This is a genomic window from Streptomyces sp. NPDC090106 (assembly GCF_044747265.1).
GTDB lineage: Bacteria > Actinomycetota > Actinomycetes > Streptomycetales > Streptomycetaceae > Streptomyces.
This window is the reverse complement of the sequence record NZ_JBIVDS010000011.1, coordinates 144,653-259,995: the sequence shown is the minus strand read 5'-3', so window position 1 is coordinate 259,995 and position 115,343 is coordinate 144,653. Positions and strand designations below refer to the sequence as shown.

Genomic DNA, 115,343 nt, shown 5'->3' with positions numbered 1-115,343 from the left:
ACGCTGGACGCCCTGGAGGAGATCGCCGGACGCCTCACCGACGACACCCACTGGGGGACGCCGTGACCGACGTCTTCCGGGAGACCACCGCACAGAGCCGCACCGCAGCGGTGCCGCTCTCCCATCTCTCCCTGGAACTCGGCCACTTGTACATGGAGGACCTCGAAGGCGGCCCCGACCGCCTGCGCGAGCTCTTCACCCGGGTCCGGCCCTGGGCGGACGCGGCCCGCGCCGACGCCGCCGCCCGCACCGGCGGCGCCCGGCCACGCGTCAGCACCTGCTTCCTCGTCGACGACTACTTCAGCCGCTTCTCCACCCCTGCCGAACTCCTCCCCCTCATCCTCGACGCGGCCGGGGACGCCGGACTCGTCATCGACTACCTGGCCCGCGAATCCGCCTGCGCCGTCGCCGACAAGATCCCCCTGGCCCAGTCCGTCGCGGGCCGCCTCGTCGAATCACCGCCCCCCGGCAGCTACGGCGCCCGCCCGCCCGTCACCGAGTCCGGCTGGCTCGCCAACGGCCAGCGCACCCCCTCGGGACGCTCCCAGGCCATGCGCAGGACGGCACCCTGGCAGCCGCCCAGCGAGACCGCCGCCCGCCGCCACTCCGTCTTCCTCGACGTCGAACTCTGGGACGACGACAAGAACGGCAACCGCACCTGGTCCTGCCCCCTCCTCGCCGCCGTCTGGCAGCTCGCCCGCCTCGGCCTCCTGCGCAACGAAGGCGAACCCGTCCTGTCACCCCGCCCCGCCAACCCTCTCGGCCACCCGGGCAGTTGGGACGAACTGCCGCCGCTCACCCAGCTCAACCCCGCCGCCGCGCCCTTCAGCGCCTACCGCACCTGTTCCGTGCTGCCCGCCCGGTTCCTCCCCGTCGAACACGCGGTGCGGATCATCCTCGACCAGACCGACGTCGACACCGGAGCCGTCGAGCAGATCGCCACCCGCGCCCGCGCGGAAGGCCTCACACCGCCCGACTCGGTGGCCGACCGCGTCTCCTACGTCTTCTGCCCGGAGCCGACGAGGTGACGGCCCCGCCGCACACGCCCCCCGCCCTCCCGGTCCTCGCCTGCGGGGAGATCCGCACCTGTGTGCTGCCCTCCCTGAACCCCCTGGACGCCCGCGCCGCCACCCAGCTGCTGAGGCTGCGCCCCGACGAACGCGTCCTGGTCTCCGAGCGCCCCAACCTCTACGTGCGCTCCCCGCAGACCCTCACCGGCGTCGACTGCCGCATGCCCACCTCCAACGGCGCCAAGGTCCGCGTGGTCGGCACGGTCGCCGGCCGCGCCGCCCTCACCGAGGGCCGCATCCTGCAGAGCAGCGCCTACGTCCGGGCCCTCGCCCGCGGCCCCGAACGCCGCCGCCCCTGGGGGCACTACCTGATACAACCCGGAGTCCTCGAACCCCTGGGCCGGCTCCCCGAACGCGAGGCGGCCCAAGGCGTCCTCGCCGGCGCCTGCCCCGGCTCCGGCGAACTCGACCTCGGCCTGATCGCGGACGGCATCCTCACCTCCCTGCTCCGCCACCCGCTGCTCGACCAGAAGGCCCCGCTCAAGTCCCGCCACACCAGGCTCCGTTGGGCCGCCCGCCAGACCGAGCCGGAGGACCAGGGGCCCGCCATCGAGGAGTTCACCCTCGCCGAGGACGACCTGCGCACGGTACGGCTACGGGTGCCCGCCGACACCGACCCGGCCGCCGTCGCCGCCCTGTGCGAGGACCTTGCGCTGCACGACTGGCTCCTCACCACCGTCGTACGCCTCCTCGACGGCCGACTCGGCCCGGCCGAAGGCCCCGACGCCCTCACCGCACTGCGCCCGGCCGTCGAACACCTGATGCATCTGTGGATGCCCGCGGCCCGCGGCGACCACGCACTACGGGGACTGTGGGACGTCCTCGAGCGGAACCCCGGATTCACCCGGCAGTGGGACAACCTCGTCCAGCGGATCCGGGACCGCCTGGCCCTGCTCAACGCCTTGCCGAGGCAGCCCATAGGCCCATAGCGACGGGGGAGACGCCATGAACGGAGCACCAGCGACCACCACCACACCGGTGAACCCGGCACCACCGCCCGCCACCCCGCAGCCCCGGCGGCCGGACAACCGGGGACTGCGGATCCCGCCGGTCCTCATGAAGACCCTGGTGACCGTCGTGGTCTTCGGCATCGCCCTGCTCGTCACCAACGCGCTCGACGAGAACCAGGGCGCCGGAGACGTATGGAACCTGACCGCCTCCATCGTCATCGGCGGCGCGGCCCTCATCGTGCAGTACCTGGTCGACTTCGAGAAACGGCTGGAGGAGATCGAGAGCAGCCAGGCCGGACTGATCCGGGACTTCAAGGCCGACCTGGTCAGCCATCACGCCGCCCTCACCGCACTGGTCGACGACCGGTTCCGGCAGATCAACGCGGCGACCGAACTGTTCAGCAACGTGGACCGCTCGGTGCTGCGCTCGGACGCGGTCATCAAACTGGCCCGGCGGGCCACGGAGTGCGGCGAGCTCAACAACGAGACCGTGAAGACCTTCGCCAGCGAGGAGATCGAGCGCCTGGCCGGACTGCTGGAGAACCTCAGCAGCCGCAGCGCGGACTGCCTGGGCGAGAACCAGGACTGGCTCATCGACCTCACCCGCTGCATCCAGCACAGCCTCGACGCGACCAGCACCTCCGTCGACCGGCACTTCTGGGGCAGCGAGCCCGCCGCCCGCTATCTGGAGGCCCAGAGCGACGCCCTGGCCCGGGGCGTGGAGATCCGCCGCCTCTTCCTCGTCGACGACGAGGACCAGATCGACGCGGAAGTGCTCGCGCTGTGCGCCAACCAACGCGCGCTCGGGCTCGACTCCCGCGTGGTGGCCCTCACCCAACTGCCGCCCTGGGCACGGCTCGGCACCCAGAGCGACTTCATCGTCTTCGACCGGGAACTGAGCTACGAGATCGACCAGGACACCAAGGACGTCAACGCCAAGACCACCCTCAACGCCCGCTCCGCCCACGTGGAACACCGGCTCAGGCAGTTCACCCGCCTCTGGGACGCCACGACGAGCCTGCCGGAGGGAGGCATCCCCCAGCCAGGTCCGGCGGACGGGGACTGATCCGCACCCCCTGGGGTGATCGAATCGTTGCCGTCCTGCATACAACCGGGCACGGCCCTCCCCGGTCCCACAGTCGGACAACCGCCGGATCGGACATGCGGCCGGTGCGACCGCGCAAGTGCGGTCCGGGTCGCGAGGAGAGGGGACGCGAGGTTGTTGAGGACGGGGAAGAGAGCGCGGTGCGCGCTCGTGGCAGGTGGGGCCGCCATACTGCTCACCGGGGTGGCGGCCGTACCTGCCGGGGCGGCCGAGGGAGGGGTTTCCTTCTCCCGGGTGTCGGTGAACGGCGGGAAGCCGATCGTGGTCGGCGTCACGGAAGAGGTGGAGGTCCCCGCCTCCTTCCGGATGACGACCAAGCTCAAGTACGACGGCGGGCCGACGGTGTACCCCTACCGGGGGAACGCCACCTCGGGGGACACCCCGCAGACCGCGATCATCACGAGTGACTGCGAGGTCGTGGACAAGGCGAAGGGGATCTGCGACTTCGACGAATGGCTCTACATCGACCCGCGCCACATCGACTTCGGCAACGAGGACGCGGGCACCTGGAAGACCGCGGGCCGGGTCTACCTCGCCGGTGACGCCTACGACACCGACGACCTGAACCTCCCCCTGCAGATCAAGCGCGCCACCCGTGTCACCGCCAACGCCTCACCCGAGCCCGTCACCGCCGGGCGCACGATCACCGTGACCGGGAAGATCACCCGGGCCAACTGGGACACCCACACGTACCAGGCGTACGCGGGCCGCACGGTGAGCCTCCAGTTCAAGGCGGCCGGCTCCTCCTCGTACACGACGGTCAAGAAGGTGACGTCGAGCAGTACGGGATCGCTCAAGGCCACGGCGAAGGCGACCCGTTCGGGCACCTGGCGGTGGGCGTTCTACGGCAACTCGGTTTCCGGCTCGAAGTCCTCGAACGGGGACTACGTCGTCGTGAAGTAGCCGTCTTCGTCGCGTAGTCGACGCGGGCGGCGAAGTGACGCGGGGCGGTGGGTGCCCCGCGTCACTCGCACCGGGCGGGCCGCTGGTCGGGGCCCGCCGCTGTCAGACCGCGGGCGTCTCGGGCTCGCACACCCCGCACAGGCGGTAGCGCAGGCCGCCGCGCGGCCCGACCCGCTCGCCGACCCATGCCGCGGCCTCCTGGACGTCCAGCACGGTTCCCTCCGGGACGTCGTCGGCCGAACCGAAGGACTGCTCCACCTTGCGGCAGCCGGCGCGGTGGAGTGTCTGCTTGATCGCGGCGTACGGATAGCGGTCGGGCGCGTCGAGCCGCCGCGGTCGCTTCACCGACTCCGCCGGACCGTTACTGCTGCCGGGACCCGCCTCCTGCCGTGCGGCAGGCACGGAACCCGACGCGGTCCCCGAGGCGATTCCCGACGTGGTCCCCGTCCCGGTACCCGTACCCGTCTCCGTCCCTGTGCCCATGACCTTGCCCCGCACGCCGTGCTGTCGCGGCGTCCGGGCCAGACGGGCCGCCGAGGCGGCCCGTCGTCCGGCCTCGCCGGCCACCCGCTGCCGCTGGGACACACGTGCTCGGTTCGTCACAGAAGATCACTCCTCATACCCTCTGCCGCCCGCACCCACGTACGCGGACGCCTCAGCCCGCGCGACGCGACACCGACGGCATCTCCGATCACCAACGTGTTCGTCAACCGCGCCGGCACCGAAAAGGGCACGCTTGTTCACCCGGCTTACCTACGCCGCGTGCTCTTCGATGGCTTTCGCGAGGTGGCCGACGAGCGGCCTGGGCGGCGCTGAGGGTGTAGGAGGCCATGAGGATGCCGCGGGCGATGTCTATGGCGGGGCGGGTCTGCATGGCGCGTCGCAGTTGGTCGTTCTCTGTCCGGACGGCGTCGTCCGCCGGGGCCGCGCCCTGTTCCGGGTGCGTCGCGGTGAGGGTGTCGAGGGTGCCGGTCAGTTCGAGCAGGTGCTGTACGGCCGGGCTGGAGACACGCACGGTGAGGGTCTTGGCCGTCTCGCACGCTCGTTGTCGTATCAGCAACAGGGCGTTGAGTCCGGAGCAGTCGCAGAACGAGATGCGGGCGAGGTCCACTTCGAGGCCGTCGGCGGACTGGTCCAGGGCGTCTTCCAGTGTCCGCAGCAGGGTGTGACTGCTGTCGAAGTCGATCTCGCCGGTCTGCTCTCCCTGCTCGTCGCCCACGACCGAAGGGACACCACCTCTGCCGACCCGGACCCCGGCGCGCGAGCATGAACCGTGCTCGCCACCGTGGACCGGCGCGCTTGATGTACCGGACGGCCTGACGGACCGCCCTCATCGGCCGGTCGAGTCCCGGCGAGACATGGTCAAGAACCTCCCGGATGAGGGTGGTTGAGGCTGCGGAGCAGGCCGGCGCGCAGCGGGGCGGTGCCGGGCAGGCCGATCTCGTCGGTGATGGCCAGGGCCCGGGTCCATGCCTCGCGCGCGGCGTCCAGGAGCGCCGCGGCGTGCTGGGTGTTGCCTAGGTCGGTGAGACTGGCGGCCTCGTGATAGCGGTCGTCGGCCTTGCGGTAGAGGTCGGTGGCCCGCCGGTAGCAGTCGACGGCCCGCGCGTACTCGCCGAGGTGATGGTGGATGTACCCGAGGCTGCCCCAGGTGTACGCCTGGCCGTTGGCGTCGCCGATCTCCTCGACCAGGGCGAGGGCTCGCCGGACGTGGTCCAGAGCCGCCCGCGGGTCGGCGTCGAGCCTGACGTGGTACCGGCCGATGTCGTCCAGGGCGATGGCCTGCCCGAGCACATGGCCCGCGGCCGTGTAGCGCGTCAGCGCGAGGTGGGCCTGACGGAGCGCGTGCTGGTGCTCGCCCCGGTCCGAGGCCAGCCTGCCGAGGTGTTTGTGGATACGGGCCTGGCCGGTGTCGTCGCCGAGCTGCCTGAACAGGTCCACCGCGAGCGAGTAGTGGGTGCAGGCGGCTCGGACGTGGTCCAGCCGGATGTGGGCGAGGGCGAGACCGTGGTGCGAGCCTGCCTGCCCGGTTTTGTCGTCGACACGTCGCGCGGCGTCGAGCGCGGTCGTGTGGGCTGCGGCCAGCGCGGACCACCGTCCCTGCCGGTTCAGGGAGGTGGCGACGGCCGCGGCCAACTGCCAGGTGTGGGACTCGAATCCGGCGAGGGCCTGGTCGATGGCGGCGAGGACGACGGGTGTCTCGGCGGCGAACCAGTCCAGCGCCTGGCGACGGTCGAGGAGGCGTTCGGGAGCGGCTCCCGGCACGGCCGGTGCCAGACCGGCCGGAACGTGTCTGCGAGGGGTCAGCAGTCTGTCGGCGGCGTGGGCGGTGTGCAGGTAGTGGTCGAGCAACCGGTGCGTCGCCGCGTGCCGGGCGGCGGCGCTGTCCTCGCCGTTGACCAGTTCCGCGGCGTAGATACGGAGCAGGTCGTGCAGGGCGTACCGCCCCGGGGTGTGTTCGGTCAGAAGGTTGCCGAGGGTCAGTTCGGACAGCAGCGCACGGGCTCGGTCAGGGGGCAGCGCGGCGAGGGCGGCGACCGCGGGCAGGGCGGTGTGCGGTCCCGGGTGGAGCCCCAGGAGGCGGAAGAGCCGGGCGGCGTCGCTGCTCAGTGCCTGGTACGACCAGGAGAACACGGCCCGTAACCGGGTGGCCGGGTCCCCGCCGTCCAGGGCGTCCAGGCGGCTGTCGGATTCGCGCAGTTCCTGGGCGTGGGTGGCGAGCGGGACGTGTGGCCGGGCGGCGGCGCGCGCCGCCACGACCGCGAGTGCCAGCGGCAGCCCGGCGCACCGCGTGACGATCTCGTCGACGGCGGCGGGCTCGGCGTCCGTGCGCGCGGGCCCGAGACGCCCGGTCAGCAGGTTCCGGGCCTGGGCGGGGGAGAGCAGGTCCACGGGCAGCAGCCGGGCGCCCTCGGTCGCGGCCAGGCCGGTGAGGCGGTTGCGGCTGGTGACCAGGGCCAGGCAGCCGGGGGCACCGGGCAGCAGGGGACGCACCTGTTCGGCGTCCCGCGCGTTGTCCAGCACCACCAGCACACGCCGTCCGGCGAGCAGGCTCCGGTACAAGCCCGTCTGTGCCTGCAGACCGTTCGGGACACGGGCCGGGGGCACCCCCAGAGCGTCCAGGAACCCGCGCACCGCCTCGGCCGGGTGCGTGATCGACCCGCCGTGGACGAACCCGCGCAGGTTCACGTACAACTGCCCGTCGGGGAAAGCCTCCCGCGCCTTGTGGGCCCAGTGCACGGTGAGCGCGGTCTTGCCGACCCCCGCGGCGCCCGACACCGCCCAGATGACCACCGCGGTGGGCCGTACCCCGGCGGTACCGGACATGGAGGGCAAGAGGCCGTCAAGCAGGGCGAGTTCGCCGTCGCGACCGCTGAACGCGGCTGCGGAAAGTGGTAGTTGTGCCGGGGGCGGAGCGGGTCGGGCGAGGGGGACGGGGGCGCTGTCCTGTCGCAGGACGATGCCCTGGATCTCCCGCAGCCCGGCTCCGGGTTCCATGCCCAGTTCACGGCCCAACCGGCCGCGGATGCGGTGGTACCGGTCCAGGGCTTCGGCGGAACGGCCGCAGCGGTGCAGAGCGAGCATCAACTGGGCGGCGAGCCGCTCGTCCAGGGGGTGCGCCGCGGCGCGGGCCGACAACTCGGGCAGCAGCGCGGTGTGCTGCCCGAGCCGTAATCGCACGTCGCCCAGGTCCAGTTCGGCCGCCAGCCGCTCCTGGAGCAGGCTGTCCCGCAGCGCGTTCAGCCAGGGAGTGTCCAGGGTCGCGAAGGGCTCCGCGCGCCACAGTCGCAGGCCCTCGTCGAACAGGGCCGCGGCGCGGCTGTCGTCGTCGGTGCATCGCGCCTGTCCGACCAGCCGGCGGAAGGAACGGACGTCCACGCGCACCGTCGGCGCGGCGGCCAGGAGGTAGCCGCCGGGCTGCCGCGCGATGACCGCCTCGTCGGTGGCGGTCAGGGCCTGTCTCAGCCGGGAGAGGTAACCGCGCAGCGTGCTGCGGGCCTGCCGTGGAGGCCGTTCTCCCCAGACCCGGTCGATCAGTTGGTCCACCGTCACCGGATGGCCCACACCCACCAGCAGCACGGCCAGCACACCGCGCTGGCGTACGTGCCCCAGTGCCAAGGGACGCCCGTCGACGCTGCCCTCAATGCTGCCCAGCACACCGAATTCCACCGTCATCCTGGCTGCGCTCCCCCCCCCCGAGGCCCAGACATCGCACACCCGTTCCTACCGGGTCCGAATGGTCGATTCAACGATTGTCCGACGCGTGTCCCTCACCGGCCTGCCACGTTCGTCCGAAACCGCAAGCGTGACGGCGCGGAAGAGCCGATCCGCACCGCCGGATCCGCACCGCCGGTCACCAGCACCCGTCGAAGGAGAACTCCGAGATCATGCGCGCTACTCCGAGCAAGAGAATCGGCGGCCTGGCCGCCACCGCACTCCTGGCCAGCGCCGCTCTGGCCGCCACCGCACCCAGCGCCGACGCACAGCCGGCGTCGACCACGCCCGCCTCCGTGCAGGCCTCCGCGTTCGCCCCCGTCAAGAACGTCGGCAACGGCCTGTGCCTCCAGCCCGCGGGCGGCTCCACACAGGAGTTCGCGCCGATCGTGCAGGCGACCTGTGTGACCGGAAGCCTCGCGCAGGGCTGGAGCTACACCCAGGTCGGCACCCACCACTACCGCTTCCTGAACCAGCTCAGCGGCTACTGCTTCGACGCCTTCGACGGTGCCTCCGACGGAGCACGTCTGCTCCAGGGCACGTGCAAGTCGATCAGCAACGAGGAGTTCAACACCGGCACGGATCTGCCCGACGTCGTGGAACTGGAGTCGCGCGTCGGATTCCGCGACACCGGCTTCTGCGTCGACGTACCGGAGAGCCGGACCACCCCCGGACTCGCCCTGCAGATCTGGGAGTGCAACGGAACCCTCGCGCAGCGCTGGGTCGTCGGCTTCTAGCCCGCAAGCAGCGCAAGCAGCGCAAGCAGCGCAAGCAGCGCAAGCAGATCACTGGTCCCGCCGTCGCGGCGGCGGGACCAGGTCCGTTCCGGGTCGGCCAACGCCATCAGGCCGTCCCACCGGCCCCCAGTAGGGTGGACGGCTGCGATCGTCCGTACCGTCGAACCCACTGAGGTGCCGTGTCCTTCCTCCCGTGTGCCTCCGTGTTCTCACGCCGACCGGTCGTCCTGCGGCTCGCCGCCGCTGCCGGGGCGCTCGCGCTGCTGGCGTCCTGCGCGGCCCCGTCCGCCACCGACCCCTCGAAGAACGCCGACGGCGGGTGGCGGCTGTCGTGGTCGGACGAGTTCGGCGGCGCCGAGGGCACACCCCCTGATCCCGCGCGGTGGGTCCATGACGTGGGCGGGGAGCCGCAGTGGGGCAACGAGGAGTGGCAGTACTACACGGAACGGCCCTCCAACGCGGCCCTCGACGGGCGGGGCCACCTGTCCCTCACCGCGCGCCGGGAACGGCTGCCGGGGATGGCGGACTGCGCGTACGGCACGTGTGACATCACCTCCGCACGCCTGACCACTAAGGGTCTCTTCGCCCAGAGGTACGGCAGGTTCGAGGCACGCATCAAGGTCCCGCAGGGCTCGGCGACCCTGCCCGCCTTCTGGATGATGGGCGCCGACGACGACACCAACTCCTGGCCCGCCAACGGGGAGATCGACGTCATGGAGGTCGTGGGCGGTGAACCCGCCACGGTCCACGGCACCCTGCACGGCCCCGGCTACGCCGACGAAGGGGCGGGAGGACATGAGGAGTTGACCGGCGGGGAGATCCTCGCCGACGGCTTCCACACCTACGGCGTCGAATGGACCGGCAAACAGGTCACCTGGACACTCGACGGCAGGGCATACCACCGCGAACGCCCGCGGCCGGGCCGGTCCTGGGTCTTCGACCACGAGTTCTACCTGCTGCTCAACCTCGCGGTCGGCGGCGTGTGGCCCGGACCCGTCACCGACGAGACGACCCTGCCGGCCCGTATGTCCGTCGACTGGGTACGTGTGTACTCCCGTACCTGATCCGCGCGGCATAAGGGGTTTTGACGGTTCGTCACCTCAATGTCCGATCCGGTCGGCGGCGGGGCCGCAAGAGCCGTCCTCGGCACCGGAAACTTGTTCGTCAGTGCACTGCTTCTGCTTGATAGTGCATGGTCAGACGGCTGACCGTGAGTCCGCACCCGATGAGCTGTGATGATCGGATCCGAGTGGGGGAGCGCGCAGTTCACGGCCCGATCGGCAGGGCCGGACACTCGGGTGGCCCGGGACCGGGGCTCGTCCGGGGCGCGCCCGGTCCGTGCGCAGTCGCGCTCTCGACAAGGAGTTCCATGCCTGCTGACGAACAAGACGTGATCCCGGTTCCCGCGGTCGCCGTACAGGCCGACGACCTCCTCACGCGCGACGGGACGGCGAGCTTCCTGGAGGCCGACCGCAGGGTCAGGCTGCTGCCCACCGAGGACGTCGCCCACGCCGACGTCCTGATCGTCCTGACGGCCGCGGTGAGCGGCAAGACCCTGTCCCTGATGAGCCGCGCGAACCTCGCCTCCGGCGGCCGGGTCCGGGTCGTGCTCATCGCCGACACCATCTCCGAGCAGCAGCTCGCCCTCGCCGTCAACCACGGCCTGGTCAGCTTCCTCGTCCGCCCCTACACCAGCTTCAGCCAGATCGTCGCCGCGGCCGTCGAGGCCTACCAGGGGCGGGCCGTGCTGCCCCCGGTGCTGATGAGCATGCTGCTCGACCGGATGCGCACCATGCAGCGCACCGAGAGCCACTCCGGGCTGCTGCCGATCGAACTCTCCCAGCGCGAGGTCGACGTCCTGCAACTCCTCGCCGAGGGCCTGGACACCGTGGAGATCGCCACCAAGCTCAGCTACTCGGAACGTCTCATCAAGAGCGTCATCCAGGCCGTGATCAAACGGCTCGAACTGCGCAACCGCACCCACGCCGTCGCCTACGCCATCCGCATGGGCATCCTCTGACGCGTCCCGTGGTCATCCGTTCCCCTGACCTGCCGTCAAGTGTCCTGAAGGGTACGAGTGATGTACGTCCGTGCACGCCCGTCCGGCACACCCCGCGCCCCGCGCCCGGCCTTCCTAGGCTGCCCGCGACGGCGGCGACCTGGGAGCGGCCACCTGTCCACTGCACCGGGAAGGGCATGGAGATGAACCACCGCGAGCCGCCCAGCGGTCGCCCCGCCGAATCCGCCGAGCCCGACCGTCCGGCGGGGTCCGCAGGGGCGCCCGGTGGCCAGGCGGCGGTCTGGGAGAGCGAACTGCCCTGGGACTTCCCGCCCCCGGAGGAGCACCCCGCCACCACCCCGGCCGCCGGGGTGGCCGCCCCGGCGGACGCCGACGAACCGGACACCCGGCTCACGCCCGCGCCCGCGCACCATCGGACCCACGACGTCACGACCTCCGCCGCGCGACCCCGCACGTCCGGCGAACGGGGCGACCGAGGTGAACGGGCCGGCCGCGGTGAACGCGGCTCCCGCCTCCGCCTCTCCAAGCCCGTCCTGGCGGGCGCGGGCGTCCTCAGCGCCCTGTTCCTGCTGGTCCCGCACTTCCTGAACGAGGACGCGCCCTCCCAGGCGGTCCAGGCCGGAGCCGAGGACACCGACCCCGAGGCCACGCCCTACGCCGACGGCACCGACGACGTCACCGCCGCACCGAGCCCGAAGGCGTCCTCCGGCACACCGGCCGGCGACGACGGGAAGGGCGGGCACGACCGTATCGACGCCGTCGCCGCGACCGCGCCCACCGAGTCCGGCCGACCGGTCACCGTCCTGTCCGAACCCCGCGCCACCGGCACCACCACCAGCGCCGCGACCCCCCGCAGCGCCACCACCACGGCGAACCCCACCCCCAGCACCCAGTGGACGAGCACCGCGATCCAGGGCACCAGCGTCCTCGAAGCGGGCCAGACCTGGTCCACCAACCGGATCGTGCTCGCCTTCCAGGGCGACGGCAACCTCGTCCTCTACGACAAGGCCGGCACCCCCCTGTGGTGGTCCGGCACCGCCGGACAGGGCGGCGTCAAGGCCGTCTTCCAGGCCGACGGCAACCTCGCCGTCTACGCCGGGGACTCCCGAACCGTCTGGTCCTCCCGCACCGACGGCCACGACGGCGCCCGGCTCGTCCTGCGCGCCGACGGCAACATGGTGATCGTGCAGGGCGGCACGGTGCTGTGGTCGACCGGCACCACGATGTGACAGCCCCACCGGCCCACCGGCCCCCGCGGACGCCTGCCGCGAACCCCGCCTCCGCCGCCCGCTTCACCGCCCACCGCGCGGGCCACGCCTGGCTGATCGCCCCGGCGGGCCCCGCCGACGCGCGCGCCCTCGCCTTCACCGCCGGACTCGCCCCCGACACCGACCCGCACACCGTCGTCGTCGTGGCCGACCTGCCCGACGGCGCCGACGACACCGCCCTCGACCGGTTCGCCCGGGCCGTCCCCGCCGGGACCGGCGAACTGCGGCTGGTGTTCGGCCGGCCGCCCCTGCGGGACGCCGTGGCCGTCGCCCGGCGGCTCGCCGAACGCCTGGACCGCACGGTCGTCACCGCCACGGGCCCCCTCCTGCCCCTCCCCGGCGGAGGCCTCTGGGCCGCCCCCGGCCACGGCCCCGGCTGGCTGCGCTGCCCGCCCGGCGCCCCCGGCGAGCCCGACTCCCGGACCTTCCCCCGGCCCCTCTGGGCACCGGCGCTCCCCGACCGGCCCTGGCCGCTCGGCCGCAGCGTCGCCGAACCCCTCCCCGCCGGGGTGTGGCTGCGCCCCGCCGAAGGCCTCACCGACCCGGACGGCCACCGCGACCGCCTTCTGCGCGCCGTCGGCGTCCGCCCGGACCGGCTCACCGTCGCGGTCGGCGCGCCCGGCGCCCCCGCCGTCCCGGTCGCGGACGTCGCCCGCCTCTGGCAGGACCTCCCCGCCCGACTCCGCCCCGCCGTCCGGTTCTTCTGCCACGGACCGGCCCGGCTCAGCGGCGGACGCCACTTCGGGGACGTCCTCGCCCAGGTCGTCGGCGAACCCGTCCACCTCCTCGGCGGCCCGCCCCGACCGGGCGACGACGGCGACGACGTCCTCCTCACCCACCCCGACGGCACCCCCGGACGGCCGTTGCGCGCACGGGAGTTCGTCCACCTGCCCCCATCCGCCGACGCGGCCGGGGCAGCGCCCTCGCCGTACGCGGCGGACCACCGCTGGCCCCTCGACCACCTGCCGGAACTCACCCCCGGCGTCCACCGGATCACCGACGACGTGGTCGTCGAGGTGATCCGCAGCGGCCTGTGGCTACGACCCTCCCGGCCTCCCGCACACCCCGCCTACGCCACGCACGCCGCCCGGGTGCGCGACGCCGACCCCGAACCCGACCGCGAACGCGTCCTGTGCGACGCCGGATCGGACGACCAGGACCCCCTGCTGCGCCGCCTGGCGCAGGAGTTGACCCGCACCTTCCCACCCGACCTGCGCCGCGCGGTACGCCTCGGCGTCTGCCGCCCCGCCCTCCCGTACGACACCCCCACCGCGCCCGCTTCCGGCGCTCACGCCCGCACGGGGCTGACCGCCCTCGCGGCCGAGGTACTGCGCCGCCACCCCGAACTCACCGGCCAGGAGACGGAATCCGACGCGGTCGCCGCACTGTCCGCCGTACTCGGCCGCCTGGCCGGAGCCGCCGCCGGGGGAGCGGCGGAAGAAGGGAGAGCGGCGGAAGAAGGGGGAGCGGAGGAACTCGGCCTGCTCCGCCGGGGATTGCTCATGCTCCCCGTCCACCACGGCCCGACCGGCCTGCGCGCCACCCTCGACGAGCCCACGCGCCGGTGGTACGCAAGTCGTCCCACCTTGACCGACCCGCTGGCCTGCGAGGCGTCGACGCGGGGCCCGGCGGACACCCCCGGCGACACCGACTTCGTCATCTGGTCCACCGCGGGCCGCCGCACCGACCTCCTGGACCCGCTCAGCCCCGACCGGGTGCTCTTCCTGCCCGGCACCCGGTTCAGGGTCCTGGAGCCCGACCCCGACGCACCCGGCGTGGTCCTGATGCGCGAACTCGCCCCCGACGAACCACCCGAGCCGTCCGTCACGCCCGTCCCGGACCATGAGGCGGCCCGGGACCTGGTACGTGCCTGGCGGGACTGGACGGGGCTGCTCGGCTCTCAGTCGTCGTAGGTGGCGGTGCAGGAACCGCCGGAGAACAGGGGCCCCTTGACCACGGGCAGGTTCTCGGCCGGGTCCTGGATCACGGTGGTCAGGCCCGTCAGCTTCCCCAGACAGGCGTCGGCCGCCGACTCACTGTCCCCGCTGCCCCCGCCGACGTACATGTCGAGCCAGGTCGTCGCGCCCTCGGGGGCGGAGGACAGGCTGTGACAGGGCCCGTTCTGCGGGCTGCCGCCGTCGCCGCAGGCGTCCTCGACGATGAAGTAGCGGCGGACCTTGGGGAAGTAGAACCGCGTCCCGGCCGGGTAGTCGAGGGTGTCCTTGCCGCCTTCGATGACGTGCCCGACGGCGAGCGTGATCGGGTCCTCCCACGTACCGGTGCCACCGGCCGAGTCATGGACGACGGGGTGCGAGATCTGGGCACTGCCGCGAGGGGTGTTGTCGAACCAGGTGTAGCCGGTGGTGAAGGCGTTGGAGATCGTCCGTCCCGTACCGGACGCCGCCCCCGAGCCCTGTCCGCGCGTCGTCGACGCCGACGGCTCCACGGCCCCCTCCGGCAGCAGCACGGGTTCGGCGGAAGCCGACGCCGAAGCCGATGCGGAGGGCGCGGGCACCGGGTCGAGCGCCCCGGAGCGCAGCGTGGCGGTTCCGGGTGCGGTGGTGGTGGTCTTGTTGAAGGTGGTGAGGTAGGCGTGGGGTTGTTGTGGGGTGCCGCTGCAGGTTTCGGAGAGTTGGCCGGTGGTGGTGCAGGGTTTGTCGCGGCCGATGGCCCAGTAGGCGAGTTGCTGGATTCCCTTGTCGATGGCGAAGTCGGTGAGGCGGGTGGCGTCGTCGAGGGTGAAGGTCTCTCCTGGGGTGTCGTTGACGCCGATCATGGGGGTGTTGCCCTGCATGGCCCACAGCTCGGCGTCGCCCAGTGTCGGCCAGATGGAGGCGAGTTGGGTGTGCAGGGCGGTGGCGGCGTCGATGGCTGCCTGGCCCATGTCCTGGATCTGGCTGCCGTAGTCCATGGTCATGATGTTGACCAGGGACACGTCCACGCCTGCCTGTTCGGCGCTGTGGAGCATGGTCAGGCCGTCTGCCTGGAGGCCGTCGGTGCCCGAGGGGAGGGTGAACTGGATGTCGAGGTGGCCTCCTGCGTCCCGGATGTCCTGTTGGAGGGCTGCCAGGGCCTGGTTGCGGCGGGTGTTGGCCGCCGTGTCGGCGAGGGCTGCGCCCTCGATGTCGAAGTCGAGGCGGGTCAGCCCGTAGGTGTCCACAACCGCCCGGTACTGGGTTTTGAGGGCGTCCACTGTGGTGCAGGCCTGGGCGAGTTCGGTGCCGGCGGCGCCGCCGAAGGAGGCGATCACGTCCCCGCCGTCCGCCCGCAGTTCCTGCACGGCCGTGAGCCAGCCCTGGTCGGAGAGGGGCTGGTTGCCGTTCAACGTGGCTGTGCAGCCGCCGCCGTCCAGGACGAACGCGAGGGTGGCGTAGCGCAGTCCCGCCTCACGTGCCTGCGCCAGGACCGAGGGGGAGTTCCAGGTCTCTATGTAGGGGGCCGCATAGCGGGTCGGGAAGGACGACACGGTCGCGTCTGCCGGTGGTACTGCGCCGCTGCTCTGGGAGGGGGAGGTGGTGGGGACGGGCCGGCCGTTGGCGGTGACGAACTTCCAGGTGATGTTCTTGACCAGGCCCTTCTCCAGCGGGGCGAGCTGCTCGAACGCCGTCTGGCTCAGGTCGAGATGACCCGCGTCGCAGGACGGGCACATGTCCTTGACCGGGACCGTGATCGTCTTCCCGTTGTAGGAGACCTCCACCTCCACCCCGTCGCACAGGGGGTCGTTGTTCGGGTTCGACGACGTCCACCACTCGTGGGAGACCGCGACCAGGTCTTCGCGGGAGGCGTCCAGCACCTCGCCGCAGGCTCCGTAGCCGCTGTCGTTGTAGTACGTCATCTGGCCGGTGATCTCCTGGCCGTCGGTCGGGACATCGGCCAATGCCAGCGACACACCGCCCAACGCGACGGCCACCACGGCGACAACGCCGCCCGCGATGACCCGGTTCCGGATGGACACACACACTCCTCGACGGTCGAACGGTGACGGCTGACGGTCCGCGGTCGGACGCGTGCCGGGCCGATCATGGGAGACCTGGGGCGGGTGGTGCGGGGAACGGAAGGCCGTGTGCCCGGCGTGTCAGCGACTCCGCCTCTTCGGCCACGGGGAGACCGCGGCGGCGATGGCCAGTCGTGCAGGGCTGTCCGCAAACGGGCAGTGCCGTGCCGACGGCCTTGTCGGTCCTCCGGCGGCTCTGGTCCGATGGTCGGCATCGGGCGCGCCTCCTGCGACGGGGGCCAGGACAGCGGGTGGAGGGCATGGGCGAGACGCCTCACCGCGGGTCCGGTGCGTGGCCCGGCGAGGACGGAACCCCGTGAGTCGGCGTGACGGCGGTGGACACGGTCCGCTGCGGACGTTCGCCGCGCGGCTCGGTGGAGCCGGGCGGACCGGAGCGGGGCCCGTGGTGGTGCTGCGCCCGGAAGCCGGGCGACGACCGGCGGATCTCGTGGCGGACGTCGATGCCCTGCGGCATCCGGATCCGCGGCACGCCACCGTGGTCGTCGCCGCCGGGGGCGACGGGTCCCGTGACCTGTGGCGCCAACTCGGCCAGACGCTCGACCGGTTCGTGAAGTCCGGTGTCACCACGGTGCGGTTGGTGTGGGCGGGGGCCGTCGCCGACCGGCCGGGTCGGCGCACCCCGGCGCAACGGGTCGCCGACGGGTGGAAGTTGGAGGTGGTGGCGCCTGCCGGGCCGGTCGTGGTCGCTCCCGGCGGTTCGCTCTTCGCGCCCCTCGGGTCCGACGACGTCGGCGGCTGGTGGTCGCTGGTCCCGGGCCGGGAACCCCGGTCGCTGGGGCTACGCCATCCCGCGCCGGGCTGGGAGGACGCGGCGGCGCACCTCGCCTCCGACGCCGTCGACGGTCATGTCGTCCTGTCCGTGCCCGCCGGGGTCCAGGTCGTCCGGGCCGCCGGACCGGTGTCCCCCTCCGTGTCGGACATCGCCGCGTCCATCCCCATGGACGGGGACCGGCTCACCGTCGTCGTCGGCGCCCCGGGCACACCCGGTGTCACCGCCGGGGCCCTCGCCGCGCTGCTCACCCGGCTGCCGTCCCGCGCCCGCTCCGCCGTACGGCTCGTCCCCGGGGACGGGCGGGACCTGCTCGGCACGGGCCAGGAGACCGCGAACCTCCTCGGCACCGAGACGGAGGTCGTCAGCGGTGTCCCCGCCCTGCTGGAATCGGCGGACGGTACGGCTGTCGAGGCGGCGGTGGTGCTCCTGGGGCAGGACGGCGAACCGGTCCGGCGGCCCTACGCCGAGGCGGTCGCCTGCCCGCCGGCCGGGGGCGGACGCGCTCCCGTGCCACGCGTCCTGCGCCCCCGGTCGCCGGTGCCCGGCATGGTCCTCGACCGGGACGGAACGCTGTACCTGGACGAGGAGTGGCAGGCCGCCGTCACCCGCGCGGGGCTGTGGGTGGGCCCCCGGGACACCGCCCGGCCCGCACAGATCGGGTGGGCGCTGGAGCCTGACGCCGTGGTCGTCGACGTCGGTGTGCCCGGTCAGCCGCTGGACGACGAGGTGTGGCCGGTTCTCGACGGCTTCCTCGAGCTGCTGGAGCCCGGGGCCGTCGAGCGGGCGGCTCTGCGGGTGCGGGGGCTGAGCACCGCGAGCGGCGGACGCCGGGCGCGCCGCGTCGCCGAACGCCTCGGCCTCCCCCTGGAGTACGACGTCCAGCCCGCGCCGCCCGAGGAGGAGCCGGAACCCCGCCGGGACGGTACGCCGGAGGCGCCCTGGCACGCTCTGCCGATGCGGGTGAGGGTGCGACGCGTGGCCACACCGGCAATCGTCACGACTCCCACTCCCGCTTCCATACCCACTCCGGCTCCGAGTCCGAGTCCGGCACCAACTCCAACTCCAACTCCGGCTCCGGTTGCCACCGTGCCCGCGTCCGTGCCTCCTGCCGCCCCGCCGGTCGCGCCGCCCGTCAACCGCGCCGGCGGCGCCGTACCGCCGGGGTACGCCGAGGCCTACGCCGCCGGTCGCCGCTCCGGCCCGCACCGTCCCGTCGTACGCGACCAGCCCGTCGTATCGACCGTGGCCCCGCAACCGCAACCGCAACTGCAACGGCAACCCCAGTCACAGCCCCGGCCCTGGCCCCAGCCCTCGGTGGAGCCGCCCGCGCAGGTGGCCGTTCCCGTGTCCGTCGGGCCCTCCCATCGGACCGGTGCCGCCGAGCGGCAGGCGTTGCGCGGGATGGCCGGGGAGGAGTGGTGGCAGCAACAGGCCGCCGTGGCGCGCGTGTTGACGGTGTCGCCGGGGTTGCGGGGCGGTGACCCGGACGACGTCGTGCTGCCCGACCTCATCGCCGTGCGCGCCTTCCTCACCCTCGTCGACGCGCCGCTCGGCTGGCGTTGGCTGGAGCGGCGGCTGGCCGCCGGGGACGAGGACGTCCACGCCTGTCTCGCCGGGCTGGCGTCCGGGCTGCGCAGACTCCCCTCGTACCGGGGGGTCGTCGTCCGGGCCGCCGGGACGCTCCCGCCACGCGCCCGCGCGCCGCTGCCCGGTACCGAACTGTGCCCCCGCGGACCGGTCGGCGCGTACCTGGCGGAGGGGGTCGCCGTCCCGGCCGGGGACCGTTACCTCGTGTGGTCGACGACCGGGCGCAGGGTGCGCGGGCTGACCGGCTCCGCCGCCCCGGACGGACCGCAGGAGGTGCTCTTCGGCCCCGGCACCCGCTTCCGGGTCCTCGGCACCGAGGGCGACTCCGGCGGAACGACGGTGCTGCTGCGCGAAGTCGCGGCCGGTACGGCCGTGAGCCCGGCCGGTGACCAGGACGCGCACGACCGGCAGATCACGGACCTCCTGCTGCGGGCGGCGGCCGGACTCACCGGCACGGGGGCCGCACCGCCCTGGCCGCCCCGGCTGGCCGGGCCGCTGGTCTGACGGCCGGTCCGCCGGCCGAGCCGACGCCTGCCCGACGGAATCCGCGGGCCACTACATGAGGAGAGGAACCATGTCCGCTGAGCGCAGGACGCCCCGGGGCGGCCAACCTCCGCAGGGGAACGACCAGTTGAGGATGCGGCGGGCGGTCGTCCTGACCGCGCCCGACCCGGCCGCCGCGCCCGTCCCCGAGGCGGACGAGGACGTCCCGGCGCCCCGGACCGGTCACCGTCCGATGATCGCCGCGGCGGCGGTCGCGGGCGCGGTCCTGGTCGCCCTGCCCCTCGCGCTCGGCGACGGCGACCAGAGCGACCACGACACCGACTACGAGGCGTCCGGCCACCGGACCGCCTCGCCGCAGAACACCAGCCCCAACTTCACCATCGACCTGCCGACACCCTCGTCCACGTCCACGTCGGCGCCGGGTTCGGGCGAGCGGGGAAGCGGGTCCGGTGGCGAGGCCCCGGAACCCTCCGCGTCGGCCTCCCCGACGGTCCCGGTCTCGCCGGACAAGACGTTCCAGGGGCCCGGCATCCGCGCCCCCCGCCCCGTCGCCTCGACCGTTCCTGCCTCAGCCCCTGCCCCAGACACGGTGAAGTCCGCCGAGCCCGACGTCAGTTCAGAGCCGGAGCCCGCTCCTCCCCAGACCGTGGAGGTCGTCCGGGCCGCCGCCCAGCCCGAGCCGGTCGCCGCGCTCGTGGCCGCCCCCGAGAGCGATCCCGACGCGGGCCAGGTCGCGCAGCCGGAGGCGGTCGCCGCGACGACGGTCATGGCCACCACCGTCACCGACGATTCCCCCGACCCCGTCACGGACGCGGGCGCGGGCCCTGGCACGGACGCGGACCCCGCCGTCGTCACGACCCTCGCGGCCGTCCAGCAGACCGACCCCGGCACCCCCGTCGAGCAGACCCCGGAACCCGCCCCGGAGACACCGGCCGCCACCGGCGCCAGCCCTGAGACCCAGACCGCCGCCGCCACAGCCGAGAACCAGGCCGACGCCGACGCCGACACCGACACCGTCGTCCAGGCGACGCGTGTCCTCGAAGCGGGGCAGTCGGTGGTGTCGGAGCGGGCCACGCTGACCCTGCGGGAGGACGGCAACCTCGTCGTCACCGACGAGACCGGCACCGTCCGCTGGTCCTCCCACACCGAGGGCACCGGCAACCGGGCCGTGTTCCAGGCCGACGGCCACCTCGTCGTCTACACCGCCGACGACCAGACCGCCTGGTCCTCCGGCACGGCGGGCCACGACGGCGCCGAACTCGTCCTGCAGAGCGACGGCGACGTCGTCATCCAGCAGGACGGCGTCGACCTGTGGGTCAGCGGTACCGCCCACTGAGCACCGTCGGCCGTGCCGGGGCGGGCGGGAGCCCGTCGGGTTCGGGCGGCCGGGCGAACGGGTCGAGGTCGCGGGAGCGCACCACCCCGGCGCGCTCGTCCGCCCGCCACAGCCGCAGCGCGGACATGAGCCGCCGCGCCGTCTCCGCCCCGGTCCCGCCGTTCCCGCAGTGTCCCGGGGGCGGCACCTCGCCCAGCAGCAGCACCGCGCGCCCGTCCGCCGGGGCCGGGGTCCGCACCCCGAGGACCGCGAAACGGGTGCCCGGGGTGAACAGCACCCGGTCCGGCAGTTCCGGTTCCAGCAGCGCGGTCCGGCGGCCGGTGATCGAGTGCACGACGACGTCGGTGCCGCCCGGGGCCCCCGGCATGCCGGTGAGGGACGCCGCGAACAGATGGTGCGCGGTGGCCGTGGCGCCGGGCCGGTAACGGCGCAGCGCCGCCGGGTCCAGGGCGGCGCGGAGCGCGCACGCGCCGTCGTACACGGGCAGCAGGCCGAGGGCCGCGAAGGTGGCGGGGTCGGCGGGCGGGGGCTCCTCGCAGCCGGGCTCGTCCGGTTCCCGCTCCGCCCACCAGGCGGCGACGGTCAGCCGCAGCCGTACCGCGAGCAGTCCGGCGAGGACGGTGTCCGGCGGCAGCAGACCGCCGAGGCCGGGCTCGTACTGGAGCGCCCGCGCGACGACGGCGGTGTCCTTGGGCGTACCGCCGCTCTCCCGCTCGGGCTCCACCGGCAGCACGTGGTCCCCGAGGTCCGTCTCCGGGTCCGGGACGGCGGCGTGCGGTGCGCCCCAGGGGCGGTCGGCGGTCACCACCCGCACCAGCAGGCCGTCCTCGGGCGGCAGCCGCCGTACGACGTCCTCGGCGAGGCGGCGCAGGAGCGGGAGGTCGGCGGTGGCGCTGTCGTCGCACAGGATCTGGGCGTGCTGGGGGTCGGCCGGCGCGGCGCGGACGTCGTCGGCGTGGGCCGGTTCGTCGGCCGGGCGGATCCACAGCCCCCAGGGCAGGACCTCCAGGACCGCGTCCCGCCCGCCCCGGTACAGGCCCTGACGGAGCATCGGCAGATGACCGAGCGGCCAGCGGTGGTCGGTGGCCAGCGGGGCGGGGGGAGCCCCTCCGGCCCCGGGTCGCGGCGGCAGGTGCAGGAACTCGCGGGCGAAGACGGGGCGGCCGGGCGTCGCGTCCGCCCCGTCCGTGCCGTCCGTCGTCAGGAGCAGCATCTCCTCGCGGGCGTCCCGGCCGGTGCGCGGATCGCCGGTGGGGAAGCCGTTGCAGACGTGCACCGGTTCTCCGGTGAGGGCGGCCAGCGTCTCGCCGAACGGCCGGTCCCCGGGCTCCGGCGCCGCGCCGTACAGGACGAAGCGGGGGGCGGCCGGGAGATGGCCGGGCAGGCCGTGCCAGAAGCGGGCCACGTCCTCGGCGGCCGGGAGCGGGGTGCCGGGCGAGCCGAGGACGACGGTCGGGGCGTCGTCGCGATGGCGCAGCCGGGCGGCGAGCCGGCCGCGGTGACGGTGCTGGGCGGCGTCCTCGCGCACCGGCCGCAACCACACCCCGGCGCCCAGCGGTTCGGCGACGGTGGACGGTCCCACCGGGCGGGGCCGGTCGGGCAGCCAGGCGTCCCACGCGGGGCGCGGGAAGCGGCGGGAGACGAACCGGGTCTCGCCCTGAGGCGTGCAGCGCACCCAGCCGCGGCCCCGGTCGGCGCCGATGAACAGGGTGCCGCCGGCCGAGGGGCGCAGGACGCCGTCGGGCACCACGACCGGCAGCCCGAGCCGCCGGGCCAGGTCCCGTCCGGCGGGCGCGGCGCCCTGGCCGGGCGTCCGGCCGAACACCACGCGCAGACCGGCGTACCCGGCGGGCACCTGCCGGGCCAGCGCGTCCTCCACGCCGTCCAGCGGGGCGTACGGCGGCAGGTCGACGACGACGAGGGTGTACTCGGGGTCGGCGGCCAGCCCGGCGGCGAACAGCAGGGACTGGCGGTCGGGTCCGGCGGCGGGGTGCACCAGCCAGGCGTCACCGACCCGCCGCACCCCGAACGGCCCGGCGTCGGCCGCGGCGCTGGGTGCGGTGTCGAGTACGACCGTGCCGGGCGCGGCAGGCCGGGATCGTGCGGGCCTCCAGGGGCGCCGTCTGCCGCCGCCGCCCTGGTCGTTCGCCGTCACGTCCCGGTCCGCCGGGGCGTGCGGTCACGGGGGCCGTTCGTCCCCGTCACCTGGCTGCGTCTCATGCGCGGCATCTCCGTGGTCGTGCTGGAACCGCACTGTCCGGAACTGTACGGTCCGGGACCGCACTGTCCGGTTCGGTGCCGATGATGATCATAGGGAGAGCGGACCGCGGTCCGGGTGCTTCCGCGCCCCTGGGGGAAGGGACTGTGCCCGCGCGGGCACAGAGTCCCGTCATTCCTTGCGCGCCGTGGACAGCCGCAGCCAGATCTCGAAGTGGCCCGCCCCCACCGACGTCCGGTACGTCAGCGCGCTCGCCAGCCGGTAGCGGCCGGTGGTCCGCATCTCCTGGCGGATCAGGGTCTGCACCTCCCCCGGCTGGTCGGACCAGTCGAGGACCACGCCGTCGAAATAGCCGTCCTGGATCGCCGCCCGGTAGCCCTCCGGGCCGCTCAGACGCTCGCCCTCGCGGCCGGTGTAGTCGATGTAGAAGATCGACGTCCACAGCGTGTAGTCCGTCAGGCCCCGCCGGCTGAGGTAGTAGACGGGTGCCTCGTGCGGCTGGCCCAGCCACTTCTGGCCCGGCCGGACGTTCTTCGCCAGCTCCGGGATCAGATGCCCGGTGTCGGGCCAGACGCCGTAGTTCTGCGCGGACTGGGACATGCCGAAGGTCAGCGCGAGCACCCCGACCGCGATCGCCGCCTGCGGGAACCGCACATGGGCGCCCATCAGCCGGGACAGGCCCACGCCGGCCATCGGGGCGGCGAACAGCAGCCCGTACCCGATGTGCTTGTGCAGGGAGATGCTGGTCTCCAGGTGGATCTGGTAGGCGGGCGCCAGCAGCGCCGTGCCGGTCAGGACGACGCCCAGCGCCAGCCGCCACCGGCGCGCCGGCAGGACCGCTGTCCGGCTGTCCCCGGGGATCTCCCCGAGCCCGTGCCGCCGCGTGTGCAGCACCGTGCCCAGACACGCCAGCGCGAACAGCAGCCCGCCCCAGCGGACGCTGTCCCGCACCAGCGAGCCCAACGACGCGGTGCCGTGGGCCCGTTCCGTCGTCGTGCTCTGGATCGCCTGGAGATAGTCCGTGGCTGGCAGGGCGATCCCCAGCAGCGCGACCGTGCCCGCCGTGAACACCGCCGCGCGCCGCACCGCCTCCCGCGCGCCCAGCCGCCGGTACGCCACCAGCGCCAGCAGCAGCGCCAGCGTGGGCAGGTACAGCGCCGACGCGTACTTCACGCCCACCGTCAGCGCGGCCACCGGCGCCGCGACGAGCGGCAGCGCCCAGTGCCCGGTCGCGTTCCTGACGAGCAGCCAGGCGGTCAGCGCCAGCAGGGACACCGCCGGGGCGTCGTAGGTGGCGAAGTGGCCGAGGAACAGCGTCGACTGGGTGACCGCGAAGACGCCCGCCGCGAGCAGCGCGGAGCGCTCGTTGAACAGCATCCGGGTCAGCGAGTACAGCAGGCCCGTCGCGGCCAGCATGAAACCCAGGCTCAGCAGCCGGACCCCGGCCAGCCCCGCCGCCGAGTCCACCCATGCCGCCAGCACCGGGTACAGGGCGGGCGAGCCGGAGAAGTAGGTGTCGAAACCGCCGTAGTCCGGGGCGCCGTGGAACAGGTGGTCGATCATGGCGTGGCCCGCGTACACGTACAGCGCCTCGTCCTCGAAGGCGCTGTTGTGCAGCCGCAGCGACAGGACTGCCTGGGCCAGCAGCAGACAGGCCAGCAGCGCCCGGCTCACCCGGGTCCGGCGCGGCGAGGGCGCCGCGGACCAGCCCCGGTCGGGGACCCGGCCCAGCGCCCAGTCCGCGCGGAGGATCTCGTCGAAGGTGTAGCCCGGGGCCGGGGCGGCGGGCCGTGGCCCGGGAGCCGGCACCGGCACGCGCAGCCGCAGGGTGGACTCCGGGTCGTAGCCGCCGGCGGACATCGCGGACTGTGGGGCGGGCCCGTTGACGGAGTCGGGGTTGACGCTGTCGCTGGACACCGGGGGGCGAAGGCCGGCAGGCACCGGGGCGTAACCACCGGCAGGCACCGGGGCGTAGCCACCGACGGGCACCGGGGCGTGCCCGCCCGTGGACACGGGGGCGGGCCAACTCGTGGACACCGGGGTGTGATCACCCGCGGACACGAGGGCTTGATCACCCGTCGGCGCGGGGGTGTGGCCGTCGGCGGACACGGGGTTCTCCTCGGTGGTCGTCATGGGCGCCTCACGTCGAAATCGAACCGCCGGTCGGCGACCGCGCGCCGGAACGCCGCCGGCGCCGTGCCGTCGGCCCCCTCCCGGGCCCGCTCGGCCGCGTCCAGCCAGACGTACCCGACGACGTCGTCCCCGGTCGTCACGGCCCGCGTCAGGTCCTCGACGACCGTGGCCTCGCGCCGCCCCTTCGCCACGCCCGTCCCGGCGATCAGCACCGGCGCCCGCGTGAACGCCCGCGCCTCCCGCACCACAGGGCCGAACAGCGCCTCGTAGGTGCGCGGCCCGGTCCTGCCGTAACGGCCCGTCGGCCCCAGCCAGTCGGCGTACGCGTCGCCCGGCCAGTACGGCTTCAGCGCCACCGAGGGCCGGGCGGTCACCGTCGGGCTCCACACCCACACGACGTTCGACACCCCGGTGTCCTGGAACAGGTCGTGCAGCCGCCGCCACGCCCCCACGAAGTCCTCGGCGCCCGCCGCGTCCGGGCCCCAGGGCAGGCCGCGCTCGTTCATGCCGGGCGCGAACGCCAGCGCGACCGGCACGTTCAGGTCGCGGACGGCCTCGGCGGTGCGCCGCAGCCGGCTCTCGTCCGCGCCCGCCGCGATCTCCCGCAGGGTGCGCCCCCGGGGCTCCCAGGTGAGATACGGCAGGATCCGCTGCCGCCACACCGCCGCGACCCGGTCGGCGGGGAACTCCTCCGCCCACGCGAACCGCTGCGCCAGCAGGGTCGGCGCCCGGCCCGCCCGCCGCGCCCACAGATCCAGGTAACCGGCCGTCACCGGCACGCCCTCGAAGGAGACCCCGAGGTACTTGCGCCCGTTCCGGGGCCGGATCAGCCAGGTCACGTCGAACGGCACGTACGGCGCCGTCCGCCGCTCCGCGCCCTCCCCGCCCGCCCCGACGGGCGCCGTACGGCTCGGCGCGCAGCCCGTGAGCCCGGCGGCGGTGACCGCCGCGGCGGCCAGCGCGCCGCGCAGGACGCTCCTGCGGTCCGGACGCCCGGTCATGCGGTGTCCTCCGGCCGGGGTACGACCACGACCCGCAGCACGGCCGCCGCGTAGAACAGCCCCGAGGCGAGCGGCAGCGCGAAGTCCTCCGGCACCATCGTGTCCATCCGCCACAGCGCCGCCCCGATCCACAGCACGGTCGCCGGAACCGTCCACGCCCACACGCCGATCCACAGCCGCCGCGTCGTGCTGCGCCGCGCCCCGCCCGCCCCGGTGGGCTGCCAGCCCATCGTCCGGCCGCGCGCCACGTCCCAGATCGCGAACAGGTGCGACCAGCTGTACAGCAGCCGCGCCGCCCACGCCTCGAGGCGGTACGGCGCCCGGTGCCACAGCGGGTACACGACGACCAGATAGGCCAGCCCCGGCAGCAGCAGCCGCATGTCGGTGAACTTCACCTGCTCCGGGAAGAACAGCAGCAGCACACAGACGATCAGCGGTCCGCTGAACAGCAGCAGCGCCGACTCGACGTAGTAGACGAACCCGGACAGATAGCACAGGCGGCTCGCGAACCGCATCGGCACCCGCCAGAAGTCCCGGACACTGCCCAGCATGCTCATCGACGCCATGCACCACCGGTACTGCTGGTTGCAGTACGCCCCGACGGTGTCCGGACACAGCCCGGTCGCCAGGGCCAGCGGCACGTACCGCAGGTCCCAGCCGCGCGCCCGCAGGTCGAAGCCGGTGTGCATGTCCTCGGAGTGCTCGACCAGGCTGGTGCCGCCGATCTCCGCGAGCGCCGTGCGCCGGTACACCGCGCACGAGCCGACGCAGATCGAGCCGTCGCTGCGCTGCCGGGTCACCTGCACCGACCGGTAGAACAGCTCCTGCACGGCGCCCGCGCCCCGCTCGATCCAGTTCTGCTGGTCCAACACCCGGAAGAACTGCGGCGATTGGACGATCCCGAGCGCCGGATCGGCGTCCATGTACGGCAGCAGCTCGGTCAGCAGGTCGGCGCGCGGCGCGAAGTCGGCGTCCAGGATGAGGATGAACTCGCCGTCGGAGTGCGTGAATCCGTGCCGCAGGTTCCCGGCCTTCTTGAACCGGCCCCGGTCCGGCCGCACCAGGTAGCGGAAGCCGAAGTCGTCGGCCATCGCGGCCACTTCGGGGTTGTCGGAGTCGTCGAGGACCAGCACCACGACCTCACCCGGGTAGGTGTCGGCGAGCCCCTCCAGATACGTCCAGGTGTTGTGCAGCACCTCCAGCGGCTCGCCGCACACCGGCAGGAACACATCCACCGACGGGTACGTCCGGGGCGTCCAGGCCCGCACCAGCGCACGGTGCGCCGCGAGGTCGAAGCCCCGCCCGGACAGCTCCAGCCGCAGCGAGATCAGCACCCCGAGCACCGACAGCAGCAGCACGGGCGCGAAGCACCAGATCCACGGTCCGTGCCGGGCGGAGTCGACCTGGCTGTAGAGCACGCACGCGAACCCCACGAACGACGTGCCGGCCAGCCACCCCGCGTGCCGCCGGACGTACGCGTGCTTCTCCCGGTCGTCGGGCGGTGTCGGCAGCAGCCCCGCGGGCGCCGCCGCACGAACCCGCCGTACGGCCCCGGGGGAGGTGAGCAGGGAACGTGCAGCCATACGCGAGGGCTCCAGGGGCGGCCGGAGGGGAGGGAGGGACGGGGTGACGGTAGGGACGAGGGCGGCATGACGGGGGTGGCGGAGCGGAAGGGTGCCTTTCCGGACGCCGGTCGTGCACCAAGGAACGTCCGCGGCGGGGCAGTTGCCGTCCGCCCCTTCGGACAGAGTCGGCGTTCAAGCGTGCAGCCGCGGCGACCTGCTGTTTCCCCGCCGGGGCCGGTCGGGTTGATTGAAGGGGACCGGGAACCGGGGCGGACCGCGCGAGCGCGAACGTGAGCGCGAGGGCGAGCGTGAGGCCGCCGCGGAGGCAGAGGGAGTGGGTGGATGGCGACACCGTTCGACGAGCAGATCGAGCAGCTGGGGGAGACCTATCGCACCCAGCTGGCGCAGATCGGCGACCTCCAGCGCCGGATGCGCGAGGTGTCCGGCACGGCGACCGCCAAGGCGCAGGCCATGAAGGTCACGGTCGGCCCGCAGGGCGAGCTGCTGTCGGTGGAGTTCCCCACCAGCGCCTACCGCCGCATGGCCCCCAAGGAACTCGCCGACCTCCTCGTCACCACCGTCCAGGAGGCCCGCGGCAAGGCGACCGCCGAGCTTGCGAAACTCCTCGACCCGCACCTCCCCGACGACGTGGACGCCGGCAGCCTGCTGCGCGGCACGGCCGACGTCGGCCACCTCCTGCCGAGCGAACCCGCCATGCCGGGCGCGGTACGGGCGTACGTCGAACAGGGCGGGATGGCCCAGGACCACGGCGACGGACCACCGATCGCCCACCGCTGACCGCCTGTTCTGTTCACGCGTTCTGTCCTGTTCCTTCTTCTTCCTTCTTCTCCTTGGGGTGAGTGCTGTGCCGGAGCAGCGTCTGATCGTCGACACCGACGGCCTGGAGCACGCGGCCGCGGTGCTGCGGCCCGTCGCGGAGCGGCTCCGGGTGCTCGCCGCGGGTGTGGGACGGCAGTTGGCGGCGCTCGGCGACCCGGCGGGCGACGACGTCTTCGGCGCCCGGTTCAAGGGCAAGCACGATCCGCAGGCCGCGCTGGTCCGTGAGGGCGCGCGCGGGGTGGGGGTCGCCGTGACCGACGCCGGTGACGGACTGACGAAGATGGCCGCGTTGTTCGAGGCCGCGGAGCACGGTGCCCAGCGGACGACGGCGCGGCTGAACACCCAACTGGGACAGGGCGGCAACTCGGGTGGAGGGGGCCGCCGCTAGTGGCCGCCGTCCCCGAGCCCCTGCGGGTGATGGCCTATCTCACCGGCACTGAACTGCCCAAGGCCGACCCCGACGGACTGCGTCGACAGGGCCGGATCTGGGCCGACTTCGGCCGTGACGTCGTCAGCGCGGTCAGCGAGATCAACGCCGCCAACGCGCAGGTGCAGGGGCATGTCAGCGGTGAGCCGGCCGAGGCGTTCTCGGACTACATACGGCAGTTGAACAGCACCCTGCCGGTGCTGGCGCAGGCCGCCGACAACCTCCAGATCATGAGCGACGACTTCGCCCTCCAGGTGGAGCACGCGACCGACCTGGTCATCGCGATGCTGTCCTGGATGCTGGTCGAGCTGGCGTTCCTGATGAACTCCCTGTTCGGAATCGCGGCGGTTCCCGCGCTGATCACGGGCGTGCGCCAGGTGGTCATGGCGATCCTGCGGCGACTGCTGATCTCGGCCGCGGCGGGCGCCGGCATGATGACCGGCCTGGAGACCCTGCTCCAGGCGCTCGAGATCCTCCAGGGCCGCCGCAAGAAGCTCGACGGCGACGCCATCAGGGACATGGCGATCGGCGGAGCCATCGGCGGAGCCGCCTTCGGCGCGCTGTCCGGACTGGGCCGGGTCGTCGCGCCCAAGCACTCCAACTCGCTGATCGGGCGCACGCTGATCGGCGGCGTCGCGGGCGTGGCCGGCGGCGCGGCGGCCAACGCGGCGATCGGCGGCGACCTGGACCTGGGCCTCGCCTTCCTCGGCGGCGCGGCGGGCGCGGCCCTGGGCATGCCCGGCACGGGTGGCGGGCGCCGCCAGGGCCCCGACGACACCAGCGCCGGCCTCGCCGACACGATCAAGTCCCTCCCGGACACCCCGGATGTCACGGCGCCCGGCCCCGTGACGACGACCCCGACGACGGGGAGAGGCGGTACGGGGGTCGGACCCGAGGGCGAAGGGGGTGGCACGGGCACGCAGGGTGCGACTTCCGGGAGTTCCGGGGCTTCCGGGGGGTCTGCGGCTTCTGGGCGGGGTGGTGCGACAGGGTCCGCGACCGGAGGGCCGGTTGTTGCGACGGGTGCGGCGGGCACGACCGGTGGGCCTGTTGGGGGTTCCGGGCGGGGTGCTACGACGGGGTCGGTGGGCGAGGGCCCGGTCGGTATGGCGGGCGCGACCGGTGGGCCTGCCGGGGGTTCCGGGCGGGGTGGTACGACCGGCTCGGAGGGCGGGGGTTCCGCCACCCCGGCGGGTGGGGGACCGACGGCCACGGCGGTGCCGGCGGGCGGGGAGCCCACGGCTACGGCGAGTTCGGCGGGTGGGGGCCCGGTTGCCGCGGCGGGGTCTGCGACCGGAGGTCCGGCGGGTTCGGCGGGTTCGGCGGGTTCGGCGCCCAGGGGTACCGGCGTGACCGGACCCGTGGTCTCGGCGAGCGGCGGCCCCACCGTCGTGAGGGCACCGCAGGACGGCTTGCCGGGCTTCGCGGACTCCACCCCCACGGCGACCACCACGCCTGGGGCATCCCGTGCCCCGGTGAACGTGGCGGGGGCCGCACCGGAAGCGACGGGAACGGTGCCCGGGACTCCGTCGGTCACGGGCGGCGTCCGTGCGGAGACGCCCGCGACGAGTGGCCCCACGGCCACCGCCTCCCCCTCCCCCTCCCCCTCTCCTTCTCCGGTCCGGGCCACCGACCCGGCGATCTCGACCTCCACCTCCACCGGAACGGCTTCCCCGGCCCGCCCCGCGGAGACGACACCTGCGGCGCCTGTGTCGACGGCGTCCAAGGCGACGAGCGCGCCGGGTGCTGAGACCCGGACGGTCACTCCTGGTCCGGAGATCCGGACGGCCGCCTCCAACTCCGACGCGCGGGTGGCGTCTTCGGACTCCGTGACCCGAACCGCCTCACCCGCTCCGGAGGCCCGGACGGCCGCCCCCAACCCCGTCGCACGGGCGGCGTCTTCGGACTCCGGCGTTCGGGCCGCCACGCCGACACCTGAAGCTCGTAGTGTGGTTCCGGTCTCCGAGGCGCGGACGGTCACTCCTGGTCCGGAGGTCCGGACGGCCGCCTCCAACTCCGAAGCGCGGGTGGCGTCTTCGGACTCCGTGACCCGAACCGCCTCACCCGCTCCGGAGGCCCGGACGGCCGCCCCTAACCCCGTCGCACGGGCGGCGTCTTCGGACTCCGGCGTTCGGGCCGCCACGCCGACACCTGAAGCTCGTAGCGTGGTTCCGGTCTCCGAGGCGCGGACCGTCACCCCTGGACCGGAGGCCCGGACGGCCGCCCCCAACTCCGAGGCCCGGGCGGCGTCTTCGGACTCCGGAACCCGAACCGCCTCACCCGGCCCCGAAGCCTGGACGGCCACCCCTGCCCCCGAGTCCCGCACCTCCACGTCCGGCCCTGAGTCCCGCACCTCCACCTCCACCTCCGGCCCCGGTCTCGGCCCCGAGACCCGCACCTCGGCCCCACCCCCCGAGCCCCGAACCGCCGCCGCCCCCGACGCGGTTCGGACCGCATCCGGTGCGCCGTCGACGAGTTCGGCACCCGGTGGTTCCCTCCGCACCGAGGGTCCGGCACCCCGTGCCGATTCCACCCCCGGTCAGGGTCCGGCACCCCGTGCCGATTCCACCCCCGGTCAGGGTCCCGCACCCCGTGCCGATTCCACCCCCGGTCAAGGCCCCGCACCCCGTGCCGATTCCACCCCCGGTCAGGGACCCCGCACCGAACCCGCCCCGGCCCGTGACGTCCCGGTCGGGCGCGGGCCCGATGACGTCCCGCCCAGGGGGGTCACCGAGGCCGACGGGAACGCGTCGGCCGGATCGGGGCGGGGCGAGCGGGATGCACCGGGAGCCGTCGCCGCCGCGCCCACCCTTACGCCCTCCCCCCGCAGACCGCTCGCGTACTCCTACGCCTTCAAGGCGGACGACCCGCGGCTCACCGAGCGCTGGCGGGCCGAGCAGGAGGCGCTGGTCGACGACACGCGGCTTCGGCTGACGTTGGAGGACGCCGCCGGAAGGCGCGTGGAGCAGGCGTTCGCGGAGCGGACGGGCCCGTCGGGGCAGGACAACCGGCACGCCGAGGTCGAGGCCGAGGCGTTGCGTCAGGAGGTCCGGGACCGGTTCGACCAACGGTGGCGGTCCGACCTGGCGGATCACCTGGAGCACCGGACGATCAGCCGGCAGACCCTCCTGTCTCGCTTCGACGAGCACGCCGCCGCGCTGCGCGCCGACATCGAGGGCACGGCCGCCGCCCGCGAGGCACGCGACAGGGCGGGCGCGGCCTTCGACGAGACGCTGGCCGGGCTGCGCGACAACCCGTCGCGTTCCGGGCGCCCCTGGACGGAACCGTCCGCGGCGGCCGTCGAGCAGGCCCGCCGGACTCTCGTACGGGACGCGGCCGAGGACGCCCGGCGGTCACGGGTGGACGAAACCGGGGCAGGGCCGGGCCAGTTGGCGCGGGGCGTGCGCGCGCGGCTGGAGTGGGAGGCGCGGGCCGACACCGCGTTCGAGCGGGCGGTCGACTCGGCGGGGGTCCGCCGTCACGCGGGCCGGGACCAGAACGGCGGCGACGGTCCCGGCGCATGGCTGGAGCGGGCGCGCGCGGAATTCCGTACGGAGGCCGAGCAGCGCGCCGGACGGCTGCCGCGCGGCGAGGAGCGGAACCCCTGGCGGCTCTCACCGGAGGAGTGGGGGGCCCAACGGCGCTCCCTGGAACCGGCGTTCAGGGATCTGGAGAACCGCTGGGGCGCCCGGCTGCGCGCGGCGGCGGTGGAGGACAGCCTGCGAGCCGGAGTGGAGGAGAAGATCGTGGCGGCCCGCCGGGAGTGGGCCGAGCGGTCCGTCCTGCGCGCGGCCGGTCCCGGCGACCCCGATCCGGACGCGGGCGCCGTGGCGGCCGGCCACCGGGCGGAACTGGACGCGGCCGGGGAGGAGTTCCTGGCGGGACGGCAGCCGCACGACCTGTCGGCGCGCCAGTGGAAGGCGTACGCCACGCACCTGCGGCAGGCCGACGACCGGCTGACCCGGGACCTGCCCACCCGCATGGAGTTCCGGTTCGGCCTGGAACGGGCCCTCAGGACCACGGACACGCTCTTCTCCCGCGCGGACACCGGTGATCCGGTTCCCCCTCGGGTGCGGACGGCCGTACGGGACGAGGCCGCCCGGGTCTTCGGCGACCTCGCGGGCCGCGACGGCGACGGAGGATGGCGGCTGCGCCGGATCGCCCAGGCGGAGACGGCGTTCGGCCGCGAGTACGTGCCGGTCGTCGAGCGGTCCCTGCCGCACCGCACCGCACTGGACGAGGCCGGCACGCAGGCCCGTCAGGAGGCGGACACCCGCTTCGAACGCCTCACCGCGGAAGAAGGAGGATCGGGCCAGGGGCCGCGGGCCCTCGACCTGGACGGCGCCGCCCGCGACCGGATCGCGGACGCCTTCCGCGACGACTGGGCGCGCCGCTTCGAGGAGGTGCACGGACCGGCCGCCCCCGTCGTCGCGGCCCGCACCCTCCACCTCGACCCGTTCGTCTTCCGGGGCGACGATCCGGAGCTGGCCGGGCGCTGGCGGGCGGAGCAGGAGACGGTCACCGACGGCTTCCGGGACCGTTTCGCCGTGGAGGAGACGGCCCAGCGGCGGCTGGACGAGGCCTTCGCCGAGCGGCTCGCCGACCCCGCCCCGGCGAACCGGCGCCCCTACGCCGACGCCCTGGAGACGGCCGGGGACGGCGAGGGAGCCCCGGCGTCGCGGACGCACGTGCGACTGGAGTCCGTCGAGGGCCAGGTCCGGCTGCGCGGCGACCACGTCGAACTGCCGCCCGAGGCACGCGCGATCGCCGAGGGCTGGCGGCAGTACGTCAAGGAACGGTTCGACGAACGGTGGCGGGCCGACTGGGAGGAGTACCGGCAAGGCGACATCGCCCGCTCGGAGTTCGCCCACCGCTTCGACGAACTCGCCGCGGGACTGCGCGACGACTTCGAGATCACCGCCGCCGCCCGGCACACGGACAGGGTGACGGGCGCGGTCTTCGACGAGACGCTCACCGGGATCCGCCTGGAGGCCCCCTTCGAGCCGGTACGCCTGTGGCGCGGCTCGGCCGGTGCCTGGACGGACCCGTCGGCGGCCGTCGTGGAGCGGGCGCGCGCCTCGTTCACCCGGGACGCGGCGGGCGAGGTGCACCGGCTCGCCGAGGCCCGCCGCGCCGAGAACGGCTCGCGTGCCCACCCGCTGGACTGGACGGGGCTGCACGACGACCTGAACACCGGGATAGCCCAGCTGACCCGGGGCGTACGGGCACGGGTGGAGCTGGAGGCCCGCGCCGACGCCGTGTTCGAGCGCGCCGTGGACGCGGCCGGCGTCCGCCGCCACCTGGAGCGCGCCGCCGGCACGGCGGACGGCACCGACGGCGGACCGGCCGCCTGGCTGGAACGGGCCCGGGACGACTTCCGCACCGAGTTCCGCGAGCGCACGCTCCGCCTGCCCGGCCAGGACGGCCCGGAGACGCTGCGGCTGAGCGGCGACGCGTGGCGGGCGGGCCGCCACACCCTGGAGCCGGTCTTCCGCGACCTGGAGAACCGCTGGGGCGCCCGGCTGCGCGCGGCGGCGGTCGAAGACAGCCTGCGCACGGGCCTGGAGGAGAAGGTCGCGGCGGCCGGCGGCGAGTGGCTCCGGCGCTCCCGGCTGTGGTCGCTGGAGCACAACGCCGTCGACCGCGACGCCGTGGCGGCAGGCCACCGCGCGGACCTCGACACCGCCCGGGACGCCTTCCTGGACGGGCGGCAGCCCCGCGACCTGACGGCACGCCAGTGGAAGGCGTACGCCACGCACCTGCGGCAGGCCGACGACCGGCTGACCGGGGAGCTGCCCGCCCGGCTGGAGTTCCGGCTCGGCCTGGAGAAGGCCCTGAAGGCGGCCGACGACGTCGTCACCCGCGCCGACGTGCCGGAGTCGGTCGCCTCACGGGTCCGCGACGCGGTCCGCGACAACGTCACCAAGGTCTTCGGCGACCTCGCGGGCCGGGACGGCGACGGGCCTCTGCGGCTGGACCGGGTGCGGCGCGCCGACACCGTGTTCACCCGCGAGTACCTGCCGGTCGTCGACCGGTCCCTGCCCGAGTGGGCGGCGCTGGAGAGCGCGATGAGCCGCGCGCTGAGCGAGGGCGGTGACGGATTCCACCGGATCACCGCCGAGCACAGCGAGCTGACCGGCCGCGAACGCCGCGTCTTCGCCGTCGAGGACACGACGTACGACCGGCTCTCCGACGACTTCCGCGCCGACTGGATGCGCCGCTTCCACGAGCTCTACGGCCCCGACGAACGCGACCTGCGCGCCTGGCTGGACCGGGAACGGGACGCCGGTGACGCCTTCACCGGCCGGGTCCGCGCCGAGTGGGAGGCGCTGAGCGACGAGGCCCGCAACCCGTACCATCTGCGGCAGTCGCGCGAGGCGCAGGCCCGCTCGGCCCTGGAGGCGGCCGAGTCGGAGAACGCGCGGTGGCGGGCGCAGTTGGCGGCGGGTTTCCAGGATGTCATCGGCCGCAACGACTTCCTCCAGGAGATGGCCCGGCAGGTCGAGACACCGTCCGGGACGCTCGCGAACGCGCGGTTGCGCCACGAGTACGAACAGCGGCTCTCGGAACTGCGCGGCCGGTTCTCCCAGCGGTGGGACGCGGCCCGCACCGCCGGTGCCGACGGCGGCGGCACCGTGCTCGCCCGCACCGACCTGGAGAGCACCTCCCGCGCCGAGTGGCGACAGACCGTCGAGGAGTTCCGGCGCCGCGACGAGACGTACCGGACCTGGCGGGACAACCCCACCTGGCGGCTGGACCCGGCACGCGGGGTCGTCGAACGCGTCGCCTTCGAGCACGGCCCCCTGAACGAGACCGCGCGCCCCGCCGACGGGTCTTCGGTCCAGTTGCTCCGGGACGCGGCGCCGACCGTGGCGCGGGAACTGGACGGCCTCCGGAACGCCGTCGAGAACCGCGAGCGCGCCCTCACCGAGTTCGACACCCGGCTGTCCCGGCACACGGACTCTGACTCTGACTCGGGCTCGGGCTCGGGCTCGGCCAGGAACCCCGTCCTGGACTCCGCCGTGGTCCAGGACGCCCGGCGGGCCTTCGCCGCCTCCTACGCCGAGAACCCCGCCACCGCCCTCGCGGGCCTCGACAGCAGGCTCGCGTCGGTCCGTGACACCCTCGCCGCGCACGACCGCGCGGACGGCGTCTTCGCACGCGAGATCGCCACCGTCGCCCACGGCACCACCGTGTCCGCCGGGGACGAGACCGGTTTCCGGGACTCCCCGCAGGCGCACGCACTGCGCGAGGAGTTCCGTACCACCGCGGCGACACCGGAGACCGTGGCGGAGCACCGGCAGCGCTACGCCGACGCCCGCACGGTGTGGAGCGCCGAACAGGCCGCGCGCACGGCCTTCGACCGGGCCCTCCTGACACCCCGCAGCGACGGTGGCGCCCGGACCGACCTCGCGGACGGCTGGTCCGGCGCCACCGCCCAGGAACGCCGCTGGTACGACCGGCAACTCACCGCGCTGCGCGCCGCGTACGTGACCGACCGCGTCACCCTCCTGACCCACCCCGGTGCCGACGGCGTCCGCCAGGACCTGCTGGCACGGCTCGACGAGGACACCCGGGACGCCGCACGCGGACTCCAGCAACGCGCCCACGCCGCCGTGTCGTTGGAGCGCGCGCTGACAGGTGTGACCGCCCGCTTCGCCCCCGAGCGGGCGTGGCGGCCCCCTCTGGCGGCGGAGTACGAGCAGCGGCGCGCCGAGCTGACCGAGCCGCTGCGGGACCGGCTCGACCTGCTGGGGCCGCGGGAGCGGACCGAGGCCGTGACGCGGCTGCTGAACGAGCTCGACGCCCTGCGCACGGACACCGTCGGCCGCCACCGCGTCCACCAGGACTTCGCCGCGCTGATGGCGGACCGGACGGGCGAGCCCCTGACCATCACCCGCGAGGACACCGCCCAGTGGGCCCGGCAGCGGATCGAGACGCTGCGCCAGGAGTACACGCGGACGGTCCAGACAGCGGGGTATGAGACGGCGGGGTACGAGACGGCGGGATACGAGACGGCGGGGTACGAGACGGCGGCGCACGAGACCGCCGCGCAGGAGACCGCCCGCGTCGGTGATCTGCTCGACGTCCACGAAGTCGGTGACGTGGCCGCGCGGTTCGGGGTCTCCGTGCGGACCGCCGAGGAACTGCTGCTCGGCGCGGGCGGCTATCTCGCCGCCGCGCTGGAGATCGGGCGGGAGCCCGAGGTCGAGGCCCGCCGTGTCGCGCGCCGGGTCGCGCTGGTCAGGATCGCCGAACGGCTCCACGCCCAGGGTCCCGGCGCCGCCGAGGCGCTCGCGGACCGGCTCGCGGCCGAGAACCCGGAACTGCGGGGCGCCGTCGGGCGCGTGCGCGCGGGCGCCCCCAAGCGGAAGTCGGCAGCCGCGAGAAACAACGCGTCCGCCACCCCGTCCGCCAACGCCACCACCCCCGCTCCCGCTTCGGCCTCCGAGCAGGACCAGCCCACCGCGTCCGGTTCCGGAACCGCCGCGACGGCCGCCCGCCCCGAACAGGCCCCGGCCCCGGCATCCGCATCCGCATCCGTATTCGTTTCCGCGCCCGCGCCCGCGCCCCTGACCCAGGCCGCCCGGGCCCAGTTGGACCGCGCCGCCGCCTCCGCCACCACGGAGGCCCCGCACCGCAGGGCTCAGCTCCTCGGGCGGGTGACCGCCCTGGTGCAGCACGCCGGATGGCACGACACGATCCCGGTGGTGGCGCTGACCAACCTCGTGAGCGTCGACCCGAAGTGGACCGACGCGGCCAACCGCCCCCTGGTGGAGAGGGTGTTGCGGCCGGACGCCGTCCATCTCGTGGAGCAGGCGGCGGCGAACCCGTGGCTCAACGTCTTCCTGCTCTCCCACCCGGACATGCCGGACGCCCTCGCCTCCTCGCCCACCCTGCTGCGCACCCTCGGCGACATGGCGCGGCACCACCCGGAGCAGGCGCAGACCTTCGCCGTCGACAGCCACCTGCTCGGGGCCCTGGTGGCCAGGACCCCCTCGGGCCGCCGCGACGTGCTCGACGCGATCGAGAGCGGCGCCGCGTGGACGGACAGGCTCTTCACCTTCCCCGAGCTGGCCCACCGGCTGTCCGGCCAGTTCGAACTGTTGCGGACCGTGGCGTCGGCGGGTCTGTGGCAGCTGAGCGCCCTCGTCGCGCGCGTGCCGGAGGCCGCCGAGGCGTTGCCCCGCGGCGACCGGCCGGTGCAGCGGGCCGAAGTCCTCGCGCACGAGACGGCGTTGCTGTCCGGACTCCTCGCCGCCACCGCGCCGCCCGCCACCACCGCGTCCGCCACCGCGCCGCCGGTCACCGCCCCCGCCGTCGACTACCGGCAGCTCTTCGCCCACGAGGAGCTGCGGGCCGCGCTGCGCTCGCGCGCCGACCAGGCGTACGCCCTCTTCCAGGTGCCCGGACTGCTCGCGCTGGCCCTGCGGGACACCTCCGTCCTCGACGTCCTCGCGCGCGGCCCGCGGCTGGTCGACGTCCTGACCGACGTGCCCGCCTTCGGCGCGCGGATCGCCCGCTCCAGGGCGCTCGTGGAGGCCGCCGTGGACAACGCCTCGGTCGCCGAGGCGCTCTCCCACGACCCGCGCGCCTTCGACACGGTGCCCGACGACCGGCTCGCCGCGGCGCTGCGCGAGGCCGCCGCCCCGCCCCGGCGCACCGCACGGGTCACCCAACCGGGCCCCTCCGCACCGCCGTTGGAACGTCTGCGGGCCGCCGACGCCACCGCGGCGACGGTGCTCGCCGATCCGGCGCAGGCCCGGGTGGTGCAGGGCGAGAGGCGGCTCGCCGAGACGCTGGCACGGCACCCCGGTCTGCTGCCCGAGCCCCACCAGTACCGCCGACTGCTGCGGCCCGGCAGCGCACCCCTGCGCGCCCTGGTCGCCGCGGGCGCGCCCGCCGAGCTGTTCGCCCCGCGCGTGCTCGCCACCGTGCTGCGCCATCCCGTCCTGGAGAACGCCGTGACCGCCGCCGACGGCGCGCATGCCGTCCGGCGGCTGGCGGAGTTCCTCACCGAGCGGCCGGACCTGCGCGAGGCCGTGTACCGCAACCCGGGCGTGGCCGACACGGTCGCCACCGTCTCGGCCGCCGTCCCCATGCACCAGGTCTACGACGGTCTCGGAGCCCGCCTGCGCACCGACGACCGTGCCGCGGCCCTGCTGCGCGTCCCCGGCGGCGACTCCCCGCTCAACGCGCTGCGCGCCCACCGCGCGCAGTTCCTGGACGCCGTCGCCGAGAACGGCGGCGCCCTGCTCACCCTGTTCGTCCGCAACCCCCGTGCGGCGGCGGCCCTGTCCACCCCCGCCTTCCTCACCGACCTCCGCGCCCACCCCCTCCTGGTCCGCGAGATGGCGAAGCGGCCCGGCCTGCCGCTGTCGGCACAGCACTGGAAGCGCCTCTACGGCGACCGCCGGATGCTCACCGTCCTCGAAGACCGCGCCGACGCACGGGAGCTGCTGCTCGCCGCGCCCGAAGCCCTCACCGAGGCGGTGGCCCGGCCCGCCTTCGCGCCGGCCCTGCTCACCGGGCGGCTCGACGGCGCCCTCACCCGGATCGCCGACACGAAGAAGAACACCAAGAACAAGAAGAGCCGCGCCTGGGTCAACGACCTTCTGGAGACGGTCCGTTCGACCGGTGAGCCCACCGTGTCCGTGGAGGGCATCGTCCTCCAGCCGCACGACGTCAGCCTCGCGGCCCTGTTCCACCGCACCGAGGCGGAGGCCGGGACGGTCCTGCGCGCCCGGTTCAGCGGGGGCTCGGCCGACGACGACGCGCACCTCCTCGCCGTGAACCGCGACACCCGCGCCCACCCCCGCATCCTCGAACTCGCCAAGTCCCGGCCCGCGTTGGGCGCGGCCCTGTTCCGCAACGCCGAACTCCTGCCCGCACTGCGCGATCGCGGGGGCCTGCTGGACCTGGTCGCCGACCCCGCCGACTTCAGCCTGGCGCTGATCCACGCGCAGCCGTCCTTCACCCGGGCGCTGCGCACCAACGACTACCTCTACCGGTTCTTCGTCACCGACCACCGCAACCGCCACTGGCTGGCCGACAACCCCCACCTGCTGCCCCGGTACGTCGACAGCCCGGACCTCGCCCGGCTCTTCATGTACCGCCCCGACATCAACGCCAGGCTGACCAGCCGGTCCGACATCACCCTGATCAGCCGCAGCAACGACGTCGTCCGGGTCCTCGCGGACGGCGGTCCCGCCGCCGACCTGCTGATGCGGGAGCCGGACCTGCGCGGGGACCTCGCCCGCGCCGTGACCCGCTCCCAAGGCCCGGTGACGGTCCGCGCGGCGGTCAGCAGCCTGCCCCTGCTCACCGCCCTGAGCAGCCGCCCGGAACTGCTGACCGTCCTCACCGCCGTACCCGGCCTCGGACAGGCCCTGGCCGACCGGCCCGACACCCTCACCACGGAAGCGGCCTACGTCGCGTTCCTCGACAACCCGCCGCTCGCGAGCTTCCTCATCCGGCACCAGGACCAGATCCCGGTGGTGCTGGGCGACCCCGAACTGGCGCGGACCGCCACCGCCGCCCCCGGGGTGGTCGGCGCGCTCGCCGCCGACGGGCAGGTCGCCCGGCTGCTCCAGCGCCGCCCCGCCGTCCACCGCCTCCTGCGCCGGGCCCCGGAGACCACCGACCGGCTCGCCGCGGACGGCTCCGCCCTGCGGCGGGCCCTGGAAGCGGTGCGCGGCCTGCCCGAGGCACTGGCCGACACCCCCCGGATCCGGGACGACGTCCACGCGGCGCCCTGGCTCGCACCGGCCCTGCTGCGCAGCCACCACCTCCTCGACGAGGCCCGAGCCGACAGCCCCCTGTGGCGGGCGGCCCGCACCGACCGCACCCTCGCGGACGCCCTCACCGCCCAGCTCGTACGACGGCTCGCCCCGCGCGCGGCCCTGCTCACCGCCCTGGCCGCCCGGGACACCACCGCACCCCGGCCGGACGCCGCCGACACCCGCAGGCTGCTCTCCGACCCCGACCTGACCGCGTTCCTCGACGACGAACCCCGCTTCACCGCCCGCTTCCTGACCACCCCGGCCTGGACGTCCCACGCGCTGACCACCCCGGGCACCGCCCACACCCTGCGCGCCCTGGCCCGCGACGGACGGCTGCCCGCCCTCACCGACGACCCGTCACCGCAGCCCCTGCTGCGCGCCCTCACCGAGAGCCCGACGCCCGCGGCCCGTACGGCGACGGCCCCCGCGTCCCGGGCCGACCGGACGGAGCGGGCGGCCCGGCCGGCGAACCGTTCCGCCGCCCGTACCTCGGTGTGGGCCGAGGCCCTGGCCACCGTCCCCGAGGCCGCCGAACTGCTGCTGACCCCGGACGCCGCGCCCCTCGCCCAGGCCCTGCCCGGCCACCCCGAACTGCTGCCCCTGCTGCTCGGCGCCCCGACGGTGACCGAGGACCTCAGAAAGGACCCCGCCCTCTGGCGCGACTACACGTTCGCGCCCTTCCTCCACACCTCCGAGGCCGCCCTGACGGCCTTCGAGGACGACTTCCACCGCTGGCTGGACGAACGGGGTCTGCTCCTCGAAGGCGACTACCGCACCCGCGTCACCGACGCCGCCCGCGCCGTCTGGAACCGCGCCCGCGCCGAACGCGACGCCGAACGCGCCGAGGAGCGCGCCGAGATCGACCGGCGAATGGCCGCCTTCGCCCCGCACGACAGCGGCACCTGGGAGTACAGCGGACGCCTGGTCCACGCCGCGCACGTCCGCCCCGACCGCTTCTCGGCCGACCAGGCCCAGGTCCTCGGCGAGGTCGCCGCCGGTCTGCGCCGCCCCCGGGAGAACGCCGTCCACGCCAACAAGGCGCTCCACGTCCACCTCGACGGCGGCAGCGGCGGCGCCTCCCTCGCCCACGTCCTGGCCCCCGACGGCCGCGTGGACACCCTGGTCTACGCCCTCAGCACCTCCCGGCAGGGCAACCGCTACCAGTGGGAGGGCCACGGCGGACGGTACGTCGACGGCCCCCTCGACCTCGACGCCGTACGCAACGCCCCCGCCCTCGTCACCTCCACCGGCCTCACCCGCGAGGCCGGCCGGCGCACCGAGCCCCGCACCGCCGAACCCGCCACCCGCGCCAAGGGCAAGAGCAGAGCCACCGCCGCCCCCTCCGTACCGCCCCTGGTGACGGACCCCGAACTCACCCGGCTCACCGACGCGTTGACGGCCTACCACTCCGCGCTGACCGAGCACTCCGCCGCGCGCCAGGCGCGGAACGCGGCACGGCCCCAGGCCAAGGCGCAGGGCCGTCTGGAGGAGACCCGGCGCACCCTGCGCGACCTCGGCCTCGACCCCGACACCCGCGACGCCGACGTCCTGGCCGGGGACGCCGCCCGGCTGCGCCTGAGCACCCCGGTCACCCGGCAGCCGGACCCCGTCCTCGCCCCGCGCACCGACCAGACGACGACCACCATTCCCCGGGCCCCGCGGTCCCTGCGGCTGGACGACCTCGACACGCGTGAACTCCTCGACGGGAGCGGGCGGATCGTCGGCCACGACCTCGTCCCCACCGCCGACCCCGCCACCGCCCGCCCGATCCGGGCCGCCGCCGACGCCTCCGTCTGGCGCCTCGACTACGACCCCGGCGTCCCCGGGACCACCGCCCCCGCCGTCCTCGCCCACCGCGACGGGGCGCCCGTACGGCTGACCCCGGACGCCTTCGCCGACCTCGTCGCCCGCCACCGCACCCGGCCGGGACCGGTGTGGCTGGTCGCCCCGCGCGCCGCCCGGTACGGCCTCGACCTGGCCCGCACGGTCGCCGACCGCACCGGCACCCGCGTCCACACCCACACCGGCCATGTCGACCTGTCCACGACCCCGTTCGGCGACACCGCGATCCTGGCGCGCGACACCGTCACCGACCCCGGCCAGTGGGTGTACGCCGACCCGGCCCCGGCCGGCACCTCCGCCGACACGGTCGTCACCACCGTCACCGGCGAACAGGTCCCCGTCCACGACCTCGCCCTCACCCCGCTCGCCGACGCCGACGGACGCCTGATCGGCCACGCCTCCCTCCCCGAGTCCCAACTCGCCTCCCACGGACACCACTTCGCCGCCCTGCCCGGCGCGGTGGCACGCCACTTCCTCGTCTCCCACGGCGCGCCCGACGCCCCGCACACCGACCTGACGACCCGGGACGGCCGCACCCTCACCTTCACCGGCGACCAGGTGGCGACCGTCCTGCGCCGCCGGGCCAGCCTGCGCGCCTTCCGCACCGACGCCGCACGCCGCACGGACAGTTCGGTGATCGTGGTGACCTGCTACGCCGCCACCGTCACGGCCGTCCACCCGACCCCGTACATCCAGCGGTTGGCCGACGGCCTCGGCCTCCCGGTCACGGGACCCGCGGGAGCGCTGGAGATCGGCCCCGGCGGTGTCGTCCTGGTGCCCTCGGGCGGAGTCGCGGGCGCCTGGCGGACCGCCCGGCCCGGCCAACACGCCACGAGGCCGACGGAATTCACCCTGACGACCGGCCCCGTTGCGCAGAGCACCTCCCGCGATGCCACGCTCACCCTGTCCTCCCACTCCTCGCGCAGCGACCTCCTACCCGGCACCGGCGTCCTGGAGCCGCGCCCCGTCCGTCCCCCGATGCCCGGCCTCGACGGTCTGCTCACCGGCCTCGACCTCGCCGTCCCGCCCGCCGAACGCGTCGTACCGGAACCGCCCGTCACGCCTGTCGCCGAGAGCGAGGGGCAGCGCCGGGACCGGCTGGACGCCGGTCTGGTGTTCGCGCCGCCCGCGTACGCGACCGCCCGGGACGCGGGGCGGGGCGTGGGCGCGGAGAGCCATGCCCTCGTCGGCGACCGGCTGACGGGCGCGATCCGCGACGGGGTACTGGGGCTCGTCCCGGAGGACCGGCGGGCGGAGACCGGGCGGCTCCTCGCCGCGTACCTGGACGCCGCCGACCTCGACACCGTGCTCCGCGAGGCCGTCGCCGACCGGCTGACCGTCGTCCTGCGCCCGCCCGGCGGGCCCGTGGCGGTGACGCTGGGCCTGCGGCCCGGGGCCTGGACCCAGCTCACCGACCCGCGCGGCGAACCGTCGGGCGCGCCCGGTGCCGAGGACGTCCTGCGGGACCTGGCGGCGCGGCCCTCCACGACCCAGGTCGGCCGCCTCAGGGAGACGAGCACGGCGGACCGGTCGGTCGACCACAGCCTGCGCCCCTACCTCGCCCTGCCGTTCTCCCAGGCCCTGTCCCACCTGCCGGGGCTCGGCCAGGTCGACTCCGTCGCACAGGCCGTGCTCGGCGCCTACGGCAAGCGGACCGAGTACCGCTCCGCGACGGCCCTCGGCACCACCCGGACCGTCCGCCCCGCCTCCGCGCCCCGCGAGGTGCGGTTCCTCCACGACGTCGAGGTCCAGATCGGGGTGCGCGGTCCGGGGCAGGAGGAGCGGTCGGCGCGGACGGTCGTGGAGGGGGCCCTCGTCGCCACCCACCCGCGCCGCTCCGTCCGCGCGCTGCCCCGCCCGGCCGCCGACACCGGCCACGCCACCTCCGCGCTGTGGACGACCCTCGGCGGCGACCCGGTGTCCGTCCCTGCGGGGTCCGTGCGGGCTGGTGGCGGCTCGGCGACCGTTCCCGCAAGGCCTGTGCGAACGGGCGGCGACCCGGTGTCCGTCCCTGCGGGGTCCGTGCGGGCCGACGGTGACCCGGTGTCCGCCCCTGCGGGGCTTGCGCGGGTCGGCGGCGACCCGGCGACCGTTCCCGCAGGGGCCGTGCAGGCCGGCGGCAACCCGGCGATCGTCCCCGCGGGGCCGGTGGAGGCCGGTGGCGTGGGTGTCCGGCTCCCCGCCCTGTCCTGGGTGGACGCGGTCACCGGCGTGGGGGAGTACCGGGCCGCCGTGTTCGCCGCGGCGGGACCGGCCGCCGCCGACCCGCTCACACGCGCCCACGAGACCCTGGACGCCTTCGCCGGGGCCGGCTCCCTGCTGACCGGGCTGCACGACGCCGCCTCCGGAGGCCTGTACTCGGACCCGGTGACGTCAGCCGACGGACGGACCGACGCGGTCCGGGTCGACGCCGTCCTGCACCGCCCCCGGCTCGTGCCGGACAGCGACGAACTCGCGCGCGTCGACGTGGAGGACGTCAGCTCGGGCACCGTCGCGGCGGGGTCCGTGCAGTCCGACACCACCAGCACCGGCGCCGGTCCCGTCGTGGCGCTGGCCGCCGGGGCGCTCGGCGTGCCGGGCGGTATCCCGCTGCCCCAGCTGACCTTCGCCCGCTCCGTCCAGTACACCCGGCCCGGGCCGCAGTCCGACAGCCTCCAGGCGCGACGCCTGCGGCACACCGACGAGCCGACCGTCGTCGTCGAGTTCGACGTACGGCTGGAGACCCGCTCGGTGACGGGACGCCCCGGCGGGCCGGCCCGGATCACCGCCCGGGTGCGCATGCTCACCGCGGACGCCGCCCGCCTCGTACCCGCCGGGCAGGCACCGGCCGTCCTGCCCGCCGACCCGGAGACCACGGCACGCACCGCCCCCGGCCGGGTCCTCACCCTGCCGCCGTCCCAGGACGGCTGGCTGCCGCCCACCAGCCGGGTCACCGACCTCGACCCGGCCGGTGCCGCCGAAGCCCTCGACCGCGCCCTCGCCCTGGTCCGCGACCGCTTCCCCGGCCACCTCGCGCACGACCCCGCCGACGCGGGGGCCCAGCCGCACCACGTCACCAACCACCTCGCGCTGGCCCGCGCCCTGCACCCCGCCGCCCTCGCCCGCGGCGCGCACCCGCTCACCGGTCAGGGCCACGTCGTCGTCCTGACCCGCCCCACCCGGCAGGGCGACGAACGGCTCCGCGTGACCGTCCGGGCAGCCCTTGACCAGGCGGACTTCGGCTACACGCGCACCCGGCGCGGCCAGACCGAGGTCGTCCACGGCACCTCCTTCGACCTGCACAGCTCCGCGGTACGGCAGTCGAAGGCGGTCGCGGGCATCGGCCTCGACGTCCCCGACCCGGCGGAGTCCGGCGCGCTCGCCCGGCTGACCGGCCGGGTAGTGCCCAGGGTGAGCTGGAGCCGGTCGGTCACGGAGACCGGCGGGTTCTCCGCGTCCGGTGCCGTCGGCGGCGGCGCGCTGTGGCTCGCCGAGTTCACCGGCCCCCTGACCCTCCACGTCACCGCCGAACCGGTCCCCGCGCAGGGCCGGGACACCGTGCCCCCGGCCGCCGCGGACCCCGTCGTCACCCGCGCGACCCTGACGGTGCCCGAGGACCTGGCCCTGGAACGGGACGCCGAGGGCCGGGCGCGCACCACCCTGGAGTTCGAGACCCGGACGGACGGCCCCGCGTCCGCCCCCGCCCACCGGGTCCCGCGCACCCCCGCCCCCGCGCCCCGCCGCACCTGGACCCCCGGCCCCGGCGACCGCCTCCCGCAGGACGCCCTGCACATGGTCCGCACCGACCACCTCTTCCCGCACGTCGCCGCCCTGCTGGAACGGGTCGGCGTGCACCGGCTCGACCCGGCCGACGAGGCCGCGCTGCGCACCTCCCTGTCCGGGCTCGCCGCCCGCGCCGGCGACCTCGGCACGGCCCCGCACCCCGTCCTCGCCCGCCCGCTGGGCCGCGGCACCTTCGGCCGGCCCGCCCGCATGGAGGTGACCGTCCAGGTCAGGCCTGCCGCACTGACCGCCCTCGGCGAGAGCGCCCACGCCCTCGCCTACGACCACACCTCCGCCACCGCGCTGCTCCGCGCCGCCGAGACCGTCGACCGCGCCTTCCGCGCCAAGGCCGAAGGCGCCCTGGACACCGGCCTGTCCACGGACGACCCCGGGCCGCCGCTCGACACCACCGGCGGGCAGTTCACCCTCGACTACGGCCGCGGCGCGCCCGTCACCTCCGGGCGCGCGGTCAGCGGGCGCGCCGACCGCACCAGGACCCGCACCGGCGGCCACGTCTGGGCCGAGGCCCCCGTCGACGTCGTCGTCACCGTCCGGCGCTGGGAAGAGGCGCACGTGGGTCTCCTCGGCGGGCTCGGCTCCCGTCGCCACGACCCGCGCGAGAGCGTCGGCGACCCGCTGCGCACCCCCGGACTCGCCCTGCTGTCCTCGGAGTCGGCCCGCGGGCTGGGCCTGCTCGGCCCGCGGACCCCCGCGCCCGCCGAACCGTCCCTCCTCGCCCCGGCGAACGTGCTGCGCGGCGACGGCTTCGACCACGCCGTCGTCCTCGGCGTCCCCGACATCGGACCCGCCGTCCACGAGGCGCTGACCCGGATGCGCGACCTCGGCGCGCTCTCCCGGGAGCACGCAGACGCGGTGGACGCCGAACTGCGCAAGGCGGCCGGACGGCACGGCACGGCCGCCCTGCTGGAGACCATGCTCACCGGCCTGCCGCTCCTCGTGCCCCACCGCAACGAGATCAGCACCGCCATGGCCCGCATCACCCTCACCGCCGAACTCCTCGCCCCCCGCGCCGAGGGCCGGGAGGACGGCGAGCACGTCGTCGAACGCGCCGACGTCACGGCCCGCGAGGACACCAGCGCCACCACCCGCAACCTCAGCCTGGAGGGCCGTACGACGGCCGCCGGGACCTCCGACCAGGTCGACCTGCTCGCCGGACTCGGCGGCGAGCACCTCAGGCCCGCCGTCACCCGCACCGACACCCGCGGCACCCGCACCGAGGACCGGCGCGGCACCGGAGTCCTCAGGGTCCTGCGCCCCCACGTCACCGCGTTCGACGTCCGGCTGCGCGCCGAACTGGAGGTGCACCGCGCGCTCGGCGCCGTACCGACCCCGCTCGGCATGGTGACCCCGCTGCTCGGGCGTCGCACCCACCATCCGCTGGGCGAATGGCTGCTCCCCGGCGCGCTGCGGCTCGGCCACGAGGAGCCGCTGACGCGCCCCGGTGCCACTGCGCCCTTTCACCGGACGACCACTGTCGCGCCCGCCGCCGTGCCCTGGGAGCGGCCCGGTCCCGCCCTGCCGGCGGACGTGCTGGGGGAGGCGTTCGTCGGCACCGTCGGGGATCTGCGCGGCCTGCGCCGGGCCGCGGAGTCCCTGATCACGGGCAGCACGGGAGCAGGGGCGTCCGCGAGGTCCCGCGGCTGGGACGCGCGGACCGCCGTCTCGCCCGCCGCGCACTCCTGGCAGGGCGGGCCGTTCCTGCTGCACTCCCGGATCGCCGCCCTGTTCAGCCCGCCCGCCATGCACCGGCTGTTCCTGGACCTGGCGTCCGGCGAGACCCTGCGCGAACCGGTGACCCTCCCCGGCACGGGCAGCGACCTCGCCGCCGAGCTGGAGATCACCGCGCACGTCGAGGGCCTGCGCGCCCCGGCCGGCGCCGCGCAGGACACCGTCCCCGGCACCTTCCTCAAGGACCCCGCGCGCTCCGTCCTCCTCCCGGCCGGAGGCCCCGGCGCCGCCGTACGGCTCGGCGGCCCCCTCACCGGCTCCGCCGCACAGGACACGACCGGGCGGGGCGACGCCGAGACCCTCGCGCTCACCGGCCCCGGGCGGCAGGCGGGCCGGCCCTTCACCCGCCTGGAGGCCGACTCGGTCACCTGGCACCTCGTCCTGCGCCCGGCGAGCGGCGAACCCCGCGCCGTGCAGGCGACGGTGACCGGCCAGGCGGCGGTGCTGTACGTGCCGGCGGACCGGGTGGACGCGCTGTCCGCCGAGGTGGCGAGTGCCACGGCGTCGGCGGCGCGGGACACGGACGGCGACGCCCCCGTCAGCGCCGACAAGGGCAAGGGCAAGGCGACGGCCGTGGACGACGGGATGCGCGCCGGGGAGGAGTTCACCGAGGCGCTGACCGCGCTGGACCGGGCGGAGTCGGCCCTCGCGGCGCTGGAGGCACGCCAGGCCCACACCAGTGCGGGCGGCTCCGCGGCCCTCGCCGAGGAGATCGCGCGGGCCGAGGAGACCCTGGGCCGGGCCCGGGAGCGGGCACAGGCCGCCGCCGCGCATCTCGACCTCGTCCTGGAGGAGGCGGAGACCGCCGGGAACCTGGGCTTCCCCTCGCCCACGGAGGCCCAACTCCGCGAGCGCCCGGCCCCGTTGGGCGCCGGACCGCTCGACCGCCTCCTGCGGCGGACCCGTCCCGCCACCGTTCCCGCGGCCGAGGAGAGCATCGAACTCCGGCCGACGGCACAGGAGTCGGCGACAGCGCCTGAAACGGCGACGGCGACGGAGACGGCGCCGGTGGCGGTGACGGTGACGGTGACGGCGCCTGAGCCGGTGGCGGTGACGGTGACGGCGCCTGAGACGGCTATGGTCACGGCGGCTGAGACGGTCGCGGCGAACCCGGAGCACCCCTGGTACCTCGACCACGGCCTCGCCGGGCATGTCGCCGTCACCTCCACCGTCGGCTTCGGCGCCTACGACGCCGACCGGTCCGCCCGAGCGGTCGTCGCCGCCCTTCCTGCCCGCCTCGGCCCCCTGGCAGGCGGCATCACCGACGCGCTGCGGACCCTGCTCCTCACCACCGGCAGCCACGCCTGGGAGGACCTCCTCGCCCACGGCGTGACCCTGACGGTCCAGGACCGTCTGGTCTGGCTGCGGCCCGTGCTGACCGGCCTCGCCCCCGTGCCCGAGCGGCAACGGGCGGACGGCGTACGCGAGTACGGGGTGCGGTTCGCGACCACCGCCGCCGCGAGCGAACGCGTACGCGAACGCGGGCTCGGCCTGGAGGCCGCCACCCTGCTGGGCATCAGCACGGCCTCGGCGGTGGCCTCCTCGATGCTGCTCGGCCTGCCGCAACTGCGCGCCGACACCACCGTCAAGACCACCGACGTCCTGCGGCGCAACGTCATCGCGGGCCGCACCCTGTTCATCGCCGCCAACCGGCCCTTCACCGCCGGGCTGCGCGTCCGCGTCTTCGTGGACGGCGTCGAACACACCTCACCGGTCACCGTCGACCGGCGGCTGCGGGTGGAGTTCCCCGCCGAGTACACCGGGGCCGCCGCGCCCCGCCCCGACATGGCACCGGTGACCGAGGCCCAGCCCCAGCCCCAGCCCGAAGCGGCTCCGCTTCCGGGGCTCGACCGGCCCGTGCTCAACGCCCTCGACACCAGCCCGGTCGTCGCCGCCCTGCACCGGGCCCTGCGGCGGGCGGGACTCGGCGCCCCGGCGGCCGAGCGGTTCATGGCGGGCGCGCGCGGCACGCTCAACGAGCGCACCGCCCGCACCCGCAGCCGCTGGTGGCTCACCAACGGCGACGTCTCGGGCGTCATCGAGATCCCGCTGGGCGCGGGCCGCACCGCCCACGCCCGGCTGGCCGTCCGCACCGGGATCGAGAGCCTCCAGTTCGCCGGGGTCAGCGAGAACGTGCAGATCCGCGACGACCTGGGCCGGGGCGTGGCCCGGGGCACCGGACGCGCGAGCGGCGACTCGGCCGGGATCGCCCTCGGCTACAACGCGTACGGGTTCTCGCTGCCCGTCACGGAGGGTGCCGAGGCCGGGTCCGGTTCCAGTTCCGGTTCCGGGGCCAAGGGGCTGCTGCCGATGGCGGGGGTCGGGTTCGACGTCGGCGCGGGCAGCGGGCTGACCGTCACCTCCCAGACCCTCAACCACACCGTCCTCAACTCCCGCGACGACCAGGCCCGTTACCGCGCGCGGATGCGGGTCGTCGTGGAGGTCCGTGACACCGGGCGACTGCGTGTGGAACCGGTCTCCGAGGTCGTGGAGGCGGAGATCGCGGTGCCGTGGCGCGGCGGGGAGGGCGCCGCCGCCTTCGAACGCCGGGTCCTCGGAGCCGTCCGCACCCCGGGGCTGCTGCCCGAGGCGCCCACGGTACGGCCCGCCCCGGTCGCCGCCCACCCTCATGTCCGGGCCCTGCTGCGCGAGTCCCGCACCGCGCCGCACCGGCAGGCGGTACGTCCGTACCGCATGGCCGCCGACCGGGCGCGCGTCACCCACCCCGCCGAACCGCTGGCGCTCGCCGCGCGCCGGGGGCAGGGCTTCGCGATGGCCCTGGCCATGCCCGGCTCCGAGCTGGTGGGCGAGCAACTGCTCGGGCGGTTGCGGGAGTCGGCGGAGTCCGCCGTGCTGCGGAGCACCGACTGGACGGGGGTGGAGGCCGAGGTGAACCTGTTCTTCGGGCGCCCGGTCCTGGAGTCCGACCTGCCGTCCCTGCTCGCCGGGATCGCGCACACGGTGACCGTCGCCGGAACCCGCTACCGGCTCACCGCCCGCGCCCTGCTCGGCGACCGGCTCTCCGGCGACAGCTACCCGATGACCGTCAACGCCCGCGCGGCCCGCACCGAGACGGTCACCGGCAAGCGGAGCGGCGAGTGGACCGCGTCCGTCGGCGGCGGCGGAGGCGTCATCGTGCCGCTGGGCGCGGGGCGGCGGCTGCGCGTCGGCGGACTCACCGTGCGCGGCGCCCTCGAACGCTCGCGCGACGAGCAGTTCACCTCCGCCCACTCCGGCTACCGCCGCACCGAGACCGAGGGCACCGTCGACGAGCACGTCTACGACACGGTGTACGAGCTGTCCGTGCGCCGCGAGGACGCCGCGCCGGGCCGCTCCGGGGCCGAGACCTGGTGGATCGACCCCGACGAACCGCTCGTCACCCAGGTCGTGGTGCCCCGCCAGCATGTACCGGCCGCCCCCGTCGACGCGGGCGCCGTCGCCGACGCGGGCCGGGTCTCCTTCAGCCGCGACTGGCCCGCGGCCACCCGGCAGCGGCTCGACTTCGGCCGCGCCGGCACCGGCGGCCTCTACCCCGCCTTCCTCGTCGCACCGGAGCTGACCCGGCTGGCCGCCGACGGCTACGCCCGGCTCGCGGGCCTCCCCGCCCACTGGGCCCAGGACCCCGGCAACTGGCCCCAGGAAATCGCCGAACTCACCCAGCCCGCGGCCCTCGCCTCCCGCATCGGCGCCCTGACCGGCCCCGACGGCCACGAGGCCGTCCTGCCCAAGCGCGACGGCTGGCGCTACACGGTACGGCTGCGGCTGCGGGCGTACGACCCACGCGACCTCGGCGTCACCGACGGGCCCACCGAGATCGAGCAGTACGCCCAGACCGTCGACAAGTTCGCCCGCACCGACAGCACCACCTGGCGCGCCGGGTTCTCCGGCAGCCTCGGCCCGCAGCTCGGCTTCGGCTCCTTCGCGGGCGGCGGCGCGCACGCCACCCACGCATCGGAGGGCGACCCGGACGGTGCCGCCGTCCTGGCCAGGTCGGACACCACAGGACACGAGGAGGACGGCGGCGCGACGGCCCATGAGTCCGGGCACGGCGGTGGCGTCGGCGTACGGGTCGTCGCCCTCGCGCAGACCGAGGCGAAGTGGGCCAAGGGGTCGAGCCGCGGCACCGTCGCGGGCGTGATCGAGATCAGCCGCGCCACCTACGCGGGCGTCCCGCACGTCGTCGAGGCGTCCCCGGTCTTCGAGCTCATCGTCGAGCGCACCAAGGGCGGGCAACGCGAGGAGTCGGTCCGCTATGTGCGCGTCGAGCGGGGCCTGGAGCTCCTCGTGCCCGCCCGTCGACTGGAGGACCTGCTCCCGCCCGTCCCCGAGCAGCAGGCCGCGACGGGCTCCGGACAGCGGGAGCCGGCCCGCCGACACCTCCTGGGCCGCCCGCTGGCCGGAGCCGTGCACCCCGAGGTGCTGCGCGCCGACGGCGTCCTGCGCGAGATCGAGAACCGCCTCACCACGCACGGCGTGCTCACCGGGACGGGCGCCGCCCGCGACCAGCTGCGCCGGGCCCTGCGCGCGACCTTCTCCTCCGACGCCCTCCAGTCGCAGTACACCGCCCTCACCGGCACCGGCGTCGCCCGCTGGTTCCCCGTCGCCGGACCCTTCGGCACCACCCGCTACGTCTGGGTACGGGCCACCGCCGACGTCGGCGAGCCCACCTCCCAACGCGCCCGCGACGAGATCAGGTTCACCCTGCGCTCCGAAGGCGTGCGGGAGGACGTCACCGGCACCGAGAGCTCCTTCAAGGCCGGCGCAGGACTCGGTGTCCGCACCCGCTTCGGCACCCACGACATCCACGGCGGCACCGAACTCGAAGCCGTCTACGAGATGAGCCAGGGCCGCTCCCACGAGGTCGCCCGGCAGATCCTGGACATCGCCCGCGCCAACACCCGTGAAGGCTCGGAGGAGTTCGAGCATCCGCTCGCCGTCCGCATCGAGATCCGCACGGCCACGGAACCGCCCACCGCGCTCGCCGCCCCGCTGGGCGCCGTCAGCCGGGCGTTCGGCACGGCCCTCCGCCGCCCCCGCGGCCAGTTCCGCTGGGGCACGGTGTACGACGACGGTCTCGGCGCGGGCCGAACCGTGCCCGCCGAGGTCCGCCTCCTCGTCCCCCGCCACCTCACGGTCCCCGCCGACCTGCCCGCCCCACCCGCCGTCGCCGCCGCCAGCATCCTGCCGCCGCGCTGGACGGCCCCGGTCACCGTGCCCGAACTCCCCCAGGCGCTCACCGAGTTCCTCCACCCCTGGGACGTCCCGGCCGCCCGGGCGGTCCAGCGCTGGACGGGGCTCGCCGCGCACCAGCCGACGACCGCGCCCGACCTGACCCGCGAGAACGCCTGGCACGTGCCCGGCCTCGACCCCCTCGGCATGGCGGGCGTCCGCTACGACCACCACACCTCGACCGGCATGCTCCGCGCGGGCGTGGTCCGGCTCCTCCGGCACCGCTACCAGGTGCCGGTCGGCGGACGCACGGTCACCGTCGGCTTCGACCTGACCTCGGCGGAGGTCGTCGGCCCGCCGGAGGGCGTCGCCTTCAAGGCCCGCCGCTACCAGCAGGACCACGAGAGCCCCAAGTCCGAACGGACCAGGTCCCGGGGCGGCGCGATCTCCGTCGGCCCGGAGACCGGCGGCATGCCGGACGGCCACCGCCTCTACGAACGCACCACCGCCGACGTCCTCGACCGCAGCACGGAGGACAAACAGGGCTTCGAAGCGGGCGAGACCCGGGAGACCAACCGCGAGGCCACCCGCCGCTACCGCCACTACCGCTTCACCGTCGACGCGGTCATGCAACCGACCGAGCACGCCCGCCGCGCCCTGCGCGTCGAGGTCCCCGGCGGCCTGTACGCGATGCTGCCGCTGGACGCCGAAGGCCACCTGGCAGGAGGCCTGGAGGAATCCCTCTCCCACCTCTTCACCCCCGAGAAGCCGCCGCCGGAGCCCGCGTTGGCGGAGCTCCAGGCGGATCCCGCTGCGGCGCAGCGGCAGACCGAGCCCGCTTCTGCGGATCCGCAGACCGATCCTGCGTCCGCGCAGCCGCCGACCGAGGCCTCTTCCATGGTGCCGCCGACCGGGGTCTTGTCCGTGGCGCCTCCCACGGAGATCGTTTCCGCGGAGCCGCGTGCCGGGGTCTCCTCCGCGGAGCCGCCCACCGAGACCGCGCCCGCGGAGTCGCTTGCGGTGGTCACGTCCGCGGAGCCGGGAGCCTCCTCCACGGCGCGGTCTGCCGTCGCTTCCTCCAAAGCGCCGCTCACCGCCACCGCGCCGCGCTCCGAGACCGCTTCCTCCACTGCGCTGCCGCCCGCCGCTGCCTCCGCCACCCCGTCGGCCGAGGCCTTGTCGTCGGAGTCGGGTGCCGAGGCGTTTTCCACGCAGCCGCCTGGCAGGACCGCTTCCCCGCTGCCGCCTGCTTCCTCTGTCGCGCCGCCTGCCGCTTCCCTCGACGCGCCGCTCGCTGAGACTGCTTTGTCCGCCGGGTCGCCGCCCGCCGTTACGCCCGCCGCCCCGCTGACCGAGACAGCTTTTGGGGAGCGGCCCGCCGAGGTCTCTTCCATGCGGCCGTCCGCCGAGGCCGCTCCGATGGAGCCGTCGGCCGAGGTCTTGTCCATGGGGCCGCTCGCTGAGATCGCTCCTGCGGAGCCGCCCGTTTCCTCCACCGTGCGGCCCGCTGCCGCTTCCACCATCGCGCCGCCTGCCGAGACTTCCTCGTCCGCCGGGTCGCCGCCCGCCACCGCTTCCACAGCACCGCCCGCCGAGGCCACTTCCCCCGACGCGCCGCCCGCAGCTCTCACCGCGCCGCTCGCCGCGGCCTCCCTCACCGCGCCGCCCGCCCCCGCCACCACCTTCAACGCACCGCCGCCCGAGGCCACTTCAGGTGTCGTGCCTGAACCCCCGCCCGCCGCGCCCGACCTCTACGCGCCGCCGCCGGACCCCGCTCTGGCCGCCCTGGTGAACCCGCTCATCGACCTGCCCGACGGGGTGGGCCGGCCGGTCGCGGTGCGTGCCGAGCTGGTGCGGCAGTTCACCCGGGTTCTCCGGGACCCGGCCGTCGCCGCGCGGGTCGCCGCCTCCGGCGTCCGTGTCCTCGTGCTGCCCCGGGGCACCCGGCTCACCGACCTGCCCGGCGCGCCCGTACCGGTGGACCTGCCCACCCACGGCCCCGTCACGGAGAACGAGAACCGCGGCCTCGTCGACGTCGCCCAGAGGCTGGTCGTGGTGGCCGAGGAGAACCTGCTCGGCGAGGACCCCGGCCTCGGCGGAACGTCCTCGCACGCCGACGGCTACTCGACCGTCACCCACGAACTCGCCCACCTGGTGCACCTGTTCGGCCTGCACGACACCGACAGCACCCTCGTACGGACCGCCTACGACGAGCGGCTGGCGGCGGGCCCGGACGCCGAGTGGGCCGACGGACCGCGCCTGCACACCGACGGCGGCCCCGTCGACAACTACGCCTCCCGCAGCGTCGAGGAGTACTTCGCCCAGACCAGCAACGCCTACCTCGGCACCAACCGGGGCCACGACCCCTACACCGGCCGCCGACGCCACAACGGCGCCGACTGGGTACGGTCCAACGACCCCGTCCTCGCGGGCCTGTTGAGCAGGCTGTACGGGCCGGACCCCGACACCGCCGCCCCCGGCAACCCCGTTGCCGCCGCCCGCGCGGAGGACGCCGCGTACGCGGCGGCGAGCGACCTGCACCGCCTCAACCCCGCCCCGGCCGCGCCGACCCGCAGGCCCGCGCCGACGAGCGGGTCCCGGGTCCGTGTCCCGGGCCGGAACCCGGCGGCGGCCCTCCTCCGCGCAGGACGCTCCGCCGCCGCGCCCGCCACCCTGGTCCGTGAATCCGTCGAGGTCCGCGGCACCTTCCGCGCCCGCGACACCGCCCCGGCCCAGCCGGAGAGCCAGGAAGCCCAGACCCCGGCCGAGCCGCAGCCGCAGGCGCACCCCCAGTCGGAGGAGACCAGCCGGCCCCAACCCCCCGTCCCGGTCACGGAATCCGAGCCCGTGCCCGAGCCCGCACCACCGGCGGCCGAGACCACGAACGAGTCCACGGCCGAGTCCACGGTCGGGACCACCGCAGAGACCACGACCGAGTCCGCGGCCGTGGCCGAGACCACAACCGTGGCCGCGACCGTGGCCGAAGAGCCCACCCCGGTCACGGAACCCCCCGTCCAGCAACCCCCCGTCCAGCAACCCCCCACCCCCACCCCCGCCCCCGCGGAGCGACTCAGCAGCACGGTGACCACCTTCGGCAGCGACCGCCCCGGTTCCCTCGGTCTCGTGCATGTCGCCCCCGTCCCGGACGCGACCGTGACCTGGCTCCAGGAGCAGGTCTTCCGGCAGGTCGAGGGCGACCGGGGCGAGGACCGGGCGTTCCGGGACGCGCTCCGGGCCGAGTTGACCCCGGCCCGGCTCAGCAGCGAGTGGCCACGCCTGTTCAGCGTGCGCGGACTGGCGCTGCGGGCGCCGTACCGCGGCAGCAGCCACCAGGTGGCCGTACGGTTCGCCCTGCACAGCCCCCGCCGCGTCGCGCCGGACATCGAGGAGATGTCGGACGGCCCGCCGATCACGCTCCAGCGCTGGGCGATCGGCGTGAGCGAGGCGGGAAGCACCGACTCCGCCGGTGACCTGCGCGCGTTCTCCGTCAGCCACGGCCACACGATGCCCTTCGCGGACACCGGCTGGTTCCGCCGCCTGACGTTCTCCCCGCAGCTGACGTACACGCACAACCAGACCACCACCACCGTCAGCACGAGCGCGGTCGTGCAGCCGCAGATCATCATGCAGAGCCGGGAGCGGTCCTGGCCCATGGAGTACACGCTGCACGCCGAGATCCGGTCCACCGGGTCGGCCGCCCAGGCCGTGACCGGCACCCCCCGCGACGAGCTGTGGCGTACCCCCGGGAGCGAGGCGCCCGCGCCGCTCACCGTGTGGTTCCCCAAGCACCTGATGGAGGACGAGCCCGACCACGAGGGCCTGAACAGCGGCAAGCCGGAGCGCAGGCCCGCCCCGATGGACACCCTCCTCGACGACGTCCCTCTCTTCGCCACGGAAGCCGCCCCGGAGGCCGACGGACTGCTCTCCGACATCCTCCAGTCCTTCTCCCGCGACCTGGCCGACCTGTCCGACGGCTCCCACGACCAGCTCCGCCAGTTCCTGGACGAGGGCGTGCTGCGTGGCAACCTGCCCCTGATGTGGGCCGGGCACCACAGTTCCCCGACCCTCTACGCGAAGAACGGCACCGTCATCGGCATGCTGCGGGTGCGGTCGCGCATCGTGCGGCGCGACAGGCCGGGGGCGCTGGCCGGGCCCGCCACCCGCAACGTCGTCCTCCAGAGCCATGTCCTGCGCTCGCTGAAGATGTCCGGCAGCACCTCCGTCACCAACGCCGTCGGCATCGGCCTCGGCGTCAGCGGCGGATTCGCCGTCAGCCGGGCCGGCGAAGGCACCGGCACCGAACCGACGGGCACCGAATCGACCGGCACCGAACCGATGGGGTTCACCGTGTCCGCGCAGGCCGCCGTGCAGCAGCAGGTCACGCACACCCTGGTCGCGGGCGGCAGCGTCCGCACCTCCCGCTCGCTGCGCACCGGCGCGCCCCTGCTGCGGGTGCGCGTGGAAGCCGCGTTCGAGGTCACCCTCGTCCGGCCCGACCGGCCCGAGGTCCGTCCCGCCGACGAGTCCCCGCTGGCCCGCGGAACGACGTACCCGCTGATCCTGCGCGTGCCCTCCGAGGCGACCGTCACCGGCACCGACACGGCACCGCGCTATCTCTCGCCGGAGATCCTGCACCTGCGCGATCTGGGCGCCACCGTCACCCCGACGGCGGTCCGGGGGACCGGGCCGGTCTTCGAGGCGCTGGAGAGCTGGCTCGCCGACCACGGATTCCTGCCGCCCCGTCAGGGCCCGGCCGTGCCCTGGTACCAGGGGCCGGTGAGCGGCGCCGCCCATCTCCAGCGGCTGAACAACCAGCGCCGCCTGGACCAGATCCGCTCCGAGGCCGGACTGCGCGCGGGCTTCGACGAGATGACGTCCGGCGGCCACCCCGTCTGGTTCGAACTGCCCACCCTCACCGGCGTCCGGCGCGTGGCGTTCCGGATCACCGCCGAACGCCGCTACCTGGAGGACGAGGAGCAGGGCGGCGTCACCCACGACCGCCACCTGAAGTCGGTGCAGACCTACAACTACACCGGTGCCACCCTGGCCGGTGACGAGCAGGTGAACCGTGTGCCGCTGGCGCTCAGCGGCACCCTCCAGGGCTCGGTCACCAACCCCTTCGACCGCCACGGCAACCTGTGGATGCAAGGGCTGACCCCCGAGTACACGTATTCCCGCCAGGCGTCCGCGGTCACCGGGTCGAGCGCGAGCACCGGACAGGAGTACTACGTGCTCAGCCCGGCCGCCGACGGCATCCGCATGCACACCCTGCCGGTCACCTACCGCACGTCGATGGCGTACAGCCACGGCCCGGCGATGGACCCGCTGGAGGTGCCCGGGCACGCCACGCTCGCCGTACCCGGCTACAAGACCCTGGAGCACCCCGACGACCGGATGCCGCCCGCCCTCGCCGCGCCCCGCCCGCTGACGGCGGCCGACGCGGACCTGGCCGACGACGCGGTCCGGCTCCCGGAGACCGCCTTCGTCGACCGGGTAGGGGGCAGCGAGCGGCTGCGCGAAGCCGTCAACGAGATGATCGCCGCCGCCGGCCGCACACAGCGGACCGACCGAACCGCCGCCGCGGACACGGGAGTCGAGACGGACGACGGCATGGAGCTGGGCCCGATCCCCGGCGCCTGGCCCGACGCCACCGCCGACTCCGCCACCGCCGACTCCGCCACCGCCGACTCCGCCACCGCAGCCGACGCCAGCGCCGCCACGGCAGCCGCCGCCACCGTCGATGTCGATCCGGTCGACATCCCCCTGCCCCCCAGCCCGGTCGTCGACCCCACCGAGATCCCCCTCCCGCCGAGCCCCGCCCCCGAGACCGCCGACCTCGCCCAGGCATCCGATGCCCCCGTCAACGCCGCACCGTCCCGGACCAGTTGGGCGACCTCGGCGTTCGGCGGCCTGGGCCTGGCGGTACGGGCTGCGGTACGGCAGGCCGTCGGCGCGTACGAGCAGGTGGCCGCCGTGACGACCGGCGGGCCGCTGAACGCCCCCGAGAGCGCCGCCCAGCAGGTGGTGGAAGCGAGCCTCACCTCGCACCACCTCGTCACCCACGCCTACCGGATCTTCAACGAGGACGACGTCACCGAGTTCGAGTTCACCTCGGGGGTGCTCACCGGACTGCAGGTCCTGATCAGGATCGAGGGGTTCCTGCGCGGAGTCCGCGCGCTGTCCCGGCCCGGCACCATGGACTACGAGCGATGGCTCCAGGCCATGGACGCCGCCGCCGACACCCGCGGCACCACCCGCGCCCACGCCGCGGGTCTCACCCTCGCCGCCGACTACGGCACCGGAAGCGGCACCGTCGCCCCGGCCGGCCACTACGCCCGCAAGGCCGCCGCCGGCGAGAGCACCACCGTCAACGACATCACCTCGGTCTTCCGGGTCACCACCGAGAACGACGCGCCCGCCCACCGCCTGCTGGCCGACGCCGCCTACAAGGTCACCGTCCAGGTGGGCAGGCGCAACGCCGTGACGGGCCTGCTGGCGGGCCGCCCCCTGTTCACCGACACGCGGATCGTCGAGGCCCCCGACAGCGTGGAGTTCCTCCTCAGCGACAACGACCTCGCCAACCACCCCCTGTTCCACCGGCTCGCGGGCTCACCCACGCTGCCGCCCCAGGCGCCCCTGGACCGGCGGCTGCCCTCCTACTTCACCGAGAGCGGCGGCCGGGCCGGCTTCGGCGGTGTGACCGAGGTCCTCCCGATCAGGGAGGACGCCCCGCGCGGCGAGCTCCAGCGGACCACGCTCGACCTCGTGGAGCGGATCGCACCCGGGGTGACGGTGCCGGGCTCCGACACCTACACGCCCGGTGTCCTCACCCGCGTCAACGAGCACACCTCGTCCCTCGGCATGCGCGCGCTCGCTTCGCTCGGCCCCGGCAGCCGTACCTCCTTCCACTTCATCCACCGCTCCTGGCTCGGACCGACCCAGGTCGAGGTCACCTTGACCGCCACCCCGGTCGGCGACCTCGACGCCGTCCGGGGCCGCCGCGCGATCGGCAACCAGGGCATGGACAACGTCTTCGGCCACGCCAACGGCGACGGCACCTCCCTCCCGGTCCCCGGCACCACCCGCCAGTCCCTGTCCCGCGCGGTCACCCACTCCCTCGACGCCGCCCCGGTCGTCCAGCAGGGCGGCATCCGCCTCCGGCCCACCCTCGCGGTGTCCCGGCAGGCCAACACCACCGACACCGCCACTTCCGTGCGCGAGCGGCGCGTCTGGCAGCGCAGCACGGGCGACATCACCGAGGCCCGGCTGCGCTACAGATTCGACGTCACCGTCTCCGCCCGCCCCCTGGAGGAACTTGTCACCAGCCTGCCCCTGCGCCTGTTCCACTCCACGCGCCGGCTGACGGGGACGGTCCCCGCCGACGTGGTCCTCCACTTCAACGGCACCGACACCCCGTCCGTCCCGGTCGAGGCGGCACGCCTGGCCGAACCCGCCGTCTACGAGACGGACCCCGCCCAGCCCTCGGAGGTCCGGCGGGGACAGCGGGCCATCGACATGGAGATCCCCGCCCACCTGCGCGCCGCCCTGTCGTCCGGCCCGGCCTGGGTCCCCCGACGGCCCATCTCCCTGTACGACTTCGACGCCCTGCCCCAGCTCGCCACCGCGCTGCGCGCCGTGGACCCCGCCCTGGGCCGCCCCGGCGAACTGCCCACCTCCACCTCGGCGGAGGGCATGCTGGTCCGCCTCGCCCAACTCGTCCGCGCCGGCCGCCTCAGACTCCTGCCACCCGCCGCGACCGCGCCCTTCCTCGGCGGCCCCGGTACCGGCGCGACCTCCGTCGAGGTCTCCCTGTACCGGCCCGTCAGCGACCTCGTCGGCAACGACGTCGGCCTGGACCACCTGGAGATCTCCACCGACGGATTCGTCTCCCAGGGCGACCTGTCGACATCCACGGCCCTGGGCTTCGGCGTCAGCGTCCCTCTCAACGCCTCCGCCGACGACCGCATCGGCCCCTCCGTCCCCGTCACCGGCCAGCGCACCACCGCGGGACTCACCCACACCCAGACGGTGCCGCGCCGCGAGGTCCTCAAGTTCGGCACGTCCGCCGCCGGCGCGGAACGCGGCGCCTCCGGCCACCAGGTCCGCGCCCTCGCCGTCTTCCGCACGACGGGCCCGAAGGGCACCCGCTGGGTCATCGGCACGGCGATCCTCCGCACGACGGAGGCACCGCCTCAGCCGTCGACGCGGACCGGGCCCGCCGACACCCCGCAGCCCCCGCCCTCGGCCCATGTCACCACCCGCCGCCGAGCCCAGCCCTCCACGGGCACCCGCAGCCGCGGCCTCTTCTCCCGCCCCTGGGGGAGCCCTCGCCTGGACGCGATCCAGGAGACGACCCCGGCGCCCGCCGCGAAGACGACAGGCCCCGAGACCGGCCCGGGGCGGGACGCGAAGGCGATTCAGGATCCCGGTCCGGGGACCGCCGAGGAGCCTGGTCCGGAAGCAGTTGGGGATGCCGGTCCGGATCCTCGTCCCGCGGCAGGTCCCGAGACCGGCCCGGGGCTCGGCGCGAAGGCGATTCGGGAGCCTGGTCCCGGGACCGTCGAGGAGCCTGGTCCGGAAACGGCCGGGGGCACCGGTCCCGACCTTCGTCCGGCGGAAGGTCCCAAGTCCGGTACGGTGCCTGACCCGAAGGCCCCCGAAGAGCCTGACCCAGTGCCCGGCCCGGAGGTCGTCAAGGAGACCGGTCCGGCCGGTTGATGCGGAAGCGGCCAAGGGGACCGGTCCCGATCCGCGTCCTGCGGCGAGTCCCGAGACCGGTCCGCGGCCTGACTCGAAGGCGGTCGGGGGGCACGGTTCAGTGCGCGGTCCGGAGCCGTCGAAGGGTTCGTTCCGGCTCCTCCCGCAGCGGGTCCCCAGCCGATCCGGAGCTCGGCCCGTAAGCCGCCTGGGAGCCCGGTCCGGTGGCCCAGCCCCGGGACCCGTCCCGCGGCAGATCCCGAGCCCTGTCCGCCGCCTGGCCCGCAGGTCGTGGAGCGAGCCGGTCCCGAGCCCGTGGGAGACCGCCAGGCCAGACACCTTCCCGCCCCGCCATCTCACCACCCTGAAGCCCGGTCCGGTGGCCCAGCCCCGGGACCCGTCCCGCGGCAGATCCCGAGCCCTGTCCGCCGCCTGGCCCGCAGGCCGTGGAGCAAATCGGTCCCGAGACCGTCGAGAACGCCAAGCCGCACACCCGCCTGTCCTGCCCCCGCCCCACCCCGATCACCCACCGCCCGCGAGCCCGCCCCCGTCGCTCCCTCCGCCCCGCCCCGGGCCTCCCGACGACCGCGCCCCGGTATCGCCCGCCCTCACACCGAGCCATCCGGCCACCGCGAGCCCGCACCCCCTTCCTCCTCCCTCCCCTCCCACCCAACCGTCCCGGCGGAAAGGGAAGTGCGCCCGTCCGTGCGGGCAGGAAGCGGGCGGGGGCACCGCGCACCCCGGTGATCCCTCCTTACGATCACGCCGGGCGCCCCGGCACCGCACACGGTTCCCCCACCCGTGCGCCCAGGACCGAGAAGGGCGCGCACGTGGCACAGCAGGATCCGGGCACCGGCCGTGCCCCGCGGACGCCGGAGGAACCGGCGGGCGGGGCGGTGTGGCGGCGCCGACTGCCGTGGCAGGAGCGCCCGTTGGGCGACGCCGGCGACCTCGGAACGGGCCGGTCCGAAACGCCCCGTTCCGACGACGGCCTCGCCGGCTTCGACGCCTTCGCCCGCCGCGCGGACCGCGCGGACCGCATCGCCCCGGAAGAGGAACCTCCCGAAGAGCTTCCGGCCTCCCGCGAGCGGCTGACCCGGCATCTCCTCGCCGCCGCCGTCGGGGCGGCCCTGCTCGTGCTGATCCTCCCCGTCCTGCTCACGAACGGCACGAACGGCACGGACGGCACGGACGGCGCGGATGAAACGGATGAATCCGATAGCAGGGGCGGCGCGCGCCCCGAACAGGTGTCGCCCACGCGGGACTTGACGCTCACCCTGCCGTCCGAGTCCCCGTCTCCGTCCCCGCCCGCGCCCTCACCCGCAACCCCCACCCCGTCGCCGTCCACCCCCGAGACCGTCGCCGTGGGTCTCGCGGCGCCCCGCACCACCCCCGCCGCGCCCCGCGCCACCGCGGCGACCGTCGTCCACGGCACCAGCGTCCTCCTACCCGGCCAGACCTGGACCGCCGGACGGACCGTCCTCGCCTTCCAGGGCGACGGCAACCTCGTCCTCTACGACGGCCGCGGCCACTCCCTGTGGCAGTCCGGCACCGTCGGACGGGGCGCCAGGACCGTCTTCCAGGCCGACGGGAACCTCGCCGTCTACACCGCCGCGATGCACCCCGTATGGACCTCCCGCACCGACGGGCACGACGGCGCCACCCTCGTCCTCGGCGCCGACGGCGACCTCACCGTCCGCCACGGCACCACCGTCCTGTGGTCCGCCGACGCCCCCGCCGACAGCGACAGCTGACCCGGTTCACGACCCCCGCCCCCGCCGTCCCGAACACCCCCCCCCGCTGGAGACGCACCCGTGAACACCGTGGTCAAGAAACGCCCCCCGAGGGCGTCGGGACCCGAGGTGCCCGAGGCCCGTATCGAGCTCGCCGAGCCCCCCGTCCTCGGCGAACCCGCCTCCGCCGACCTCGGCTCCGTCATGGTCGTCCTGCCCATGGGCATCGGCTTCGGCGCGATGGCGCTGATGTTCACCGCGGGCGGCTCCTCCTCGACGTATCTGATGTCCGGGATGATGGGCGTCGGCATGATCTCCATGAGCATGGGGCAGATCGGCCGCGCCGGACTGGAGCGCAAACGGCGGATGCGCGCCGAGCGCCGCGACTACCTCCGCTACCTCGCCCAACTCCGCGTCCGCGCCCGCCAGGTGGCCGAGGCGCAGCTCGCCGCCGCGCTGTGGGACAACCCGCCGCCGGACCGCCTGTGGTCACTCGTCGGCTCGCCCCGGGTGTGGGAACGCCGTTCCGCGCACGACGACTTCGCGAAGGTCCGCATCGGGCTCGGCACCCGCCGCGCCGCCCTCGAACTCGTCCCCCCGGAGACCAAGCCGGTCGAGGACCTCGACCCGCTCGCGGCGATCTCGCTGCGCCGCTTCACCGCCGCCTTCCAGACCGTCCCCGGCATGCCCGTCCCCGTCGGCCTGCGCAGCTTCACCGCCGTCGAGCTGGCCGGCGACATGGACGACGCCCTCGGCCTGGTGCGGGCCGTGCTCGGCCAGCTCGTCACCCTGCACTCGCCCGACGAACTGCGCGTCGCCGTCCTCACCGACGACACCGGACGCGAGGAGTGGGAGTGGGTCAAGTGGCTTCCCCACAACGCCCATCCCAAGGAGTACGACGCCGCGGGCCCGCTGCGGCTGATCGCGGCCGACCACGCCGAACTCACCGACCTGCTCGGCACCGACGTGACGGACCGGCCCGACCACGACCCGCACGCCACCCCCAGCGCCGCCGAACCCTTCGTGGTCGTCGTCGCCCACCGCACCACCCTGCCCGCCGGCTCCCGGCTGCTGGGCGCCGGACTGCGCAACACCGTCCTGCTCGACGTCACCGGCGCCATGCACGGCGGCCCCGGCGTCCTCCGCCTCACCGCCGAGCGGGGCCGCGTCTCCTTCCCCGTCGCCGACTCCACCGCCGACGCCGAGGCCGACCTCGTCAGCCGCGCCCAGGCCGAGACCCTCGCCCGGCAGCTCGCCCCGCTGCGCACCAGCGGCACCATCGACCTGACCGACAACCCCTTCGAGTCCGACTTCGAACTCACCACCCTGCTCGGCATCCGCGACCCGCGCACCTTCGACGTCACCGCCCACTGGCGCCGCCGCGCCGACCAGAGCGCCCGGCTGCGTGTGCCCATCGGCGTCACCGAGGACGGCGAGGTCGTCGAACTCGACCTGAAGGAGTCCGCACAGACCGGCATGGGCCCGCACGGCCTCCTCATCGGCGCCACCGGCTCCGGCAAGAGCGAACTGCTGCGCACCCTCGTCATCGGGCTGGCCGCCACCCACTCCTCCGAGGTCCTCAACTTCGTCCTCGTCGACTTCAAGGGCGGCGCCACCTTCCTCAACATGGAGCGCCTGCCGCACACCTCGGCCGTCATCACCAACCTCGCCGACGAACTGCCCCTGGTGGACCGGATGCAGGACTCCATCGACGGCGAACTCATCCGCCGCCAGGAGCTGTTGCGCGCCAGCGGTCACGCGTCCCTCTTCGAGTACGAGAAGGCCCGGCTGGCCGGCGCGCCCCTGGCCCCGCTGCCGTCCCTGGTCGTCATCGTCGACGAGTTCTCCGAACTCCTCGCCAACAAGCCCGAGTTCTCCGACCTGTTCGTCACCATCGGCCGCCTCGGCCGCAGCCTCGGCGTGCATCTGCTGCTCGCCTCGCAGCGCCTCGACGAGGGCCGTATCCACCAGGTCGAGGGGCATCTGTCGTACCGGATCGCGCTGCGCACCTTCTCCTCCATGGAGTCCCGCAGCGTCATCGGCGTCGCCGGGGCCTACGAACTCCCCTCCGTGCCCGGCAACGGCTACCTCCGGGTGGACACCACCAACCTGGTGCGGTTCAAGGCCGCCTACGTCTCCGGCCCCTGCCCCGCCGCGCCCGACGGCGACGACGGCGAACCGTCCGGCCCGGCCGCCGCCCACGAGATCGTGCCCTTCGGGCTGGACCAGCGCCCCGCCGCCGAACGCCCCCCGGGCGAACCCGAACCGGACGCGGAACCCGCCGCATCCACCTCTGCATCCGCGCCCACGCCCGCCCCGGCCGCCGACGGCGACGACACCCTCCTGGACGTCCTCATCGACCGGCTCGCCGACGCGGGCCCCTCCGCCCGCCAGGTCTGGCTGCCGCCGCTCGCCGAATCCCCGAGCCTCGACCAGCTGCTGCCCGGCATCGTGCCCGACCCGGTGCGCGGCATGACCGCCGCCGAGTCCCCGCTCCTCGGCACGCTCCGGGTGCCACTGGGCATGGTCGACCGGCCGCACGAGCAGATCCGCGAACTCCTCGTCGCCGACCTGTCCGGCGCGGGCGGCCACATCGGCGTCGCCGGCGCCCCGCAGACCGGCAAGTCCGCGCTGCTGCGCACCCTGATGATGTCCCTCGCCCTCACCCACACCCCCGCCGAGGTGCAGTTCTACTGCCTGGACCTCGGCGGCGGCGGCCTGGTGTCGATCGCCGGACTGCCCCACGTCGGCTCGGTCGCCACCCGTCTCGAACGCGACAAGGTCCTGCGCACCGTCGAGGAGCTCACCCAGCTCCTGGAGCGCCGCGAGCAGATCTTCACCGAACGCGGCATGGAGTCCATGACCGCCTACCGGCAGCAGCGCCGCGCGGGCGCCGTCGACGACCCCTACGGAGACGTCTTCCTCGTCGTCGACGGCTGGGGCACGCTGCGCCAGGACTACGACGAACTCGACGACCGGATCACCGCGCTCGCCGCCCGCGGCCTCTCCTTCGGCATCCACCTGGTGGTGTCGGCGGTGCGCTGGTCGGAGATCCGGCCCCGGCTGCGCGACCTGCTCAGCACCAAGCTGGAACTGCGCCTGGGCGACGCCATGGAGTCCGAGCTGGGCGTCCGGCAGGCGGGCGGCGTCCCGCACCAGCCGGGCCGCGGCCTGACCAGCTCCGGGCACCACTTCCTGTCGGCGCTGCCCCGCCTCGACAGCTCCTCCGCGACCGACGACCTCACCGCAGCCACCAAGGTCGCCGCCGCCGAGATCGGCACCTTCTGGACCGGCCGCACCGCCCCCGGCGTCCGGCTGCTGCCCAGCCGCCTGCCCGCCACCCGGCTCCCCGCCCCCGAGGGCGACCTGCGGGTCGCCGTCGGCTGGGACGAACAACGCCTGCAACCCCTGTGGCACGACTTCTCCACCACCGCCCACCTGCTGGTCTTCGGCGACGGCGAGACCGGCAAGACCAACCTGCTGCGCCTGATGGCCCGCGCGGTCACCACCCGCTTCCGCCCCGAAGAGGCCCGCATCCTCCTCGCCGACCCCGACCGCGCCCTGATCGACGCCGTCCCCGAGGCGTACCGGGTCGGCTACGCCGTCGACAGCCAGGGCCTGAAGGAACTCGCCGGGAACACCGTGGTGTCCATGACCAAGCGGCTCCCCGGCAGCGACGTCAGCCCCGAGCAGCTCGCCCGCCGCGACTGGTGGCAGGGCCCCCGCCTGTTCATGCTCGTCGACGACTACGACATGTTCGCCACCAACTCGATGGACAGCCCCCTCACGCCGCTCGTCCCGCTGCTCGCCCAGGGCGCCAACATCGGCATGCACCTGGTGATCGCCCGCTCCACCTCGGGCGCCATGCGCGCCATGATGGACCCCACGCTGCGCAGGCTCTGGGAGCTCGGCAACCCGGCCCTGCTCTTCTCCTATCCCAAGGAGGAGAACAAGTTCATCGGCGAGGCCAAGCCCCGCACGCTGGTCCCCGGCCGCGCCCAGCTCGTCACCCGGCGGGGTATCCGGCTCGTGCAGACCGGCCTGGTGGAGGACCGCGAGTGACCCGCCCCCGCCCGCCGCACCCCGGCCTTCCTCGCCCCGGCCTTCCTCGCCCCGGCCTTCCTCACCGCGGCTCGCTTCACCGTGGCTTCCCGCGCCCCGGCTTCCCGCGCACCCCCGCCCCGCCCCGGCCGCCTCGAACAGGAGCGCCATGACCACCCCCGGTCTCATGCCCCACCCCGACCCCGCCACGGTCTGCCGGCTCACCGTGGCCGGACCCGGGCGCGGCGCCGACCTGAGCGTCCCCGGCGGCGTCACGGTCGGCGCCCTGCTCCCCGTGCTCGCGCAGCGCCTCGGCGACCCGGACGCCGCCGCCGGTCAGGAGTACGTCCTCCAGCGGCTGGGGGAGGAGCCGCTGGACCCGGACGCCACCGTCGACGCCCTCGGGCTGCGCGACGGGGAGATCCTCCATCTGCGGCCCGCCGCCGACGCCCTGCCGCCCATGCTCTTCGACGACCTCGCCGACGGCGTCGCCACCGTCGTCAACGCCCGCACCGACCGCTGGCGGCCCGAGCTGACCCGGCGCCTGTTCACCGCGCTCGCCTGTCTGACCCTGGCCCTGCTCGCGGCGTTCGTCCCCGCCGCCCCCGCCGCGCTCCCCACCGCCGCCCAGTACGGCGTGCTCGCCGTGCTGCTGACCGCCGCCTGCGTCGTCATCGGCCGCGCGCCCGCCCCCGACCCCGCCACCGTCCTCGTCACCGGCGCCGCCGGCTGGGCGTACGCCGCCCTCGCCGGACTCACCGCCCGGCACGGCACCGCCGCGCTGCCCCTGCCCGACCGGCACGAGCTGCTTACCGGCGGCGCCTGCGCCGTCGCCGTCGCGCTGGTGCTGCTGCTCGCCGCACGGGTGCCCGTCCGCGTCTTCGGCGCCCTCCTCGTCGTCGCGCTCGCCGTCGAGTCCGGCGCGGGACTCGCCGTCGGCCACGACTGGGACGCCACCACCGCGGCCACCGTCGTCGCCGTCACCCTCTTCCTCCTCAGCGCGATCGCCCCCCGCCTGGTGCTGCGCCTGGCCGGCCTGCGCATTCCCCAACTCCCGCGCAACGCGGACGAATTGCAGGAGGACACCGACCCCCGTACCCGGCGCGACCTCGACCGGCGGGTCGCCGACGCCGACGCCTACCTGACCCTGTTCACCGTCGGCGCCTCCACCGTCTACGCCACCGCCCTGGTCCTGCTCACCCGGCAGAGCGGCTGGTTCCCGTGGCTGCTCGCCCTCACCCTCTCCGCCGCCGTGACCCTGCGCTCGCGCGGCGTCACCGAGACCGGCCAGCGCGTCGCGCTCGCCCTGGCCGGCACCCTCGGCCTCGGCCTGACCCTGGCCCGGCTGTTTGTCCCCGGCGGCCCCGTCGCCCACCTTGCCCTGACCGTGCTCCTGCTCACCGCGACGGCCCTGCTGCTCCTCGGCGCGCTGCGCCTGCCCACGATCCGGCTGCTGCCGATCTGGGGCCACACCGCGGACATCCTGGAGATGGTCACCGCGATCGCCCTCGTGCCGCTGCTCCTCCAACACCTGCACGTCTACTGGTACTTCCGTACCCTGGCCGGCTGAGGGGTCCCCGTGCAGAGCCGACGCGACCACGTCCACGCCTACCAGTTCGCCACCGGGCGCCTCGCCGCCGCGCTGGTGACCGGCGAACCCGCCACCGGCGACCCCCCGGCCCGGCGCAGCGTCGTCGGCACCGCCATCGGGATCGTCCTCGCCCTGCTCGTCTGCGTCGGGTTCGGCGTGTACGGCCTGATCCGGCCCGGCGGCAACACCGCCTGGGCGAAGCCGAACGCCATCGTCGTGGAGAAGGACACCGGCACCCGCTTCCTCTACCTCGACGGTGTCCTGCACCCGGTCGCCAACTACTCCTCCGCGCTCCTCGGCGCCGCCGGATCCGCCACCGGGACGAAGGTGTACACCGTCTCCCGCGCCTCCCTGGCGGGCACGCCCCGCGGCGCCCAGATCGGCATCACCGGCGCCCCCGACTCCGTCCCCGCCGCCGCGTCCCTCCTCACCGGCGCCTGGTCACGCTGCCTGACGCCCGGTCAAGACGGCGGCGAGAGGCCGGACTTCGCGCCCGTGGCAGGCCGCTCGGCGAACGGCCGCCGCATCCTCGTCGCGGACGGCCACGGCACGTCGTACCTGCTCTGGAACGGCCGCCGCCACCGGCTGGAGGGCCGCGCGGCCCTCGTCGCGCTCGAACTGGACGGCCAGGACCCGCTTCCCGCCCCCGCCGCCTGGCTCACCGCCCTGCCCGAGGGCCCGGCCGTCACCGCCGCCGACATCCCCGGCCGCGGCGCCACCGGACCCCGTGTCGCCGGCCAACCCGCCCGCGTGGGGCAGGTGTTCACCACCGCCGCCGACGGCACCGGACCCGCCCAGTACTACGTCCTGCGCGCCGACGGACTCGCCCCGCTCACCCGCACCGAGTACCAGCTCCTCGCCGCCGCCTCCGGACAGGGCGCCGGCCGCCAGGTCACCCGCGCCGACGTCGCCGCCGCCCCCGGCTCCGCGGACCGCACCCTGCTGCACCGGCTCCCCGACTTCCTGTCCGGCCCCGTCGCCCACGCCGGCTCCCACGCCGGCTCCCACGCCGGCTCCGACGCCCGGACCGTCTGCCTGCGCCAGCGCGCCGAGGGCACGACGGTCCGCACCTCCCTCACCTGGCAGAAGCCGCCGACCGGGAACCCCGTACCGGTCGGCACCGGACTGCTCCTCACCGCCCTGCCCCTGCCGGCCACCGGCCTCCCCGGCACCACCTGGCTCGTCACCGAACTCGGCGTGAAGTACCCGATCACCGACACCGGAGTCCTGTCCGCCCTCGGCTACGGCAGCGGCCAGACACGGCCCGTCCCGCCCGCCGTCCTGGACCTCCTGCCCACCGGCCCCGCCCTGTCCAGGACCGCAGCCCTCCGGCCCGTCCCCGTCGTCGCCGCCCCCTCGCCCCGGGAGAGTGGCTGAGATGGCGTCAGGGGCCCTGCGGCTGACCGGCCGCCGTGCCGGGCACGCCCTGCTGGTCCATGTGCGCGGCGCCGCCGACCCGCAGGCGCTCGCCTTCGCCGAGGGCCTGCCCGAGGACCCCGAGCACCGACTCGTCGTCCTTGACCTCCCCACCGACCTCCCCGAGCCGTCCTGGCCCGCGCTCGCCGCGGTCCTCGGCCGCCACGAGGGCACCTTCCGGCTGGTCACCGGCCGCCGCCCCCGGGGCGGGGCGCTGCCGCTGGGCCAGTGGCTCGCCGACCGCCTCGACCGCACGGTCCTGATCGGCGACGGCGACGTGATCCCCGCCGCGGGCGGAGTCCTCTACATCCCCGGCGACGGCGGCGCGGGGGCCGACGGCGACGGCGACGGTGGCGGTGACGGCGGCGCGGGGTGGGTGCGGCTGCGGCCGGGGCGGTCGGCGGTCCCCGTCTCCCGCCGATTCCCCACCCCCCTATGGGAGTTCTCTGTCGCCGACCGCTCCTGGCGGACCAGCGAACGGGCCGTCGCCGACCCCCTCCCCAGCGGCGTGTGGCTGCGCCCCCGGGCCCGCGAGAGCGCGCTCACCGGCCATCGCCGACAGCTCCAGACCCGGCTGGCCTGCCGCCACGACCTGCTCACCGTCGTCCTCGGCTGCCCCGGAACACCCCGCCTCCCCCTCGACGACGTCTCCCGCTTGTGGGGCTCGCTCCTCCCCGGCGCCCGCTCCCAGGTGCGCTTCGTCCGGTACGGGCCGCTCGCCCTGCCCGGCGACGACACCGACGGCCAGGCCCTCGCCGACCGCCTCGACTCCCCGGTCGTCCTCTACAACGGCCTCCCCGTCGGCCGCGCCCTGTGGGAGACCCCGCGCACCCACACCGTCGACGAGGACGGCACCCTCGGCTGGGCCACCTGGGCACGCGAACTGCGCTACCTCCCGGCCCGGACGACCGGCGGCCGACCCACCGCCCCCACGGTCCTCAGTCACCGGCCCGTCCCCGTCGCGGCCCCCGAAATCGCCCCCGGCGTCTACCGGTTCACGGACGACGCGGTCCTGGAAGTGGTGCCGGGCGGACTGTGGGTACGCCCCGCGGCCGAGCCTCCTGAGGGGGCCGTCGCCGTCCGCTCGGCCACCGCCGACCCCCGGCACGTCCGTGTCGTCTACGGCACCGTCGCCCGCGCCGCCGACCGCATGCGCGACCTCGCCGAATCCCTCCTGACCCACCTCGACCCCCTCACCCGCGCCCTGACCTGCCTGGTCCCGGCCACCCACCTCACCGAGCCCCGGCCCGCCCCGACCCGGCCCGGCTTCCACACGGCCCTCCCCACGGAGGTCACGGCCCCGCCGCCGATGCCAACGGGGTTGGTGAGCAGTCCTGTTGTGCCCGCGGTGATCACGGGCACGGCTACGGCCGGTGCGGCGCCCGCGGGGGATACGGCGGCGGATACGGCTGGTTCGCCTGCGGGGGATACCGGGGCGGCTACGGCTAGTTCGCCTGCGGGGGATACCGGGGCGGCTACGGCTGGTTCGGCGCCTTGGGGAGTGACGGCGACGGCCGTGTCCGCGCCGACGACCCATTTGATGGACCATCACTGGCACGGTCCGGAAACGGACTTGGGATGCGTCACGCTCCCGAACCCGAACCCGAACCCGAACCCGGAGCCGGAGCCGGCCCCGAAGCCGGACCCGCACCCCAACCTGATCCCAAAGCGGGACCCGCACCCCAACCCGAACCCGAACCCGATCCTGATCCCGGACTCGGACCCGAACCCGATCCCGGACTCGGACCCGAAGCCGGACGCGGCCCCGAACCCGGCACGGAATCCGGGCCTGGCCCCTGCCCCGGAACCACAGCCCTCCACCCCCGATCTGCAGCCCTCCACCCCCGATCCGCAGCCCATCGCCCCCGCCGCCGCCCAGGCCCCCGAGCCACCCGCTCGCCCACCGATCCCCGCCTTCCGGCTGGTGTCCGCCCCCACACCCGCCCCGGCGCCCCCGCCCGCCCCCGCTCCGACACCCACACCCCCACCCCGACCTGCTTCTCCACTCCCACCCCCACCCGCGCCTCCACCCCCGGCCGCCGACACCGCCGTACCGCCCCGGCCAGGGGGCCCGCGTCCGCAGCCGGTGCCGAGCGCGGCGGCCTGTGCGCTGCCGCCCGCCAAGGGGATCGCCCGGGAACGGGAGTGGCTGCGGAGCGCGTTCCGGCAGCAGTACAACGACGGCGCCGGTACGGTCGCCCGCGTCCTGTCGCAGTCACCGGGGCTGCGCGGCACCGGCGGCGCCTCCACCGAGGACGTCCTCACCGACCTGGTCGCGGCCCGCCTCTATCTGCGCGGCGAGGGCGACCTCCTCGACCACGCGGTCCGCGGCGCGACCGCCGGCCCGCACGTGCCGCTGGCCCGCTGTGTCACCGCCGGACTGCGCCGCCTGCCCTCCTACCGGGGCGCGACGGTGCTCCGCGCCCGGCTCGACGACGCCGAACGGGCCTGGTACGCCGGGCGCCGCCTGGTCACCGAGTGGGCGTTCTGCTGGGCGCTGACCTCGGCCGCGGCCCTCCCCGGCGACGTCGACTTCGTCATCTGGTCCATGACCGCGCGCCGGACCGCGCTGCTCGACCCGGAACCGGCCGACCGGGTCCTCTTCCTGCCCGGGACCAGCTTCAAGGTCCTCGCCACCCGCGAGGGCGAGCGCCCCGCCGTGCTGCTGCGCGAGCTGTCCGCCTCGGAGATCGGCCCGGACGGCCGTGTCGAGGCGGGCCGGACGCCGGTCGACGACCTGGCCCTGTCCGGCCTGGAGAAGGCCCACCAGGCCTGGCGGACCGCCGAGGAGGGAGCCGCCGAGGGCAGGCGGGCGCCCGCGCCTCCCGACACCGTCGCACACCGCTTCGGCGCACCCCCGGGCCTGCTCACCGCCCCCGAACACCCCTGACGTTCCAACACACTTGGCCGCTTCCCTCCCCGAATCGAGGACGACTCATGAGCCGGCAGGTCTTGCTGGTCTCCCAGGACGGCTCCGCGCCGCACCGCACGATCGGCGCGGCCCTGTCCGCGGCGGCCGACGGGGCGCTCATCACCATCTCGCCGGGCACCTACCGGGAGTCGCTGGTGGTCGACCGGGTCGTGACCCTGGCCGCGGGGGCCGACGGGGTGGTGATCGACGGGGCGGGTGACAGCGCCGTCGTCGTCGACGCCGAGGCGGTCCGGCTCTCCGGTCTCACCCTGACGGGCGGCGGCGAGCAGACCCCGGTGGTGGAGGTCCGCCGGGGCGAGGCTGCCCTGGAGGCGTGCGCGGTCTCCGGCGACGAAGCCTGGGCGGCCGTGCTCGCCTGGCACCAGGGCACCCTCATCGCCCGCTCCTGCCGGGTGCGCGGCCCGGGCGGCGCCGGCATCGTGGTGACCTCGTCGGGCCAGAACGTCGTCGAGGGCACCACCGTCGAGCAGACCCGCTCCTCGGCGGTCGTCGTCACCGAACGCGGCCGTCTGACGGTACGGCAGTGCCGCCTCGTCGATCCCGGCGGCAACGGCGTCTGCGTCAACGGGCAGGCGCACGGCACCGTCGAGGACACCGCCGTCACCGGCAGCGGCCAACCCGCCCTCGTGGCCGAGCAGAACGGCCGCCTGGACCTCCTGCGGGTGACGGTCTCCGGCAGCGCGGGGCTCGACGCCTACCTGACCAGCGGCGCCGAAACCACCCTGACCGACTGTGCGTTCACCGGCTCGGGCGGCGAGTCCGTGCTCGTCGCGGGCGGCGCCGCACCCGTGCTGCGCGGCTGCACCCTGTCCGGCGCCGCCCGGGGAGCGGTGCGGATCACGGAGGCGTCGGCCCCGCGCCTGGAGGACTGCGCCGTCGACGGCACGCCGCTCGGCGTCCTGGCCGACGGCGGCAGCCGGCCCGTCCTGCGCGGCCTCACCGTCCGCGGCACCGACCGGGGCGTGCTGGCCGGTGACGGGGCCGTCGTGGAGGGCGACCGGCTGACGGTGAACGCGGGCAGCACTGGCGTCCTGGCCGGACGCGGCGCCGTGCTCACCCTGCGCGAGTCGGAGATCTCCACCGAACGCCCGGGCGCGGCCTTGGAGTTGACGGAGGGTGCCACCGGGCGGCTGCACGAGCTGCGGCTGCGCGCCGCCGACGGCCCGGCACTCGCCCTGACCGGGGCGAGCGCCCTGGCCGAGTCCTGTGTCCTCACCGCCTCCGGCGCGGTCGTCGGCGCGGACGCCGGGCTGGAGCTGAAGGACACCGAGATCGGCGGCTCCGACACCGACGGGCTGCGGGTGTCCGGGGGCGGCCGGCTCACCGCGCTGGGCTGCCGGGTGCACGGCGCGCGCGGCCACGGCGTGCATCTCCAGGCCACCTCCCGGGCCGAGTTGGAGCACTGCGTCGTCTCCGACAACGCCGGGGACGGCATCCGCGTGAACACCGAGGAACCGGTCCGCGTCCAGAGCTGCGAGCTCCGCGACAACGGCGGCCGGGCCCTGCACCGCATGCGCTCCGGCGCCCGCCTCACCGTCGTCGACGTCACCGGCGCGGACGCCCCGGACGACCCGCACCCCGACCGTCAAGGCCCGACGCCCCAGGACGGCGCCGCCCGCCCGGACCCCGCCCCCACGACGCCTGGCGGTCCGTCCGGACAGCCGTCGCCCACCGCCCGGCACACCGGCACAGGACCGCTCGCCGAGATGGACGCCCTGGTCGGCCTGGACAGCGTCAAGCAGGAGGTCACCGGCCTCATCAACCTCAACCGCATGACCCGGCTGCGGGAGGAGATGGGCCTGCCCATGCCTCCGATGAGCCGCCACCTGGTCTTCGCGGGCCCGCCGGGCACCGGCAAGACCACGGTCGCCCGGCTCTACGGCGCCGTCCTCGCCGAACTCGGAATCCTCAGCCAGGGCCACATCGTCGAGGTGTCCCGCGCCGACCTGGTGGCCCAGATCATCGGCGGCACCGCCATCAAGACCACCGAGGTCGTCAACCGGGCCCTCGGCGGCGTCCTGTTCATCGACGAGGCGTACACCCTGACCAACCAGTCCAAGGGCACCGGCCCGGACTTCGGTCAGGAGGCCGTCGAGACGCTGATGAAGCTGATGGAGGACCACCGCGACGAGATCGTCGTCATCGTCGCCGGATACAGCGCCCAGATGGACCAGTTCCTCGCCTCCAACCCGGGGATGGCGTCCCGGTTCTCGCGGACGGTGGAGTTCCCCAACTACACGGTCGACGAACTGGTCACCATCGTGCGGGGGTTGTGCGGCAAGCACTACTACGAACTGACCGAGGACGCCTTCGACGCGGTCGCCCGCTACTTCGAACGCATCCCGAAGGGCCCCACGTTCGGCAACGGCCGCGTGGCTCGCCAGCTCTTCGAGACGATGATCAGCAAGCAGGCGTCCCGTCTCGCCCTGTCCGCCCCGGACAGCAACGCCGAGCTGAGCCGGCTCACCGAGGCCGACGTGGAGACGGTCCCCGACCCGGCGCCCACCCCGACGGACACCACGGGACCGGCCCCCGAGGGCACCCCGCCAGCCGACCTCACCAGCCCCGCGCTGGCCCGTATCGCCACGCTCATCGGCCTCGACGACGTCCGGCGCGCCCTCGGGACACGCCTCGCGGAACTGGTGGCGACGGCTCAACGGACCCCGGCGCCGCCCGGCACGGCCAACCTGGTGCTCGTCGGCCCCGAGGGCAGCGGCCGGGACGCGGTCGCCGTCCTCTACGCCAAGTCCCTGGCCGAACTGGGCGTTTCACGGACCGGTACGGTCCACCGGGTCCCCCTGTCGGCGGTGCCGTCCCGCTGGCCGGGCCAGCCCGAGGCATACCTCTCCCACCTCCTCGACGAGGCGTCGGGCGGACTGCTGCTGGCCGAGCTGGACCCGTGGTTCGCGCAGCGGACCCCGGACGAACGCGCGGCGGTCGTCACGGCGTTCACCGAGGCGGCACCCCGCCACCCGGACGTGGTGCTCGCCCTCTCCGCCGACCAGGCCCTCCTCTCCACGCTCCTCGACGGGCCCACCGGCACACGGCTCGCCGGGCTGTTCACCGAGCGCCTCGACTTCCGGCCCTACCTGCCCGAGGAGTTGGCGCGCCTCACGGTCCGCCGTCTGCTCACCCTGGGCCTCGAACCGGCGGACGGCACGCTGGAGGCCCTCACGGACCACTTCACCGCCGTACCCGCCCCCCGGGGTGCCTTCGACGCACACCTCACCGCGGACCGACTCGCCGACGCGGCCGTCTCCGCGACCGTGGGCCCGGCCGAAGTCCGCACCGACCGGCGGGAGTCGGAGGCCGAGCGGCCCGGAACGCCGGCACTCGCCTGACGACGCGATCCGGACCCTCGGGTCACGGGGGCAGGGGGTGTGTCACAGCGGGCAGGAAGGACGGCTGCCGCTGTCGGCCCGTCGAACGGGTGTGAAGGATGGGTTCTGGCCGAATGCGAGATCCACCGAAAGGAACAGATATGGCTTCCTCGATCGAATCGGTATCAGTTGAGGGAATGCAGCTTTCCGGGAACGTGCACCTCCAGACGGCGGAACACGTCCGGACGTCCTACCAGCGGATGGTGAGCCTCACCGAGCGGGCGGAGGCCGGCTGGCAGGGAGAGGCGGGCGCGGCGTTCAAGGCGGCGCTCGACTCGTGGATGTCGAACTACGCGATCGTGGCGGGTGTCCTCGACGACATGCACAGCCGCATGGGCCAGAACCTCGTCATGGTGTCCGGTACGCACGAGGCGACCACCAGCGCCGCCCGACAGGTCGGCGCCGTGACGGCCGAGCCGGTCGGACTCATCGGTTTCTGACGACCCACCCCACCGCACGGCAAAGGAGCAGCAGCATGCCGACGTATGTCATCGACTGGCAGGCGTTCAACGAGGTCATCGAGCAATTGGGCATTCTCCAGCAGGAGATCGACTCGCTGAACACCGAATTCACCTCGGGCAACAGCTCGGCCCTCAGCGAATGGACCAGCGAGGCCAAGGACGCCTTCGAGACCCGCAGGGTGGACTGGACCAACGCGGCCACCGCCATGCATGGACAGGCCGCCGCAGTGCAGAAGGCTGCGGACGACTGCCGTGAGGAATATCAGGCGGCACGGGCCTACGGCGTCAGACTCTGGAGCAAGTAGCCATGGCAGAGGTTCCGACGACGCCCGTGGAGCCGTCCTCTTCGGACCCCGACGGAACGGCGCAGGCATGGGATCCGACCAGCGTGCACCGTCCGGCCACCGTGACGGGACCGGTCACCGGAGGGACCCCGGATCCGCCCCCCGTACCCAAGGGCGGCGGCGGATCAGGCAACGAGGTCGTCAGCACGGCCTCGCTCGACCTGTTCGCCCGGAACATCGAGAAGCTCGTCCCCACGGTCATCGCCGCCCGGGACAGCATGCGCGCCGGTTCCGCAACCGTCGCCCAGCCGGGGGCCTTCTACGACGCCTACCAGCTGCGCTCCCAGACCTCGGGCCCCAACGGCGGCGGCGGTCTCCAGGAGCGCTACTACAAGACCCTGGCCGACCTCGCCGAAGGGCTCGCGGACATCAGCCGCGGAGCCCAGCTGATGAGCAAGAAGTACACCAGCACGGAAGAGCTCAACAAGATGAAGACGAGCGACCTGGACGAGTTGCTCGCCTCCGCGACAGCGGACTTCCAGCGCCTGGCGGAGGACAGCGGTGCCACCGTCTCCACTCCGAGCGGATCCGGCACCGGCTCCACAGGCGGTACGAACAACGGCGGCGGCACCAAGTAGCCCGCCCGCGACGATCCCCCACGGACCGCTCCGCCGCCGGCGGTACCGGACACCCCGGTGCCGCCGGTAGCCGTGCGGTCCCGCAGCGACTCAGGAGAGCGAGCGCCGGACGATGCCCGACTACAACGCGAACGGGTTCTCGCAGGACGACAGCGGGATCTACGGCGACCCCAGCGTCCAGGGCTCCCCGGCCGACTACGACAGCTGGGACTGGAAGCAGATCATGGCCGCCATCACCGGCGGCTCCAATCTGACCCCGGGCGCAGGCGGCGAGTCCCGGGCGTCCGGCGTGGCCGACCCCCAGACCCTGGTCGCCGCCGCCAACCAGTTCCAGCAGGTCCAGCAGGTCCTCGCCATGGTCGCCACCAGTCTCGACGCCCAGGCCAAGGCCCTCGCGAGCGGCAAGGGCGCCCCCTGGCAGGGCGCCGCCGCCGACGCCTTCGCCGACACCATGACGACGTTCTCCCGGCAGGTCGCCTCCAACGCCGAGGCCCTCGCGGGCGGGACCACGGGCAGCTCCGTCGGCCAGAACCTCGTCTGGAGCGCCAACGCCCTCACCGTCGCCCAGGCCAACATCCACGCCATCGACACCTGGTACGCCAACCAGGCCATCAGCCTCGGCGTCCAGCCCATGGCGAACGGGCTCATCCCGATCAGCCAGCGGCCCGACATCGTCGAGATGATGACCAACGACATGCGCGCCCAGCTGAAGCAACTGGCCTCCAACTACGCCCAGGTGAGCCAGACCCTCGGCCGCGTCCAGCCGAAACCGGTGACGTCCCCGGTCAACGACCCCGGCTCCACGGGCGGCAACGGCGGAAGCGGTGGAAGTGGCGGAGGCAGCGGAGGGAGCGGCGGCAGCGGCAACCAGCTCAACACCCCGGACACCTCGGAGCTCAACACCGGCGGCGGAACCGGCGGCACGGGCGGTACGGCGGACCCGTACACCAGCGAGCTCGCCGCACCGGACGTGAGCGGCACCGGAGGAACCGGCGGCACGGGCACCGGCCTGACCACCCCCGAACTGGCAAGCCTCGACGACGGCACGGGCGGTACGGGCGGCACGGCGAGCCCCTACACGAGCACGCTCAGCTCCCCGGACCTGGCGACGGGCACGGGAACGGGGACGGGGACGGGGACGGGGTCAACACTCGGCACGGGCACGGGCGGCACGGCGGACCCGTACACGAGCACGCTCGCCTCCCCGGACCTGGCCGGCACCGGAAGCGCCGGCTCGACCGCCTCGCCGTACACGGGCACACTCGACCCCGGCCTGGACGCGGTCCTCAACCCGGCTACAGGAACGACGAGTTCGACAGCAGCCACCCCCACCGCGCTGCCACTCACCTCCCTGGCCTCCCTCCCCGCCGGCTCCCTGGGGTCCACGGGCGGCCTGGGCACGACGGGAACCACCGGTTCGACCGGTACCGGCCAGAGCCTGACCGAACTCCCCGAGTCCTGGACCGGCGGCACATCCCTGACCGGCCTCCCCGCGTCCACGTCCACAGCCCTCCCGGACACCACGGCGACGGGCCTGCCGGCCACCGGAACGTCCGTCACCCCCAGCGCGCTCCCCGCCTCCAGCCTCGTCTCCACCCCCGGGCTGACCGACGCGACCAGCTCGTCGGGGTTGCCGATGATGCCCATGATGCCGGGCACGGGTGCCGCCGGGGCGGGCGCGGGTACGGGCGGCGCGGAACGCCCGGACGCGGCAGGCCTGTTGGGCGGCGAGGGAGTCGTACCGTGGACAGGCACGGGAGCGGCTTCCCTGGACGAGACGATGCCGGTCGCGGGCGTGGCGAGCGGCGGCGCGGGCCTGACCGGCACGGACGGCCTGACGTCCCTGACCCCGGCGGCGTCGGGAACGACGACGAGCGCGTCTGGCATGTCGGGCCTGCCGATGATGCCCATGATGCCGGGTGCGGGAGCCGCGGGGGCCGGCGCGGGCACGGGCGGCGCGGAACGCCCGGACGCGGCGGGCCTGTTGGGCGGCGAGGGCGTCGTACCGTGGTCGGACGACTCGACGACCTCGGCATCGGAGGAGGCGCCCACGGCAGGCGCACAGGCGGGCGGCGCGGCGCTGACGGGTGCGGGTGCGAGCACGGACGGGGGAGTGCCCTTCCTCCCGATGATGCCGGGCATGGGCCAGTCGGGCACGGGCGCAAGCACGGCCAGCGCCGAACGCCCGGACGCGGCCGGCCTGCTGGAAACGGGCGACACCGCATGGATCCCGGAAGCGGACGAGGCCGCCACCGCCGCCCCGACCGCGGGCGCGACACCGGGCGCAGCGGCCTTGCAAGGCGCGACCGCGACCGATGAGCAGGCCGCCACAGCCGCAGCCACAGCCGCCACCGCCTTCGCGGCTGGCCCCACCTCCGCCTTCCGGCAACCCGAACGCGCCAGAAGAGAGCGGGAGTCGACCTCAGGGGAGCCACAGGCACCGGCGGCGACCGCCGCCCCGGCCGCTCAGGCGGACTCACCCGACGACCGGGTCCCGTTGGTCACTCCGGCGGGGGAGGACGAGGGCGAGGACATCTCGGCGTGGAGCGTCGCCGCCGCAGGCTTCACCCCGCTGCTGTTCGGCCTGGCGGGACGCGGCGCCGCGCACCGGACCACCGACGAGCACGACACCTCCCGCTACACCGTCGCCGCCCCGGCGATCTGGGACGAGGAGGAAGGCGAAACGGCACACCGCGCAGAGCAGACAGTGGCTCCGCCACCATTCACCCCCACAACTCAGGCCGCGACGGCGGAAGTCGACGAGGGCGGCCCGGAACTGACCACATGGCGCCCCTCCCAACGCCCCGCCCCGGCCGCGGCGACCCTCGCCACCGACCTCGGCGACCAACCGGCCCGCTCCGGCGACGCCGGGGACCCCCCACCGGCCGACCCCACCGGCCGGCCGGCCGACCAGGAGGACCCGGAGGGCGAGGACGAGGACGAGGAGGGGAGCAGCGCCCTCGACCTGCTGCGCCAGGACGCGTCGACCTGGGGAGGCACCCGCTCCCGGGAGATCCCGGACTCCATCGGCTGACGTACGGAAGGGCACCGGCACGGTCACCAAGGGCATCGATCGGACCTCGCCTTGAGCTACGCACGGTAACAAGATCATGATCCGGTCGACACCCCTCCGGAAGCGCCGGTTCCCCCACCGGTACCCGGCACCTCCCTGTCCGCCAGGAGCCCTCGTGCGACCCCCGTCGACCCCACCAGAGATCTCCCCCGAACAGGCCCTCGAACAGTACGAGTTGCACCGCGCGTACTGCCGTCAGTGCGAGGTCGACGCGGCACCCTGCCGTGCCGCCAAGCACCTGAGACGCGCCTACAACAACGCCCTCAGATCAGCCGAAGCGCCCCGCCCCGGTGGCAGATCAGGCGGACTCACTGCCTGACCGGGCACACGCCCCACCGATCCGCACCATCGCTCCTCCAGCTCTCCCATGATCGGCTGGACGGTCGCCCGGCCCAGCCCCTCCCCGCCTCCCCCGACGGACGGGACGGGGCCGGCGACCGCTCCAACCCCACCTGGAACCGTCGAGGAGTGTGTGTGTCCATCCGGAACCGGGTCATCGCGGGCGGCGTTGTCGCCGTGGTGGCCGTCGCGTTGGGCGGTGTGTCGCTGGCATTGGCCGATGTCCCGACCGACGGCCAGGAGATCACCGGCCAGATGACGTACTACAACGACAGCGGCTACGGAGCCTGCGGCGAGGTGCTGGACGCCTCCCGCGAAGACCTGGTCGCGGTCTCCCACGAGTGGTGGACGTCGTCGAACCCGAACAACGACCCCCTGTGCGACGGGGTGGAGGTGGAGGTCTCCTACAACGGGAAGACGATCACGGTCCCGGTCAAGGACATGTGCCCGTCCTGCGACGCGGGTCATCTCGACCTGAGCCAGACGGCGTTCGAGCAGCTCGCCCCGCTGGAGAAGGGCCTGGTCAAGAACATCACCTGGAAGTTCGTCACCGCCAACGGCCAGCCCGTCCCGACGGCTTCCCCCTCCGAGAGCGCAGGAGAGGCTCCGGTGGCAACGGGTTCAGCCTTCCCGACCCGTTACGCGGCCCCCTACATAGAGACCTGGAACTCCCCCTCGGTCCTGGCGCAGGCCCGTGAGGCGGGCCTGCGCTACGCCACCCTCGCGTTCGTCCTGGACGGAGGCGGCTGCACAGCCACGTTGAACGGCAACCAGCCCCTCTCCGACCAGGGCTGGCTGGCGGCGGTGCAGGAACTGCGGGCGGACGGCGGGGACGTGATCGCCTCCTTCGGCGGCGCCGCCGGCACCGAACTCGCCCAGGCCTGCACCACAGTGGACGCCCTCAAAACCCAGTACCGGACGGTCGTGGACACCTACGGCCTGACCCGCCTGGACTTCGACATCGAGGGCTCGGCGCTGGCGGACACGGCGGCCAACACCCGCCGCAACCAGGCCCTGGCAGCCCTCCAACAGGACATCCGGGACGCGGAAGGCCACCTCGACATCCAGTTCACCCTCCCCTCCGGCACCGACGGCCTCCAGGCAGACGGCCTGACCATGCTCCACAGCGCCCAGCAGGCAGGCGTGGACGTGTCCCTGGTCAACATCATGACCATGGACTACGGCAGCCAGATCCAGGACATGGGCCAGGCAGCCATCGACGCCGCCACCGCCCTGCACACCCAACTCGCCTCCATCTGGACCACGCTGGGCGACGCCGAGCTGTGGGCCATGCAGGGCAACACCCCCATGATCGGCGTCAACGACACCCCAGAAGAGACCTTCACCCTCGACGACGCCACCCGCCTCACCGACTTCGCCATCGACAAGGGAATCCAGCAACTCGCCTACTGGGCCATCGGCAGAGACACACCCTGCACCACCACCGGCCAACTCTCCGAAACCTGCAGCGGCACCCCACAACAACCCCACGCCTACCTCACCACCTTCAACAAGACCACCACCACCGCACCCGGAACCCGTACGGCCGTCGTCACCCAGCCGGTCACGGGGCCGACGACCGGCGAGGTCACTCCGTCGCCCTCGCCGAGCACGGCGAAGCCGGAGACCACGGCCGCCGCCGGCGGCGGACGCAGCGGCATCGACCTGTCAATCTGGCAGCTCCAGGAACCGGTCGGCTCCCAGGGCTCCCCGAGGACGATCAGCGCCTCCCAGCTCCAGAGCGGCTATGAGGACGACTACTTCTACACCGCCACCGACGGCGCCCTGACCTTCTGGTCACCGGAAGCGGGCGTCACCACGCCCAACTCCAAGTACCCGCGCTCGGAGCTGCGGGAGATGAACCAGGACGGCGGCAGCGCCAACTGGTCCCTGTCGGGCACGCACCGCATGAACGCCACCCTGCGCGTGGACTCGGTGACCTCCAACGTGTGCGTGGGCCAGATCCACCTGGGCGAGGGCGGCGGCTCCACGAAGCCCCTGCTGGAGCTGTACTACCGCTCCAACGGCGACATCGTGCTGGGCACCGAGAACTCGCCCGCGGGCGGCCAGACCCTGCATGACGTGGGCAACGTCCCGGTCGGCCAGAAGTGGAGCTACACGATCGGCGTCTCCGGCGGCGACACCATCGACCTCACCGTGAACGGCAGCACCACGCACTACCCGATCGTCGACTCCTTCAAGTCCTACAAGCAGTACTTCAAGGCGGGCGCCTACAACCAGTCGGCCTCGAACAGCTCCACGAAGGGCGCCAGAGTCTCGTTCTACGCCCTGGACGTGACGCACTCCTGACCTTTGCGCATCGCGGGCGTCCAGTCCTTCTGGTGCCCGGTGCGTGAGTGGTCCGGGTCGGGCTACTCAGGTGGGGTTGAGTAGGTGGGCAGATGCCCGGCATCTGCCCACGCGGCGAGTATCTATCCATCGGCACAAGGAAGTTGGGCCGATCGGAAGCACCACTCACTACCGCTGCTCACTACCGCTACGGAGATTGCCATGTCCCGACGTATCGCCCTGTTCGTGTCCGCCGGTGTCGTCGTCCTGGGCGGTGCGGGTGCCTTCGCGTTCGCCTACGCCGGTGAGCAGCCGCCGTCGCTGGAGAAGAGCACCGCGCGCTACACGGCTCCGGCCGGGGACGGTGCCGGTTCGCTGACGTTCTCCACCGACGTCACGGCGTCCTCCAGGGTGAAGAGCGTGAAGGTGCTGGCCTGGCCGGCCGACTCCTCCCTGAGCGAGAAGAAGCTGACGGCGAAGGACATGGCCGCGGCCGAGTCGGCGACCTGCGCCCCGGCTGGGGACGACACCGTGCACTGCACCTACAAGGTCGCTGTCACCGGCTCCGAGGCCTCCCCGCAGGGTGCCTGGCACGTCGCCGTCCTGGCCACCGCGAAGAACGGCACCACCACCCTGGACACCACCGCGGCCGACTTCACGGTCCGCTAGTCCGCTAGCAGCCGAGCGCCCGCACCCGCCGCCCGCTGAGGCCTCGGGAACCCGCCCGAGGCCAACCCCAAGCCGACCAGACAGACAGACGCCAAGGAGCCAGCCCCCATGTCCCCCGTCCCCACCCCGCCGGCCGCCCCCGCCACCCAGGGAGCTCACGTGCCCACCGGCCGGCCCGGCGCCGCGTCCGGCCGACGCCGGTTGCCGGCCGTGCTGGCGGTGCTGGTGACCGTCGCGCTGGCGGTCTCGGCATGGCACCCGAAGGACCCGACCACCTGGTTCCTGGAGACGGTCTGGGTGGTCCTGGGCCTCCCGCTCCTCATCCTCCTCCACAAGCGGTTCCCGCTCAGCAACTTGCTGTACTGCCTGCTCGCCGTGCACGCCCTGGTGCTGATGACCGGCGGGCACTACACCTACGCCGAAGTGCCCGCGGGCGACTGGGTCCGCGACTGGCTCGGCCTGTCCCGCAACCCCTACGACCGCCTCGGCCATCTCGTGCAGGGCTTCGTCCCGGCGATCCTGGTCCGTGAACTCCTCATCCGCACCTCGCCCCTGCGCGGCAGCCGTTGGCTCGCCCCGCTCACCGTCTGCGCCTGCCTCGCCTTCAGCGCGGTCTTCGAGATGCTGGAGTGGCTCTCCGCGGTCATCGGCGGCGACGCCGCAGACGCCTTCCTGGGCACCCAGGGCGATGTCTGGGACACCCAATGGGACATGTTCTGCTGCCTCATCGGCGCCACCCTCTCCCTCCTGCTCCTCTCCCGCCTCCACAACCGCGCCCTGACCCGCCTCACACCGGCCTGACCCGAGACCCGCCGGAGGGGATCCGGAGCACAACTCAGCAGGTGGACAAAGGACTTGGCCTGCTTCAGGATCTGCTGGTGACCGACGACGATCTGATCCTGGCCGTGCGGGAGAAGGTGGCCGACCGGGGCCTGCCCGAGCCGGCCTCTCCAGCCGATGTGCGCGCAGTGGAGCAGCTGGTAGGACACCCGATGCCCGAACTGTTACGGAGGCTCTACCTCGAAGTGTCCAACGGCGGCTTCGGGTCCTGGGACGCGGTGTCGTTGACGGACACCGGCGACTGGTTCAGCGACTGCGCGGACATCGCGGAGACATACCGGGACTTCTCCGAGCGCGACTGCCCTCTGCCTTCGGGAATCGTCCCGCTCATGGACCGAGGATGCGCGATGTGGACGCTGATCGACTTCAGGACGGCCGACGGACAGATATGGGACTGGGACCCCGCCAGCTGCTGCACGGACCATGCCCTGGCTCCCTTGGACCAGCCGCTGGCCCAATGGCTCGCCGACTGGCTGCGCGACACGGCCTCGGACAGCTCCTCCCCGCATCGCGAGCCGACCGGCAGGGACCGCACCGCCCACTGACGTGCCCACGCGTAGCCGAGAGACCAAGACCAGAGCCGCCAACTCGACGCTTCACCGCCGCCGGCTGCCCGTGGCTCCGATGCCCGCCACTCCGGAGGCGCCTTGCCTCCGGCAGCCCCAGGCACGCTATAGTGGATCAAGAGCCGGTCACCGCAACTGCGGCCGACTGGTACTGCGTTGGTGGTCCAAGGAAAGACGCCCCGCTTCCTGCGGGGAAATGCAGGTGCAAGGCCTGCCCGGCGCTCAGATGGAAGGTCCGTCCGCACACAGTGCGGACGGACCTTTCTCATTGCCCCACGAATCTCATTGCCTCACGACGGCGAGGCGGCCCAGGTCGGCCCCTCCAACGACTGCCCCCTCCGCCATTCCCCCTCGTCCCGGCGCAGGTGAGGCCCCGCTACGGCCAAAGCCTCACGGAGAGTCATACATTCCGGGGTTGCCTGCCCCTCGCCTCCCGGTGCCGCACCCGTCCCGCGCCGCCGGGCCCGCCCGGCGCCCGCATCCGCTGAAAATCCGGGTCAGTTGACCTCTTTTCTCTTAAACTTTGCCCGAGTTGCGATGATCTATACCGCCTATAGGCTTTTGCGTGTCCACCTGTTCTAGGAGCTGATCCCCATGGGCATGGAACACACACTGCCGACCGAGACGGCTGACCTCGCTCTCCAGGTAGAGGGCCTCGTCGACGCCCCCGAGCCGGACGGTGTCCACCACGACAGCGCTGAATGCGCCGCTCTGCTGGTCATCGCAGGCGCGGGCGGGCTGCTGCTGTCGACCCCGACTCCCCGCCCCAAGAAGTCCGGCTGAACCGAGGGGATCCGCATTGGCTGAGCAGGCCCAGGAGGCCGCGCCCCTGAACACTGCGATCGCCGAAGCGGCCCACGGGGTCACCCTCGCCCTGCGCGAGGGTGGCCCCTACGCCCTGTCCCGCGTCCTGCGCCCGGAGGACCCGCTGACCCCGGCGGCGGTCCGCATCCTCGGCGCGGACGTCCTGCTGCCCTACGCGGCCGGACGACCGGAACAGCGCGACCCGGCCGACGAGACGGTCGTACGGCGGTCCCTGACCGCCTATCCGCCCAGTGCGGGCTCCGCCGTGTCCGCGTGGAGCCATCACGGACTGACCGAAGCGGCACGGCAGTTGCTGCCCGCCGCCTGGCCCGCCTCCGGTGAGCCCGACAAGGGCTGGACCGAGGCCGAACCTTGGCCACGTCTGGCCCACCAGGTGTCCCAACTGGCAGCCCTCGCCGTCCCGGGCCTCGCCGTAGACCTGGAGGAACGGCTCGCCCCACGCGTCGTCGACCTCTCCCGCGGCTTCGTCCGCGCCGTCCGCCGCCGCGACTGGCTCCAGGCCGCCGGTCTCGGCCGCTGGCTGGCCCGCCTCCCCGATGTCCCCGACACCCTCGGCCTCGACGCAGGCCTCGCTTTCGTCGGCAACTGGGGCGCCGCGGACCCCCGCGTCGTCCTCCATGTCGTCGCCGCCGACCGCCTGTTCGGACGCGGCCGATGACCGTCGCGGGGGACACGACGGCCCAGGACACCACCCCTCTCGACCCCGAACTGCTCGACGAGGTCGCCCGGCAGGCCGTCGACTGGCTCGTGCGGGCCCGGGACTCCTTCCGGCTGCCCGACGACGCCGTCACCGACGCCGACCGCGACCGCACCTGGAAGCCGCTGGGCGAACTCGCCGAACTGAGCGGGTACATCGCCGTCGCCCACCCCCGCGCGGACATCCGGGAGACCGCGCGGTCACTCCTGGACTTCGCCTGGCAGGAGACCGCGCGCGGCGAACTCTTCGCGGAACTCATGCACCGCGAGCCGTACGCCACCTACCCGGTCGAACTGTACGGCGCCTTCGCCCGCGCCGGCCTGCGGCACCCCCGCGCCGACGCCCTCGCCGGCGTCACCACACGGCTGCGCACCCGGGCCGTTCCCCGGGACGCACCCACCCGCACCCTGGGCGTCCTGCGGGCCGAGCAGCGCATCGGGCTCACCCCGCACGGCGACCTCGACACCGAACTCGCCCGCACCTGGCTCGGATCGCTCCCCGAACCCTGGGCACTGGAACGCCGCACGGCGTACGGCCTGACCCACGACGTCTTCCACGTCACCGACTGGGGCCGCGCCCGCGCCGACATGGCCCCGCGCACGGCCGACTACCTGCGGCTGTGGCTTCCGGCCTGGCTGGAGTGCTGGCTGGCGGAGGAGGAATGGGACCTGGCCGGGGAACTCCTCGCCGTCGCCGCCTGTCTGCCGACCGCCGCCCGCCACGGCACCGCCTGGGAACGGCTCGCCGCCGCCCAGAGCACCGACGGGAGCATCCCGGAGAACGGCACGCTGCCACAGGACCTCTTCCGGACCTGCTACCACTCGACCCTGGTCGCGGCGTTCGCGGCCACCCTGGCACTCGCGGACGGGAATCCTCGATGACGACTGCCACGACTGCCTCCCCGGCCGTGCTGCACCACGTCGGCGAGCGGGCGCTGGACTGGCTCGATGCCCAGCGCGACCACTTCCGCCTGACCGACCACGACCGGGCCACCAACCTCGCCCTGGGCGAGCGGCTGAAGCCGATCGGCGAACTCGGCATCAACATGCGGGTGTTGTTCCGCGAGGGCCTCGCCGGCTCCCGCCAGCGCGAACGGGGCGGCGCCCTGCTGGACTTCGCCTGGCGTGAACTCCTCGACGGCGGCGCCCTCCTCGCCGACATCCAGCGCAGCGAGCCGCTCTCCCCGGTGCCGATGGAGGTCTACGCACCCTTCTACGAGTGCGGCTACCGCAACCTCGCGCTGGAGGAAGCCCTGGCGGTGCCCCGGCGGCTACGGAGCTGGGCCGCGCTGGAGGTGCTGCCCAACCGGCAGATGGCGCTGCGCGCGGCCGAACGCAGGATCGGCCTCACGGAGGGCGGCGACGTGCGCGAGAACCTGGCACGCACCTGGCTGGGCCAACTGCCTGAACCCTGGACCCTCCAGATGGACACCGCCTACAACCTCACCCATACCGTCTTCCACCTCAGCAACTGGGGCGAGGCACCCAGCCGTATCCCCTCCCACGTCTCCGACTACCTCACCCAATGGCTACCGGCCTGGATCGACGAGTGGGCACAGCGCGAGCACTGGGACCTATTGGGTGAACTCCTCGTAGTGGACGCCTGTCTGCCCACCCCCGCCCTCGACGCGGACATCTGGGAGCGCTTCGCCGCCGCGCAGGCCCCTTCCGGAGCCATGCCCATCCAGTACGGCATGCCCGAGGGCGATCCCGGCGATGTCTTCGACCTCGTCCACCACCCCACCCTCGTAGCCGCCTTCGCCTCCGCGATGGCCACCTCCCGGGCGCTGAGCTGAGTGACCCGCACCGCTGACCGCCTCCGGGAGGCCATCACCAGGATCGACGCACCCGACGTCGTCCTGGCCGTCTCCCGCAACGGGGAACGCACCATGGTCTGCGGAGGCCGAGCCGACCGCCCCGACGACGTCCGACTGGGCCTGCGCTACGAACTCGGCTCACTGACGAAGACGTTCACGGGACTCCTGCTGGCGGAACTGACGGAGCACGGCGTAGTAACCCTCAACGACCCGGTGACCCGATACGTATCGCCCCGAGCCGAACAGGCGCACCACACCGGGATCACCCTCCACCACCTGGTCACGCACACCTCGGGCCTGCCAAGGCTCCCGCCCGAACTACTGCCCAGCGCAGTTCTGTTCCCTCGAAGAAACCCCTACACGGCTTACGGAACAGCCCAGTTGCTGAAGGCGTTCACCCGCACACGAGCACGGAGGAAGCCGGGCACGGCCTGGCGCTACTCCAACTTCGGAGCGGCGCTGCTCGGACAGGTGCTGGCCCGGGCGACCGGAACGCCCTACCTGGACCTGCTCAGGGCACGAGTCCTGGAGCCGCTGGGCCTCAAAGCAAGCACGGCGAAGCCGGAAGAGACCCCCGGCGACGCCGTGGGCCACGACCGGGACGGCACCACACAGGTGCGGGTCACATCAATGGGAGCCTTCGCGCCGGCCGCCTCCGTACGCACCACACCGGGGGACCTGCTCACGTACCTGGAGGCCCATCTCCGCCCCGGCAGCGGAACGTTGGGCGCCGCGCTGCGACACGCCAGCACCCCACAACTGCGCCACGGACGAGGGCTGCGGGAGACCCACACACTCACCTGGTTCCAACACCCGGCCACACAAGGCCCCGTCCTCTTCCACCCCGGAGCAACCTTCGGACAGCAAGCCTTCGCCGCACTCCACCCGGCATCCGGCACGGCCCTGGTCGCCCTCGCGACCCAGCACTTCCGCACCTGCCACCTCGTACCGGTCGCCTACGACCTCCTGCACGAACTGGCAGACGACACGGACCGCCAACTGGCCTGACTCCGCACTGCCTTGAGGCGCCAAGACACCAGGACGCGGCCTGCCCCGCGCCGGCGCCGTCACGTCATGGAAGGAGTCGCCGATCCACTCACAGCATCCCCCGCCTCTTCGCTGAATGCCAGAATTCCATGCACCTCGCGCAGTGGATGGACATTCTTCCTTCGTTTCGCAAAGAGATCCAACAATCCATACCCGGCGACCAGTACGACCTCGTTCCCCTCGTACGATTCCAGGTTGATCACCGCAGCCTCAAGCAGCCCGACCTCGTCGGCGAGCAGGGGAATGTCATGAAAGCCCTGGATCGCAGCCAGCCCGACCCGCGCAAAGAGTGAGGGCACGAGAGCGGCTCCGCTGGCGTCGGCGACGGTGTCGCTTTCTGCATCGCTCAGATGTGAAATCTGCGCATGGGCATGGTCGAGAACCTCGACAAGGCTGACTATTTCCTGAAGCGTAATTGCAATCACGTCAGGAGTGGCTGCTGTCAGGGCGACTTCAACCTTGCCGCGGTGACGTCGGCGCATCGGTGTGCTCCCGGAAGGAACTGTGACGGGGATGCCTGCTCGCTCCTTGCTTTCCGGCGCCGCGACTCTGCTGCCGAGACGCAGGATTCAAGGGGTGCCGGAATCCTAGCGCAAGCGCTTTCCCGCTTGATCGATCTTGATCGTCACTTGCGTCAATCTTTCCTTTTTCTTTGTTCAAGCATCGCTGGCGGGTTCTGCGGGGTTCTGCGGGGTCCTGTGCGTGCCGCTGCTCATGGGGAGTGAAGACGGAAATGCGGCAATCAGTCTCTGAGCTGGGAGTCGCTGGAAGGTTTCGCTTCCCGTGACGAAGATTCGCCCGTTCGGCGTTTTGCCCTGGCGTCCCTGATTTCTTTGACGGAACCGGCCGTGATGGCGACGCCCAGGGCTACCTCACCCCCGCCCAGAAGCGCAGGACACCCGGAATCCTCAAGCCTGCCGATTCCGCTGGAGACCATGAACGGCACGAAGAACAGCAGAAAACTCAACCGATAATTTTGCATGGTCCGATTTACCTCAAGAATGCGGGATCCTGGCAGGTATGATTTAGTCAATGTGGCGTGAAGCAAGGTAAAGTTGATTACGGCTGCCCCTGGGGGAGAGGGGAGGGCTTTTCGGCCTTGTCGTAGGTAGAGGGGCGAAACGATCAGGGGTTCCGCGTAAGTGATTGCTCGGGTATTTCGTGTGATGCCAGCTGATCCTGTACTCGGCCTCGCTGCTTCTTCCTTTCCCGGTAGGGCTGCGGGACGCACGAGGATATCCCTGTCCCGGCAGAGTCAAGCAAGTAGGAATTTCTCCCTGCCTGCCCGCAGGGTTGATTCGATTCCGGATTCGGGCTCTACTCTTCCAGTAGCTCGTCAAGAGTGTCAGCCAAATCCGGCGGCTCGATGACGCGTCCTCCGGTGACCGCCGTACGGACCGCTTCGGCCAGGGCCGGGGGTGAGACGCTCTTCGTCGGATAGCCCGACCCGCCCGTATCGAGGGCGCGGCGGACATGGTCGTGCCGGTTCATGGCCGTGAGCACCGCCGCGCGGCGGGACGGAACCTGGCTGGACAACGCGCTCGCCAGTGCGATCCCGTCCATGCCCGGAAGGTCGATGCCGATGAGTGCGGCGTTCGGACACACGTGTTCTGCGGGATCCAGAGCCTCGACCCGCGTCGGCGACCTGACGTACGACCCCGATGCCGAACTCGCCGCCGAGGAGAGCGGTCGGCCCGGCGGCATCGCCTGCGTGTCCTCCACGACGAGCACTTTGATCATGAAATCAATGCTGGGGTCCTCGTCAGGCGATCGCATTGCGTGAATCCGGCAGTCCTCACCACTGAGGTCTGCATGATCCCGGCAACCATTGTCAGCGGCAACTCCGTTGCGCACACCCACGACAGACAGGCAACGTGTGCTGCCGTTGGCGTCTTCGTAAGGACGGTGCCTCCCCCGGTCATTCGTCCGCTGCAAACCTGTAGGAGTTCAGGAGGCGGCCTGCCAAGGTAATGGTCGGCTGACCTCTTCGGGATCAGCCATCGAAGCGGTTCCAGTCGATCGGCAGGTCGGCCGGCGGATCCAGGGTGCTTCGGTGAGCTGCTTGACCTGGGTGCGGTGAGTTTGGAAGTCAGGGCGACGTAGTCGGCGCTCAAGGAGGCCTCGAAGAGGGAGAACTGCGCAGGGGGAGTGGTGGGCGTGCCTGGTTGAGGAGTTCTCTGCTCAAGGGCGTCTCAAAGCGCAGTTCGCAGTCGATGAGGACACCATCGGAAGCGTCCGCTCGGCTCACTTCGGCGGTACCCAGGTACACGACTTCCCCGCCGACGCGGACCGCGATGTGGATCGGCCACGAGCCGTCGTTCACGTCCAGGGCGTTCCTATGAGCCGTTCCGTGACCGAGGCCGGTGCGGGCCCGATCAAGCGGACCTTGTCAGCGCTCCACACGCCCCTTTGGGTGGGTGTGTCACACGCTTCCGTGACGACCACTGTTCCGCTCGGACCTATGACGACACGGGCGCCTCCCACTGCGAAGTGCCGGGCCGGCGCCGATCTGCCGACGAGTACGGGCACGTGGTCCCGGTCGAACACCATCGCCGGATACGCAGCGGGAACCTGATCATTCATTCCCGCACCATCCTCGCGCGCTGCTGGCGTTCTCCTCCATGTCTTTCGGGGCACCGGCTCTGTCTCCTCATCGTCGTCGCCGACTGGCATCCGGGTGCTGTTCCAGCACGCGGGCGGAACGCTGCATTCCGTCGAGATCCAGTCCCTTCGGTCCCTTAACTGCACTTGTTGGAGACCGTTTTGGGTAATTATCGTCCGGATTGCGAGGGTCTGATGTCGGCGGCTTGGGCATCGGTCGGCCAAGCGGGGATCTTTCTCATCGACCGGTCGTAGAGAAGTTGGCCGCCGACGGACGTCCGACCCTCCAAGCAGGCAGGCCGCAACAGGGGCCGGATCCCGCGCCGCTCCTCGCGGTGGAACCGCACGAACTCGTACCGGAGCCGGCCCGCGTGACAAACCCGGTGGCGGCGGTGTCAGTCGTATGACCTATTCTTCGCTCACTCGCCACACGTGACGCACAGGCCCCCCCATGGGTACGGGGCCGCGCGCGTGGGCATCCGCATTCGTTCCGGGGGGTTCGAAAACCTAGTGCGCAAGCGCTCCCTCGCGGCCGCCACCACACTGGCGGTCCTCTTCAGTTCGGCGGCACTGGCCGTCACTCCGGCGTACGCCGACTCCGTCAAGCCCGTCACGGTCCTCGAGGACGCCACCGACATGGTGGTGGACGCCGTGCACGGCCGCGTCTTCATCAGCGACCGGTCCACGAACCAGATCGCCGTCACCGACCCCACCGGGGCCGTCATCGGCACCCTCACCGGCCTCCCCCAGGTCCGTGACCTCACCCTTAGCACCGAAGGCGGGACGCTCTACGCCGCGGTCTACGGCGCCGACAAGATCGTCGCCTTCGACACGGCGACGCTCGCACAGACCGCCGAGTACGCCACCGGCGACAAGACCATCCCCTCCCGGCTGGCCTACACGGACGGCAAGCTGTGGTTCGGCTACGGGGACCAGTGGGACTCTGGGCTCGGTGTGGTCGATCTGACCGCCCAGACCCCGACGGTCACCCTCGACCTGGCGGTGGGCCACGACTTCGCCACCCCGCCCGAGCTCTACGCCGACCCCGACAACCCGGGCACGCTCCTCGCTCTCGACTCCGGCATCAGCTCCGGGCCGATCGTCGTCTACGACATCTCCTCCGGCACCCCGGTGCTCAAGGTCACCGCTGACAAGGGCGGCTTCTACAAGGACGCCGCCCTCACCCCCGACGGGCAGAACGTCGTCGTCGCCGGACCCGGCACCCGGGCGCTCACCGAGTACCGTCTCTCTGACCTGGCCGAGGTGCGCACCTACCCCGTCCCCTCGCAGCCGGAGACGGTGTCCGTCGCTCCGGACGGCACGGTCGCGGCCACCGTCCTCGACACCGACGACATCGGTGACACCTACGTCTTCTCCACCGACGCGAGCAAGCCGGCCAGCGTGCGCAACCTGTCGCACGACTGGATGCCGTGGGGCGGCCACACCACCGAATGGTCGGCGGACGGCAGCAAGCTGCTCGTCATCACCGACACCTACTACACACCCCAGTTCCGGGTCGTCGACGAACCCCGCAAGTACGCGACGACGCTCACCGTGAACGCCCCGGCCTCCGCCGCGCGGGCCAAGACCCTGACGGTGACCGGCACGCTCACCGCCAACCTCGCTCTGCCCGCCGGCACCCCGGTCACGGTCACCCGCACCGACACGGAGTCGCCGGGCGGCAAGTCGCTGGGCACCAAGTCCCTCGCCGCGGGAGGCAAGTTCAGCTTCACGGACACCCCGCCGGCCGGCGGCAAGGTGAAGTACACGGTGACGTACGCGGGCGACGCCGAACACAACGGCGCCTCCACCGGCGACACCGTCGACGTCTCCCGGGCCACGCCGACGCTGACGCTGAACAACAACGGCAAGGTCTACTCGTACGGCCAGGACGTGAAGTTCACCGCGCACCTCGGCAGCACGTACAAGAACCGCAAGGTGGAGATCTGGGCCAACCCCTACGGCGCGGACAAGCCGAACAAGCTGGTGAAGACCGGCACCGTCAACTCCGCGGGGAACCTGTCCGTCGTCGTCGACCTCAAGCGCAAGACGGAGCTGACGGCGAAGTTCGCCGGGGACGCGCGCTACGCCCCGAAGTCCGTGCAGAGCACGGTCGGCGCCAAGGTGTCGATCTCCACGTCGGTCAGCGGCTCCTACAAGACGAAGTACACGTGGAACCACACGTATCTCTTCTTCCGCCAGTCCAAGGACCCGTTGGTCACCGCGAAGCTGCCGCCGTACCCCAACCGCAAGCAGAAGCTCCAGGTCCAGTACTGGTCGGGGACCAGCTGGATCACCACGTACGGCGACTACTTCAAGCTCGACTCCGCCGGCAAGTCCGCCGTCCAGCTGACCGGCACCCCGCCCAAGGGCATCCGCTTCCGGGTCCGCAACTCCTACATCAGCGGCTCGGGCGACAGCGTCAACACCACGACCTACGGCTCCTGGAAGTACTTCACCTTCACCAGCTGAGCATGAACGACCGACCTCGATAGTCGACGACACCGCCCAGGGCGCCCCCGCGGCGCCCTGGGCGCACTTCTCCCGCATTGCTGCGGAGCGGCGGAGGGAAGCCCGCGCCGCGAAGCGCACTGACGGCTGACTGCTTGCGGTCACACCGCAGTTCGCGATCCAACCAAACAAGAGCGACAGAGAGGGCGCGGCGGAAGAGCCTGCTGTGCCCCCTCAGCACGCTCCGCATACGGGCCGCCGACCGGCTCGGGCCGCTCGCTCCCTCGACGACTCAACCGCGCACCGCGCACCGAGCCTCGCGCACCGTGCACCGCGCCCCGGGTAGTGCTGCATCCTTTACGGCGGCGTACCGCGAGGATCAAGCTCTGTGCGTGGCCACGGCAACCCGAGTTCAAGCGCAGTGGGCGCGTTGTGGGAACGGGGCCGAAAACGGGGCATGGGAAAGCGAATGCTTATACGGGTGCGGAACCTCAAATGAATCTCAGATCGGGAATTCGAAGCTCCGGACGGGCAGATGGAAAATCGATTCCAGTCGCCGGGTCACCGGTCGTCGAATCCCCAGGGCGCGACGGAACATGCGAATGCCGCCGAACCGTCCGAGGTTCCGGATGATTCGGCGGCATTTCGAAGTACGTCAGTCGCCCACGAGCCCGAATGGCCGGTGCTGGTCGGGGGCGTGGGTCCGCCAGGTCGCCGCGTCGAGGCGCCCGAGGGTGTGCCCCGCCTTCATCACCTGGGTCGTGAAGTAGCGGGCGATCAGTCGGTACACCATCTCGCTGGGATGCCCGAGGTCGCTGGTGGTGATCCGGTTGCGGGAGGCGAGTGCGGGGTCCTTCTGCGGTTGGCCCGGCAGGGGAGGCGTGTAGAACACGGGGACTCCGTGGTCCTGGAAGTCCTTCGTCAGACCCCAGCCCGCCAGGTCGACGCTGATCTCCTGCATCCAGCGGTTCATCCGCACGTACCGCGCGTGGTCAGGCTGCGGTGCGTGCGGCCCGGCCGGCCAGTTGGCCAGCAGGTTCTCCAGCAGCTTGTTGTAGGAGACGACGACGGGTTCGATGTTCTTCGCTTCCTCGACCTTCTTCGCCGTGTCCTGCCGCATGTTCTCCATGAAGCGGCAGGCGTTGTAGACGCTCGGCAGGTCGATCACCATGAAGTGGTGGCCCTGGGCCTGGTCGGGGAAGGCGGCGTTGATCTTCTCGACACCGGCCTGGATCTCCGCCACGGCGGGGAAGGCGCCCTTGCCGCTCAGGTCCTTGAACTCGCCCGGATGGTTCTGCTGCCAGGCGAGCCAGTCCGCGTACACGCCGGTGGTGGGCAGGTTCGCGCTCGCGGGGTAGTCCGGACGCTTGGCGGTGACGAAGTCGTTGAGGCCGATCCAGATGACGTGCAGGGTGGGCCCGTCGAAGCGGCCGGTGTAGTTCTTGCGCTGCCAGACGTAGCTCTCGACCTGCTCGTCCAGGGTGGTCAGGGCCCCGGCCGCGGGCTTCCAGTCGCGCGTGGCGATGGCTCCGCCCATCGAGTAGTTGACGTAGCGCAGGACCTTGGGCGGCTGCCCCTTGGCCGAGGCCGGCGCGGTGGAGGCGGAGAGCCCGGATTTGCCGCGTTCCTCCAGCTCCTTGAGGTAGGCCTCGGCGTCGAACTTCGCCTGCGGCTGTGCTTCCCAGTCGTTCACCCACATCTCCGCTCCGCTCGTCAGCGAGCGGTGCTGGGACGAGGCGGCGAGGGTGACGTCCCTGTTGCCCCACATGATCGACTCGCCGGTGGCCCACTCCACCAGGAAGTCCGTCCAGTTCTTGCCGTCGCTGAAGCGGCCGGTCTCGTTGACGCGCATCCCGCCCAGACTCAGGGCGTTGAGAAGACGGCCCAATTCCCCGGTGGGCCACGTCCACTTGTTGCCGATGTCCGACATGCTGTCGCCTAAGACGACCAGGTTCTTGAAGTCAGCCATTCCGTTTCCTGCTTCCCCGTGGTGCCGATGTGATCGAATCCATGCCGAAGCACGCCGCTGATACGGCGTACAGGAATTGTGGATTCCTCGATCTCCCCCTGGCTGCCGCCATCCCCCGATCTTTTCGGCAGCGCTTCTCGAAATACCGTAGGTGGATGGAGCGGACAAGGGAAGGGGGAACGGGACATATATTCACCCGAAATCCCGGACAAGGTGATTTCCTTTTTCACGCCCGCACGGCTGTGCGAGGGTCTGCGTGTGAAGTGGTCTTTCCCGAGTTCATCCGTGAGGCCGGGGGAGTTCCGAGGGAGGTGAGGGGTCGACGGCGGTCGCGGGCGGCCTGACGGAGGGCTGCGCCTGTGCCGGTGCGACCGTCCTGGCGGTGGATGCCGACGGAGCCTCGCCGTCGGCATCCACCGCTAGGAGGGGCGGGGGCAGGGGCAGGGGCGGTGGAGCGGGACCTTTGAGGTGTGTCTTCGTGAAGGGGGCGATCGCGGATGTCGTGCGGCGGCATGTTCCGATCCGCCGAGTCACCGCGCGTCCATGCGGCGAGTTGCGCGGGCTGCCCAGCCTCGGGCGGCCGGGCGATCCCTTCGACAGGACCCCGACCTCGCCGCGGTGGCGCCAGGCCAGGCGCAAATGGCCAGGCTGGAGCGGAAACTGGAGCGTGGTCCGCTTGCTCACGGCTGGGCGGACCAGCGGTGGACGCTGGCGCGGGTGAAGACGCTGATCGATCGGCTGTTCCACGCCTCCTACACGGTGGAGGGCACCTGGCGCCTGTTGAAGCGGAACGGCTGGTCGTGGCAGCAGCCCGTCTGGCGGGCCATCGAGCGTGACCACGCGGCGGTGGAGCTGTGGAAGAAGGAGGTATGGCCGCGGGTAAGAGCACCGCGGAGGCGTGCGGCGGCTGGATCGTCTTCGAGGACGAAGCCGGACAGCCGATGACTTCGCCGCGTGCCAGGATCTGGGGCCGGAAAGGCCGAACCCCGGTGGTGCGGGTGCAGGGCCGGGGATCGGGACGGGTGTCGATGGTGGGCATGACCTGCTACAACCCCGGCGAGAGGTCCCGGATCCTCTACGCGGTCCGCGAGTACAACGGCCGCAAGGACCAGCCCAAGGGCTTCGGATGGCGCGACCTCTGCGACCTCCTCATCCGGGCCCGTATCCAACGCGGCGGCCCGATCGTGCTGGTCTGGGACAACGTCCGCATCCACCTGATGGCCCCGCTGCGGGAGTTCATCGCTGCGAACGCTGGCTGGCACACCGTCTCCCAACTGCCCTCCTACGCCCCGGACCTCAACCTGCAGGAGGGCATCTGGTCGCTGTTCAAGTGCGACATCGGCAACCTCGCCGCAGCCGACCTGAGCCAGATCACCAGGGCCAGATCACCAGGGCCATCAAGCACCGGCTCAAGCAGGTCCAGTACCGCCCGGACCTGGTCGACGGTTGCCTCGTCGACACGGGTTTGACCCTCGGAGCGTGATCATCAGAAGGTGCCGAAGAAGCGATGCCACCAACTGGGCCGCTGGACATGAGAGGGCAGCTGGCTGGGCCCGTCGTAGTCGTGTTCCAGCAGTTCTTCGGGAAGCACCAGATAACCGAGATCGGCCAGCGCCCGATCTGCCTTGGCGAGGTCGGCGGCATCCAGCGCGCCCTCGGCCTGGGCATCCTCCGTGCCGAAGAAGGCTCCTGGGTTGTCTGCGCAGATCAAGGCGAGGGACCCGAACTTGCTCACACAGACCACGATCCGGGTCCCGCACACGGTTGCTTCCGCGGGCACAACCACACGTCCGTACTCACTGGAGTCCTGGGTGTCCCGCTCGGCGGTGCAGCGAGCTGTGAAGTCGTCCTCGAGCCGTGCCACCAGCTCACCGAACAGGGCAGCCATCTGACTGCGGTTGTAGTCCCGCGGCCACTCCAGCCACTCCGGGTCATCGAGCTCACCCAGCAACGTCAGCAGATCAGATTCACTCTTCGTCACCCGCACATCTTGGCGTGCGAGCTACACCTGGATCCACACGGGTACAGCCATGCATACCTGCCGGACCTCATACCGCCGACAACACCCATTCAAGTTCAGTAGCGCCGGCCATCCGCCCAGCGAACTTCGCCGCCACGGCGGGAGTACACCGAGGGAGAACCACCTCACGCCTGCGCGAGAGGAGCGACCGGGACGGTGGTGCCGGGCGCGGCGGTCTGCAACGCCGTGATGTGCTGGATGACGAGCCCCAGCAGCACGGCTGCCGCGATCATGAGCGCCTCCGCCACCACGAGCAAAGCCATTGATTCCGGGGCCAGCCGATTCCCCGCGACAAGCACCAGTGCGTGCGCGATCCAGGCGACCCACCACAGGTTCACCAGCATCGTGCCGCGCCCCTGCTCCCATGACGGGGAACTGGCGCGCCCGATGTCGAGGACGAACTGGCGCGGGACAAAGAAGTTGACCACCGGTATGAACCACGCGCCGATCGTCCAGCCCCGACTCGGGAGCGGGGCCTGGGAGGACAGCTCCTGGGCCGTGCGCCGGGACCGGGCCAGCCACACCAGGAACACCACGATCGCAAGAGTCATCAGATAGGGGAAGACCATCGAGATGAAGCCCGACTCGTCCGGGGACGCATCCGTGTGGAGCAGGTAGCGATCCCGGACCGCCGCCGCGCGGAACACGTCCGCCACAGCGGCTGCCACTATCGCGGCCTGCGCGGAACGGGCGAGGATCCAGGGAGATTTGCGGTCGGTGTTCGTCATCGTCTTCGGCCTGTCTCGGAGGCGTGCGCGGCCACAGCGGACGCCGGGCGCAGTGATCTTAGGTCTGCTCGCCGCGCACGTATACGGCTTTCGGAGCCACGCTCACGAGGTGTCGGGAATACGCGGTCGGATCCAGGTATCCAGGTAGACACTGGGCAGGGTCACCAGGCCGTGGGCCATGACCTGGTGAACGAGTGCCTCACCGGACTGTATGTGCGAGGGCCGCGTGCACTGCGCGCTCCGATCATCCGCCGACCTGCGTTTGCCTGGCCTCCGGGACTGCCTTGGGAGTTCGTGCGTAAGCCGGGTACTGCCGTGGGACTTTCAAGCGTGCTCGCCTTCTCCATCTGCGGGGTGCCAGAGGCCCTCACCGTCGATGGCGACGAAGGCCTGAACTTCAGACAAGAGCGTGGGGGTCGGAGCTACGGCGGAGAAGACGTTCATCCTCAAGGTGACCGCCACCGACAGCCCCGGCATCAACGCCCCCCACCCCCCGGCGCCCTCTCGAACCACACGGAGCGCGCAGCCAGGCCCTTCACGTACTGGACATCACCGGCACCCGCGACCCGTTCATCTCCCCCCCCGCTTTCGCCGCCTACACTCACAAATGATCAAAGGAGGATCCCGTGCAGAATCTGCCGCTTCACCAGCCGGGACTGCTGCGCGGGGCAGCAAAGGAACGAGACACCTGTCGCATCGCCCTCAGCGGATCGATGAAGGTCGCATTGCCCAGTTACGCGCACACTGTGTCCTCAACAGCCAAGCCCTGCATGGCTCACACGGTCGGTTGGTGCACGTGTCAAAACTGACCAAGACCCGTGCGATCGTGACGATCGGCTTGGCGGCGAGCCTTTCACTCGCCACAGGCTGCACGGCACACAGCGGCCAGGGCGCATCGAACGGCAGTCCGCAACCCTTCGCGGGCCCGTCCAGCTCCGCTTCCGCCATTGACCTGGCGACAACTCCACCCGACATCTCCGACTCGACCAAAGCCTTTGTCCGACTGGCAGACAGGACGGGGTCCGAAGAGGTGGCCGTGATCGAGAGCATCGACGCCGGGACCGTCGCCGTGGCGACCGAGTGCGCAGGCGAGGGGAGAACGGTCATCGCCATCGGCGACTTGGCCACCTACACGATCCTGTGCGGGGCCACCCCTTCGGCGACGTACAACGAGATCAGCGTGGACAGCAGCAAGCGGCACATCGAAGTCGTGGTCACGGCCGGCGCGGGAATCCGCTGGGGCTTGTCGGTCGGATGGCGCCCGCGGGGACAGAGTCCGTCCTGAAACACGGCGGCGTAGCACCAACTGCCGCTCAGGCCGCGTGAGCTGCTGGACGATGTGGTGTTGTCGAGTGCCGTTGGGAGGCTGAGCAGCCATGTCGTCGCTTGACCGCCTCACAGCGCTCCTGGGCGAACCGGAGCCCTGGGGCGGCCAGAAGGCCGAGTACGACGCCTTCCAGGAGGTCCGGAACCTGATCTGCGCCTAGGGGGATAGGGGGATAGTGGACGCTCCGCCCTGGCTCCCCGCTCGATGACGGCGCCGGGCCACGGGGTCGTCAGGCGGGCGGCTGCTCTAGAAGGCACCGTGTGTCTCCAGGAACCCCAGCACCGTGTCGGCGAACAGGCCGGGGCGTTCGAGGTGGGCCAGATGGCCGGTGTGCCTCAGGATCGCCGGTTCGGCGTCGGGCAGTGACCCGGTGAGAAGGCCGGCCCAGTGGGGACCGCAGATGAAGTCGTCCTCTCCCGCCAGGACCAGCGTCGGCCCGGTGATCCGGGGGAGGGCCGGTCGTACGTCGAACGGGGCGCCCTCTCCCTGATTGGGCGTCGCGTACATGCGCAGTGACTCGCGGGCGGGCCCGAACTCCTTCTCCCGACCCCAGTAGTCGTAGAGGTACGCCGGCATGATGTGCCGCAGGACGGCGGTGGCACCCTCGTCGGTCAGGGCGCCGAGCGGGGTGGTGAGGGCGGCGGTGTAACCGGCCACCTCGGGGTGGGAGTCGATGTGCCGCCGCTCGAACCGTTCCATGGCGGCGACCGCCGCCGACCAGAACGCCGCGTCCGCCACGGGGGAGGTGTCGTACAGGACGAGGGTGGCGAGGCGGTCCGGGTGGTCCAGCGCGTACCGCTGGGCGACGAAACCACCGTGGGAGTGTCCGAGCAGGTGGATCCGAGGCTGCCGCAGCTGGTCGACGACATGGTGCAGGAGGTCCGCGTACGTGGCCACGGTGTAGTCGCGGGCGTCCGGAAGGTGCCCGGAGAGGCCCGTCCCGACCGGTTCGACGTAGACCATGGTCAGACGTTCTTCCAGCTCAGGCATCCGAAGGTACTCCCAGCCGATCCCCGGTCCGCCCGAGTGGGCGACGCACACGGGGCCGGAACCGGCGACGTGGTACCGCTGCTCGATACGGGCGGCACCGTGGGGGACGGTGAGGGAGTGGGTTCCGGGAGCGAGGGGCGAGGACTGATGCGCGTGGTTCACGTCGTCCGATCATCCGTGCACGACGGACCAGAGGCAAGAAAGAATGCCACCGTTTACAACACTGTTATGAGGTTCGCTGCCGGCCCGGGTTCAACAGTGTCATGAAGAGTGTTGGGGTGCGGTACTCTGAACACAGTGTTTTCGACGTCGGGCTGCTCCACGAAGGCGTCGGGAACGCCGCCGCATCCGCCGCACAGAGCCAGGCGGGTGCCGCCGTGGCCCCCGGACGCCTTCGAACCCCCGCGAACCGCGTCCGGGGCCACGGCCCGGCTTCCTGTCCGTCAGGGGCGCGGGGCGGCGCGGTAGAGGCCCCGGCCCGTGCGCCGGACACGGGATGTGCCGACGAGACGGTCGAGCGTGCTGCGGACGGCGTTGATGGTTCCACTGTCGGTGGCGCGGCCCAGTGCGGTCGCCACGTCACGGGCGCGGACGTCGGTGTCACCGACCTGGGAGAGGTAGGTCAGGATCTGTTCGGTCAGTCTGCCGTACCCGCTGTCCGTGTGGTCTCCGGGATCTCCGGCGTCTCCGGGATCCGCGGAAGCTGTGCGATCCGTGCGATCCGTGCGATCCGAGTCCGCTTCGGACCCCGACGGCTGTGCCGCCGGTGCCACCGGCTCCGTCAACGCGCTCTCCAGGGCATGGACGGCTCGGCGTACCGTGTCGAGATGGGCGGCGACGGCCGCGAGTTCCCTCTCCAACGACCGCTTCTGCAACTCCAGGCGGTCGAGATCGCTCTGTAGGCTCTCCGCGGTGCTCGCGATGCTGTGTGCCGTGCGCGATGCCGAAATCATGTCTGCCTCTTCTCCCTCTCATCCTCAACTCGGGCGCCGCACCCCGTCCAGCTGCGATGGGGCGCCGGAACGGTGTGTGGGTCCCGGCCGGCGCTGTGATGGAGATGCAGTGATGGATGGTGAAGGACTTGTACACCGATTGTTGCCACTGTCGTGGCAAAACGCAACGGGTGTGTGAGGCATCGGTGGGACCTCGACGGGCATCAGCAGGCCACCGGCAGGCCACTGGCGGGCAACCGGCTGGTCATCGGCGGGTCAAGCGTCGTGTGCGCCGCGTTCCGCCGCCGGAGCGGTGCCGCGGTTCCAGGAGCGCAGCTTGTCCGGGTTGAGGACGGCCCACACCCGGGTGACGCGATGCCGGGTGACACCGAAGCTGATCACGGCGACGACCTGGTCGTGATGGCACACGACGATCGCGGTACGGCCGTTGGCGGGGCGCAGCTGGAGGGTGATGTGAGGGCGCGGGGCGAGGAGCGCCAGCAGGGCACGGCCCACCTGCCGCCTGCCGTGCACCGGCCGGGGGAGGGCACGCACCTTGCCGCCGCCGTCGAAGAACGCGCCGGCGTCGGGTGCGAGCAGGGAGGCCAGACGCGCGGCGTCGAGAGTGTCACAGGCCCTGCGCACGGCGCGCACGATCCGCTCGTGCTGCCAGGGTGAGCCCTGCCCCGGGCCCTGCCCCACGACCTGCCCCGCCCACCGTCCCGCGACCTGCCCCGCAACGTCCGCGACCGGTCGAGGCGGCAGGCCGGAAGCGTTCACGCCGAGGCCACTGTCGACATCGGCGGCGTGGACGAACACGGCCCGTTCGGCCGGTGACAGTGTGTTCAGCGCGTCGATCAGGACGTCGCTGATCTCTTCCGTCAGCGCCAGGTCGGCCTCGGTGGCGGCCTCCCCGGGGAACGCCCGCAGGGGCAGCCGGTCCAGGCAGATCGTGCCCGTGGCCCTGGTCAGCCAGGTGCGCGGCTCGTCGATACTCGTCCGCTGGGCGTCGGAGAGGTCGTACCAGCGCTGATAGGCGCCGGTGACGGCGTCCTCCGCCTCGGGGCCGGTGCCCAGCATCCAGGCGGCGACGTCGAGCAGATGCCGCCGCTCGTCCAGCAGCTCGGCGATCGACACCGCGTACCCGTCGTGGCCCATGGGACGTCCTTTCCACCTGCACCCTGCCGCGCCCACCACCGCGGTGGCCGCAGCATCCCTTGCAGAGCAGACCGGGCAGCCGGGGCTCATGTGACATCCGTTCGGACATCCACTCGGACATCCACTCGCGGGGAACGGAGGACGGCGACCCGAAAACACGGTGTGACAAGATGTGATCCCTCTTCCATCCGCGAGGCGCCGTACGCCTCTTGAAGAAGGAATCACTCATGCCTGCCATCCTGATCCACGGCGTGCCCGACACCCATCACGTCTGGGACGGCGTGCGACAGCACCTGACCCGGACCGACGTGGAGGCCTGGGACCTGCCCGGGTTCGGCGCCCCGCGGCCGACCGGTTTCGGCTCCACCAAGGAGGAGTACGTCGACTGGCTGATTCGGCGGCTCGAACGGGTTGGCGAGCCGGTGGACCTCGTCGGCCACGACTGGGGCTGCATCCTCACCCTCCGCGTCGCTTATCTGCGCCCCGATCTGGTCCGCACCTGGGCCGGAGGCAACGGGCCCGTCAACTCCGCGTACGTGTGGCACCCGTTGGCCAGGATCTGGCAGGACCAGGTCGAGGGCGACCGCTACATGCGGGAACTGCGCCCGGAGACGTTCGCCGAGGACCTGGTGGCCGGCTTCGACGTTCCGGAGCGGCTGGCCAAGGACATGGTGAGCCGCGTGGACGAGCCGATGACGGACTCCGTCCTCAAGCTGTACCGCTCCGCGATCACCATGGGAGCGGAGTGGGAACCGGGACTGTCCGCGGTGTCGGCGCCCTGCCTGGTCTTCTGGGGAGCGCTCGACCCCGCCTGCCAGATCGAGTTCGGCCGCAGGCTCGGGGCCTCCCTGCACGCCTCCTCCGTGGTCGAACTGGACTGCAACCACTGGCCGTTGCTCCAGAAGCCCGCCGAGGTCGCCGCACTCCTGGAAGGCCACTGGAACGCCCACGCCGACCACTGACCCGTGCACCACGACCACCACGACACCTCCGCCCTCGCCCCCACCCCCAACCTCACGGCCCCACCCCCACCCCCACCGTTCCACTCGTTCAACAGTGAGAAGTGACATGACCGACAGAGCACCCGCTCTTCCCGCTCGACTCACCGGACCGTCCCGCGCACGGCACGCCCTGCGACGCCGCCCGATCGCGTTCGGCGCGGCGGCCGTGGTCGTGGCGGGCGCCATAGCCGTCCCGGCCGTCGCGCGGGCAACCCAGGACGTCCCGGCCCAGGACACCACACTGCAACAGGAGTTCGCGCAGGCCTCCGAGGACTATCAGGTGCCCGTGAACGTCCTGCTCGCCGTGGCCTACCAGCAGTCGGCCTGGGAGACCCACCGGGGCGGGCACAGCGCCTCCGGCGGATACGGCCCCATGCACCTGACGGACGTCACGGCGGACATGATGGCCGGCGGCGCGGCGGGTGCGGCCGGCCGCTCGGACCTGAAGACGCTGATGCGGGACGACGCCCTGCACACCCTGCGGGCCGCGGCCGAACTGACGGGCCTGCCCGCCCGGGAGCTGCGTGAGGACCCCGGGGCGAACATCCGCGGCGGAGCGGCGCTCCTTGCGTCGTACGAGAAGCGGTGGCACGGCCGGCTGTCCGACGACCCGGCCGACTGGTACGCGGCCGTCGCCCGCTACGGCCAGGCACACGACCGGCGTGCCGCCGGCGCCTACGCGGACCGTGTGTTCGCCACGATGGAACGAGGGGCCGCCCGCGAGACGTCCGACGGACAGCGTGTGCGGCTCACCGCCGACCCCGGGGCCACGCCTGACACCGCGCAGCGGGGCGAGCTGAGGCTGCCGGCGACGGCGGCCACGGACACCGAGTGCCCGACGACGCTGGCCTGCACGTTCGTCGCGGCCCATCCGTCGAACGGACAGGCGGCCGACCGGCCCGCCAACGGCACCGTCATCGACCAGATCGTCCTCCACGACACCGAGGGCTCCTACGCGTCCGCCATCGCCAACGCCCAGCTCGCGGGCACGGCCTCGGCGCACTACGTGATCCGCTCCTCGGACGGCGCGGTCACGCAGATGGTCCCCACGCGGAACCTCGCGTTCCATGCGGGCAACTACGTCACCAACATGCACTCCGTCGGCATCGAGCACGAGGGCTTCGCCGCCCAGGGCGCCACCTGGTACACCGAGGCCCAGTACGAGGCGACGGCCGAGCTGGTCACCTACCTGGCCGCGCGCTTCGGCGTCCCGCTCGACCGTCGGCACGTCGTCGGTCATGACAACGTGGTCGGACCCAACTCCGCGCTCGCGTCCGGTGTGCACTGGGACCCGGGACCGTTCTGGGACTGGGAGCACCTCATGGACCTGCTCGGCGCACCCGTCCAGGGCAGGCACGGCGTCGGTCCCCTCGGGTCCGCCGTCACCATCGCCCCCGGCTACACCCGCAACCTCAACACCGTGCGGATCTGCCCCGAGAACGACCCGAGCGGCGCCACCCCCGAGTGCGCCGACGTGCGCAGGGCGTCGAACTTCGTCCCCCTGCGCACCGCGCCCCGGGCGACCGCGCCCCTCTTCGGCGACCAGGCCCTGCACCCGGACGCACCCGGCACCGACCGGGTCGACGACTGGGGCGCCACCGCCCAGGCCGGACAGCAGTTCGTCGTCGCGGGCGAGAAGGGCGACTGGACCGCGATCTGGTTCAGCGGCAGCAAGGTCTGGTTCCACAACCCGCACGGCCGGAACACCGTCCCGGCACCCGGCGCGACCGTCGTCACCCCCGCCGGCGCCGAGGCGGTGCGGGTGTACGGCACCAGCTACCCCGACCCCGCCGAGATCCCCGCGGGCCTGTCCCCCTCCACCCAGGCACCCCTGAGCATGTACACCGTGCCGGCCGGCCAGTCCTATGTCGCCACGGCCGTACCCCGCCTGACCACGGACTACTTCCCGTCGGCCGCCACCACCAAGGTCGTCTTCGGCGGCAGGCGGATGTACACCGTCCAGTACGGCCATCGCACGTCCCTGGTCTACGAGACGGACCTGAAGGTGCGGAGGACCTCGCACACGGCACACTGACACCCCCTCCGTGCGCCCGCGTGCGGGCCACCCTGTCACACCGAGTGCCCACCACCGGTCTAGAAGGTGAGGACCGAGAGGAACAGAGGACACCGTGCGCGACATCTTGATCGTGGGGGGCGGTTACGCGGGTTTCTACACCGCGTGGGGCCTGGAGAAGAAGCTGCGGCGGGGCGAGGCGCGGGTCACCGTCGTCGATCCCCGCCCGTACATGACGTACCAGCCGTTCCTGCCGGAGGTCGTGGCCGGGTCGGTGGAGGCCCGGCACGCGGCGGTCTCGCTCCGGCGGCATCTGCGCCGGACACGGCTGATCGCGGGCTCCGTGACGGAGATCCGGCACGGAGCGCGCACGGTCACGGTCCGCCCGGAGGCCGGGCCCTCCTTCGACCTGCACTACGACGAACTGGTGGTGACGGCGGGGGCGGTCACCCGGACCTTCCCCATTCCGGGCCTGAGCGACCAGGCGTACGGGCTGAAGCATGTCGAGGAGGCCGTGGCGATCCGCGACCGCCTCCTCACCTCCTTCGACCGCGCGGCCGGTCTGCCGCGCGGTCCCGAGCGGCGCAGGCTGCTCACCGTCACCGTCGTCGGCGGCGGGTTCTCCGGCGTGGAGGGGTTCGGTGAACTGCTGGGCCTGGCGACCGCGTTGCTCAAGCGGTATCCGGAGATCGGCGCGGACGAACCGGCCTTCCACCTGGTCGAGGCACGGGACCGCATCCTGCCCGAGGTCACCGGCCGACCGGGCGCCTGGGTGGTGCGTTCACTGGAGCGGCGGGGGGCGCGGGTGCATCTGAACACCCAGCTCGTCTCGGCCGAGGGCGGACACGTGCGTCTCTCGGACGGCACGGAGTACGACTCCGGGCTGCTGGTGTGGACGGCCGGCAACGCCGCCAACCCGATCGTGCACAACCACACCGATCTTCCCGTCGACGAACGGGGTCTGCTGACCGTGCGGGCGGACCTGCGGATCAGCAGCGACACCGGGGTGGTGCCCGACGCCTGGGCGGCGGGTGACGACGCCTCGGTGCCCGACCTCGCGGCCGGCCGGCCGGGCGCCCGCACGGTGCCCAACGCCCAGCACGCCGTCCGGCAGGGCAAGCGCCTGGCGAAGAACATCCTGGCGTCCCTGCGCGGCCGTCCCGCCAGGGACTACGCGCACCGCAGTCTGGGCGTGGTGGCCACGCTCGGGCTGGGCCGTGGCGTCTTCCAGTACCGGGGGCTGGTCGTCAAGGGGTTCCCGGCCTGGCTGATGCACCGTGGCTACCACGTCCTGGCCATACCGAGCTGGGAACGCAAGGCACGTGTGTTCGCCGTGTGGGTCACCGCCCTCTTCTACGGCCGTGACATCGTCTCGCTCGCCTCGGTGCAGCACCCGAGGGAGGCCTTCGTCTCCCACGGCGAACCGGGCCGCTCCGGGGAATCGCGCCGCTCCGGGGAATCGCGCCGCACCGGCGAACCGAGCCGCACCGGCGAACCGGCCTAGTCGGGCGACCGGTTCAGGGCTTCACGGCGCGGTACAGCCCGCGTCCGGCCCGCTGGACGCGGGAGGCGCCGACCAGCCGGTCGAGCGTGCTGCGCACGGCGTTGATGCTGCCGCTGTCGGTGTCGCGTCCCAGAGCGGACGCGACGTCGCGGGCACGGACGTCGGCGTCCCCCGCCTTCGCGAAGTACGCCAGGATCTGCTCGGTGAGCCTGCCGTACGTCGTGCCACCGTCGCCCTCTGCCTCGGACTCGGACTCGGCCTCCGCCGGAGCCTGCGGACGGGCGGTGGGACGGGTGCCGGCGCCCGTGGGGCCCGCGGCGGTCTTCGCCGGGCGCCTGGCGGCCGGGCGGGCGGTCGCGGCGGGGCGCGCGGCCGGCGGCTTCGCCGGGGCCGGGACCTCCACGGGGCCGGGGGGCGTCACGGCCGGCACGGCCCCCGGCATGAGCGCCTGAAGGGCGTCGAGGGCCCGCTGGACGGAACCGAGATGGGCGGTGACCGCGGCCAGTTCCCTCTCCAGCGCCTGCTTCTGGATCTCCAGCCGGGCCAGGTCCTCCTGGAGACTCTCGGCAGTGCTCTCGATGTCGCGAGCCGTCGCGGTCACGGAGACCATGGGGTCCTCTCGTCCTCAACCCTTTGTCCTGGCGGGACCGCGCGATGTCCGGTCCGCCACCCGGCGCGGCACCGGGGGGATGCTGCCCGACATCATATGCAGCGGTCCCGCGGGCCGAGAACGGAGTGGGCCGGCCCCCACCGGGGCGGGCCCACGCGGAACACACTGTTCTTTCACCCGTACGGGTGGTCAGGGGCGGCCCGCCGGTGAGGGGGCGAGCCCCGCGTCGGTCGAGTCGTCTCCCTCGTCCGCCGCCTCGCCCTGACCCGGTCCGGCGCCGGGCCGCAGCAGCCGCCCGATGCGCTCGGAGACCGCGTGGATCTGGGCGTCCACCTCGTGGATCGCCTCCCGGAGCACGCCCAGCCGTCCCTCCAGGACGGCCGCCTCCGCGGCGAGCGACACGGTGACGGCGGCGGGATCGGTCCGGCAGTCAGCGCTCCGAGCCATCTGTGCCGCCCTCCCCGCTCCGTGCCGGAAGTCCTTGGACGGGTCTTGCGGGATCAGCGGTCGCTGGAAAGCGGCTGATGTACGTCCCTGCCATGCTTCTCCTCCGTCGCCGCGGGGCCCGGGCGACGAACGCCACAAGCCGTCGATACCGCATTGACCGGGTAGCCGCGGGAGCTGTGACAGCCGCCGCACAGCCGCGTCGCCACGGTGGCTCGCCCGACGGCTCCACCGAGGGGAACCACACATGCGGAAGTCCGCGGAATGATTCCCTTCGGAACGTGAGTGTGGGTAACTGGGAGAACAGAACAGTGTGTTTCGAGGGGAGTGGGGGAGTGGGGACGGCATCCGTCGGTGACATCGTGCCGCTCGTCGAACTGCTCGACGAGCGGCGGCACTTGGTGGAGATCGCGCACCGGACGCTGGGAAGCCGGGGCATGGCCGAGCGGGTCACCGACGAGGCGTACCGGGAGTGGTACGGACTTCCCGAGAGCGGGCGGTCGGGCATCGCGACACCGCGGACCTGGCTGTCCGACGTCGTGGGCGGCCTCGCCCTGGCCCGCCTGGCCCCGCCGGCTCCGCCCATTCCACCGGCCCCGTCGGCTCCGTCCGTCCCACCGGCCCCGCCGGCACTCCTGGCCCCGTCGGGTCCTCCGGCTCCGCCGAGTTTGGAGAGCGGGGTCCCCGCGGTGCGGTCCGTTCCGGAGCGCGTCGACCCGGCGGGCACGGCCGCCCTGCACGGTCTGCGGGCCCGGCGCGCCCGGCCCGCGTCACCGCGCCGGCAGGAGGAGGCCGCGTGCGCGGTCCGGCAGGCGTGCGCCGACGGCGACCACGAGCGCCTGGTGCCGCTGCTGGCCCACGACGTCCGCGCGTTCTTCGACGGCGGCGGAAAGCTCCGCACACCGCTCGGACCCGTCACCGGTGCCGCGCACGTCGCCGCGAGCCTGCTCACCCTGCTCCCCGCCCACCCCCGCACCACCGTCGACACGCACCCGGTCAACGGACGCACCGGGCTGGTCGCCCGCTGTCACGGGCGGGTCGCCGCGGTGATCACCCTCGACCTGGCCGACGCGCTGGTCGCCCAGATCTGGATCGTCGTCAACCCCGACAAACTCCGCTCCTGGAACAGCCCGCGCCTCAACCGCGCCTGACGGCGCCTCACGCGGGTGCCAGGACACGGACACCCGACCGTGACCGCAGCAACGCGGCGATCTTGGCCGGGTTGAACACCCACATCACCTGGTGGATACCACGGTGTGTGGCGGCGACGGTCATGAAGGTGGTGGCCCGGCCGCCGCGGTGCAGGATGACCCCGCCACGCCCGTTCGCCTCGACCCTCTCGGCCTCCACCGTCGGCCAGAACCGCGGATAGGCGGTCGACAGGTTCGCCACCCGGGCCCGCCCCAGGACCGGGACCCGGGCCGCCCCGCGGATGCCGTTCCCGTCGGACAGGCTGACCGCGTCCGCGGTGAGCAGCGACTCCAGCGAGGCGACGTCCCCGTGCCGGGCGGCGGTGACGAACGCGTCGAGCAGCCTGCGGTGTTCGACGGCGTCGACACTGTCCCGCTGCTCCCCGGTCAGATGCTTCCGGGCCCGGCTCACGATCTTCCGCACGTTCACCGGGCTCAGCCCCAGCATCCGCGCGATCTCCGGGTACGAGTAGTCGAAGGCCTCCCGCAGGACGTAGGCGGCGCGCTCGGTGGGGGGAAGCTTCTCCAGCACCAGCAGCAGGGCGAGTTCCAGCGCCTCCGCCCGCTCGGCCCCCACCTGCGGATCGTCGCTCGTGTCGATGGGTTCGGGCAGCCACGGACCGATGTAGGTCTCGCGGCGGACCCGGGCGGACTGGGCCACGTTGATGGCCAGCCGGGTCGTCGCGCTCGACAGGAAGGCGACGGGACTGACCACCACCGACCGGTCGGTGTGCTGCCAGCGCAGCCACACCTCCTGGACGACGTCCTCGGCCTCCACCGCGCTGCCCAGCACGCGGTAGGCGATGCCGAACAGACGCGGCCGGAGCGTCACGAAGACGGACACGGCCTCCTTCAGGTCGCCGAGGTCGCTCTCCACGGGGATCGCCTCTGGATACATGTCCTTCGGTCTCCGTTTCCTGTTGCCGGTTCCTTGGGGAGGCGGCACTCGCTCCCGCGGGGCACCCTCCGCTCCAGGAGACCGGGCACACCGTCACTTCGTTACAGGTGCGCGACGCACTGTGTGCCAGGACTTCGCGCCCCACCGTCCGCCCGGCCCCGATGTCACACATGTGGCGATCTGTCGGTCCTTCAGATGAAAGGTGGTGGCGCTCGGCCACAGTGTTCGTTCCATACCCAGGAGGTGTTTCATGGACTGGCGCGACGAGGGTCTGTGCCTGCGCGAGGACCCCGATCTCTTCTTCCCGATCGGCGACTTCAGGAGCGGTGTGACAGCCCTTCAGATCGCCGAGGCGAAGGCCGTCTGCGGCCGGTGCCCGGTCGCCGGGCGCTGTCTGTCGTGGGCCGTCGACACGGGCCCGGTGGAGGGCATCTGGGGCGGTACGACGGAAGGGGAGCGCCGCGCCCTGCGCCTGCGGACGATGCCCCGACGCACCGCCGGGGCACCCGCGGCGGCGACCGAAGAGGCCGCGTGAGCGCCGCCCCGGTGAACGACGGGGGGCCTGCCGTGACGCGATGCGCACGGCAGGCCCCCCGTCGTTCAGGTCAGGCTCTTCCCCCTGTTCGCTGCCGGACGGTTCAGCCCTGCTGCCGCGCGAGCCAGTCGCTGAACCGCGTCTCCGCGATGTGCGCGTCGGGACCGGGAAGCAGCGTGTCCTCCTTCAGCTCCGCGCCGAAGTACGGCGCGTGCACGTCCGACACGACCTTGCGCGGGTCGTTCTTGGCGGCCAGCCCCTTGCCGATCAGCTCGTCGAGCCGGAACACGTCGGGACCGGCGACCTCCACCACACCGTTGACGGGGGTACCGACGGCGGTACGGCCCACGGTGGCGGCCACGTCGTCGGAGTGGACGGGGCGGATCCCGACCGGGGCCAGGTGAACGGTGTCACCGTCGGTCGCGGCCTCGGCGATGCCCTTCATGAACTCGAAGAACTGCGTGGCGTGCACGATCGAGTACGGGATGCCGGAGTCCTTGATCAGCTCCTCCTGCGCCTGCTTGGCACGGAAGTAGCCGCTCTCCTGGAGCCGCTCCGTACCGACGACGGACAGCGCCACATGGTGGGTCACACCGGCGTCGGCCTCCGCCTTGAGGAGGTTGGTGGTCGACGTGCGGAAGAACTCCATCACGGCGTCGTCCGCGAAGGAGGGGGAGTTGGACACGTCGACCACGACCGAGGCACCCGTGAGGACCTCGGCCAGTCCCTCGCCGGTGAGGGTGTTGACGCCGGTGTTGGGGGCGGCCGGCACGGCCTCGTGACCGTGCTCCGAGAGCTTGGCGACCAGCTTCGAGCCGATCAGACCGGTACCGCCGATGACGACGACCTTCATGAGGAGATCCCTTCGTGGATGGTGTTCGCTGGGAAAGGGTTTGTTAAGAAAGACCGGCTTCACCTGCTTCGTGTGACACGGCAGGGAAATGTGAGCCCCGTACGCCGCTATTCGACGAGCTTGCCCTCGGTGGAGACCTCCGCCATGAGCGCGGCGATCTCCCCCGGAACCGGCGGAATGCTCTCGCGGGTGACACCCGTCCCCGGGGACCACACGAGGTTCACGCGCAGCGCCGGGTCCGTCTCGGGGAAGTCGCTGCGGTTGTGGCAGCCGCGCGTCTCCCGGCGCTCCAGCGCCGCTTCCAGCGTGGCGCGCGCGGCCAGAGCCGCCGACTTCAGGTCGAAGGCGTGGGCGAGGTCCTGGAAGCCCGCGATGTCGGGATGCACCCCGACGTTCTCCATGCGCTTCTCGATCAGGTCCAGCTCCGCGAGACCGGCGCGCAGACCCTCCTCGTCCCGGACGACACCGGCGTGCTCGGTCATCGTGTTGCGGATCGCGCGCTGAAGAGCGCGCACGTTCTCCGGCCCGTCCGCGGCCAGCAGTCCGTCGACCTCGGCGCGCGCCTCGGCCACGGCGGAGGCGTCGCGGGGCTGTGCGGTGAGCGACTCCGCGTAGGCCGCGGCGGCCTGCCCGGTGATACGGCCGTACACCAGCAGCTCGATGAGGCTGTTGCCGCCCAGCCGGTTGGCGCCGTGCAGTCCGCTGGAGGCCTCGCCGATGGCGTACAGGCCGCGGACGTCGGTGCTGTGGTCCTCGGGGCGGACCCAGACACCGCCCATCGAGTAGTGGGCCGTGGGGGCGACCTCGATGGGATCGCGGGTGATGTCGAGCATCTGGAGTTCGAGGAGGGTCTGGTACACCCGGGGCAGCCGCGCCATGATCGTCTGGCGGGGCAGGTGCGAGACGTCCAGCCAGACACCGCCGTTGGGTGTGCCGCGCCCCTCCTTGATCTCGGTGTAGGAGGCGAGTGCCACCCGGTCGCGCGTCGACAGTTCCCCGCGCTCGGGGTCGTAGCGGCTCATGTACCGCTCGCCGAGGGCGTTGCGCAGGACGCCGCCCTCGCCGCGGGCCGCCTCGCTGACCAGCGTGCCGGCCGCGTTCTCCGGCTCGATGATGCCGGAGGGGTGGAACTGCACCAGCTCCGGGTCGCGCAGCCTCGCCCCGGCCTCGACCGCCAGCCGGAAGGAGTCGCCGGTGTTCTCGTCGCGGCGCGAGGACGTACGGCGCCAGATGCGGGTGTGTCCGCCGGCCGCGAGGATGACGGCGTCCGCGTGGATGCGGTAGCGGGTGCCGTCGTTCAGGTCGAAGCCGTAGGCGCCGAACACCGCGCCGTCGTGGACCAGCAGGCGGGTGATGTAGACGCTGTCCAGCATCGGGATGTCCAGCTGGGCGGCCCGCCGGATGAGCGTCCGCTGGATCTCCAGGCCCGTGTAGTCGCCGGCGAACGCGGTGCGCCGGAACGTGTGGGCGCCGAAGAAGCGCTGGGAGATACGGCCGTCCTCCTCACGGGCGAAGGCCATCCCGTAGCGCTCCAGGTCGTCGATGCCGAGGGCGGCGCCCCGGGTGACGATCTCGGCGGTACGGGGATCGCCGAGCAGATAGCTCTCCTTCAGGGTGTCGGCGGCGTGCTGCTGCCAGCTGTCCCCGGGGTCCATCGTGGCCAGCGCCGCGTTGATCCCACCGGCGGCCAGCGAGGTGTGGGCGTCCTCCTTGGGACGCTTGCCGACGGCGATCACGTCGACGCCGGCCTCGGCCAGCTCGATCGACGCCCGCAGACCGGCTCCGCCGGTGCCGATCACCAGCACCGTGGTGG

The 115,343-nt window shown here is 73.2% G+C and carries 64 protein-coding genes and 2 pseudogenes (2 of these 66 running past the window's edge); 44 read left to right on the top strand and 22 right to left on the bottom strand.

Annotated features, from left to right (window positions below; all coding sequences use genetic code 11):
• The 5 genes from ACIPSE_RS32655 to ACIPSE_RS32635 all read left to right on the top strand — a co-directional run.
• On the top strand, nucleotides 1-66 hold the final stretch of the coding sequence (locus tag ACIPSE_RS32655) for an SCO2523 family variant P-loop protein (RefSeq protein ID WP_401669709.1). The gene continues 852 nt to the left of window position 1, outside the view; 66 of the gene's 918 nt are visible here — the last part of the coding sequence; the start codon falls outside the window, past its left edge; it ends in the stop codon at nucleotides 64-66.
• Entirely contained in the window at nucleotides 63-1,028 is a 966-nt protein-coding gene (locus ACIPSE_RS32650; RefSeq protein WP_401669707.1) for an SCO2522 family protein, read from the top strand. Before ACIPSE_RS32655 ends, ACIPSE_RS32650 begins: the two co-directional genes overlap by 4 nt.
• The gene (locus tag ACIPSE_RS32645) at nucleotides 1,025-1,999 is read left to right on the top strand and encodes an SCO2521 family protein (RefSeq protein WP_401669705.1); all 975 of its coding nucleotides are present in this window, start codon (nucleotides 1,025-1,027) and stop codon (nucleotides 1,997-1,999) included. Before ACIPSE_RS32650 ends, ACIPSE_RS32645 begins: the two co-directional genes overlap by 4 nt.
• 16 nt (nucleotides 2,000-2,015) lie before the next feature.
• Complete coding sequence (locus tag ACIPSE_RS32640) at nucleotides 2,016-3,086, top strand: DUF6879 family protein (protein ID WP_401669703.1); 1,071 nt, start codon at nucleotides 2,016-2,018, stop codon at nucleotides 3,084-3,086.
• 189 nt (nucleotides 3,087-3,275) lie between these two features.
• Complete coding sequence (locus ACIPSE_RS32635; RefSeq protein WP_401669701.1) at nucleotides 3,276-4,028, top strand: hypothetical protein; 753 nt, start codon at nucleotides 3,276-3,278, stop codon at nucleotides 4,026-4,028.
• A gap of 102 nt (nucleotides 4,029-4,130) precedes the next feature.
• On the opposite strand, the gene ACIPSE_RS32630 is transcribed toward ACIPSE_RS32635, so the two are convergent.
• From ACIPSE_RS32630 to ACIPSE_RS32620, 3 genes are all read right to left on the bottom strand, one after another.
• Nucleotides 4,131-4,631 carry a hypothetical protein gene (locus tag ACIPSE_RS32630; RefSeq protein WP_401669698.1) on the bottom strand — a complete coding sequence of 167 codons (501 nt, stop codon included), beginning with the start codon at nucleotides 4,629-4,631 and terminating at the stop codon, nucleotides 4,131-4,133.
• A 103-nt stretch (nucleotides 4,632-4,734) separates the two neighbouring features.
• Nucleotides 4,735-5,247, bottom strand: a complete 513-nt coding sequence (locus tag ACIPSE_RS32625) for an STAS domain-containing protein (protein ID WP_401669696.1) — start codon at nucleotides 5,245-5,247, stop codon at nucleotides 4,735-4,737.
• Between the two features lie 143 nt (nucleotides 5,248-5,390).
• Nucleotides 5,391-8,204 carry a BTAD domain-containing putative transcriptional regulator gene (locus tag ACIPSE_RS32620; protein ID WP_401669694.1) on the bottom strand — a complete coding sequence of 938 codons (2,814 nt, stop codon included), beginning with the start codon at nucleotides 8,202-8,204 and terminating at the stop codon, nucleotides 5,391-5,393.
• A 212-nt stretch (nucleotides 8,205-8,416) separates the two neighbouring features.
• On the opposite strand from ACIPSE_RS32620, the gene ACIPSE_RS32615 reads away from it, so the two are divergent.
• The 5 genes from ACIPSE_RS32615 (at nucleotide 8,417) to ACIPSE_RS32595 (ending at nucleotide 14,181) form a co-directional block, all read left to right on the top strand.
• Nucleotides 8,417-8,980, top strand: coding sequence for an RICIN domain-containing protein (locus ACIPSE_RS32615; RefSeq protein WP_401669692.1), 564 nt, complete (start codon nucleotides 8,417-8,419; stop codon nucleotides 8,978-8,980).
• A 203-nt stretch (nucleotides 8,981-9,183) separates the two neighbouring features.
• Nucleotides 9,184-10,044: a family 16 glycosylhydrolase gene (locus ACIPSE_RS32610; RefSeq protein ID WP_401669689.1), complete on the top strand. Its 861-nt coding sequence runs from the start codon at nucleotides 9,184-9,186 to the stop codon at nucleotides 10,042-10,044.
• Between the two features lie 305 nt (nucleotides 10,045-10,349).
• Nucleotides 10,350-11,000 carry a response regulator transcription factor gene (locus tag ACIPSE_RS32605; protein WP_401669687.1) on the top strand — a complete coding sequence of 217 codons (651 nt, stop codon included), beginning with the start codon at nucleotides 10,350-10,352 and terminating at the stop codon, nucleotides 10,998-11,000.
• 176 nt (nucleotides 11,001-11,176) lie between these two features.
• A complete protein-coding gene (locus tag ACIPSE_RS32600) occupies nucleotides 11,177-12,229 on the top strand; it encodes a hypothetical protein (protein ID WP_401669685.1) in 1,053 nt (350 codons plus the stop codon).
• Nucleotides 12,226-14,181, top strand: a complete 1,956-nt coding sequence (locus ACIPSE_RS32595; RefSeq protein ID WP_401669682.1) for a hypothetical protein — start codon at nucleotides 12,226-12,228, stop codon at nucleotides 14,179-14,181. Before ACIPSE_RS32600 ends, ACIPSE_RS32595 begins: the two co-directional genes overlap by 4 nt.
• Here ACIPSE_RS32595 and ACIPSE_RS32590 read toward each other — a convergent pair.
• The gene (locus ACIPSE_RS32590; RefSeq protein WP_401669679.1) at nucleotides 14,169-16,223 is read right to left on the bottom strand and encodes a cysteine/serine endopeptidase inhibitor; all 2,055 of its coding nucleotides are present in this window, start codon (nucleotides 16,221-16,223) and stop codon (nucleotides 14,169-14,171) included. The genes ACIPSE_RS32595 and ACIPSE_RS32590 overlap by 13 nt on opposite strands.
• Nucleotides 16,224-16,578: 355 nt before the next feature.
• On the opposite strand from ACIPSE_RS32590, the gene ACIPSE_RS32585 reads away from it, so the two are divergent.
• Complete coding sequence (locus tag ACIPSE_RS32585; RefSeq protein ID WP_401669676.1) at nucleotides 16,579-19,146, top strand: hypothetical protein; 2,568 nt, start codon at nucleotides 16,579-16,581, stop codon at nucleotides 19,144-19,146.
• A gap of 70 nt (nucleotides 19,147-19,216) precedes the next feature.
• The gene (locus ACIPSE_RS32580; protein WP_401669674.1) at nucleotides 19,217-20,482 is read left to right on the top strand and encodes a hypothetical protein; all 1,266 of its coding nucleotides are present in this window, start codon (nucleotides 19,217-19,219) and stop codon (nucleotides 20,480-20,482) included.
• On the opposite strand, the gene ACIPSE_RS32575 is transcribed toward ACIPSE_RS32580, so the two are convergent.
• The 4 genes from ACIPSE_RS32575 to ACIPSE_RS32560 form a co-directional block, all read right to left on the bottom strand.
• Nucleotides 20,463-22,637 carry a hypothetical protein gene (locus ACIPSE_RS32575; protein ID WP_401669672.1) on the bottom strand — a complete coding sequence of 725 codons (2,175 nt, stop codon included), beginning with the start codon at nucleotides 22,635-22,637 and terminating at the stop codon, nucleotides 20,463-20,465. The genes ACIPSE_RS32580 and ACIPSE_RS32575 overlap by 20 nt on opposite strands.
• Nucleotides 22,638-22,871: 234 nt before the next feature.
• On the bottom strand, nucleotides 22,872-24,833 hold the full coding sequence (locus ACIPSE_RS32570; RefSeq protein WP_401669670.1) for an ArnT family glycosyltransferase: 1,962 nt from the start codon (nucleotides 24,831-24,833) through the stop codon (nucleotides 22,872-22,874).
• Entirely contained in the window at nucleotides 24,830-25,834 is a 1,005-nt protein-coding gene (locus ACIPSE_RS32565; protein WP_401669667.1) for a glycosyl hydrolase, read from the bottom strand. The genes ACIPSE_RS32570 and ACIPSE_RS32565 overlap by 4 nt, the downstream gene beginning before the upstream one ends.
• Nucleotides 25,831-27,417 carry a glycosyltransferase family 2 protein gene (locus ACIPSE_RS32560; RefSeq protein ID WP_401669663.1) on the bottom strand — a complete coding sequence of 529 codons (1,587 nt, stop codon included), beginning with the start codon at nucleotides 27,415-27,417 and terminating at the stop codon, nucleotides 25,831-25,833. Before ACIPSE_RS32560 ends, ACIPSE_RS32565 begins: the two co-directional genes overlap by 4 nt.
• A gap of 324 nt (nucleotides 27,418-27,741) precedes the next feature.
• Between ACIPSE_RS32560 and ACIPSE_RS32555 the strand changes: the two genes are divergently transcribed.
• The 23 genes and pseudogenes from ACIPSE_RS32555 (at nucleotide 27,742) to ACIPSE_RS32445 (ending at nucleotide 90,266) form a co-directional block, all read left to right on the top strand.
• Nucleotides 27,742-28,197 (top strand): YbaB/EbfC family nucleoid-associated protein, encoded by a 456-nt coding sequence (locus ACIPSE_RS32555; protein WP_401669661.1) that lies wholly within the window; start codon nucleotides 27,742-27,744, stop codon nucleotides 28,195-28,197.
• 58 nt (nucleotides 28,198-28,255) lie between these two features.
• Nucleotides 28,256-28,627, top strand: coding sequence for a hypothetical protein (locus ACIPSE_RS32550; protein ID WP_401669658.1), 372 nt, complete (start codon nucleotides 28,256-28,258; stop codon nucleotides 28,625-28,627).
• Entirely contained in the window at nucleotides 28,627-61,689 is a 33,063-nt protein-coding gene (locus ACIPSE_RS32545; RefSeq protein ID WP_401669656.1) for a hypothetical protein, read from the top strand. The genes ACIPSE_RS32550 and ACIPSE_RS32545 overlap by 1 nt, the downstream gene beginning before the upstream one ends.
• A gap of 809 nt (nucleotides 61,690-62,498) precedes the next feature.
• Complete coding sequence (locus ACIPSE_RS32540; protein ID WP_401669654.1) at nucleotides 62,499-63,422, top strand: hypothetical protein; 924 nt, start codon at nucleotides 62,499-62,501, stop codon at nucleotides 63,420-63,422.
• Nucleotides 63,423-63,482: 60 nt separating this feature from the next.
• A complete protein-coding gene (gene eccCa, locus ACIPSE_RS32535) occupies nucleotides 63,483-67,463 on the top strand; it encodes a type VII secretion protein EccCa (protein ID WP_401669652.1) in 3,981 nt (1,326 codons plus the stop codon).
• 148 nt (nucleotides 67,464-67,611) lie between these two features.
• A complete protein-coding gene (gene eccD, locus ACIPSE_RS32530; protein ID WP_401669650.1) occupies nucleotides 67,612-69,012 on the top strand; it encodes a type VII secretion integral membrane protein EccD in 1,401 nt (466 codons plus the stop codon).
• A 9-nt stretch (nucleotides 69,013-69,021) separates the two neighbouring features.
• Nucleotides 69,022-70,410: a type VII secretion protein EccB gene (gene eccB / locus ACIPSE_RS32525; protein WP_401669648.1), complete on the top strand. Its 1,389-nt coding sequence runs from the start codon at nucleotides 69,022-69,024 to the stop codon at nucleotides 70,408-70,410.
• 1 nt (nucleotide 70,411) lies between these two features.
• Nucleotides 70,412-73,339 carry a hypothetical protein gene (locus ACIPSE_RS32520; protein ID WP_401669646.1) on the top strand — a complete coding sequence of 976 codons (2,928 nt, stop codon included), beginning with the start codon at nucleotides 70,412-70,414 and terminating at the stop codon, nucleotides 73,337-73,339.
• 47 nt (nucleotides 73,340-73,386) lie between these two features.
• Nucleotides 73,387-76,722: a right-handed parallel beta-helix repeat-containing protein gene (locus ACIPSE_RS32515; RefSeq protein WP_401669644.1), complete on the top strand. Its 3,336-nt coding sequence runs from the start codon at nucleotides 73,387-73,389 to the stop codon at nucleotides 76,720-76,722.
• 98 nt (nucleotides 76,723-76,820) lie between these two features.
• Nucleotides 76,821-77,201, top strand: coding sequence for a WXG100 family type VII secretion target (locus tag ACIPSE_RS32510; protein ID WP_401669642.1), 381 nt, complete (start codon nucleotides 76,821-76,823; stop codon nucleotides 77,199-77,201).
• A 35-nt stretch (nucleotides 77,202-77,236) separates the two neighbouring features.
• Nucleotides 77,237-77,527, top strand: coding sequence for a hypothetical protein (locus ACIPSE_RS32505; protein ID WP_401669640.1), 291 nt, complete (start codon nucleotides 77,237-77,239; stop codon nucleotides 77,525-77,527).
• Nucleotides 77,528-77,529: 2 nt separating this feature from the next.
• A complete protein-coding gene (locus ACIPSE_RS32500) occupies nucleotides 77,530-78,144 on the top strand; it encodes a hypothetical protein (protein WP_401669638.1) in 615 nt (204 codons plus the stop codon).
• Nucleotides 78,145-78,256: 112 nt separating this feature from the next.
• Complete coding sequence (locus ACIPSE_RS32495) at nucleotides 78,257-81,178, top strand: WXG100 family type VII secretion target (protein WP_401669636.1); 2,922 nt, start codon at nucleotides 78,257-78,259, stop codon at nucleotides 81,176-81,178.
• A gap of 237 nt (nucleotides 81,179-81,415) precedes the next feature.
• Nucleotides 81,416-82,072: pseudogene (locus tag ACIPSE_RS32490) on the top strand (cysteine/serine endopeptidase inhibitor); the annotation flags it as partial.
• A 1,143-nt stretch (nucleotides 82,073-83,215) separates the two neighbouring features.
• Nucleotides 83,216-83,866: pseudogene (locus ACIPSE_RS32485) on the top strand (polysaccharide lyase family 7 protein); the annotation flags it as partial.
• A gap of 201 nt (nucleotides 83,867-84,067) precedes the next feature.
• Nucleotides 84,068-84,514 carry a DUF5707 domain-containing protein gene (locus ACIPSE_RS32480; RefSeq protein ID WP_401669634.1) on the top strand — a complete coding sequence of 149 codons (447 nt, stop codon included), beginning with the start codon at nucleotides 84,068-84,070 and terminating at the stop codon, nucleotides 84,512-84,514.
• 108 nt (nucleotides 84,515-84,622) lie between these two features.
• Nucleotides 84,623-85,315 (top strand): DUF2238 domain-containing protein, encoded by a 693-nt coding sequence (locus ACIPSE_RS32475; RefSeq protein WP_401669631.1) that lies wholly within the window; start codon nucleotides 84,623-84,625, stop codon nucleotides 85,313-85,315.
• A gap of 41 nt (nucleotides 85,316-85,356) precedes the next feature.
• Entirely contained in the window at nucleotides 85,357-85,899 is a 543-nt protein-coding gene (locus ACIPSE_RS32470; protein WP_401669628.1) for an SMI1/KNR4 family protein, read from the top strand.
• Nucleotides 85,900-86,514: 615 nt separating this feature from the next.
• Nucleotides 86,515-86,703: a hypothetical protein gene (locus ACIPSE_RS32465; RefSeq protein ID WP_401669626.1), complete on the top strand. Its 189-nt coding sequence runs from the start codon at nucleotides 86,515-86,517 to the stop codon at nucleotides 86,701-86,703.
• Nucleotides 86,704-86,719: 16 nt separating this feature from the next.
• A complete protein-coding gene (locus ACIPSE_RS32460; RefSeq protein WP_401669624.1) occupies nucleotides 86,720-87,403 on the top strand; it encodes a hypothetical protein in 684 nt (227 codons plus the stop codon).
• Entirely contained in the window at nucleotides 87,400-88,323 is a 924-nt protein-coding gene (locus ACIPSE_RS32455; protein ID WP_401669622.1) for a DUF6895 family protein, read from the top strand. Before ACIPSE_RS32460 ends, ACIPSE_RS32455 begins: the two co-directional genes overlap by 4 nt.
• A complete protein-coding gene (locus tag ACIPSE_RS32450) occupies nucleotides 88,320-89,237 on the top strand; it encodes a DUF6895 family protein (RefSeq protein WP_401669619.1) in 918 nt (305 codons plus the stop codon). The genes ACIPSE_RS32455 and ACIPSE_RS32450 overlap by 4 nt, the downstream gene beginning before the upstream one ends.
• Complete coding sequence (locus ACIPSE_RS32445; RefSeq protein WP_401669617.1) at nucleotides 89,238-90,266, top strand: serine hydrolase domain-containing protein; 1,029 nt, start codon at nucleotides 89,238-89,240, stop codon at nucleotides 90,264-90,266. It abuts the gene before it with no gap.
• A gap of 59 nt (nucleotides 90,267-90,325) precedes the next feature.
• On the opposite strand, the gene ACIPSE_RS32440 is transcribed toward ACIPSE_RS32445, so the two are convergent.
• From ACIPSE_RS32440 to ACIPSE_RS32430, 3 genes are all read right to left on the bottom strand, one after another.
• Nucleotides 90,326-90,787, bottom strand: a complete 462-nt coding sequence (locus ACIPSE_RS32440) for a hypothetical protein (RefSeq protein ID WP_401669614.1) — start codon at nucleotides 90,785-90,787, stop codon at nucleotides 90,326-90,328.
• Nucleotides 90,788-91,047: 260 nt separating this feature from the next.
• Complete coding sequence (locus ACIPSE_RS32435) at nucleotides 91,048-91,272, bottom strand: hypothetical protein (protein ID WP_401669611.1); 225 nt, start codon at nucleotides 91,270-91,272, stop codon at nucleotides 91,048-91,050.
• A 350-nt stretch (nucleotides 91,273-91,622) separates the two neighbouring features.
• Nucleotides 91,623-92,045 carry a response regulator gene (locus tag ACIPSE_RS32430; protein ID WP_401669608.1) on the bottom strand — a complete coding sequence of 141 codons (423 nt, stop codon included), beginning with the start codon at nucleotides 92,043-92,045 and terminating at the stop codon, nucleotides 91,623-91,625.
• A 1,371-nt stretch (nucleotides 92,046-93,416) separates the two neighbouring features.
• Between ACIPSE_RS32430 and ACIPSE_RS32425 the strand changes: the two genes are divergently transcribed.
• Complete coding sequence (locus ACIPSE_RS32425) at nucleotides 93,417-95,378, top strand: Ig-like domain repeat protein (RefSeq protein ID WP_401669606.1); 1,962 nt, start codon at nucleotides 93,417-93,419, stop codon at nucleotides 95,376-95,378.
• Nucleotides 95,379-96,012: 634 nt separating this feature from the next.
• Here ACIPSE_RS32425 and ACIPSE_RS32420 read toward each other — a convergent pair.
• Nucleotides 96,013-97,326: a hypothetical protein gene (locus ACIPSE_RS32420; RefSeq protein ID WP_401669603.1), complete on the bottom strand. Its 1,314-nt coding sequence runs from the start codon at nucleotides 97,324-97,326 to the stop codon at nucleotides 96,013-96,015.
• A gap of 543 nt (nucleotides 97,327-97,869) precedes the next feature.
• Here ACIPSE_RS32420 and ACIPSE_RS32415 point away from each other — a divergent pair.
• Both ACIPSE_RS32415 and ACIPSE_RS32410 read left to right on the top strand, forming a co-directional pair.
• On the top strand, nucleotides 97,870-98,271 hold the full coding sequence (locus ACIPSE_RS32415; protein WP_401669600.1) for a winged helix-turn-helix domain-containing protein: 402 nt from the start codon (nucleotides 97,870-97,872) through the stop codon (nucleotides 98,269-98,271).
• On the top strand, nucleotides 98,196-98,795 hold the full coding sequence (locus ACIPSE_RS32410; RefSeq protein ID WP_401669597.1) for a transposase: 600 nt from the start codon (nucleotides 98,196-98,198) through the stop codon (nucleotides 98,793-98,795). The genes ACIPSE_RS32415 and ACIPSE_RS32410 overlap by 76 nt, the downstream gene beginning before the upstream one ends.
• Before the next feature lie 17 nt (nucleotides 98,796-98,812).
• Here ACIPSE_RS32410 and ACIPSE_RS32405 read toward each other — a convergent pair whose 3' ends face one another.
• Both ACIPSE_RS32405 and ACIPSE_RS32400 read right to left on the bottom strand, forming a co-directional pair.
• Nucleotides 98,813-99,307 carry a hypothetical protein gene (locus ACIPSE_RS32405; protein WP_401669595.1) on the bottom strand — a complete coding sequence of 165 codons (495 nt, stop codon included), beginning with the start codon at nucleotides 99,305-99,307 and terminating at the stop codon, nucleotides 98,813-98,815.
• A 164-nt stretch (nucleotides 99,308-99,471) separates the two neighbouring features.
• Nucleotides 99,472-100,074 carry a DUF4328 domain-containing protein gene (locus ACIPSE_RS32400; RefSeq protein WP_401669592.1) on the bottom strand — a complete coding sequence of 201 codons (603 nt, stop codon included), beginning with the start codon at nucleotides 100,072-100,074 and terminating at the stop codon, nucleotides 99,472-99,474.
• A 796-nt stretch (nucleotides 100,075-100,870) separates the two neighbouring features.
• On the opposite strand from ACIPSE_RS32400, the gene ACIPSE_RS32395 reads away from it, so the two are divergent.
• Entirely contained in the window at nucleotides 100,871-101,359 is a 489-nt protein-coding gene (locus ACIPSE_RS32395) for a hypothetical protein (protein ID WP_401669589.1), read from the top strand.
• Nucleotides 101,360-101,647: 288 nt separating this feature from the next.
• Here ACIPSE_RS32395 and ACIPSE_RS32390 read toward each other — a convergent pair whose 3' ends face one another.
• The 3 genes from ACIPSE_RS32390 to ACIPSE_RS32380 all read right to left on the bottom strand — a co-directional run bounded on the left by ACIPSE_RS32390 (nucleotide 101,648) and on the right by ACIPSE_RS32380 (nucleotide 104,481).
• Entirely contained in the window at nucleotides 101,648-102,553 is a 906-nt protein-coding gene (locus ACIPSE_RS32390; protein ID WP_401669587.1) for an alpha/beta fold hydrolase, read from the bottom strand.
• A gap of 281 nt (nucleotides 102,554-102,834) precedes the next feature.
• Entirely contained in the window at nucleotides 102,835-103,344 is a 510-nt protein-coding gene (locus ACIPSE_RS32385) for a hypothetical protein (RefSeq protein WP_401669584.1), read from the bottom strand.
• A gap of 255 nt (nucleotides 103,345-103,599) precedes the next feature.
• Nucleotides 103,600-104,481 carry an RNA polymerase subunit sigma gene (locus ACIPSE_RS32380; protein WP_401669582.1) on the bottom strand — a complete coding sequence of 294 codons (882 nt, stop codon included), beginning with the start codon at nucleotides 104,479-104,481 and terminating at the stop codon, nucleotides 103,600-103,602.
• Nucleotides 104,482-104,708: 227 nt separating this feature from the next.
• Between ACIPSE_RS32380 and ACIPSE_RS32375 the strand changes: the two genes are divergently transcribed.
• From ACIPSE_RS32375 to ACIPSE_RS32365, 3 genes are all read left to right on the top strand, one after another.
• Complete coding sequence (locus ACIPSE_RS32375) at nucleotides 104,709-105,443, top strand: alpha/beta fold hydrolase (protein WP_401669580.1); 735 nt, start codon at nucleotides 104,709-104,711, stop codon at nucleotides 105,441-105,443.
• A gap of 106 nt (nucleotides 105,444-105,549) precedes the next feature.
• Entirely contained in the window at nucleotides 105,550-107,517 is a 1,968-nt protein-coding gene (locus ACIPSE_RS32370) for an N-acetylmuramoyl-L-alanine amidase (protein WP_401669577.1), read from the top strand.
• Between the two features lie 94 nt (nucleotides 107,518-107,611).
• Nucleotides 107,612-109,000 carry an NAD(P)/FAD-dependent oxidoreductase gene (locus ACIPSE_RS32365; protein WP_401669575.1) on the top strand — a complete coding sequence of 463 codons (1,389 nt, stop codon included), beginning with the start codon at nucleotides 107,612-107,614 and terminating at the stop codon, nucleotides 108,998-109,000.
• 13 nt (nucleotides 109,001-109,013) lie between these two features.
• On the opposite strand, the gene ACIPSE_RS32360 is transcribed toward ACIPSE_RS32365, so the two are convergent.
• On the bottom strand, nucleotides 109,014-109,610 hold the full coding sequence (locus tag ACIPSE_RS32360) for a hypothetical protein (protein ID WP_401669573.1): 597 nt from the start codon (nucleotides 109,608-109,610) through the stop codon (nucleotides 109,014-109,016).
• A gap of 189 nt (nucleotides 109,611-109,799) precedes the next feature.
• Nucleotides 109,800-110,057 (bottom strand): hypothetical protein, encoded by a 258-nt coding sequence (locus ACIPSE_RS32355; RefSeq protein ID WP_401669571.1) that lies wholly within the window; start codon nucleotides 110,055-110,057, stop codon nucleotides 109,800-109,802.
• A gap of 332 nt (nucleotides 110,058-110,389) precedes the next feature.
• On the opposite strand from ACIPSE_RS32355, the gene ACIPSE_RS32350 reads away from it, so the two are divergent.
• Nucleotides 110,390-111,205 (top strand): RNA polymerase subunit sigma, encoded by an 816-nt coding sequence (locus ACIPSE_RS32350; protein ID WP_401669568.1) that lies wholly within the window; start codon nucleotides 110,390-110,392, stop codon nucleotides 111,203-111,205.
• 7 nt (nucleotides 111,206-111,212) lie between these two features.
• Here the strand turns inward: ACIPSE_RS32350 and ACIPSE_RS32345 are convergent, their stop codons facing one another.
• On the bottom strand, nucleotides 111,213-112,142 hold the full coding sequence (locus tag ACIPSE_RS32345) for a sigma-70 family RNA polymerase sigma factor (RefSeq protein WP_401669565.1): 930 nt from the start codon (nucleotides 112,140-112,142) through the stop codon (nucleotides 111,213-111,215).
• 250 nt (nucleotides 112,143-112,392) lie between these two features.
• On the opposite strand from ACIPSE_RS32345, the gene ACIPSE_RS32340 reads away from it, so the two are divergent.
• The gene (locus ACIPSE_RS32340; protein ID WP_401669563.1) at nucleotides 112,393-112,677 is read left to right on the top strand and encodes a WhiB family transcriptional regulator; all 285 of its coding nucleotides are present in this window, start codon (nucleotides 112,393-112,395) and stop codon (nucleotides 112,675-112,677) included.
• Between the two features lie 103 nt (nucleotides 112,678-112,780).
• Here the strand turns inward: ACIPSE_RS32340 and ACIPSE_RS32335 are convergent, their stop codons facing one another.
• Nucleotides 112,781-113,530: an SDR family oxidoreductase gene (locus tag ACIPSE_RS32335; RefSeq protein WP_401669560.1), complete on the bottom strand. Its 750-nt coding sequence runs from the start codon at nucleotides 113,528-113,530 to the stop codon at nucleotides 112,781-112,783.
• Nucleotides 113,531-113,637: 107 nt separating this feature from the next.
• A protein-coding gene (locus ACIPSE_RS32330) for an L-aspartate oxidase (protein ID WP_401669558.1) crosses the window boundary here: on the bottom strand, nucleotides 113,638-115,343 show its 3' portion. The gene runs 25 nt beyond the window's last position; 1,706 of the gene's 1,731 nt are visible here — the last part of the coding sequence; its start codon lies off the right edge, out of view — the gene reads right to left on this strand; it ends in the stop codon at nucleotides 113,638-113,640.

What these genes read in the sequence shown, in the direction of transcription:
- ACIPSE_RS32500 (WP_401669638.1), top strand. Translation starts at nt 77,530, where the DNA reads ATGGCAGAGGTTCCGACGACGCCCGTGGAGCCGTCCTCTTCGGACCCC.
- ACIPSE_RS32580 (WP_401669674.1), top strand. Translation starts at nt 19,217, where the DNA reads ATGTCCGCTGAGCGCAGGACGCCCCGGGGCGGCCAACCTCCGCAGGGG.
- ACIPSE_RS32400 (WP_401669592.1), bottom strand. Translation starts at nt 100,074, where the DNA reads ATGACGAACACCGACCGCAAATCTCCCTGGATCCTCGCCCGTTCCGCG.
- ACIPSE_RS32345 (WP_401669565.1), bottom strand. Translation starts at nt 112,142, where the DNA reads ATGTATCCAGAGGCGATCCCCGTGGAGAGCGACCTCGGCGACCTGAAG.
- ACIPSE_RS32615 (WP_401669692.1), top strand. Translation starts at nt 8,417, where the DNA reads ATGCGCGCTACTCCGAGCAAGAGAATCGGCGGCCTGGCCGCCACCGCA.
- ACIPSE_RS32510 (WP_401669642.1), top strand. Translation starts at nt 76,821, where the DNA reads ATGGGTTCTGGCCGAATGCGAGATCCACCGAAAGGAACAGATATGGCT.
- ACIPSE_RS32605 (WP_401669687.1), top strand. Translation starts at nt 10,350, where the DNA reads ATGCCTGCTGACGAACAAGACGTGATCCCGGTTCCCGCGGTCGCCGTA.
- ACIPSE_RS32560 (WP_401669663.1), bottom strand. Translation starts at nt 27,417, where the DNA reads ATGGCTGCACGTTCCCTGCTCACCTCCCCCGGGGCCGTACGGCGGGTT.
- ACIPSE_RS32620 (WP_401669694.1), bottom strand. Translation starts at nt 8,204, where the DNA reads ATGACGGTGGAATTCGGTGTGCTGGGCAGCATTGAGGGCAGCGTCGAC.
- ACIPSE_RS32565 (WP_401669667.1), bottom strand. Translation starts at nt 25,834, where the DNA reads ATGACCGGGCGTCCGGACCGCAGGAGCGTCCTGCGCGGCGCGCTGGCC.
- ACIPSE_RS32430 (WP_401669608.1), bottom strand. Translation starts at nt 92,045, where the DNA reads ATGATCAAAGTGCTCGTCGTGGAGGACACGCAGGCGATGCCGCCGGGC.
- ACIPSE_RS32385 (WP_401669584.1), bottom strand. Translation starts at nt 103,344, where the DNA reads ATGATTTCGGCATCGCGCACGGCACACAGCATCGCGAGCACCGCGGAG.
- ACIPSE_RS32555 (WP_401669661.1), top strand. Translation starts at nt 27,742, where the DNA reads ATGGCGACACCGTTCGACGAGCAGATCGAGCAGCTGGGGGAGACCTAT.
- ACIPSE_RS32360 (WP_401669573.1), bottom strand. Translation starts at nt 109,610, where the DNA reads ATGGTCTCCGTGACCGCGACGGCTCGCGACATCGAGAGCACTGCCGAG.
- ACIPSE_RS32420 (WP_401669603.1), bottom strand. Translation starts at nt 97,326, where the DNA reads ATGGCTGACTTCAAGAACCTGGTCGTCTTAGGCGACAGCATGTCGGAC.
- ACIPSE_RS32415 (WP_401669600.1), top strand. Translation starts at nt 97,870, where the DNA reads ATGCGGCGAGTTGCGCGGGCTGCCCAGCCTCGGGCGGCCGGGCGATCC.
- ACIPSE_RS32505 (WP_401669640.1), top strand. Translation starts at nt 77,237, where the DNA reads ATGCCGACGTATGTCATCGACTGGCAGGCGTTCAACGAGGTCATCGAG.
- ACIPSE_RS32370 (WP_401669577.1), top strand. Translation starts at nt 105,550, where the DNA reads ATGACCGACAGAGCACCCGCTCTTCCCGCTCGACTCACCGGACCGTCC.
- ACIPSE_RS32440 (WP_401669614.1), bottom strand. Translation starts at nt 90,787, where the DNA reads ATGCGCCGACGTCACCGCGGCAAGGTTGAAGTCGCCCTGACAGCAGCC.
- ACIPSE_RS32410 (WP_401669597.1), top strand. Translation starts at nt 98,196, where the DNA reads ATGGCCGCGGGTAAGAGCACCGCGGAGGCGTGCGGCGGCTGGATCGTC.
- ACIPSE_RS32455 (WP_401669622.1), top strand. Translation starts at nt 87,400, where the DNA reads ATGACCGTCGCGGGGGACACGACGGCCCAGGACACCACCCCTCTCGAC.
- ACIPSE_RS32520 (WP_401669646.1), top strand. Translation starts at nt 70,412, where the DNA reads ATGGCGTCAGGGGCCCTGCGGCTGACCGGCCGCCGTGCCGGGCACGCC.
- ACIPSE_RS32640 (WP_401669703.1), top strand. Translation starts at nt 2,016, where the DNA reads ATGAACGGAGCACCAGCGACCACCACCACACCGGTGAACCCGGCACCA.
- ACIPSE_RS32465 (WP_401669626.1), top strand. Translation starts at nt 86,515, where the DNA reads ATGGGCATGGAACACACACTGCCGACCGAGACGGCTGACCTCGCTCTC.
- ACIPSE_RS32355 (WP_401669571.1), bottom strand. Translation starts at nt 110,057, where the DNA reads ATGGCTCGGAGCGCTGACTGCCGGACCGATCCCGCCGCCGTCACCGTG.
- ACIPSE_RS32340 (WP_401669563.1), top strand. Translation starts at nt 112,393, where the DNA reads ATGGACTGGCGCGACGAGGGTCTGTGCCTGCGCGAGGACCCCGATCTC.
- ACIPSE_RS32495 (WP_401669636.1), top strand. Translation starts at nt 78,257, where the DNA reads ATGCCCGACTACAACGCGAACGGGTTCTCGCAGGACGACAGCGGGATC.
- ACIPSE_RS32570 (WP_401669670.1), bottom strand. Translation starts at nt 24,833, where the DNA reads ATGACGACCACCGAGGAGAACCCCGTGTCCGCCGACGGCCACACCCCC.
- ACIPSE_RS32375 (WP_401669580.1), top strand. Translation starts at nt 104,709, where the DNA reads ATGCCTGCCATCCTGATCCACGGCGTGCCCGACACCCATCACGTCTGG.
- ACIPSE_RS32380 (WP_401669582.1), bottom strand. Translation starts at nt 104,481, where the DNA reads ATGGGCCACGACGGGTACGCGGTGTCGATCGCCGAGCTGCTGGACGAG.
- ACIPSE_RS32480 (WP_401669634.1), top strand. Translation starts at nt 84,068, where the DNA reads ATGTCCCGACGTATCGCCCTGTTCGTGTCCGCCGGTGTCGTCGTCCTG.
- eccD (WP_401669650.1), top strand. Translation starts at nt 67,612, where the DNA reads ATGACCACCCCCGGTCTCATGCCCCACCCCGACCCCGCCACGGTCTGC.
- ACIPSE_RS32515 (WP_401669644.1), top strand. Translation starts at nt 73,387, where the DNA reads ATGAGCCGGCAGGTCTTGCTGGTCTCCCAGGACGGCTCCGCGCCGCAC.
- ACIPSE_RS32600 (WP_401669685.1), top strand. Translation starts at nt 11,177, where the DNA reads ATGGAGATGAACCACCGCGAGCCGCCCAGCGGTCGCCCCGCCGAATCC.
- ACIPSE_RS32450 (WP_401669619.1), top strand. Translation starts at nt 88,320, where the DNA reads ATGACGACTGCCACGACTGCCTCCCCGGCCGTGCTGCACCACGTCGGC.
- ACIPSE_RS32335 (WP_401669560.1), bottom strand. Translation starts at nt 113,530, where the DNA reads ATGAAGGTCGTCGTCATCGGCGGTACCGGTCTGATCGGCTCGAAGCTG.
- ACIPSE_RS32475 (WP_401669631.1), top strand. Translation starts at nt 84,623, where the DNA reads ATGTCCCCCGTCCCCACCCCGCCGGCCGCCCCCGCCACCCAGGGAGCT.